The sequence below is a fragment of the Halomonas ventosae genome, from assembly GCF_004361885.1.
Lineage (GTDB): Bacteria > Pseudomonadota > Gammaproteobacteria > Pseudomonadales > Halomonadaceae > Halomonas > Halomonas ventosae_C.
Map to the genome: position 1 here is coordinate 1 of NZ_SNWH01000001.1, position 112,875 is coordinate 112,875.

100 protein-coding genes, 1 tRNA gene, 1 other RNA gene and 1 pseudogene (1 of these 103 only partly in view) are annotated in these 112,875 nt (G+C 64.8%); 55 read left to right on the forward strand and 48 right to left on the reverse strand.

Translation table 11 applies throughout. The features are described 5' to 3' along the window. Window positions 1–69: 69 nt before the first annotated feature. The 4 genes and pseudogenes from DFO68_RS00005 to DFO68_RS00020 all read right to left on the reverse strand — a co-directional run. On the reverse strand, window positions 70–447 hold the full coding sequence (locus DFO68_RS00005) for a hypothetical protein (protein ID WP_133480820.1): 378 nt from the start codon (window positions 445–447) through the stop codon (window positions 70–72). After that, complete coding sequence (locus tag DFO68_RS00010) at window positions 447–2,228, reverse strand: site-specific integrase (RefSeq protein WP_133480823.1); 1,782 nt, start codon at window positions 2,226–2,228, stop codon at window positions 447–449. Before DFO68_RS00010 ends, DFO68_RS00005 begins: the two co-directional genes overlap by 1 nt. A gap of 2 nt (window positions 2,229–2,230) precedes the next feature. Continuing rightward, window positions 2,231–3,556: a tyrosine-type recombinase/integrase gene (locus DFO68_RS00015; protein WP_133480825.1), complete on the reverse strand. Its 1,326-nt coding sequence runs from the start codon at window positions 3,554–3,556 to the stop codon at window positions 2,231–2,233. 81 nt (window positions 3,557–3,637) lie between these two features. Continuing rightward, window positions 3,638–3,952, reverse strand: a pseudogene (locus tag DFO68_RS00020) (toprim domain-containing protein); the annotation flags it as partial. Between the two features lie 270 nt (window positions 3,953–4,222). Between DFO68_RS00020 and DFO68_RS00025 the strand changes: the two are divergent. After that, complete coding sequence (locus DFO68_RS00025; RefSeq protein ID WP_133480827.1) at window positions 4,223–6,046, forward strand: SEC-C domain-containing protein; 1,824 nt, start codon at window positions 4,223–4,225, stop codon at window positions 6,044–6,046. Window positions 6,047–6,053: 7 nt separating this feature from the next. Here the strand turns inward: DFO68_RS00025 and DFO68_RS00030 are convergent, their stop codons facing one another. Then, the gene (locus DFO68_RS00030; protein WP_133480829.1) at window positions 6,054–7,415 is read right to left on the reverse strand and encodes an AmpG family muropeptide MFS transporter; all 1,362 of its coding nucleotides are present in this window, start codon (window positions 7,413–7,415) and stop codon (window positions 6,054–6,056) included. A gap of 133 nt (window positions 7,416–7,548) precedes the next feature. Between DFO68_RS00030 and rfaH the strand changes: the two genes are divergently transcribed. Genes rfaH through ccoM form a run of 3 tightly spaced genes read left to right on the forward strand, consistent with a single transcriptional unit; the run spans window position 7,549 to window position 8,898 of the window. Then, window positions 7,549–8,091: a transcription/translation regulatory transformer protein RfaH gene (gene rfaH, locus DFO68_RS00035; RefSeq protein WP_133480832.1), complete on the forward strand. Its 543-nt coding sequence runs from the start codon at window positions 7,549–7,551 to the stop codon at window positions 8,089–8,091. A gap of 44 nt (window positions 8,092–8,135) precedes the next feature. Next, complete coding sequence (locus DFO68_RS00040) at window positions 8,136–8,642, forward strand: FKBP-type peptidyl-prolyl cis-trans isomerase (RefSeq protein WP_133480834.1); 507 nt, start codon at window positions 8,136–8,138, stop codon at window positions 8,640–8,642. Window positions 8,643–8,697: 55 nt separating this feature from the next. Next, window positions 8,698–8,898 (forward strand): cytochrome c oxidase subunit CcoM, encoded by a 201-nt coding sequence (gene ccoM, locus DFO68_RS00045; RefSeq protein ID WP_133480836.1) that lies wholly within the window; start codon window positions 8,698–8,700, stop codon window positions 8,896–8,898. Between the two features lie 174 nt (window positions 8,899–9,072). Here ccoM and DFO68_RS00050 read toward each other — a convergent pair whose 3' ends face one another. The 5 genes from DFO68_RS00050 to DFO68_RS00070 all read right to left on the reverse strand — a co-directional run bounded on the left by DFO68_RS00050 (window position 9,073) and on the right by DFO68_RS00070 (window position 14,486). Further along, the gene (locus DFO68_RS00050; protein WP_133480837.1) at window positions 9,073–10,794 is read right to left on the reverse strand and encodes a proline--tRNA ligase; all 1,722 of its coding nucleotides are present in this window, start codon (window positions 10,792–10,794) and stop codon (window positions 9,073–9,075) included. Between the two features lie 143 nt (window positions 10,795–10,937). Next, the gene (locus DFO68_RS00055; RefSeq protein ID WP_133480839.1) at window positions 10,938–11,693 is read right to left on the reverse strand and encodes a DUF3307 domain-containing protein; all 756 of its coding nucleotides are present in this window, start codon (window positions 11,691–11,693) and stop codon (window positions 10,938–10,940) included. Further along, on the reverse strand, window positions 11,690–12,325 hold the full coding sequence (locus DFO68_RS00060) for a hypothetical protein (protein WP_133480841.1): 636 nt from the start codon (window positions 12,323–12,325) through the stop codon (window positions 11,690–11,692). The genes DFO68_RS00055 and DFO68_RS00060 overlap by 4 nt, the downstream gene beginning before the upstream one ends. A 112-nt stretch (window positions 12,326–12,437) precedes the next feature. Further along, window positions 12,438–13,628: a vWA domain-containing protein gene (locus DFO68_RS00065; protein WP_133480843.1), complete on the reverse strand. Its 1,191-nt coding sequence runs from the start codon at window positions 13,626–13,628 to the stop codon at window positions 12,438–12,440. A 3-nt stretch (window positions 13,629–13,631) separates the two neighbouring features. After that, window positions 13,632–14,486 (reverse strand): AAA family ATPase, encoded by an 855-nt coding sequence (locus DFO68_RS00070; RefSeq protein WP_133480845.1) that lies wholly within the window; start codon window positions 14,484–14,486, stop codon window positions 13,632–13,634. 61 nt (window positions 14,487–14,547) lie between these two features. Here DFO68_RS00070 and DFO68_RS00075 point away from each other — a divergent pair, with 61 nt between their 5' ends. Beyond that, window positions 14,548–14,862, forward strand: a complete 315-nt coding sequence (locus DFO68_RS00075) for a hypothetical protein (protein ID WP_208107318.1) — start codon at window positions 14,548–14,550, stop codon at window positions 14,860–14,862. A 38-nt stretch (window positions 14,863–14,900) separates the two neighbouring features. On the opposite strand, the gene DFO68_RS00080 is transcribed toward DFO68_RS00075, so the two are convergent. After that, window positions 14,901–16,700: an ABC transporter transmembrane domain-containing protein gene (locus DFO68_RS00080; protein WP_133480847.1), complete on the reverse strand. Its 1,800-nt coding sequence runs from the start codon at window positions 16,698–16,700 to the stop codon at window positions 14,901–14,903. 160 nt (window positions 16,701–16,860) lie between these two features. On the opposite strand from DFO68_RS00080, the gene DFO68_RS00085 reads away from it, so the two are divergent. Genes DFO68_RS00085 through DFO68_RS00100 form a run of 4 tightly spaced genes read left to right on the forward strand, consistent with a single transcriptional unit; the run spans window position 16,861 to window position 21,194 of the window. Further along, window positions 16,861–17,331, forward strand: coding sequence for a (2Fe-2S)-binding protein (locus DFO68_RS00085; protein WP_133480849.1), 471 nt, complete (start codon window positions 16,861–16,863; stop codon window positions 17,329–17,331). Beyond that, a complete protein-coding gene (locus tag DFO68_RS00090; RefSeq protein ID WP_133480851.1) occupies window positions 17,331–19,619 on the forward strand; it encodes a xanthine dehydrogenase family protein molybdopterin-binding subunit in 2,289 nt (762 codons plus the stop codon). Before DFO68_RS00085 ends, DFO68_RS00090 begins: the two co-directional genes overlap by 1 nt. Window positions 19,620–19,621: 2 nt before the next feature. Then, complete coding sequence (locus DFO68_RS00095) at window positions 19,622–20,602, forward strand: XdhC family protein (RefSeq protein WP_133480853.1); 981 nt, start codon at window positions 19,622–19,624, stop codon at window positions 20,600–20,602. Beyond that, window positions 20,592–21,194, forward strand: coding sequence for a nucleotidyltransferase family protein (locus tag DFO68_RS00100; RefSeq protein WP_133480855.1), 603 nt, complete (start codon window positions 20,592–20,594; stop codon window positions 21,192–21,194). Before DFO68_RS00095 ends, DFO68_RS00100 begins: the two co-directional genes overlap by 11 nt. Before the next feature lie 117 nt (window positions 21,195–21,311). Here DFO68_RS00100 and DFO68_RS00105 read toward each other — a convergent pair whose 3' ends face one another. From DFO68_RS00105 to DFO68_RS00120, 4 genes are all read right to left on the reverse strand, one after another. Further along, window positions 21,312–22,082 carry an ABC transporter permease gene (locus DFO68_RS00105; protein WP_133480857.1) on the reverse strand — a complete coding sequence of 257 codons (771 nt, stop codon included), beginning with the start codon at window positions 22,080–22,082 and terminating at the stop codon, window positions 21,312–21,314. 2 nt (window positions 22,083–22,084) lie between these two features. Beyond that, window positions 22,085–23,008, reverse strand: a complete 924-nt coding sequence (locus DFO68_RS00110) for an ABC transporter ATP-binding protein (RefSeq protein ID WP_133481474.1) — start codon at window positions 23,006–23,008, stop codon at window positions 22,085–22,087. A 7-nt stretch (window positions 23,009–23,015) separates the two neighbouring features. Further along, on the reverse strand, window positions 23,016–23,222 hold the full coding sequence (locus DFO68_RS00115; protein ID WP_133480859.1) for a DUF6494 family protein: 207 nt from the start codon (window positions 23,220–23,222) through the stop codon (window positions 23,016–23,018). A gap of 170 nt (window positions 23,223–23,392) precedes the next feature. Further along, the gene (locus tag DFO68_RS00120) at window positions 23,393–24,268 is read right to left on the reverse strand and encodes an NAD(P)-dependent oxidoreductase (RefSeq protein WP_133480861.1); all 876 of its coding nucleotides are present in this window, start codon (window positions 24,266–24,268) and stop codon (window positions 23,393–23,395) included. Between the two features lie 327 nt (window positions 24,269–24,595). On the opposite strand from DFO68_RS00120, the gene DFO68_RS00125 reads away from it, so the two are divergent. Continuing rightward, window positions 24,596–25,048 (forward strand): DUF3617 domain-containing protein, encoded by a 453-nt coding sequence (locus DFO68_RS00125; RefSeq protein ID WP_133480863.1) that lies wholly within the window; start codon window positions 24,596–24,598, stop codon window positions 25,046–25,048. On the opposite strand, the gene DFO68_RS00130 is transcribed toward DFO68_RS00125, so the two are convergent. Beyond that, window positions 25,042–28,155 (reverse strand): efflux RND transporter permease subunit, encoded by a 3,114-nt coding sequence (locus DFO68_RS00130; RefSeq protein WP_133480865.1) that lies wholly within the window; start codon window positions 28,153–28,155, stop codon window positions 25,042–25,044. The two genes, DFO68_RS00125 and DFO68_RS00130, sit on opposite strands and share 7 nt — an antisense overlap. Then, window positions 28,155–29,243, reverse strand: coding sequence for an efflux RND transporter periplasmic adaptor subunit (locus tag DFO68_RS00135; protein ID WP_133480867.1), 1,089 nt, complete (start codon window positions 29,241–29,243; stop codon window positions 28,155–28,157). The genes DFO68_RS00130 and DFO68_RS00135 overlap by 1 nt, the downstream gene beginning before the upstream one ends. A gap of 253 nt (window positions 29,244–29,496) precedes the next feature. On the opposite strand from DFO68_RS00135, the gene DFO68_RS00140 reads away from it, so the two are divergent. Continuing rightward, window positions 29,497–30,672 (forward strand): NAD(P)/FAD-dependent oxidoreductase, encoded by a 1,176-nt coding sequence (locus DFO68_RS00140; protein WP_133480869.1) that lies wholly within the window; start codon window positions 29,497–29,499, stop codon window positions 30,670–30,672. A 130-nt stretch (window positions 30,673–30,802) separates the two neighbouring features. Here the strand turns inward: DFO68_RS00140 and DFO68_RS00145 are convergent, their stop codons facing one another. From DFO68_RS00145 to DFO68_RS00160, 4 genes are all read right to left on the reverse strand, one after another. Next, window positions 30,803–31,138, reverse strand: coding sequence for a YqjK-like family protein (locus DFO68_RS00145; RefSeq protein ID WP_133480871.1), 336 nt, complete (start codon window positions 31,136–31,138; stop codon window positions 30,803–30,805). Continuing rightward, a complete protein-coding gene (locus DFO68_RS00150) occupies window positions 31,125–31,520 on the reverse strand; it encodes a phage holin family protein (RefSeq protein ID WP_133480873.1) in 396 nt (131 codons plus the stop codon). The genes DFO68_RS00145 and DFO68_RS00150 overlap by 14 nt, the downstream gene beginning before the upstream one ends. Next, a complete protein-coding gene (locus DFO68_RS00155; RefSeq protein ID WP_133480875.1) occupies window positions 31,520–31,852 on the reverse strand; it encodes a DUF883 family protein in 333 nt (110 codons plus the stop codon). The genes DFO68_RS00150 and DFO68_RS00155 overlap by 1 nt, the downstream gene beginning before the upstream one ends. A gap of 80 nt (window positions 31,853–31,932) precedes the next feature. Beyond that, window positions 31,933–32,901, reverse strand: coding sequence for a phospholipase A (locus tag DFO68_RS00160; protein ID WP_243726366.1), 969 nt, complete (start codon window positions 32,899–32,901; stop codon window positions 31,933–31,935). A 163-nt stretch (window positions 32,902–33,064) separates the two neighbouring features. Between DFO68_RS00160 and mscK the strand changes: the two genes are divergently transcribed. Further along, window positions 33,065–36,577, forward strand: coding sequence for a mechanosensitive channel MscK (gene mscK, locus DFO68_RS00165; protein ID WP_133480879.1), 3,513 nt, complete (start codon window positions 33,065–33,067; stop codon window positions 36,575–36,577). A 51-nt stretch (window positions 36,578–36,628) separates the two neighbouring features. Here mscK and DFO68_RS00170 read toward each other — a convergent pair whose 3' ends face one another. Together DFO68_RS00170 and DFO68_RS00175 are read right to left on the reverse strand one after the other, a co-directional pair. Next, entirely contained in the window at window positions 36,629–37,393 is a 765-nt protein-coding gene (locus DFO68_RS00170; RefSeq protein WP_133480881.1) for a TlyA family RNA methyltransferase, read from the reverse strand. A gap of 19 nt (window positions 37,394–37,412) precedes the next feature. Further along, window positions 37,413–39,449, reverse strand: coding sequence for a hypothetical protein (locus tag DFO68_RS00175; RefSeq protein WP_133480883.1), 2,037 nt, complete (start codon window positions 39,447–39,449; stop codon window positions 37,413–37,415). A gap of 329 nt (window positions 39,450–39,778) precedes the next feature. Between DFO68_RS00175 and ffs the strand changes: the two genes are divergently transcribed. The 10 genes from ffs to DFO68_RS00225 all read left to right on the forward strand — a co-directional run bounded on the left by ffs (window position 39,779) and on the right by DFO68_RS00225 (window position 47,772). Next, window positions 39,779–39,875: signal recognition particle sRNA small type (gene ffs, locus DFO68_RS00180), an RNA gene on the forward strand. 333 nt (window positions 39,876–40,208) lie between these two features. Continuing rightward, window positions 40,209–41,168, forward strand: coding sequence for an ABC transporter substrate-binding protein (locus DFO68_RS00185; protein ID WP_133480885.1), 960 nt, complete (start codon window positions 40,209–40,211; stop codon window positions 41,166–41,168). A 47-nt stretch (window positions 41,169–41,215) separates the two neighbouring features. Then, window positions 41,216–42,097, forward strand: a complete 882-nt coding sequence (locus tag DFO68_RS00190; protein WP_133480887.1) for an ABC transporter permease — start codon at window positions 41,216–41,218, stop codon at window positions 42,095–42,097. Beyond that, window positions 42,094–42,888 carry an ABC transporter ATP-binding protein gene (locus DFO68_RS00195; protein ID WP_133480889.1) on the forward strand — a complete coding sequence of 265 codons (795 nt, stop codon included), beginning with the start codon at window positions 42,094–42,096 and terminating at the stop codon, window positions 42,886–42,888. The genes DFO68_RS00190 and DFO68_RS00195 overlap by 4 nt, the downstream gene beginning before the upstream one ends. Before the next feature lie 168 nt (window positions 42,889–43,056). Next, complete coding sequence (gene dnaX, locus DFO68_RS00200; protein WP_133480891.1) at window positions 43,057–44,853, forward strand: DNA polymerase III subunit gamma/tau; 1,797 nt, start codon at window positions 43,057–43,059, stop codon at window positions 44,851–44,853. A 53-nt stretch (window positions 44,854–44,906) separates the two neighbouring features. After that, on the forward strand, window positions 44,907–45,233 hold the full coding sequence (locus tag DFO68_RS00205) for a YbaB/EbfC family nucleoid-associated protein (protein WP_133480893.1): 327 nt from the start codon (window positions 44,907–44,909) through the stop codon (window positions 45,231–45,233). Window positions 45,234–45,255: 22 nt separating this feature from the next. Continuing rightward, on the forward strand, window positions 45,256–45,861 hold the full coding sequence (recR, locus tag DFO68_RS00210) for a recombination mediator RecR (RefSeq protein ID WP_133480895.1): 606 nt from the start codon (window positions 45,256–45,258) through the stop codon (window positions 45,859–45,861). A 26-nt stretch (window positions 45,862–45,887) separates the two neighbouring features. Then, the gene (gene rnd, locus DFO68_RS00215) at window positions 45,888–47,015 is read left to right on the forward strand and encodes a ribonuclease D (RefSeq protein WP_133480897.1); all 1,128 of its coding nucleotides are present in this window, start codon (window positions 45,888–45,890) and stop codon (window positions 47,013–47,015) included. Continuing rightward, complete coding sequence (locus tag DFO68_RS00220; RefSeq protein ID WP_133480899.1) at window positions 47,012–47,323, forward strand: YcgL domain-containing protein; 312 nt, start codon at window positions 47,012–47,014, stop codon at window positions 47,321–47,323. The genes rnd and DFO68_RS00220 overlap by 4 nt, the downstream gene beginning before the upstream one ends. After that, window positions 47,323–47,772, forward strand: a complete 450-nt coding sequence (locus tag DFO68_RS00225; protein ID WP_133480901.1) for a YcgN family cysteine cluster protein — start codon at window positions 47,323–47,325, stop codon at window positions 47,770–47,772. Before DFO68_RS00220 ends, DFO68_RS00225 begins: the two co-directional genes overlap by 1 nt. Before the next feature lie 4 nt (window positions 47,773–47,776). Here DFO68_RS00225 and DFO68_RS00230 read toward each other — a convergent pair whose 3' ends face one another. Beyond that, complete coding sequence (locus DFO68_RS00230; RefSeq protein ID WP_133480903.1) at window positions 47,777–49,897, reverse strand: S9 family peptidase; 2,121 nt, start codon at window positions 49,895–49,897, stop codon at window positions 47,777–47,779. Between the two features lie 71 nt (window positions 49,898–49,968). Here DFO68_RS00230 and DFO68_RS00235 point away from each other — a divergent pair, with 71 nt between their 5' ends. From DFO68_RS00235 to arsJ, 16 genes are all read left to right on the forward strand, one after another. Further along, on the forward strand, window positions 49,969–50,415 hold the full coding sequence (locus DFO68_RS00235) for a hypothetical protein (protein ID WP_133480904.1): 447 nt from the start codon (window positions 49,969–49,971) through the stop codon (window positions 50,413–50,415). Between the two features lie 100 nt (window positions 50,416–50,515). After that, window positions 50,516–52,270 carry a vWA domain-containing protein gene (locus tag DFO68_RS00240; protein ID WP_243726368.1) on the forward strand — a complete coding sequence of 585 codons (1,755 nt, stop codon included), beginning with the start codon at window positions 50,516–50,518 and terminating at the stop codon, window positions 52,268–52,270. After that, window positions 52,263–53,051, forward strand: coding sequence for a class II glutamine amidotransferase (locus DFO68_RS00245; RefSeq protein ID WP_133480909.1), 789 nt, complete (start codon window positions 52,263–52,265; stop codon window positions 53,049–53,051). The genes DFO68_RS00240 and DFO68_RS00245 overlap by 8 nt, the downstream gene beginning before the upstream one ends. A gap of 295 nt (window positions 53,052–53,346) precedes the next feature. After that, complete coding sequence (locus DFO68_RS00250; protein ID WP_133480911.1) at window positions 53,347–55,023, forward strand: AMP-binding protein; 1,677 nt, start codon at window positions 53,347–53,349, stop codon at window positions 55,021–55,023. 265 nt (window positions 55,024–55,288) lie between these two features. Further along, on the forward strand, window positions 55,289–59,314 hold the full coding sequence (hrpA, locus tag DFO68_RS00255) for an ATP-dependent RNA helicase HrpA (protein ID WP_133480913.1): 4,026 nt from the start codon (window positions 55,289–55,291) through the stop codon (window positions 59,312–59,314). Between the two features lie 148 nt (window positions 59,315–59,462). Further along, window positions 59,463–60,230, forward strand: a complete 768-nt coding sequence (locus tag DFO68_RS00260) for an MlaA family lipoprotein (protein ID WP_133480915.1) — start codon at window positions 59,463–59,465, stop codon at window positions 60,228–60,230. Between the two features lie 12 nt (window positions 60,231–60,242). Further along, window positions 60,243–61,457: a PP2C family protein-serine/threonine phosphatase gene (locus tag DFO68_RS00265; protein WP_133480917.1), complete on the forward strand. Its 1,215-nt coding sequence runs from the start codon at window positions 60,243–60,245 to the stop codon at window positions 61,455–61,457. After that, window positions 61,444–61,953: an STAS domain-containing protein gene (locus DFO68_RS00270; protein ID WP_133480919.1), complete on the forward strand. Its 510-nt coding sequence runs from the start codon at window positions 61,444–61,446 to the stop codon at window positions 61,951–61,953. Before DFO68_RS00265 ends, DFO68_RS00270 begins: the two co-directional genes overlap by 14 nt. A gap of 240 nt (window positions 61,954–62,193) precedes the next feature. Further along, entirely contained in the window at window positions 62,194–63,378 is a 1,185-nt protein-coding gene (locus tag DFO68_RS00275; protein WP_133480920.1) for a multidrug effflux MFS transporter, read from the forward strand. Between the two features lie 275 nt (window positions 63,379–63,653). Then, a complete protein-coding gene (locus DFO68_RS00285) occupies window positions 63,654–64,667 on the forward strand; it encodes a PstS family phosphate ABC transporter substrate-binding protein (protein WP_133480921.1) in 1,014 nt (337 codons plus the stop codon). A gap of 117 nt (window positions 64,668–64,784) precedes the next feature. Beyond that, on the forward strand, window positions 64,785–66,041 hold the full coding sequence (gene pstC, locus DFO68_RS00290; protein ID WP_133480923.1) for a phosphate ABC transporter permease subunit PstC: 1,257 nt from the start codon (window positions 64,785–64,787) through the stop codon (window positions 66,039–66,041). Between the two features lie 18 nt (window positions 66,042–66,059). Next, a complete protein-coding gene (gene pstA / locus DFO68_RS00295) occupies window positions 66,060–67,226 on the forward strand; it encodes a phosphate ABC transporter permease PstA (RefSeq protein ID WP_133480925.1) in 1,167 nt (388 codons plus the stop codon). Between the two features lie 64 nt (window positions 67,227–67,290). Continuing rightward, entirely contained in the window at window positions 67,291–68,130 is an 840-nt protein-coding gene (gene pstB / locus DFO68_RS00300) for a phosphate ABC transporter ATP-binding protein PstB (protein WP_133480927.1), read from the forward strand. Between the two features lie 129 nt (window positions 68,131–68,259). Further along, window positions 68,260–68,682 (forward strand): arsenate reductase ArsC, encoded by a 423-nt coding sequence (locus DFO68_RS00305; protein ID WP_133480928.1) that lies wholly within the window; start codon window positions 68,260–68,262, stop codon window positions 68,680–68,682. A 39-nt stretch (window positions 68,683–68,721) separates the two neighbouring features. Continuing rightward, complete coding sequence (locus tag DFO68_RS00310; RefSeq protein ID WP_133480930.1) at window positions 68,722–69,753, forward strand: ArsJ-associated glyceraldehyde-3-phosphate dehydrogenase; 1,032 nt, start codon at window positions 68,722–68,724, stop codon at window positions 69,751–69,753. After that, window positions 69,746–70,975 (forward strand): organoarsenical effux MFS transporter ArsJ, encoded by a 1,230-nt coding sequence (gene arsJ, locus DFO68_RS00315; protein WP_133480932.1) that lies wholly within the window; start codon window positions 69,746–69,748, stop codon window positions 70,973–70,975. The genes DFO68_RS00310 and arsJ overlap by 8 nt, the downstream gene beginning before the upstream one ends. On the opposite strand, the gene DFO68_RS00320 is transcribed toward arsJ, so the two are convergent. Further along, window positions 70,879–72,147, reverse strand: coding sequence for an MFS transporter (locus tag DFO68_RS00320; RefSeq protein ID WP_432206829.1), 1,269 nt, complete (start codon window positions 72,145–72,147; stop codon window positions 70,879–70,881). The two genes, arsJ and DFO68_RS00320, sit on opposite strands and share 97 nt — an antisense overlap. A 127-nt stretch (window positions 72,148–72,274) precedes the next feature. Here DFO68_RS00320 and DFO68_RS00325 point away from each other — a divergent pair, with 127 nt between their 5' ends. Continuing rightward, complete coding sequence (locus DFO68_RS00325; RefSeq protein WP_133480934.1) at window positions 72,275–72,625, forward strand: metalloregulator ArsR/SmtB family transcription factor; 351 nt, start codon at window positions 72,275–72,277, stop codon at window positions 72,623–72,625. 144 nt (window positions 72,626–72,769) lie between these two features. Here the strand turns inward: DFO68_RS00325 and arsB are convergent, their stop codons facing one another. Further along, window positions 72,770–73,870, reverse strand: a complete 1,101-nt coding sequence (gene arsB, locus DFO68_RS00330; protein WP_133480936.1) for an ACR3 family arsenite efflux transporter — start codon at window positions 73,868–73,870, stop codon at window positions 72,770–72,772. Window positions 73,871–73,883: 13 nt separating this feature from the next. Beyond that, window positions 73,884–74,609: an arsenical resistance protein ArsH gene (arsH, locus tag DFO68_RS00335; RefSeq protein ID WP_133480938.1), complete on the reverse strand. Its 726-nt coding sequence runs from the start codon at window positions 74,607–74,609 to the stop codon at window positions 73,884–73,886. 481 nt (window positions 74,610–75,090) lie between these two features. Between arsH and DFO68_RS00340 the strand changes: the two genes are divergently transcribed. Together DFO68_RS00340 and DFO68_RS00345 are read left to right on the forward strand one after the other, a co-directional pair. Continuing rightward, on the forward strand, window positions 75,091–75,705 hold the full coding sequence (locus DFO68_RS00340) for an ABC transporter ATP-binding protein (RefSeq protein WP_243726369.1): 615 nt from the start codon (window positions 75,091–75,093) through the stop codon (window positions 75,703–75,705). Next, window positions 75,696–76,499, forward strand: coding sequence for an ABC transporter permease (locus tag DFO68_RS00345; protein ID WP_133480942.1), 804 nt, complete (start codon window positions 75,696–75,698; stop codon window positions 76,497–76,499). The genes DFO68_RS00340 and DFO68_RS00345 overlap by 10 nt, the downstream gene beginning before the upstream one ends. 58 nt (window positions 76,500–76,557) lie before the next feature. On the opposite strand, the gene DFO68_RS00350 is transcribed toward DFO68_RS00345, so the two are convergent. Beyond that, window positions 76,558–77,340: an alpha/beta fold hydrolase gene (locus tag DFO68_RS00350; protein ID WP_133480944.1), complete on the reverse strand. Its 783-nt coding sequence runs from the start codon at window positions 77,338–77,340 to the stop codon at window positions 76,558–76,560. 27 nt (window positions 77,341–77,367) lie between these two features. Beyond that, window positions 77,368–78,555 carry an acetyl-CoA C-acyltransferase gene (locus DFO68_RS00355; protein WP_133480946.1) on the reverse strand — a complete coding sequence of 396 codons (1,188 nt, stop codon included), beginning with the start codon at window positions 78,553–78,555 and terminating at the stop codon, window positions 77,368–77,370. Between the two features lie 144 nt (window positions 78,556–78,699). Between DFO68_RS00355 and DFO68_RS00360 the strand changes: the two genes are divergently transcribed. From DFO68_RS00360 to DFO68_RS00370, 3 genes are all read left to right on the forward strand, one after another. Beyond that, a complete protein-coding gene (locus DFO68_RS00360; protein ID WP_133480948.1) occupies window positions 78,700–79,278 on the forward strand; it encodes a TetR/AcrR family transcriptional regulator in 579 nt (192 codons plus the stop codon). A gap of 235 nt (window positions 79,279–79,513) precedes the next feature. Then, on the forward strand, window positions 79,514–81,175 hold the full coding sequence (locus tag DFO68_RS00365) for an AMP-binding protein (RefSeq protein WP_133480950.1): 1,662 nt from the start codon (window positions 79,514–79,516) through the stop codon (window positions 81,173–81,175). A 51-nt stretch (window positions 81,176–81,226) separates the two neighbouring features. Next, window positions 81,227–81,994 (forward strand): SDR family NAD(P)-dependent oxidoreductase, encoded by a 768-nt coding sequence (locus DFO68_RS00370; RefSeq protein ID WP_133480952.1) that lies wholly within the window; start codon window positions 81,227–81,229, stop codon window positions 81,992–81,994. A 118-nt stretch (window positions 81,995–82,112) separates the two neighbouring features. On the opposite strand, the gene DFO68_RS00375 is transcribed toward DFO68_RS00370, so the two are convergent. Together DFO68_RS00375 and pxpB are read right to left on the reverse strand one after the other, a co-directional pair. Further along, window positions 82,113–83,078, reverse strand: coding sequence for a biotin-dependent carboxyltransferase family protein (locus DFO68_RS00375; protein WP_133480954.1), 966 nt, complete (start codon window positions 83,076–83,078; stop codon window positions 82,113–82,115). Further along, window positions 83,075–83,797: a 5-oxoprolinase subunit PxpB gene (gene pxpB, locus DFO68_RS00380; RefSeq protein WP_133480956.1), complete on the reverse strand. Its 723-nt coding sequence runs from the start codon at window positions 83,795–83,797 to the stop codon at window positions 83,075–83,077. Before pxpB ends, DFO68_RS00375 begins: the two co-directional genes overlap by 4 nt. Window positions 83,798–84,052: 255 nt before the next feature. Here pxpB and DFO68_RS00385 point away from each other — a divergent pair, with 255 nt between their 5' ends. The 3 genes from DFO68_RS00385 to DFO68_RS00395 all read left to right on the forward strand — a co-directional run bounded on the left by DFO68_RS00385 (window position 84,053) and on the right by DFO68_RS00395 (window position 87,374). Beyond that, window positions 84,053–85,018, forward strand: a complete 966-nt coding sequence (locus DFO68_RS00385; protein WP_133480958.1) for a zinc-binding metallopeptidase family protein — start codon at window positions 84,053–84,055, stop codon at window positions 85,016–85,018. Window positions 85,019–85,311: 293 nt separating this feature from the next. Further along, window positions 85,312–85,968: a potassium channel family protein gene (locus DFO68_RS00390; protein ID WP_166637496.1), complete on the forward strand. Its 657-nt coding sequence runs from the start codon at window positions 85,312–85,314 to the stop codon at window positions 85,966–85,968. 41 nt (window positions 85,969–86,009) lie between these two features. Beyond that, complete coding sequence (locus DFO68_RS00395; RefSeq protein WP_133480962.1) at window positions 86,010–87,374, forward strand: TrkH family potassium uptake protein; 1,365 nt, start codon at window positions 86,010–86,012, stop codon at window positions 87,372–87,374. 142 nt (window positions 87,375–87,516) lie between these two features. Here DFO68_RS00395 and DFO68_RS00400 read toward each other — a convergent pair whose 3' ends face one another. Both DFO68_RS00400 and DFO68_RS00405 read right to left on the reverse strand, forming a co-directional pair. Continuing rightward, window positions 87,517–88,764, reverse strand: a complete 1,248-nt coding sequence (locus DFO68_RS00400) for an ATP-grasp domain-containing protein (RefSeq protein WP_347813114.1) — start codon at window positions 88,762–88,764, stop codon at window positions 87,517–87,519. Between the two features lie 142 nt (window positions 88,765–88,906). Continuing rightward, window positions 88,907–90,904 (reverse strand): hypothetical protein, encoded by a 1,998-nt coding sequence (locus DFO68_RS00405; protein ID WP_133480966.1) that lies wholly within the window; start codon window positions 90,902–90,904, stop codon window positions 88,907–88,909. Window positions 90,905–90,961: 57 nt separating this feature from the next. Between DFO68_RS00405 and DFO68_RS00410 the strand changes: the two genes are divergently transcribed. The 3 genes from DFO68_RS00410 (at window position 90,962) to DFO68_RS00420 (ending at window position 94,676) form a co-directional block, all read left to right on the forward strand. After that, entirely contained in the window at window positions 90,962–91,237 is a 276-nt protein-coding gene (locus DFO68_RS00410; protein ID WP_133480968.1) for a hypothetical protein, read from the forward strand. Window positions 91,238–91,260: 23 nt separating this feature from the next. Then, the gene (locus DFO68_RS00415) at window positions 91,261–92,568 is read left to right on the forward strand and encodes an ATP-grasp domain-containing protein (protein ID WP_133480970.1); all 1,308 of its coding nucleotides are present in this window, start codon (window positions 91,261–91,263) and stop codon (window positions 92,566–92,568) included. A gap of 83 nt (window positions 92,569–92,651) precedes the next feature. Continuing rightward, window positions 92,652–94,676, forward strand: a complete 2,025-nt coding sequence (locus tag DFO68_RS00420) for a CocE/NonD family hydrolase (RefSeq protein ID WP_133480972.1) — start codon at window positions 92,652–92,654, stop codon at window positions 94,674–94,676. 8 nt (window positions 94,677–94,684) lie between these two features. Here the strand turns inward: DFO68_RS00420 and bioA are convergent, their stop codons facing one another. From bioA to bioB, 7 genes are all read right to left on the reverse strand, one after another. Beyond that, complete coding sequence (gene bioA / locus DFO68_RS00425; protein ID WP_133480974.1) at window positions 94,685–95,971, reverse strand: adenosylmethionine--8-amino-7-oxononanoate transaminase; 1,287 nt, start codon at window positions 95,969–95,971, stop codon at window positions 94,685–94,687. 105 nt (window positions 95,972–96,076) lie between these two features. Continuing rightward, window positions 96,077–96,161: transfer RNA gene (locus DFO68_RS00430), tRNA-Leu, on the reverse strand. Between the two features lie 44 nt (window positions 96,162–96,205). Continuing rightward, window positions 96,206–96,919 (reverse strand): dethiobiotin synthase, encoded by a 714-nt coding sequence (bioD, locus tag DFO68_RS00435; RefSeq protein WP_133480976.1) that lies wholly within the window; start codon window positions 96,917–96,919, stop codon window positions 96,206–96,208. Window position 96,920: 1 nt separating this feature from the next. Next, window positions 96,921–97,733, reverse strand: a complete 813-nt coding sequence (locus tag DFO68_RS00440) for a methyltransferase domain-containing protein (protein ID WP_133480978.1) — start codon at window positions 97,731–97,733, stop codon at window positions 96,921–96,923. Next, a complete protein-coding gene (locus DFO68_RS00445; RefSeq protein ID WP_133480980.1) occupies window positions 97,730–98,461 on the reverse strand; it encodes an alpha/beta fold hydrolase in 732 nt (243 codons plus the stop codon). Before DFO68_RS00445 ends, DFO68_RS00440 begins: the two co-directional genes overlap by 4 nt. Beyond that, window positions 98,458–99,630 carry an 8-amino-7-oxononanoate synthase gene (gene bioF, locus DFO68_RS00450; protein ID WP_133480982.1) on the reverse strand — a complete coding sequence of 391 codons (1,173 nt, stop codon included), beginning with the start codon at window positions 99,628–99,630 and terminating at the stop codon, window positions 98,458–98,460. Before bioF ends, DFO68_RS00445 begins: the two co-directional genes overlap by 4 nt. Before the next feature lie 6 nt (window positions 99,631–99,636). Then, the gene (bioB, locus tag DFO68_RS00455) at window positions 99,637–100,767 is read right to left on the reverse strand and encodes a biotin synthase BioB (protein WP_133480984.1); all 1,131 of its coding nucleotides are present in this window, start codon (window positions 100,765–100,767) and stop codon (window positions 99,637–99,639) included. A 70-nt stretch (window positions 100,768–100,837) separates the two neighbouring features. Between bioB and DFO68_RS00460 the strand changes: the two genes are divergently transcribed. Then, the gene (locus DFO68_RS00460; protein ID WP_243726370.1) at window positions 100,838–101,554 is read left to right on the forward strand and encodes a ComF family protein; all 717 of its coding nucleotides are present in this window, start codon (window positions 100,838–100,840) and stop codon (window positions 101,552–101,554) included. A 47-nt stretch (window positions 101,555–101,601) separates the two neighbouring features. Continuing rightward, window positions 101,602–102,588: a serine/threonine protein kinase gene (locus tag DFO68_RS00465; protein ID WP_133480986.1), complete on the forward strand. Its 987-nt coding sequence runs from the start codon at window positions 101,602–101,604 to the stop codon at window positions 102,586–102,588. An 87-nt stretch (window positions 102,589–102,675) separates the two neighbouring features. Here the strand turns inward: DFO68_RS00465 and DFO68_RS00470 are convergent, their stop codons facing one another. Then, window positions 102,676–103,227 carry a hypothetical protein gene (locus DFO68_RS00470; protein ID WP_133480988.1) on the reverse strand — a complete coding sequence of 184 codons (552 nt, stop codon included), beginning with the start codon at window positions 103,225–103,227 and terminating at the stop codon, window positions 102,676–102,678. A gap of 278 nt (window positions 103,228–103,505) precedes the next feature. Here DFO68_RS00470 and folE point away from each other — a divergent pair, with 278 nt between their 5' ends. The 3 genes from folE (at window position 103,506) to DFO68_RS00485 (ending at window position 106,062) form a co-directional block, all read left to right on the forward strand. After that, entirely contained in the window at window positions 103,506–104,063 is a 558-nt protein-coding gene (gene folE / locus DFO68_RS00475) for a GTP cyclohydrolase I FolE (RefSeq protein WP_133480990.1), read from the forward strand. A 19-nt stretch (window positions 104,064–104,082) separates the two neighbouring features. Then, on the forward strand, window positions 104,083–104,493 hold the full coding sequence (gene folX, locus DFO68_RS00480; RefSeq protein ID WP_133480992.1) for a dihydroneopterin triphosphate 2'-epimerase: 411 nt from the start codon (window positions 104,083–104,085) through the stop codon (window positions 104,491–104,493). A gap of 111 nt (window positions 104,494–104,604) precedes the next feature. Then, the gene (locus DFO68_RS00485) at window positions 104,605–106,062 is read left to right on the forward strand and encodes an NAD-dependent succinate-semialdehyde dehydrogenase (protein ID WP_133480994.1); all 1,458 of its coding nucleotides are present in this window, start codon (window positions 104,605–104,607) and stop codon (window positions 106,060–106,062) included. Window positions 106,063–106,216: 154 nt separating this feature from the next. On the opposite strand, the gene purH is transcribed toward DFO68_RS00485, so the two are convergent. From purH to dsbD, 7 genes are all read right to left on the reverse strand, one after another. Further along, on the reverse strand, window positions 106,217–107,797 hold the full coding sequence (gene purH / locus DFO68_RS00490; protein WP_133480996.1) for a bifunctional phosphoribosylaminoimidazolecarboxamide formyltransferase/IMP cyclohydrolase: 1,581 nt from the start codon (window positions 107,795–107,797) through the stop codon (window positions 106,217–106,219). 34 nt (window positions 107,798–107,831) lie between these two features. Beyond that, window positions 107,832–108,170, reverse strand: a complete 339-nt coding sequence (gene fis, locus DFO68_RS00495; RefSeq protein WP_133480998.1) for a DNA-binding transcriptional regulator Fis — start codon at window positions 108,168–108,170, stop codon at window positions 107,832–107,834. Next, complete coding sequence (gene dusB / locus DFO68_RS00500; RefSeq protein ID WP_133480999.1) at window positions 108,167–109,225, reverse strand: tRNA dihydrouridine synthase DusB; 1,059 nt, start codon at window positions 109,223–109,225, stop codon at window positions 108,167–108,169. Before dusB ends, fis begins: the two co-directional genes overlap by 4 nt. An 81-nt stretch (window positions 109,226–109,306) precedes the next feature. Next, window positions 109,307–110,215 (reverse strand): 50S ribosomal protein L11 methyltransferase, encoded by a 909-nt coding sequence (gene prmA, locus DFO68_RS00505; protein WP_133481001.1) that lies wholly within the window; start codon window positions 110,213–110,215, stop codon window positions 109,307–109,309. A 197-nt stretch (window positions 110,216–110,412) separates the two neighbouring features. After that, window positions 110,413–111,753 (reverse strand): acetyl-CoA carboxylase biotin carboxylase subunit, encoded by a 1,341-nt coding sequence (gene accC, locus DFO68_RS00510; protein WP_133481003.1) that lies wholly within the window; start codon window positions 111,751–111,753, stop codon window positions 110,413–110,415. A 47-nt stretch (window positions 111,754–111,800) separates the two neighbouring features. After that, window positions 111,801–112,253, reverse strand: coding sequence for an acetyl-CoA carboxylase biotin carboxyl carrier protein (gene accB / locus DFO68_RS00515; protein ID WP_133481005.1), 453 nt, complete (start codon window positions 112,251–112,253; stop codon window positions 111,801–111,803). Window positions 112,254–112,397: 144 nt separating this feature from the next. Then, on the reverse strand, window positions 112,398–112,875 hold the end of the coding sequence (gene dsbD, locus DFO68_RS00520; RefSeq protein WP_133481007.1) for a protein-disulfide reductase DsbD. 1,448 nt of this gene lie beyond the right edge of the window; only the last 478 of its 1,926 coding nucleotides appear in the window; the start codon falls outside the window, past its right edge; it ends in the stop codon at window positions 112,398–112,400.

Here is a 112,875-nt window from a genome sequence, read left to right on the forward strand (position 1 = left end):
ATGTCATCGCATTGATGTACCGAAGGATCAGGCACACTATGCCAGAAGAATCAGGTGGTTGGCGACAGGCTATCCGCAGCTACCTGAATAGTTACGTTTTTGTTTCTTAGCCTGTGCTAGAAAAAGTCTATAATTCCTGTCGTTGTCAATAAAATCGTAATTTTCTCCTCCACAAGATGTTATGCAGCGCTCAAAAATAGCTGCACCTGAAAGGAGGTTCTCAATGGTGCTTTTCTTTGAGCTAAGCGTTACATCATTTATAATGCTATATACGATGTTTTTAGCACTAGCTTTGAATTCGCCTGAAAGCATGGAAAAGGAAGCTGTGAAGTCAAGAGACCATAAAACCCATTTGTCTGATGAGTAGTAACTGTAAGGATTTTCTTGAGTGTCAAATGATACGATTAAATCCTCATCTAGCACATTTGACTTTAGTTCTTCAATCATCAGTAAGCTCCCAGCACTAACTCAATATCGTCAATATCCTGCCAAAGCGGATGGGGGGCTTCCAGGTACTGTTGGTAAGCCTCATCATAAACAGCTTTATGATCTGATTTCATCTTTTCTATGATAACTTGAAGCGTGTAATCGACTTTGCCTAGCAAGCTTGTTGGTTTGGAGTTGACTGAAGGCCTATTTATGGATTCCAAGATAACATCTTGGAATGATAGTAATAGCCATATATCATCTTTCTCCGCAACTACCGCATGATGCATACAGCCAAAACATTCTAAAAATTTATGGCAAGCAACAAGATCTTCTGTGCTCGCTATGCCTTCTTTAACTAACGCATTTTTAATTTTTATGGATTTTTCTTTATAAGCTCCGCCACACCTTAGACCGTTTGAAAGCTTTTTAAAGCGATTACCTATATTGCTTTCTTTGACAGGGTCTCTAAAGATAAAGGAGCTTTCTTTTACCACGGTTTCTAGTGGTTTGCCTAAAGCAGTTTGCTCACGTATGTACAATGCAGATGCTAGGGAAAATTCGGTGGTTACTGCGTCTCCGTCGGCATAGTGTTTTGCTGCTGTTTCTACAGAGTTGTTTAACCCTTGAGCAACCATGAAGATACTTTCCGTAGCTCTCATGATAAGCGTTGCTTTAGTCTTTCTGAATCGTTGACTACTTAGCGCCGGGATTTCAAGTTGGGCAAGGTATTTGTTAAGTTTGCTTATATTTGTACTTGTCATCTTTGATGGCTTGTCATTGATTAGGTTCGGAAATACATATCCATCCTCATAGCCGTTGAGTTTTTTGCTTATCTTGATCCATCGCTCAAAAAATACTTTTGCCTTCTTGGTAAAGCCAATATTGATTTCATTTTTCTTCCCGGACTGCCTTCCTTTATAAGTTTTTAACTTATACGCTCTGCGTGTAATATCCTTAAACGGCTCTTCCGATAAATCTGAAGTTTTTAAGTCCAGCAATGGAGTTGAGTTAACGCCCGTGTAGAAGCAGGTTATGTAATATGCAGTCCTGACAAGATCACATTTCCAGATGCTTGAGTTTGTTCTGTACGAAACCGTTCTTCTTAATGTGTGAGCATCGTTTGTTTCATAACAATCTTTTCTTTCTGCTTTATATAATGGAAAAGCTTCCGGTTCAGTGTTGTTTTCAAGGTGTGCTGCATAATTGTCATATATGGTAAAAAGGTTGGATATTATCTTTTTAAGCTCGTCATCCGAATATGGGGTGACACGTATAGTGTCCGACGGGAAAGACATGAAACTGTTTTTGAATTGTTCATAAAGCTCAGCATCTATCTCGAAGAGTAAAGCTTTGATTGAGTTCTGTCGAGATTGTAAGCTTTTACCTTTCGTGCCAGATATATACTTGGTAGCAAGGTCCTTTACATAAAGAGATAATGACTCTCTACAAAATATTTCTTCAACTCCATGTTTTTCTAGAAGTCTTATGTATCGGACAGTTTCGTTAAATGTATTTATTTTTGTTCTTTCTTTTTTATCCATTGAATGGATAGCATTGCAAATCTTTATAACAATTTCTTTCCTGCCGGCGTCAACAATCTCAGTTTGATTCTTTGGAACCCATGCACGCCTACCATCCATCGGTAAAATCGGGCAGCCCTTGTAGAGCAGTCGTTCAAAGTTTGCAGTGCCATGCCCATCCGTAATGGTCTTGTCTTTTAAATTTATATTTATGACATTTGAACCATATGATGGCTTGGCTGGTGAGACCTTTCTTTTTTCTCTTCTTTGAAAAGCCATTCTTATTTACCACCATCTAATACTATGCTTAAAGCCGATTCATGGATCTCGTTTGCCGCCATCACTTGTTCACAAAGTTTGAGATAGCCGAGGAGTGTTGCTCTGTGCTTATGACCCATCACAGCCTGCAAGTAGTCGAGCGCTTTTCCTTCTTTCAGCCCTGAGTTTAATAGTTCTTTCAGTCTCTCAATAGCATATGTCGAGCGTAGGTTGTGAAACTTATGGTTAAAGCTTGGGAGTTCTTTTTTTACGGCATTCCTTAGTTCCCCCCAGCGTGCATCAATGCTTTTTGGCGAATAAGGCTGTCCGCTGTTGTTCAAAAGCAATGGTGGCTCATTACCTTCTGAATTATTCTTTTCGTAAAGTTTTCTTCGCTTGATGTATCTGGGCGAATTTACGTATTCATGCAGTCGGTTCATCATGTCAGAAGGAATCTCAGCTGTTCTTATAGTTCCGTTTTTGGTTCTTACTCCTAACCTAGGATCAAGAGATAATCCTTCTGAGTTGATGAGATATTTTTTTCGAAGTTGTTCTGAGTTTGGCTTGTAGATTGCAGTTGCGCGAAGGCTCACAATTTCCGAATTTCTTAAGCCAGAGTAGCGGCTTAATTCAACTGCAATCTGGAATTCTTTTGCTAGTGCTACTGTTTTTTCTTTATTTTCTCTATTGGAGATGCCGGTATTAAGTTTCTTGTAGTGCTTTTCAGTTATTGTCCACTCTGGCATGGTTAGTGGCATTAACTTTCGTGACAATCCATTATGGCTGGTGTCATTCGGAAGCCTTAATCTTAAGTCTGTGGTGTCTACATGTATAAAGCTGTTACGCATATGTTCATGTGACCCTTGCGTACCAATTCTGACTGCTTCGTATCTGAATGGCGGATTTTCAAACGAGTGCTTGCGAGCCAGGTAGAATTTGTAAAAATTAATGACTGAGCCCATGTAGCTGTTCGCGGTCGAGCGAGCGATATTTCCGCTTTTGTAAGCTTCACGAAGATGTTTTCTAAAGCCATAGGTAGGTCTAAGCCTTAGCGCAATGGGCATTTCATCCCATTCCATGCCAATGTCTTTCAAATACGTAAAATAATGCAGTAGGGCCTGAGATTGAGTGTTGACAGTTTTTTTGCGCAGGTTGGCTTTAAGGTGAATGAGCCAAATGTTAGCAGCACGAATACTCTCGCCATCGTCTTCAAATAAGAGAGGCAGCTTTCCTAAATGGTTACCCGTACCTTCAAAGCATATCGAGAGCTCTCCGGTACGGGCATCAATATCCCTTTCAATTCGCTGATCTACGACAAAGTCCGGTACTTCCCAAAGTATGATACCCACACGTTCATCTCCGTTACGGTTTCACTATTTCATGCATTGCATGCGTAATAATGGCTTTCAATAGAAAAATCGTAACAGTGCGCGGTCGGGATCGCCGGCATGCACCACCTCGCGGGCGGACTTGAGCAGCCGACGGATCACCGCCAGCTGGCCGCGAGTCTTGGGGCGAGGCATCAGCTTCCAGCGACTCGGCAGGATCGGCAGCTGGTCGAGGCGCCACTGCTTGAGGGCCGGGTCGTAGGCGTCGGGCGGAGCCTGTTCCAGCAGATGGCCCAGGCACCAGGTGACCGTGGTCTCGCCCACCGCCAGCGCGCCCTCCTGCTTGCGGAGCGAGCCGGGCAGGGCCTCGGCGATGGCCCGTGCCAGGCTGGGTTTCTCGGCGATGATCAGTCGCATGATGACTCGTCGCGGTGAATGACATGGACATTCTTCCAGTATTCGCCACGCCTGGCCAGATGTAAGCTGCATCAGGATATGTACAATGTTTGTACAATACTGATCATGGGAGAGAGCGCATGCGTGAACGTGGCCGTACCCGGCGTCTGCTGGGTCTCGGTGCCCGCACCGGCGGGGCGCTGATCCGTACCCGGATAGACGCTCGACCCACCTGCCCAGCCTGGCACCGGACTGGTAGACTACGGCGTTTTCCAAAGGTTGGAGTGCGCGATGCTGGCAGTATGGGTAGAACAGCTGCTGGGCTTTGCCTCGGGGGCGCTCAAGGCCATTCGCCAGGACGAGCGCTATCCCACGCTGATGGCCTGGGCCCGCGACGAAGGGCCAGCCCTGGTCGGCGGCAACCTGGCGTTGGCCCAGGCGCTGGCCCCCGAGTTATGGTCGCAGACCCCGCTGGCACGACTCGACTTCGCCGCCGAGCCGCTGGCCCGGCCCGGGCCCAACGAGCCCTGCTGGTGTGACTCCGGGCGCAAGACCAAGCACTGCTGCGGGGCGGTCAAGTTGCCCGGCCATGTGCCGCCGCATTTGATGTGGATGCTCTCGCTGCGCGACTGGAAGGGCCAGACCCTCAAGGCCGCTCTGGCCAGTGGTCGCGCCCCGGCCCAGGCGCTGCTGGAGGCCGGCCTGATCGCCGCCGAGTCCGGCCAGCGCGGGCGCGCCCAGCAGATCCTCGAGTCGCTGTTCGAGCGCGACGACTGGCTGACCCTGCCCGAACAGGCCGAGCCCGCCTTCGAGATCCTCATCGATCTTTACCAGGAGCGCGGCTTTCATCGCAAGCGCGAGGCGCTGCTCGACGCCGTGCTCGACCGCGGGCCGCTGTTCCTGCGCGGCGTGGCGCTGGAGCGGCTGTGCCTGATGCACCTGGACAACGACGACCTGGACAGCGCCCGGGCGGCCTTCGTGCGTGCCCAGCAGGCGCTGCCCGACTCGCCGACCCTGGCCTATATCGAGGCCATGCTGCTGCTCCATGAGGGCCATGAGCAGGAAGCCGCCGAGCGCTCGCGGTTCTGGTTCCGGCGCCTGGCCCGCCAAGGCGATCTGGACCCCGACCAGTTGCAGTTTCTGGCCGACCTGGCCGAGAACCCCGGGGCGACGCTGGCCGACCAGCTGCTTAGTGCCGAGGAGGATCTGGCCGAGCCACTGATGGCTCTTCAGGCGCTGCTGGAGTCGTTGCCCGTGGCCCCGCGACTGGAGATCCACCGCAGTGACGACGGCGCTCTCGAGTATCACACCACCGCCCGCGAGGACACCCTGTTCGCCGTCTGGCAGAAGGTGTTCCGGGCGCGGGTCGACAGCGACGCTCCGATGGGCTTCGATGAGGATCCCTGGCCGCATGCCGGGGAGTGGCTGCCGGCGCTCTGCGCCCACCCCGAATGGCTGGATGCTCCCGCCGTGGTGCAAGCCTTGGCGCTGGCGCTGGCCAGCCGCTTCGGCAGCCTGCCATGGATGGCGCCGAGCCTGTTCGAGCCCTTGGCGAACCGGCTGGAGCGCTGGCTCGAACAAGTGCGCGCCGAGGGCGACGGACCCTTCCTGTGGGACAGCGCCGACAACGCCGTGCTGCTGCGTACCGGCCTGGCGCTGGTGGTAGGCATGGAGCGCGGCGCCCGGGCACGCTCCCGTGAACTCGCCGAACGGCTGCTAAGCCTGGATGACCAGGATAGCCTTGGCCTGCGCGAGCTGGTGCTCGACCAGTTGCTGCGCGAGGGCCGCGATCACGCAGCCCTGGCCTTGAGCGAACACCAGCTCGACGGCGACGACGAGGCTCCGCCGCTGGGGCTGCTGATGGGGCGGGTGCTGGCGCTCTTCCGCCTGGAGCGCCGCGACGAAGCCGGCGAGGCACTGGAGACGGTGTCCCGCCACAATCCCCATGCCCTGGCCATGCTGTGCGCCGAAAATCCGCGCCCTGTCGCTGGTAGTGAGGGTGTCGCCGAGCCCGGCTCTCGCGCCGAGGCTTGGCAGTACCGCACTCTGATGCGCGATCAGTGGCGGACCACGCCGGGGGCGCTTGACTGGTTGCAGGCGCGGCTGGATGGCTGAGCGGTGATCAGCTGACCCCGGGGGCGGGCACCAGCTCAAGGTCGCGTTGAATCCAGATCGCCAGCAGCACGGCCGGAAGTCCCAGCAGCGTGGAGATCAAAAAGAAGGTGGCATAGCCCTGGCCGCTGACCACCAGGCCGCCGAAGCCGCTGAGAAACTTGCCCGGCAGGGTCATCAGCGACGAGAACAGCGCGTACTGGGTAGCCGTGTAGGCGCGTGAAGTGAGGCTCGAGAGAAAGGCGATGAACACGGCGCTGGCCAGGCCATTGGCCAGGTTGTCGCCGATGATCGCCATCACCAGCAGCGCCAGGCTCTGGCCGGCCAGCGCCAGGGCCGCGAACAGCAGGTTGGTCAGAGCTGCGGCCACGGCCCCCAGCACCAGGATCGGCCCGATGCCATAGCGGACCACCAGTAGCCCTCCGAGGACTCCGCCCCCAATGCTCATGGCAATACCGAAGGCGTTGGTGACATTGGCGATAGTGGCCAGCGTGAAGCCTAGGTCGATGTAGAGCGGGTTGGCCATGGAAGCCATGGCCAGGTCGCTGATCCGGAACACCGCCACGAACGCCAGCAGCCATAGCGCCTTGCGTCGGTGACGGTTGAAGAAGTCGGTGAAGGGGCAGACGATGGCGCAGATCACCCAGGCACCGAGTCGCCGCAGCGGCTTTGCCCGGCCGCGGGAGGCGCGCAGGAAAGCGCGCACCCGGGGTTCGTGGATCAGCTGGACGGTCAGCGAGAGGCGCTCGGGTTCTGGACGCAGCAGCACGGTGAGCGCGCCGATGCCCACCAGTGCCGCCATGCTCAGGTAGGCCGCCTCCCAGGAGGCCAGCGAAGCCACGTAGAGGGCGCCGGCCCCGGCCGCCAGCAGCCCGCCGCGATAGCCGATGATGTAGGTCGAAGCCATGGCGGCCTGCATATTGTCTGGGGCGGACTCGATGCGAAAGGCGTCGATGGCGATGTCCTGGGTTGCGCTGCCGAAGGCCACCAACAGGGCGAAGGCCGCCACTAGGGGCAGATGGCCCAGTGGGTCGATGCCGGACAGCCCCACCAGGCCGGTGGCGATCATCGCCTGAGCCAGCAGCATCCAGCCACGGCGCTGCCCAAAGGCGCGGGTTAGCAGCGGCAGGGCGAGCCGGTCCACCACGGGGGCCCAGAAGAACTTGATCGAGTAGAGCATGCCGATCCAGGCGAAGAAGCCGATGGCCGCCACTTCAACCCCGCTGCTGCGCAGCCAGGCCGAGAGGGTCGAGAAGACCAGCAGGAAGGGCAGGCCGGCGGAGAACCCCAGGAACAGCATGGTGATGACCGGCACATGCAGGTAGATGGCCAGGGCGTCGCGCCAGCTGCGTCGGGCGATGGGGGACGGCATGGTCGGGTAGCGCTCCTAGCGTTGGAGGCGATGGAGGCCACGCAGGCCTCGGCCATCGATGGTAAAGTCCCAGGATAGGGATTGTTGCAAAGCCTCGATCGTCATGCCAGCAGGAACCCTTATCAGGAGCGACATGAGCGATTCCGAGATTCGCCAGGCCGAGGCCGACGATGCCGTGCCTCGCTGGTACGTGACCCAGTGCAAGGGCGGCGAGTCCTTTCGCGCCGCCGAGCACCTGGCCAACCAGGGCTACGAGCTCTTCCATCCGGTGCTCGAGATTCAGAAACAGCGCCGCGGCAAGCTCGTGTGGGTCAGCGAACCCTTGTTTCCCTACTATCTGTTTATCCGGCTCGATCGCCTGACCAGCAACTGGCGGCCCATCCGCTCCACCCGTGGCGTGCTCAAGATCGTCACCTTCGGCCTCGAGCTGCCGGTGCCGGTCAGCGACGAGCTGGTCGAGACGCTGCTCACGCATGGCAGCGGGAAAGAGGACGCGACCGCGAACTTGTACTTCCGTGCCGGTGAGGCGGTGGAGATTACCGAAGGGCCTTTCAAGGACCTGGAAGCCGTGTTCGCCAACCACAAGGGCGAGGAGCGCGCCATCGTGCTGCTCAACATGCTGCACAAGCAGCAGCGCCTGGAGATGCCTGTCGGTCAGCTGCGGCGTCGCGACTAGACAACGCTCCCTTCTCCATTTATCTCAACCTCTCAGGAGGCCCCATGACCATCGCCCCTCAACGGGTCGTGACCCTGCACTATGAGCTCAGCGACCGGGACGGCAGTGTTCTTGATGACTCCCGTAATCGAGGCAAGCCCCTCGAATACCTACATGGTCACGGCAATATCATGGCCGGCCTGGAGCATGCCCTGGCCGGCCAGGAGGCTGGCGCCCAACTCTCCGTCACCCTGATGCCGGCCGAGGCCTATGGCCTGCGCGACGCGGCGCTGGTGCGTGAGGTCAGCCGCCATGCCTTCCCGGTGGCGGAACTCGCTCCAGGCATGCGCTTCCAGACGCCGGGTGACGATGGCCCCGAGATCGTCACCGTACTTGAGGTGCATGATGATGTCGTGGTCATCGATACCAACCATCCGCTGGCCGGGGAGGTCCTGCATTACCACCTTGAGGTGCTGGAGGTCCGCGACGCCACCCGCGCCGAACTCGCCAAGGGTCATCCGCTGCCCCCGGGTACTGATCCCGCTGAGGTCGAGGACAAGAAGATGCCGTGAAACCTGACCTAGATCAACGTATTTCCCTTGCCCCACCGTGGCAGCGGGGAAATTGATGCAGGTCAGCTTTCTCCTTCTCCCGACGGGCTACAGTGCCTTCAAGACATCGGGGTGGGAGGACATCACCATGTATCTGGATGACGCCGTAATCTTCGGGCTGGTAACCGTCGCGATGATGATCACTTTCATGGGGGGTTGGATCGCCTTCATCGTCCGTGATCATCATCGCAACAATCATCACAACAAGAAGCACTGAGCCAGCCGTTTCGAGAGTCGTCAGGGGAGGGGGGAGCTTCCCCCCAGTCGCCGACCCGCCAGGGTCGGCTTTTTTTATGCCAAGGCGCGAGCGCATGGCGTGTGCCACTACTTTGGGTAGCAGGATTTCTCCGTGGGATTCAGCGCTCGGCAGCGGTGTGCAATGCGGCAGGCGTCAGCGCGTGAGCTTCTCGCCCAGGAAGTCGAGGATCTGCGCGGCCGGTACCATGGTGGCGTCACTGTCACGGCGTCCCTTGTACTCCAGTTCTGCGTTGTCCAGGCCGCGGTCACCGACGACCAGCCGGTGGGGAATGCCCATCAGCTCGTGGTCGGCGAAACGCACCCCGGGGCGCAGGTCGCGGTCGTCCAGCAGCACCTCGAAGCCGGCGGCGGTCAGTGCCTGATACAACCGCTCGGACTCCTCGCGCACCCGCTGCGACTTGTGGGCGTTCATGGGCACCATGGCGATCTGGAAAGGCGCGATGGCATCGGGCCAGATGATCCCGGCATCATCGTGGTTCTGCTCGATGGCGGCGGCCACGATGCGGGTCACCCCGATACCATAGCAGCCCATCCAGGGATGTACGGCACGACCTTCGTCGCCGAGTACGGTGGCGTTCATGGTCTCGCTGTACTTGCGTCCCAGCTGGAAGACGTGGCCGACCTCGATGCCGCGCTTGATGGAGAGGGTGCCATGGCCATCCGGTGAAGGATCGCCCTCGACCACGTTGCGGATGTCATACACCGGGGGTAGCGCCACGTCACGCTCCCAGTTGATACCGAAGTAGTGCTTGCCATCGATATTGGCGCCGGCGCCGAAGTCGCTCATCAGCGCGACCGAGCGGTCGATGATGATCGGCATGTCCAGATTCACCGGGCCGAGCGAGCCGGGGCCGGCGCCCACCGCGGCGCGGATCTCTTCCTCGCTGGCCAGGGTCAGTGGAGCGGCCACCTCGGGGAGGTTCTCGGCCTTGACCTCGTTGAGCTCGTGGTCGCCACGCACCAACAGGGCGATCAGGCCACCCTCGGCGCCGTGGACCATCAGCGTTTTCAGGGTCTTGTCGATGGGCAGGCCGTGCTGTTCCACCAGAGTGGCGATGGTCCATGCATTCGGGGTATCGACCAGGCGCAGCGCTTCGCTGGGGGCCGGGCGTTGGACGTTGCTGCCCAGCGGGGCGGGCAGCGCCTCGGCCTTCTCCATGTTGGCGGCATAATCGGACTCGGTGGAGAAGACGATGTCGTCCTCGCCGGAGTCGGCGAGCACATGAAACTCGTGGGAGCCGGTACCGCCGATGGCGCCGTTGTCGGCGATCACCGGGCGAAAATCGAGCCCCAGGCGGGTGAAGATGCGCATATAGGCGTCATACATCACCTGGTAGGTCTCCATCAGCGAGGCTTCGTCGATGTGGAAAGAGTAGGCGTCCTTCATGATGAACTCGCGGGCGCGCATCACCCCGAAGCGCGGGCGAATCTCGTCGCGAAACTTGGTCTGGATCTGGTAGAAGTTGGCCGGTAGCTGTTTATAGCTGGCGATCTCCTTGCGCACCAGGTCGGTGATCACCTCTTCATGGGTGGGGCCGACGCAGTAGTCGCGCTCGTGACGATCCTTGAGGCGCAAGAGCTCCGGGCCGTACTGCTCCCAGCGCCCGGACTCCTGCCATAGCTCGGCCGGCTGCACCGCCGGCATGAGCACCTCCTGGGCCCCGGCGCGATCCATCTCCTCGCGCACGATGCGCTCGACCTTGCGCAGGGTCCTCAGGCCCACCGGTAGCCAGGTGTAGAGGCCGGAGGTGAGGCGGCGGATCATCCCCGAGCGCAGCATCAGCTGATGGCTGATGACCTCGGCGTCGGCGGGGGTTTCCTTGAGGGTGGCGATCAACAGTTGGCTAGCGCGCATGGGTCCGGCGGTTCCTCGAGCGTGTTCGTACAGGTGACGGAATCGGGGGCCGCGCAGGTCGGCGGCAATGACCGAGCATTGTACGGCTCGCCGTCCGAGGCGGCAAAAGCTTGTGCTCACACGGTGTTCCCGCCGAGCCCTGGTCAGCCCTCGAGCAGCAGCAGGCGCACCAGCATGCCCAGCACCAGAGTGGTGGAGACGCTGAGCAGGGTGCCGAGCAGCACGTATTCGGTGAGCTTGCGGTCGCGGGAGTCGCGCAGGTCGCCGAAGCGCAGCACCGACTTGGCGGCGAGCAGGAAACCGACCGCGGTGAGCTGGTCCAGCAGCACCAGGGTCAGCACCAGCAGCCGTTCCAGCACGCCGATGCGCGCTCCGGCGCTGGCCAGGGTGCCGGTCTCCTCGAGCTGCTCGCTCCAGCGCTGCATGACCAGGGCGATGGCGATCGACAGCGGGCGCGTCACCAGCAGGTAGGCGGCCGCCATTCCCAGCACCGTCGGTGAGGCGAGCCAGGCGGCGAGCTCGCGCAGCGGGGCCAGGCTGCCGAGCCAGGCCAGCCAGAGTCCCAGCAGCACCAGCAGGTGACTGGCTTGGTCGAGCAGGAACCAGCGCAGTTCGCCGGCCGGCAGTCGGGCCTTGGCCAGGTCGATCAGCCAGTGGCTGGCGGCCACCGTCAGGGCGCCGAGCAGCACCGCGGCCAGGCCCCGGGGCGTGGCCGCGCTCGCCATCAGCAGCACACCCCCGGCGAGCAGGCCATGCAGGCCGGCATGCTGGAACAGGCGCGGGGAACGGTGGCGCAGCCGGTAGCGTTCCTCCACCCAGGTACGCGGTTGCAGCAGGAAGTCGCCGACCAGGTGGGCGAGGACCAGCCCCATGAGCAACGAGAGGGCATCGGCGCTCATGGCGTGCCCTCCTCGTCGGCGAGGCGCTGTCGCAGGTAGTCGAGGGTGTCGGAAAGCAGGGCCCAGCGGGCGGCGCGCAAACGCTTGTGTACGCTGGGCTGGCGGATGCCGAGCCGCTCGGCCAGGGCCTGCTGGGAGGCATCATGGCGCAGGCTCAGGCCGACGACCTCGGCGGAGTAGGGCGACCAGCCGTCGAGCAGGTCGTCGATGAAGCGGACCAGCAGGGCGAGGCCGGGGTCCTCGGGCGCGTCCAGCCGGGTCAGCGACAGGTGGGCGCTGGTGTCGGCCAGGGCATCCAGGGCGCGACCCGAGGCCACGAAGGTGGCGCCGTCGGCCGCCGCGATGCCGCGCTCCGCCGGCCCGACCGCCACGGCGATGCGGGCATCCCAGCGCTGGTCGGGCTCGGAGTGCTCGACCAGCGCCGCCCGCAGGGCCACGGCCGCCTCCATGGCCGGCGCCGCCCGGGGCAGGGCGAGCTGGAAGCCGTCGCCACGGAAGCGTTCGCCGTGGCCGCCATGCAGGGAGGCCAGTTCGACCAGGCTCTCATCCAGCAGCCGGTAGAGGCGAGGTCGGTCGTCGATCTTGCGCGAGTCGATCACGTCGCCGGTCAGCACGGCGATTCGCTGTGGCATGGCAGGTCCTCCGGGGCTCTCGCCTCAAGGATAGCCTTGGAGGGCTATTTATCAATCTAATAGCCTTAAAAGGTTATAATGGCAATATATAGCCCATAAGGGCTATATGCGCCTACCGAGCCAGTTCCCGCATGGCGCTCTCCAGCCCCTCCAGGGTCATGGAGTACATGCGATCGTCGATCAGCTCGCGGATCAGCCGGGTGGAGTGGGTGACCTCCCAGGCGCGCCGCGGCATGGGGTTGAGCCAGGCCAGGCGCGGGAACGTGTCGACCAGGCGCCTGAGCCACATCGCGCCGGGCTCGTCGTTGAAGTGCTCGACGCTGCCGCCGGGATGGGTAATTTCGTAAGGCGACATGGCGGCATCGCCGACGATCACCACCTGATAGTCGGAACCAAAGGTGTGCAGCACATCCAGAGTCGGGATGCGCTCGTCGAAGCGACGGGCCCGGTGATGAGAATTGCTGCGCCACAGCCCCTCGTACAGACAGTTGTGGAAGTAGTAGGCCTCCAGGTGCTTGAACTCCGAGCGCGCCGCCGAGAAGAGCTCCTCGCAGGTGCGGATGTGGTCGTCCATGGAGCCGCCCACGTCGAGCAGCAGCAGTACCTTCACCGCGTTGTGGCGCTCGGGGCGCATCCGTACGTTGAGCAGGCCAGCGTCGCGAGCCGTCTCGCGGATGGTGGCGTCGACGTCGAACTCCTCCGAGGCCCCCTGGCGAGCAAACTTGCGCAGCCGGCGCAGCGCCATCTTGATGTTGCGGGTGCCCAGCTCCAGGGAGTCGTCGTAGTCGCGGAAGCGCCGCTCGTCCCACACCTTCACCGCCCGGCGATGGCGCGAGCCCTCCTGGCCGATGCGGATCCCCTCGGGGTTGTAGCCGTAGGCGCCGAAGGGGCTGGTGCCGCCGGTGCCGATCCACTTGTTGCCGCCGGCATGGCGCTCCTGCTGCTCCTCGAGGCGCTGCTTGAAGGTCTCGATCAACGTCTCGAGCCCGCCCAGCGACTCGATCTGGGCCTTCTCCTCCGCGGAGAGCCGCTTCTCGAACTCGCGGCGCAGCCAGTCGTCGGGAATCAGTGCCTCGATGGCGGCGTCCAGGCTCTCCATCCCCTCGAACCAGGCGGCGAAGGCGCGATCGAAGCGGTCGAAGTGGCGCTCGTCCTTGACCATCACCGTGCGCGCCAGCTGGTAGAAGGCCTGCATGTCGGCGAACACCACGCCGCGCTCCACCACCGCGTGGAGGTCGAGCAGCTCGCGCAGCGACACCGGCACGCCGTGGCGCTTGAGGGTTTCGAACAGGCCGATGAACATGGATCAGCGCCTCGGGTTGCCCTGCCGGCGGATCATGAAGGCTAGCCGTTCCAGTAACTGCGTATCCTGCTCATTCTTGACCAGTGCCCCGGCCAGCGGCGGGATCGCCCTGGTAGGATCGCGCTGGTAGAGCGCCTCCCGGGCCAGCTCATCACTCATCAGCAGCTTCAGCCAGTCCACCAGCTCCGAGGTCGAGGGCTTCTTCTTCAGGCCCGGCGCCTGGCGCAGGTCGAAGAACACCTCGAGTGCCTCGCCGACCAGCTTCGGGGCGATCTCCGGGAAGTGCACGTCGACGATCGCGGCCATGGTCTCGCGGTCGGGAAACTCGATATAGTGGAAGAAGCAGCGGCGCAGGAAGGCGTCGGGCAGCTCCTTCTCGTTGTTGGAGGTGATGACGATGATCGGGCGGTGGCGGGCACGAATGGTCTCGCCGGTTTCATAGACATGGAACTCCATGCGATCCAGCTCCTGGAGCAGGTCGTTGGGAAATTCGATGTCCGCCTTGTCAATTTCGTCGATCAGCAGCACCACCCGCTCATCCGCGGTGAAGGCCTCCCACAGCTTGCCGGGCCGGATGTAGTTGGCGACGTTCTCCACGCCCTCGACGCCCAGCTGGGAGTCGCGCAGGCGGCTCACCGCGTCGTACTCGTAGAGCCCCTGGGCGGCCTTGGTGGAGGACTTGATGTGCCAGGTGTGCAGCCGTGTGCCCAGCGAGGCCGCCAACTCCTCGGCGAGCAGCGTCTTACCGGTGCCCGGCTCGCCCTTGATCAGCAGCGGTCGCTCCAGGGTCACGGCGGCGTTGACTGCCTGCTTGAGGGCCTCGGTGGCCACGTAGGTGGAAGTGGAATTAAACGCCATGGGTCGCGCCTCGGCAGATCGCAGATCGGGAAGAGTCAAACGAGTGTACGGAAGGGCGGCGATGGCGACAAATTATTGCCCCGATCCGGGCGCTAGGCCTCCCGGCGACATCCATGCCGGCCTCCAACGGCTCGGCTGGGCAGCGGAGCGCTTTGCCGGCACTCCGATCCTCTATGTCCCTGGCAACCACGAGTTCTACGGCACCGCCATGCCCGAGCTGCGCCGAGAACTGGCCGCCGAGGCTGCACGGCTCGGCATTCACCTGCTGGACAACGGTCGGGTGGTGATCAGCCACCATGCGCCCCTGGCCGAGTGCCTCCCAGGGCGCTACCGCGCCGAGGCGCTGCCATCGTCGGCGACGACTTCGAAAGCCTGATCGACCGCCAGCTGGGCCTGTTCTGAGCCGGCAGGGCATCAGGGGAGGGAAGGGGAGTTAGCCAAGCCGCCCGCCGGATGGCGCCCGAACTGCAATTCGGCCAGGTGGCGGTAGAGCGGGCTCGATTCGAGTAGCTCAGCGTGGCGGCCGCTGGCCACCAGCCGTCCCTGGTCCATCACCAGCAGGCGGTCGGCGGCGACCACGGTGGCCAGGCGATGGGCGATGACCAGGCTGGTGCGGCCCACCATCAGCCGCTCCAGGGCCTGCTGCACCAGCCGCTCGCTCTGCGCGTCCAGGGCACTGGTGGCCTCGTCGAGCAGCAGCACCCGTGGCTCCTTGAGTAGCGCTCGGGCGATGGCCAGGCGCTGGCGCTGGCCGCCGGAGAGCTGCACGCCGCCGGGGCCGAGCGAGGTGTCGAACCCTCGCGGCAGGGTCTCGATGAAGGCCAGGGCATTGGCATCCCGGGTGGCCCGGCGCAGTTCCTCGAGGCTGGCCGTGGGGCGGGCGAAGCGCAGGTTCTCGGCCACGCTGCCGGTGAAGAGCACCGGCTCCTGGGCCACCAGGCCCAGCGCCGCGCGCAGTTCACGTGGGGCCAGGTCGCGCAGGTCGATGCCGTCGAGGCGCAGGATGCCCAGGTCCGGGTCATGGAAGCGCAGCAACAGGGCGAGCAGGGTGCTCTTGCCGGCCCCGGAGGGGCCCACCAGCGCCACCCGCTCGCCCGGGCAGATTTCCAGATCAACGGCCTGAAGCGCCGGTGAATCGCGGCCGGGATAGGTGAAGCTCACATCTTCCAGGTGGATCGCGCCAGCAAGCGGTCTGGGCAGTGGCACGGGATGCGCGGGCGCGCGAATCACCGGGCATGCCTCGAGCAGCTCGAGCAGGCGCTCGGCGGCCCCGGCGCCGCGCTGGACATCGCCGGCCACCTCGGCCAGCGTGGCCACGGCGCCCGCTGCCAGCACCGCGTAGAAGACGAACGCTGAGAGCTCGCCGGCGCTCATGCGGCCCGCCAGCACCGCCTGGCCGCCCTGCCAGAGCATCACGCCGACCGCGGCGAACACCGCCAGCATGGCGATGCCGGTCAGCCAGGCACGCTGGCGGGTTCGCGCCACAGCAGTGGCGAAGGCGTCCTCGACCCGTGCCCCGTAGGCCTGGCGATCCTGTGTTTCGTGGGTGAAGGCCTGCACGGTACGGATACCGGCCAGGGCCTCGCCAGCATAGCGGCCGAGCTCTGCTACGCGGTCCTGGCTGAAGCGCGAGAGGCGCCGCACCCGGCGCCCGAACCAGAGGATCGGCAGGACCGTGGCGGGGATACCCACCAGCACGATGGCCGAGAGCCACGGCTGGGTCACCAGCATCAGCGCCACCGCGCCGATCAGCATCAGCAGATTTCGCAGCGCCAGCGAGATCGACGAGCCGAACAGGCTCTGCAGCACGCTGGTGTCTGCCGTGAGTCGCGAGGTGATCTCCCCGGCGCCGCCGCTTTCTCCGGCACTGCTCTCGAAAAAGCCGGGCTCGAGGTCGAGCAGGTGATCGAAAACCTGGCGTCGCAGGTCGGCGGCCAACCGTTCGCCGATCCAGGTGACCAGGTAATAGCGCAGCGCCGAGGCCATCGCCAGTACCGCCACCACTGCGAGCATCAGTCCCAAGGCCTGGTTGAGTCGTGTGCGATCCTCGGCCAGGAAGCCCTGGTCGATGACCAGGCGCAGGCCCTGACCCAGCAGCAGCACGCTGGACGCCGCCAGCAGCAGCGCGAGTCCCGCCAGCAGCAGTCGCCCACGGTAGGGGCACAGCAGGCCGAGCAGGCGCAGCAGGATTCGTGGATCGGGGGGCTGGGACATTCGGTGCTCGAGTCAGGATGGCGGTGGGTCGTTAGTGTGCTTTAGTGTGCTTTGCTATAGTAAACCTTAGTGCCCTAGCGAGCGGAGCGGGATGACAAGATCGCTAACCGCTTTCCGATGAATCAAAGAAGACCGATGAATCAAAGAAGAGAGGTGAGGGATGGTCAAGCTGACGATCAACGGCAGCGAGCGAGAGCTCGAGGTGCCGGAAAACATGCCGCTACTATGGGCGTTGCGCGACGTCGTCGGGTTTACCGGCACCAAGTTCGGTTGCGGCAAGGGGCTATGCGGGGCCTGTACCGTGCATTTGGACGGCCAGCCGACCCGCTCCTGCATTACCCCGGTATCGGCGGCCAAGGGGCGGCCCATCACCACCATCGAAGCTATCGCCGAAGACGAGGTCGGTCAGGCCGTGCAGACAGCCTGGCGGGAGCTTGACGTGGTGCAGTGCGGCTACTGCCAGTCGGGCCAGATTATGTCGGCCACGGCGCTGCTAAGCAACAATGCCAACCCCAGTGATGCCGACGTCGATAGTGCCATGCAAGGCAATATCTGCCGCTGCGCCACCTATGTGCGCATCCGCGCCGCAATCCACAACGCCGCAGGGCGCCTGGCCAAGGAGGTCTCCTGATGGGTATCGAGAAGGGTATTGATAAGTGGCTGGCACGTCGTGGCGAGACATCGGCCGCCCCCGAGCGGGCCGTCGTCGTCAATGTCAGCCGTCGTCAGTTCCTGGCCGGCAGTGCCGGCCTGGCGCTGGGGCTCTACCTGGCGCCACTGGCTTCCTCGGCCGGCCGTCTTGCCGCCGAGGAACGCGCTGAGCAGGATGATATTTTTGCCCCCAATGCCTTCGTGCGGGTCGCCAGCGACGGCAGTGTCGTCGTGGTCGCCAAGCACCTGGAGATGGGGCAGGGCACCTACACAGGCCTTGCCACCCTGGTGGCCGATGAGATGGATGCCGACTGGCGCCGCGTAAGCGTGGAGGGAGCCCCGGCGGATACCGAGCGTTACAAGAACCTGGCCTTTGGTCTACAGGGCACCGGCGGCAGTACGGCGATGGCCAACTCCTGGGAGCAGATGCGCCAGGCGGGCGCTACAGCGCGTGCCATGCTGGTGGCGGCCGCCGCCGAGCGCTGGGGCGTCGCGGCCGACACACTGAGCGTCAGCGAAGGGGTAGTGAGCCATGCCCAGAGCGGGCGCGAGGCAGGCTTCGGCGAGTTGGCCAAGGCCGCCGGCGAGCGTCCGGTACCGGAAACCGTCTCGTTGAAGGCGCCCGAGGACTTCACCCTGATCGGCAAGCAGGCACTCCCGCGCCAGGATAGCCCGGCCAAGACCGACGGCAGCGCCGTCTTTACCCAGGACATGACCCTGCCCGGTATGCTCATGGCGGTACCGGCCCACCCGCACCGCTTCGGCGCTACCCTGAGCAGTGTCGACGACAGCCAGGCCCTTGAGGTTCCCGGCGTCGTCGGGGTAGTGCGCTTCGCCGGTGGAAACCGGCGCTTCGAGGGGGTAGCAGTGCTGGCGGAGAACACCTGGGCGGCCAGCCAGGGGCGCGATGCCTTGAAGCTGGAGTGGGACGAAAGCAAAGCTTTCGACCTGGGCAGCGACGAGATCATGGCGCGCTACCGCAAGCTTGCCGAACAGTCGGGCACAATCGCTACCCAACGTGGCGACACCGAGGCCGCCCTCAAGGAATCGGCCACGCTGATCGAGGCCGACTACGAGTTCCCCTATCTGGCCCACGCGGCCATGGAGCCGCTCAACTGCCTGGTCAAGCTGGGCGAGAAGCGCTGTGACATCTGGAACGGCGAGCAGTGGCAGACCATGGACCAGCAGGCCGTGGCTGAACTGCTGGGCATCGAACCACAGCAAGTCAGCCTGACCCAGCTTTATGCCGGCGGCAGCTTCGGGCGTCGGGCCAACCCGCACTCCGACTATGTCCTCGAGGCGGTGGCGATCGCCATGGCGGCCAGGGAGCAGGGCATCCAGGCGCCGATCAAGATGGTCTGGATGCGTGAGGACGACACCCAAGGTGGCCACTATCGGCCGATGAATTTCCACCGCGGGCGGTTGGCTCTTGATAAGGAGGGCCGGCTCGTCGCCTGGCACCAGCGGCTGGTCGGCCAGTCGATCATGACAGGCACCCCCATGGAGAGCTTCATGGTCGAGGACGGGATTGACCCGACTTCCGTGGAGGGCGCGGCCAACCTGCCCTATGACGTCGCCAATCTGCAGGTGGAACTGCATATCCCCGAAGACATCGCGGTACCGGTGCAGTGGTGGCGCTCCGTGGGCCACTCACATACCGCCTTTTCCACCGAGAGCCTGGTGGACGAAGCCGCGGCAGCTGCCGGCAAGGATCCTGTCGCCTTCCGGCGTGCGCTGCTCGCCGAGCATCCACGCCACCGCGGCGTGCTGGAACTGGCTGCCGAAAAGGCTGGCTGGAATAAGCCGCTGGCCGAGGGTGGCGAGGGCGAGCGACGCGGGCGCGGCGTGGCTGTGCATGAGAGCTTCTCTTCCTACGTGGCACAGGTGGCCGAGGTCACCGTAAAGGGTGATGGCAGCTACCGGGTCGACCGGGTGGTGTGCGCGGTGGACTGTGGCGTGGCGGTCAATCCGGATGTGATCCGCGCGCAGATGGAGGGCGGTATCGGCTTCGGTCTCTCTGCGGCCATGCGCGGCGAGATCACCCTCAAGCAGGGAGAAGTCCAGCAGGGCAACTTCGATGACTACAAGGTGCTGCGCATCCACGAGATGCCGACCATCGAGGTGCATATCGTACCGTCAAGCAAGCCGCCCACCGGCGTCGGCGAGCCGGGTGTGCCACCCATCGCCCCGGCGGTGGCTAATGCCCTGTTCTCCGCCACCGGTCAGCGTATCCGGCGCCTGCCGATCGGCAAGCAGCTGGAGAGCTAGGCATGCAGCATCTTGACCTGCAGGTCATCGAGCAGGCGTTGACCTGGGTCCGGGAGGGTGAGCCGGTGTGGCTGTGCACGGTGCTTTCCACCTTCGGCTCCTCGCCTCGGGAGCCGGGCTCACTGCTCGCCGCCCGTCGCGACGGTATCCACGTCGGATCGCTGTCCGGTGGCTGCGTGGAGGAGGACTTCCTGGCCCGGCTGCGCGACGGCGTCTTCGACGCGCCGATTAGCGAGATCCGTTACGGCGATGCCCAGGACGCGCACCCGCCCGGGGTGACCCTGCCCTGCGGCGGCATCCTCGATGTACTGGTAGAACGACTACCCCCCGAGCCCGCCAGCCTGGAGCATCTCGAGGTGCTCCAGGCCAGCCTGCTGGGAAGCCGGCCGCTGATCCGTCACGTGGTTCGCGACGGCGGCCGGTTCCACTTGAGCGAGGATGCCGGTCAGGGCGCGCGGGTGGAGCTGGACCCCGAGGGCCGTGCATGGCGGCTGCGCATCGGCCCGGCGGCCCGGCTGATCATCGCCGGCATTTCGCCGGTGGCACGGGCCTGTGCCGAGTTCGCCCGCGGCCTGGGCTTCGAGGTGATCGTCTGCGACCCCCGCAAGGAAATGCGAGCCGACTTCGAGGTGGCCGGCGTGGAGCTGCAGTCGGTGCTGCCCTCGCAGTTCATCGCCTCGGGTGCCTGCCATGCTGCCACTGCCGTCGTGGCACTGACCCATGACCCGCGCATCGATGACCTGGCGATGATCGAGGCGGTGCGCACCCCGGCCTTCTACATCGGCGTGATGGGCTCGCAGCGCACCTCGCAGGCCCGCGCCGAACGGCTGCGACGCTCAGGGGGGCTTGACGAGGCCGCGATCGGGCGCATCCGGATGCCCATCGGCCTGGCCCTGGGCAGCAAGACTCCGGCAGAGATCGCCCTGGCGGTGATGGCCGATATTCTCCGCGTGCAGCGCGGGCGGCCTCGCGATGCCCTCTGAGCCGCTGGTCGCCCTGGTCATGGCGGCAGGGCGCTCAAGACGCTTCGGCGGCGCCGACAAGCGCCGGGCCGTCCTGCCTGATGGCCGTAACCTGCTGGCGAGCAGTTGCCAGCTGGCGAGGGAGGCCTTCGCGGATGTCCGGGTGGTGCTGCGCGAGGAGGACGACCCGCTGGCGCTGGGGCTCGTCGACCCGGCGCTCGGGGTCGTCCGCGCCCCCGGCGGCGATGCGGGGCTGGGCGCGAGCCTGGCCGATGCCTTCACGGCCCTGGGGCGCGACCCGCTGCTGGCTGACTGCCTGGCGGCGGCGGTGCTGCTCGGCGATATGCCCGCGATTGCTCCCGATACCCTGCGACGGCTACGGGATCTGGCCGGCCGTGAGCTGATCCTGCGCCCTTGTCAGGGGGGGCGACCGGGGCATCCGGTGCTGTTCGGCCGTGCCTTCTGGCCGGCGCTGGAGCGGCTGGCGGGCGATACGGGCGGGCAGCCGGTGCTGCGCCACCATCCGGCGAGCCTGCGCACTCTATCGGTTGCCGATCCCGGCATTCACCAGGATATCGACACCCCCGAGGCGCTCGCGGCCCTGGAAGGCTGACCCGCCTGAGCCCTGACGTTTTGAGTGTCTCACGTAGCGAGGGTGCCTGCTTGGCGCCGGAGTGGGTCTGGAACCGCTCTCGCCGTGTCTGGTTGGCCACTGCAGCACTGCCTGAGACTATGGCTTGAGGCGATAGCCACTCCTGAAGATCCAGCCGACCACCGCGAGCGCCGCGACCAGAAACAGCAGGATCACACCCAGACTGACCAGCGGGCTGACGTCGCTGATGCCGTAGAAGCTCCAGCGGAAGCCGCTGATCAGGTAGACCACCGGGTTGGCCAGGGTTACCGCCTGCCAGAAGGACGGCAGCATGTCGATCGAGTAGAAGGTGCCACCTAGGAAGGTCAGCGGGGTGATGACCAGCAGCGGGACCAGCTGCAGCTTCTCGAAGCCATCGGCCCAGATGCCGATGATGAACCCCAGCAGGCTGAAGGTCACTGCGGTGAGTACCAGGAACACCCCCATCATCAACGGGTGATCGATGGAGTAGGGCACGAACAGCCGTGCCGTGACTAGCACGATGGCGCCGAGGATCAGCGACTTGGTCGCCGCCGCACCCACGTAGCCCAGCATCACCTCGACGTAGGACATCGGTGCCGAGAGGATCTCGTAGATCGAGCCCGAGAAGCGCGGGAAGAAAATGCCGAAGGAGGCGTTGGAGACGCTCTGGGTGAGCAGCATCAGCATGATCAGGCCGGGCACGATGAAGGCGCCGTAGCTCACCCCGTTGACCTCGCTGATGCGGGTGCCGATGGCCGCACCGAATACCACGAAGTAGAGCGACGTCGAGATCACCGGCGACACGATGCTCTGTAGCACGGTGCGCATGCTGCGGGCCATTTCGGCAAGATAGAGGGTCTTGGCGGATTGCAGGTTAAAACGCTTCATGCTTAGTGACGCTCCTGAACCAGGCTGACGAAGATATCCTCCAGCGAGCTCTGGCGTGTGTGCAAGTCCTTGACCCGTAGCCCCACTGCCTCGATGTCGGCCAGCAGTCCCGAGATCGTCGACCCCTCTTCCTGGCGGGCGGTATCGTAGCTGTAGACCAGCGCATGCCCGTCGTCGGCAAGTGCCAGGCCGTGGCCCGCCAGCGACTCCGGCACCGTTTCCAGCGGCTCGTGGAGGTGAAGGGTCAGCTCCTTGCTGCCGAGCTTGCGCATCAGCGCATGGGTGTTCTCCACCAGCACAATCTCGCCGCGGCGAATCACCCCGATGCGGTCGGCCATCTCCTCAGCCTCCTCGATGTAGTGGGTGGTGAGAATGATGGTCACCCCCTGGTCGCGCAGCCCGCGGACCACCTGCCACATCTCGCGGCGCAGTTCCACGTCCACGCCCGCGGTGGGCTCGTCCAGGAACAGTACCTGCGGTTCGTGGGAGAGCGCCTTGGCGATCAGTACCCGCCGCTTCATGCCACCCGAGAGCTCCAGCAGCCGGTTGTGGCGTTTCTCCCACAGGGTGAGAGAGCGCAGCACCTTCTCGATGTGCGCTGGGTCCTTTGGCTTGCCGAACAAGCCGCGGCTGAAGCTCACCGTGTCCCATACCGTGGTAAAGGCCTCGCTGGTCAGCTCCTGTGGCACTAGGCCGATCATCGACCGCGCGGTGCGGTAATCGCGGACGTTGTCGTGACCGTCAACCAGAACCCGGCCGCGGCTGGCGTTAACCAGACCGCAGATCACGCTGATCAGGGTCGTCTTGCCGGCCCCATTGGGGCCGAGCAGGGCGAAGATCTCGCCCCGCTGGATCGTCAGGTCGATATCCACCAGCGCCTCGAAGCCATCGGCGAAGGTCTTGGAAAGCCCCGTGACATGGATCATCGGCGCGTTACTCAAGGGTGATGTCTCCCTCGAAGTCGAGTGCCAGGCTCAGGCCGTCTACCTCTACGGTGACCCGTGCTGGCAGCGTCTCGTGGCCCTTGAGATGCCCCTCGGCGAGCGCATGTCGCACGGCCTTCTCGATCTCCTGCTGGGTGGTGACGCCTACAGTCTTCAGCAGCTTGCGAACACTCTGTTGAAAGGCCTCGTCGTTCATTTGCGATTTCTCCGGTGATGAGCGTTGGTGGCTCCCATCCTAGCGCGACTGGCAGGATGGAGCTCGGGGCCGCCGAGCCAAGGCCGTGTGGCCATGCGTCAGAGGCGGGGCGAATGCCGCCTCGAGCATCTTCTCTCGCATGCCGGGCAGGTGTTTTGCACGTGCGGGGATCATCCGGACTGCTGGCCATCGAGAAAGTCGTAGATGGCGGCAAAGTCATCCCGACCGCGTCCGTGGGCCGTCGCGCGACCATAGACCGCCTTGGCCAGGCTCGCCAGGAACAACGGCTGGTTCTCTTCATAGGCAGTCAGGTCCAGCAGATGGAGATCCTTGTGCATCAACTCGAGCGGAAACTGGGCCTCGTAGTCACGATCCCTGATCAGTTGCGCCTTGCCTTTCAAAAATGGCGCGGACACCGGCAGCTCTGGCAGGGTGTCCATCAGGAACTCACGGCTGAAGCCTAACTTTTCGCCCAGCAGGGCCGTTTCTGAATACGCCAGCATGCTTTGCGCGAGCAGGGCATTGACCAGCATCTTGAACGCGCTGCCCTGCCCGGCGGGCCCGACGTGCAGGATCTTGCTGCCCATCTGTTCCAGTTGCGAGCGCGCGCTGTCGATATCGGCGGCCTCGCCACCGAGCAGGAATGTCAGCTCCCCGGTTTCGGCAGGCATTCTGGTGCCGGCCACCGGGCCGTCGATAAAGCGGATTCCGGCCGTGTTGGCCCTGTCCGCGCAGTATCGCGTAAAGGAGGGATTGACGGTCGAGCAGTTGACCCAGAGAGCGTTGGGGGCCATGGCAGCGACGAACCCCTGCTTGCCGAATGCCACCTCCTCGACGACCTCCGGTGAAGCCAGCATGGTATACACCACATCGGCGTTGGCGACGGCTTCGGCGGCCGAGTCAGCACGCTGGGCCCCGGCCTTCTCCAGCGCTCTGACGGGCTCGTCAGATCGGTTGAACACGGTGACAGTCAGCGAAGGGTCGTTGAGCAGGTTGCGGGCCATTCGACTGCCCATGATGCCTAGACCGATAAAAGCAACCTTCATGATTGGCGTCTCCTTGGGTTGATAAATTGTGTTGATAGCTCGTGTTGATGACGGTTGACGCGCTGAATGGCCGCCACTTGATCGTTGACTTGGGCGACAAAGCCGCCGTGGCATCGTGACTCGGCCTGGCAGTGCCGTGCCCTGGTCGCCACACTGTAGCAAACAAGCCGACGCACAAGGATGACTGCGACAAGGTGTTCGTTTGATCACGACCCCGCGCCATCGCCTGTCCCGATCGGGGTCGGATTGGGGATAATCGTCGATTGGACTATGCTTGGGCCTCATGCCGAGGCTGTGGCATGCCATCCACCGCAGGGAGAAGTCCCCATGACGTTTCGCCCCTTTCTTGCCGGTTTGCTGCTGGCGTTGCCGCCATTAGCCGTCGCCGAGCCGCCCAACATTGCGCCGGGCCAGTGGGAATTCACCCGTATTACTTCGGTGCAGGGTGACCTGCCGATCCCTGATCAGACCAAGACTCACCAGGAGTGCATCGCCCAGGGCGATATCAATGACGAGGCATTCAGCTTCATCGAGGAGGAGGAAGGCTGCGAGCTGCTCGAGCACGCGGTCACGGTCGACGGCCTGGACTACCGCATGGTTTGCCGGGCCGAGGGCGGCGAGGCCGATATCGTTGGTCGCATGGACTTCCTCGGCGAGCGTGTCGAGGGCAACGTCGACATCCTGGTCGCCTCGTCCGCAGGCGAGCTGCACATGACCACCACCCTGCAGGGGCAGCGCATCGGCGACTGCCGCGGCAACTCGCTATCGCCCGCTCAGTAGTCGGCGGGCGTGTCGCCCATTTCGCGTTCCAGGCGGCGAGCCACGTCGCCCGGTGAGCCGGTGCGTCGCGCCAGCAGGTCGTAGGCGACCGGGACCACGAACAGCGTGAAGAGGGTGGCAGCGGCCAGGCCGCAGAGGATCACGGTGCCGATCACTAGCCGGGTCTCGGCGCCGGCGCCGCTGGAGACGATCAGCGGTACCGCACCGGCCATCGTGGTGGCCGCGGTCATCACGATGGGGCGCAACCGCGTCACCGCGGCCTCCACCAGTGCCTCGTGGAAGGCCACGTCCTGGTCGCGCAGCTGGTTGGCGAACTCCACGATCAGGATGCCGTTCTTGGCGGCAAGCCCCACCAGCATCACCAGCCCCACCTGGCTGTAGATGTTGAGCGATTGTCCCGTCAGGTAGAGCCCCAGCAGGGCACCGCAGATCGCCAGGGGAACGCTGAGCATGATCACGAAAGGATGCACGAAGCTCTCGAATTGTCCGGCCAGCACCAGGAAGACCACCAGGATGCCCAGGCCCAGCAGGAAGCCGGTAGCCCCGCTGGCCTCCTGATAGTCTCGGGAGGCGCCCTTGAAGTCGGTCTTGGCCTCGGGAGGAAGGAGCTCGTCGACGCTCGCCTCCAGGTACGCTAGAGCCTCGCCAAGCGGATAGCCGTCTTCAAGGTCGGCCTGCAGGGTGATGGCACGCACGCGGTTGAAGCGATTCAGCGTGCTAGGCCCGGCGAAGTCGTGCAGTGTCACCAGATTGCCCAGCGGGATGAGCTGGCCGGTACGCTGCGAGCGGACCCGCAGGCTCCCCAGGGTGGAAGGAGTGGGCCGCGCACCGGGTTCCCCCTCGAGGATCACGTCGTACTCCTCGCCGTCGTCCACGTAGCGGGTCACCCTGCGCCCACCGAGCAGCGTCTCCAGGGTTCGGCCGATCTCGGTGATGGTGACCCCCAGGGCGGCGGCCCGGGTGTAGTCGATGTCCACCCGCAGTTGCGGCTGATTCTCCTCGTAGTCGCTGTCAAGGGCGGCTAGGTGGGGGTTGTCCGCGCGGATATGCGCCATCAGCATATCGCGCCACTCGGCCAGTTGCTCATAGCTGCCGCCACCCAGCACGAACTGCACGGGCTTCTCGACGCTCGACCCGAAGCCCTGGCGCATCACCGGGAAGGCGCGCACACCGGGCAGGTCGCCGAGCGTCTGGCGAATCTGATCCATGATCGCCCAGGCCGAGCGACGGCTGCCCCAGTCGGCCAGATTGACGATCACGAAGCCGCTGTTGAAGTTCTCGATATTGCCCCAGCCGCGTGGCGCGCGGACCACCACGCGCTCGATCTCGCCGGCCTCTACCATGGGCAGCAGCCGCGCCTCGATCTCGTCCATGTAGTCGAGCATGTAATCGTAGGTGGCGCCCGGTGGGCCGTTGACCAGTACCCAGAAGTTGCCACGATCCTCCCGGGGAGTGTACTCATTGGGCAGCTCGCCGTTGAGCCATAGCATGCCGCCGACGATGCCGAGGAACAGCACCAGCACCAGCAGGCGTAGCCTGAGGACCCGCTCGAGCAAGCGGCGGTAGAGGCCGCGCGTGCGCTCCAGGATCGATTGCACGCCGTGGGCCAGGCGCCCCTCGTGCATGTCGGCCTTGAGGAGCTTGGAGGCCATCATCGGCGTCAGGGTCAGCGCCAGCAGGCTGGAGATGGCCACGGCCGCGGCGAGGGTCAGGGCGAACTCGGAGAACAGCCGGCCGATGTCGCCCTGCAGGAAGCTCAGCGGCACGAACACCGCGATCAGCACCAGGGTCGTGGCGATCACCGCAAAGGCGATCTGGCGGGTGCCACGGAAAGACGCCACCAGCGATGTTTCGCCATGGTCATGCATGCGCCGGTGGATGTTCTCCAGCACTACGATGGCATCGTCGACGATCAGCCCGATGGCCAGCACCAGCGCGAGCAGGGTCAGCAGGTTGAGGGTGAAGCCCATCACCGCCAGGGCGGCGAAGGTGCCGATCAGGGCGATGGGCACCGTGACGGCCGGGATCAGGGTAGTACGCAGGTTGCCAAGGAACAGGAAGATCGCCACCACCACCAGGCCCATGGTGATGAACAAGGTCTGCACCACCTGGGCGATGGCGCCGGAGACGAATACCGAGGAATCGAAGTTCAGCGACAGTGACATGCCCTCGGGGAGGCTGTTCTGCACGCGCGCCATCTCGGCCTTCACTCCCTTGGAGATCTCCAGCACGTTGGCGGTGGATTGCTTTATCATCCCCAGGCCCACCATGGGGATACCGTTGCCGCGGAAGAGGGTGCGCTCCTCCACGGCACCGATCTCCACCCGGGCCACGTCGCCCAGCCGCACCAGGTAGCCGTCGCTGCCCTGGGCGAGCACCAGGCTACGGAAATCCGCGGGGGTGGCGAAGTTGCGCGGCAGGCGCACGATGAACTGGCGCTCCCGGGACTCGATGGCCCCGCCGGGCAGTTCGATGTTCTCAAGGCGCAGCGCATCCTCCACATCGCCGGCGGTGAGGCCACGGGCCGCCAGGGCATCGGCATTCAGCCATACCCGCATGGCGTACTCGCGCCCTCCGCCGATGCGTACCTGGGAGACCCCGGGCAGCACCGAGAAGCGGTCCACCAGATAGCGGTTGGCGTAGTCGGTGAGTTCGGCCATGGAGAAACCCGCGCCGGACAGCGACAGCCAGATCACCACCTCGGAGCTGGAATCGGCCTTCTGCACCTCCGGCGGGTCCGCCTCCTCGGGCAGGTTGTCCAGCGACCCCGAGATGCGGTCACGGATGTCGTTGGCGGCCGCGTCGATGTCCATGTCCAGGGCGAACTCCACGCGGATGCTGGAGCGGCCGTCTTCGCTGGAGGAGGAGATCACCTCGATGCCGGAGACGCCGGAGATGCGATCCTCCAGCACCTGGGTGATGCGTGTCTCGACCACGCTGGCCGAAGCACCCGGGTAGCGGGTGTCGATGCCAACCACCGGTGGATCAATGGAGGGATACTCCTGCAGCGGCAGGCGCTGCAGGGCGAGCAGCCCGAAGGCCACGATCAGGGCCGCCAGCACCACCGCCAGGACCGGCCGCTGGACGGAGACGTCGGAGAGGCGCATCAGCCGTTGTCCGCCGCATCGCCACGCCCGCGGCGCAGCAGCTCGGGGATGCTGGTGTCGTCGTCGAGAATGCCCAGCAGGCGGGTCGGCTGGCCGTCGCGCACCCGCTCGGTGCCATGGGCCACCACCAGCTCTCCGGCCTCGAGCCCCTCGAGCACTTCCACCTCGCCCTCGCGTCGAGCACCGATCACTACCTGGCGCCGATCGACCCGGTACTGGTCCGACTCATCCAGCACCAGCACGAACTGGCGTTCGCCCTGGGGAATCAGGGCCGACTCGGGCATCACCAGGGTCTCGCGCGGGGCGCGTTCGACCACGACTCGCATCAGCATCCCGGGTCGCAGGCGCAGCTCGGGGTTATCGAGTACGGCACGCACCATGATGCTGCGGCTCACCGGATCGATCCGCGCACCGATGGTGGCAATCTCGCCGGCGAAGCTGGCGTCGGGGAAGGCATCGCTGACCGCCGTCAGTGGCAGGCCGGGCGTCACCTGTCCCAGGGCGCGCTCGGGCAGGGTGAAGTCGAGCTTCATGATGTCCAGTTTGTCGAGGGTGACCAGCGCCGTGCCCGGCGAGACGAGCGCCCCGACGCTGAGATTGCGAAAGCCCACCACGCCGTTGAAGGGAGCATAGATACGGTAGTCGGCCAGCCGCGCCTCCAGGGCCTGGACCTGCGCCTCGGCCTGGCGCAACCGTGCCCAGGCATCCTCCACGTCCGCCCGTGGCGCGAGGTTGCGATCCTGCAGCTGGGCCAGGCGGTTCACCGCATTGCGACGCTCGTCGCGCAGTGCCTGGGCCGCGCGCACGTCGGCCTGAGCCTCGTCATCGGCCAGTCGCACCAGCAGCTGACCGGCCGTGACGGTTTCTCCATCGCGGAAGTTCAGCTCGCGGATGGTATCGGTGACGGTGGCCGAGAGCGTCACGCTCTCGTCGGCGTGCAGGGTGCCCAGGGCCTCGAGGGGGTCGGACCAGGCCGCCAGACTGACCCGGGCGGCAATCACTGCGGTAGGCTGCTGGGCGGCGAGCAGCGGGGCAAACATCAAGGCTGCCAGGCCTAGCAGCAGCAGGCGAGGTCGCGATGGGATCATAGGGGTGTTGTTCTCGGTGAGCGATGAGCGGGCGCCCGGTCCGTCGGGTCGCTTCCCTGAAGCCTAAACGCCTGGGAAGGGAAGAGTGTGACAATATTGCACAAGCGTTCGAGGGTCTTTTAAATGCACAAGACATGTACAGTTTTGGGAAGTCTGGAAGGCGGCCTGGTGCCGCCGCGACACCGGTCGGCGACGCGGCGACGGACTGCTAGAATGCGCGGCCTGGATCGATTCCCCTCGGGAGAGTAAGGTCGTGACATACGATGTGGTAGTGATCGGCGCCGGTGCCGCCGGGCTGATGTGCGCGCTGACCGCCGGCTACGCCGGGCGGCGGGTGCTGGTGGTCGACCATGCCAGCAAGGCGGGCAAGAAGATCCTGATGTCCGGCGGCGGACGCTGCAACTTCACCCACCTGGCCTCGGGGCCGGCGAACTTCTATTCCGAGAATCCCGCTTTCTGCATTTCGGCGCTCAAGCGCTACCGCCCCGAGCATTTCGTCGAACTGGTGGATCGCCACGGCGTGGCGTACGTGGAAAAGACCCCGGGGCAGCTGTTCTGTGCCGACTCCTCCAAGGAGATCCTTCGGGTGCTGCTCACCGAGTGCGACTGGGCGGGCGTGGAGATCCGCTTGAAGACCGCCATCGAGGGCGTCGAACGGTGCGGGGAGGGCATGCGGCTGATGACCTCGCTGGGACCCGTCGACTGCGGGGCCCTGGTGGTGGCGAGTGGTGGGCTCTCGATCCCCACCATGGGCGCCACCGGCCTGGGTTACGATATCGCCCGCCAGTTCGGCCTCGCAGTCACCGAAACCCGCGCCGCGCTGGTGCCCTTCACCCTCACCGGCCACTGGAAGGCGCGGGCCGAGGCGCTGGCCGGGGTCAGCTGCGAGGTGGCGGTGACCTGCCGCGGGAAGCGCTACCGCGAGCCGATGCTCTTCACCCATCGCGGGCTTTCGGGCCCCGCCATGCTGCAGATATCCAGCGTCTGGCAGCCCGGGGACACCTTGTCCCTCGACCTGCTGCCGGGGTGCGATGCCTTCGAGACGCTGTGCCGTGCCCGGCGCGAGACGCCCCGGCGGCGGCTCTCTAGCTGGCTGGGAGAGCACCTGCCCAAGCGCCTGGCCCGGGCGCTGGTCGAGTGGCACGACGACGACGGAGTACTGGCCGAGTGCAGCAATGCCCGCCTGGAGGCCTGGGCCGAGGTTCTCCAGGCCTGGCGGATCAAGCCCGCCGGCACCGAGGGCTGGAGGACCGCCGAGGTAACAATGGGAGGTGTGGAGACGCGGGCCGTCTCATCGAAGGACTTCTCGGTACAGGAGCTGCCGCAGCTTCGCTTTATCGGCGAGGTGCTGGACGTCACCGGTGAGCTCGGCGGTCACAATTTTCAGTGGGCCTGGGCCTCCGGCGTGGCCTGCGGTAACGCGCTCTAGCGGCAGGGTGCTCTCTGCGTCGCCGGAAGTTCACCACCCGCGGCAACCGGAGACGATGGTCGCGGCGGGCTCCTCAATGGCTGGCAATATCAATGGCCGGCCTCGATTCGTTTCAGGGAGCCGCGATTCCTCATCGGCCATCCAGCAGTCGCTGTGCCTGGCTCACCAGCACTCTTCCGGTCGCCAGTCGTCTTGCCAGTCGGATCAGTGCCGAGGGATGTCGAGCGCCCTTGACCAGCAGTGCGCCACCGGCAATGTAGAGGGGGATCCTGAAGCGCATGATGAAATGCCAGCCGTCGTCTATGGGACGGCTGGCATCGCGCCAGCGGCTGGTCTCGACCATGATGTCGACACGCTCCTGCTCGATGGAGGCCTCGAGTTGGGCCTTGCGTAAGGCGAGGCTGGCCGCCGAATTATCCAGATGAGCGGACCGAGAGAGGGTCTTATGGGTCTCAGGACCTGTCACGTGACATCTCCATCAGCTCACGATCGGTGGCCAGGTGCTTAAGGGTGCTGGCCAGCAGGATTCGCCGTCGTGCCAGGCGCATGATCCAGAGGATCAGAATCAGGCCCAGGCTCAGCAGCACCAGACCACTGACACCGATGGCCATCAGCCGATGAGTTTCCCAGAAGATGACCACTACCAGAGCGGTCAGGGTACCGATCCCCAGTAGAACCAGAACGAGAGCGAGCCCGGCCAGTATCGACAGGGTGACCAGTCGCGCCCGCTCTTCCTCGATCTCCACCACGGCGAGGCGCAGACGCGTCTCGCCGATCGCCAGCAGGCTGACGATCAGCCGCTGGGTGGCCGTGAAGAGGCGTTCTGCGGGTCCCTGGCTCGCTCCCATCAGCGCCGGCCGATCAGCATGCCGATGACGACGCCGACACCGGCCCCAATGCCGATGCTGGTCCAGGGGTTGTTGTGGACGTAACGGTCGCAGGCGTCGGCCTGCTGGGTGACGCTGTCGCGGGCCTCGTCATAGAGACGCTCTCCACGGGCTTCGAGACGCTCTCGGGTATCCTTGAGGCGTTTTTCCGCCCGTGTGCGTAGCTCCTTGATATTGCTACGTGAGTCGTCAGCGGTGGCGTTGACGAGCTCCTCGAGGGTCTGGGTGAGATGCTGCAGATCCTCCTTGAGCTGCTGAGTGGATTCGCTGGTGCGCGGCGCATGACTGGCCATCGGGGTCTTCCTCTGACGGTGAATAATAGGCTCAGTATAGCAGTCGGCGTGGCGACTTCAATACTTCAGTTATGACCGGTTCAGGGTTGGCGATCCAGGCTGCCGGCAGGAAACAGCGGGTTGAGGCTGAACCCCAGGCTAAGACGGTGGCTTTTCTGGTTATAGTCGATCAGGCTCTCGCCATAGCCGTAATAGTACTGCATATGCCCACGGATACTGCCGAACAGCGGCCAGGAGTAGTCCAGCTGGGAGCCCATGTTGCCTTCGCTGGGATTGCCTCGCATCATCAGGCTGAGTTCGTTGTCGCTATTGAGGCGACGGGCCAGCGTGACATCGCCGTAGCCCAGGTACCGGTGAATGTCGGGATTGTCGTCTTCCTCGGATTCCGGGATGCGCCAGTGAGGCGCGAGGACGAAGACCCAGTCATCGTTGACGAAGGTGGATTCGAGGATCAAGCGGTTCCAGCTGCGGGATAGGGGGTCGGAGCGCCCGTTGGACTGGTGGTTGAACGCCAGGCGATTGTGGATGTTGGTCCAGCCGAGCAGCGACATGCGGTTTTCGAAGTCGATGAAGACTTCCGGCTCGTAGTTGGTCTCGCGGAAGGGCGAGGAGGCATCCGCGTTGTACGCCTGCCACCAGCTGCGCTGGGTGTAGGCGAAATGCAGGTCGCCGCCATAGTCACCGAACAGATCTTCCACCAGATTGAACTTGACGCTGAACTGGAACTTCATCTCCGCCCGATCGGGCGAGTTGAGGCCGTTCTGGTTGCGGAAGGCATCGGTATTGGGGGTGGTATTGTAGCTCAGCGGAAACCAGTAGTTGCGTCGATGGGTGGTGATCGCAAAGGGATTGCGGTCGGATTCGCGCTCGAGCTTGCGCCGTTGGTCAACCGTGTCCTCGAGTTCCTGTTCGACGAGCGGGGGCTTCTTGCCATCGTTGTTGGCCAGTTGGCGCCGCAATTCGCGCATCTCCTCTTGCAGGACGGCGAGGCGGGCCTCGATGGCCTCGCGTTCTGCCCCGCTCAACGGCTCGGCGGCCCTGACGGGCATGTTCAGTCCCACCATGACCAGGACAACGACGAGCAGACAAGGTCGGGCAGATATCATGGTGAGGCACCTGATCAAGGGTGAAGGACTGTTTCTATCACACCCGTTTCTATCACGCCCGTGCGGCGAGTCAACCTCGCTAGCGGGACAAGAGGCCGGCATTGCCATGCCGGCCCGTCGGGTCGAGAATCGTGCTTGCACCCATCATACTCGAGGCCGCCCTTTGAATGTCTTTGAACATCGCTGTCGCCTGAGGGTTGCCTGGCGGTTGCTACTTCTAGTTCTTCTTTGCTGGCTGGGCGGGCTGGCCCTCACCCCTGTGACGCTGGCCCAGACCGCCACCACAGAGGAGCAGACCGCGCAAGCACTGCCCTCGCGTGAGGAGATCGAGGCGCGCCTGCAGGCGCGTCAGCCGGCCGAGGGCGAGACTGCCGGCGAGGAGGCGCAGCGTGACATCGAGGCATTGAATGCGGCCCTCGAGGCGCTTCAGCGCCTGACGGTGGTCAGAGAAGAGCTCTCTCGCCTCGAGACGCGCGTTCAAAAGGCACCCCAGGAGCTCAAGCGTCTGCAGCGAGAGCTACGCCAGATGGAGCAAGCGGATAGCGAGCAAAGCTTCGGCGCGTTAGAGGCGCTCTCCCTGGAGGCGCTGGAGACGCGTCGCAAGGCGGCCGAGGAGGCCTTGTCGGGCTTTCAGGAAGGCCTCGACCAGGTCTCGACACGACTGCTGAATGCTCAGACCCTGCCGGAGCGTGCCCAGCAGGCCATCGGTGATGCGATGCAACAGGCCGAAGACAGCCGACGCCGGCTGGAGGCGCTGGATGATCGTCAGGTGGCCGAGGACGATCCGCGGCGCTGGCGGCTGCGCATCGAACGCGAACTGGCCGAGCAGACACTGCAACTCAACCAGCGCCAGCTGGCCACCAATACCCGTCTGCGTGAGCTGGACCAGCAGCATCGCGAGCTTCTCGAGCGCCAGGTGGCCAGCCAGGAGGCCCGGCTGGCCATGCTCCAGGGCATCATCGAACGGCGTCGACGCAAGGAGTCCGAGCAGACCATCGCCGAGGTGGCCAGCGTCAAGGGAGAAGGCGTCATCGGCCACCCCGTCATACGCCAGGCCCGAGAGATCAATCGGACCATGAGCCTCGAGTTGCTGCGTGCCACCGACCGTGCCAGTCGCCTGGTTCGGGAGGGCCTCGATGTGCGGCGCCAGTTCGAGCGGGTCCGTCAACTGCAGCGCACCCTCAACGAACAGATCGCCGCCATCCGCGGCAGCATCCTGCTGGCGCGCATCCTGCGCGAGCAACGCCAGGCGCTACCCCGCGTGGAGGCGCGGCGTGGCCTGCAGGACGAGATCGCCGATCTCCGACTCAAGCAGTTCGATCTCGGTCGGCAGCGCGATCAGTTGCGCGAGGGCGAGAAGTTGGCGCATCAGCGGATCGCCGAGGCCGATGCCGAGGCCTCGCCGGCGCTGGTCGATTCGCTGCTCGAGATCTATCAGGCCCGTCGCGAGCTGGTCGACCAGCTGGAGCAGGCCTATGGCGAGATGCTCAGCGCGGCCATCGACCTGCAGCTCAACCAGCAGCAGTTGCTGGCCACCAGTCGCGAGCTGCGGGCGACCATCGACGAGCAGTTATTCTGGATCGCTAACACTCGGCCCCTGGGTCTCGCCTGGCTGAGCAGCCTCCCCGAGAACCTGGCCTTGGAGTGGCGCGAAGGTGCATGGCGTGCGGTGTTGCCGGTGAACTGGCAGCTGCCGGATGCCCGCACCTTGCTCGGCCTGCCGCTGCTGCTAGTGGCGCTGGGGCTGATTGTCGCACGACAACGGATTCGCGCCCGCCTGGTACGCCTGCACCGGGAGGTCGGCCATCTCAAGCGCGACTCCCAGGGGCATACGCCCCGGGCGGTGGCCCTCAATCTGTTGCTGGCCTCGATCGGTCCGTTGTGCCTGCTGGCCGTTGCCGTAGCGCTGCGCATGGGCAGCGAAGGGGTTGGCCAGAGGATCGGCTATGCCCTGCTCCACCTGGCCCTGGCCTGGGCGGTGATCGCCTGGGCGCGCAAACTGCTGTTCCCGGGCGGGGTGGCAACCCGTCATTTCAATTGGCCACCCGCTTACGCGGCAGCTCTGCGCTATTGGCTGCAGTGGCTGGGAATGGCCTTGGTGCCGGTGCTGCTGATCGGTTTGCTGGCTCGCGATGCAAGTGTTGCGCTCAACCAGCGCCCGCTGGCCTTGAGCCTGCTGCTGATCGGCCTGCTGACCATGGGTCTGGTACTCATCAAGCTGATCCTGGCCCATGTGCCCTTCTTCGGTGTCAAGCCTTTCCGGCTGGTGCTCGGCCTGGTGGTTGCCCTGGTACCCCTGGTGCTCGCTGGGTTGATCATCTACGGCTATGAGTACACGGCCCTCAGCCTGCTGGAACGCTTCGTGATCTCTCTCTATCTGCTGGGACTCTGGATATTGGTGGAAGCTATGGTGGTTCGTGGTTTGGCCGTCGCGGCTCGCCGGCTGGCCTACCGTCGTGCGTTGGCGCGTCGTCGTGCCCAGGCACTGGAGGGCGCCGAGGGCAGCGTGGAGGTGGTCGAGGAGCCTCCTCTGGACATGCAGCAGGTCAACCAGCAGTCGCTGCGCCTCTCAAAGCTGATCCTGCTGAGCGGCTTTCTTCTGGTGCTCTACCTGGTGTGGTCTGATCTGCTCTCGGTTTTTAGCTACCTCGAGCAGGTGACGCTCATTAAACCGGGGGAAGATGCAGCGGCCGAGGCGGTGGGCAGCATGGTGTCGGTGGCCGACATCCTCACGGCCCTGCTGGTGGTGGTGCTGACCCTGATGATGGCGCGCAACCTGCCGGGTCTGCTCGAGGTGAGCGTGCTCTCCCGCCTGGAGCTCAAGCAGGGCAGCGCCTATGCCATCAGCTCACTGCTCGCTTATTCCATCATCGGCGGTGGCGTGGTCACCGCCCTGAGTACCCTCGGGGTTTCCTGGAGCAAGCTGCAATGGCTGGTGGCCGCGCTGGGGGTTGGTCTGGGTTTCGGCCTGCAGGAGATATTTGCCAATTTCGTCTCGGGGCTGATCATCCTCTTCGAGCGGCCGGTGCGCATTGGCGACACCATCACCCTGGGCAATCTTACCGGTACGGTGAGCAAGATCCGTATTCGGGCCACCACGGTGATCGATTTCGACCGCAAGGAGATCATCATTCCCAACAAGACCTTCATCACCGACCAGCTGATCAACTGGTCGCTCTCCGATACGGTCACCCGTGTCGTGCTTTCGTACGGGGTTGCCTACGGTTCCGATCATCGCCAGGTGCATCGCCTGCTCAGGCAGGCCGCCGACGAGAACCCGCGGGTCCTGGTGGATCCCGAGCCCCAGGTGTTCTTCATGAGCTATGGCGAGAGCACCCTGGACTTCGAGTTGCGCATCTTCGTCAACAGCCTCGGTGACCGGCTGTTCGCCACCGACGAGATCAACTGTCGGGTTGGCGAGCTGTTCGCCGCGCAGGGCATCGACATCGCCTTCAACCAGCTCGACGTCTGGCTGCGCCGTCCGGGGAGAGAAAAGAAACGCCCCGACAACGTCGGCGCCGGGGCATCGCGACCTGTCGAGCATCCGTCAGTCGGCGCCCAAGGCGATCCCGGGCATGTCGAGGGCGACGATGGAGGGGGTGGCGACGCCGGCCGTTGACCGGCAGCGGACGGGATCGAGCGCAGCGGAACGGCGTAGGCGACAGCGGTGTCAGCGCTTCACGGCGTGGAGCAGGAATTCTCGGTTGCCGTCACCGCCGAGCAGCGGGCTTTGCTGCCAGTGAACCACCTCGAGATCGAGCCCCTGGCAGCGCTCACGCACGCGGGCCTCCACCTCGGCGTAGCGCGCCGGGTCACTTACCAGGCCACGCGCATTGACGCCACCCGGCCCCAGCTCGAACTGCGGCTTGACCAGGCTGATGAGCTCTCCCCCTGCCGACAGCAGGACGGCGATCTCGGCCAGGATCAGCGTCTGGGAAATGAAGGAAACATCCATCACCACAAGGTCCGGGCCGGCAGCCGCCTGGGCAGCGAGGGCCGCTTGCAGCCGCGGCTCGCTGGCCATGGTCCGCGCGTTGAGGCCTTCCAGGCAGGTCACGCGGGGATCGTCACGCAGCGACGGGGCGAGCTGGTCATGGCCGACGTCCACGCCGATCACGTGTGCCGCCCCGTGGCGCAGCGCGCAGTCGGTGAAGCCGCCGGTGGACTGGCCGACGTCGAGCACCAGCTGATTGGCGAGCCTCACGCCGAGCGCCTCGATCAGCGCCTCCAGCTTGAGCCCCGCCCGGGAGACATAGCGCTCCTCGGGGTCCTCCTCGACGATCAATCGAGTATCGTCGGGTAGCTTCTCGCCGGGCTTCCTGAGCGGCGTGCCGTCCTCGGCCAGCCGCACCCGGCCATGTCGAATCAGTCGCTGGGCGCGGGTGCGGGAGCGTGCCAGATCCTGAAGGACGAGCAGCTGGTCGAGACGTGGCATGGCGACAGGTCACAGGGCCTTACGGCCCCTCGTCGGCCTGCAACCCGGTAGAGGGCAGGCGGTCGGCTCCCCAGCTGCGCCTGATATAACCGATCACTCGATCGAGCTCCTGCTGGGTGATCTTGGCCAGTTCGCCCCGCTCCAGCGGGTCGAAGTGGAAGATGTACAGGCGCGAGGCGAACTGCTCGAAGGGCAGCGAGGACTCGCCGAAGCGCTCGCCGTTGCCGGCGGTGCTGACTTTGATGCCATCGCCCCAGTCCTGGCCGCTGTCGTTGTTGGGATTGTAGAAATAGACCCGCATGGTGTCGCTGGGATCGAGGGTGACGCGCAACAGGGTGATGGCGTGCCAGCCGATGAAACGCGCTGCGCTGTCGGTCACCGCGATGCCAGCCGGCTGGGGGTGAATCAGCGGCTGGTTGCCGTTGTAATAGGGGTGATAGCTGGCATAGAAGTGGCGCAGAAAGTCGTCCAGCTCGTGCAATTGGCCGGTATCCACGTCGACATTGATGCGAAAGCCGCGGCCCGACCACCAACCATGGAATTCCGGGTTGACCCAGCGGTGGGGGTCGCCCTCGCGCCCGAGGCAGCGCCGCCCCATCTCGGCATAGATGCGGTCCAGGTGCGGCACGACCAGCAGCGAAACCGGGTCCAGGTCCATCGGCAGCTCCTTGGCCACCCCGGAGAGGCTGGCCATGGAGGAGAGGGGCATGCCCTCGAAGTGCATGATGATCTCATCGTCACGCGCGGCCCAGGTGACCATCTGCAGCAGGTAGTCCGGGTCGTTATAGGCCCACATGGAGAGCGCCCGGGCAGACTGGCAGGTGGGGTTGTTGCCCTGCCCGACGCCCAGTGGCAGCCCGAGCATGCACAGCACCCCTTCCAGCAGGCGGGCACGTGGCGAGGCGCTGTCGCCGAAGGCCAGGTTGAGCCTCGCCTCGGACCAGTCCGACAGCCTCAGCCCAAGCTGTCGCCACATGGCCGGGGCCACCGGAGGCTGGTAGAGGATACCGCGCTCGAGTACCAGGGCCAGCCCGTAGACCGCCTGCGGCGTGGTCGGATAGACCGCACCGCGGATCAGCGCATGGACCAGTTCACGGTAGCAGAGCAGGCAGTCGCGCCCGGTAGACGACAATCCCAGGGCCTCGGCGACCAGGTGGTCGTCATGGTCGAGCAGGTAGCGCAGCAATACGGCATGATAGGACGACACCAGGCTGGTATCGTGCATGGCCCTGGCGAACCCCGTGGCTTCGTACTGCAGGGCACCGCTGTCCATGCTCGCCAGGCGCTCCCGGTAGATGTCGAGGCCGGGATCCTCGCGGCATGCCTGGGTCGGGCCAAACAGGGAGCTGACCAGGCGGTCGGCGCCATGGCCGCTGGAGCCTAGGTCGATATCGGGGTTGGCCTGGCAGATGGCGATCTGGGTAATCATCTGCTTGATGGTGTCAACCTGGATCGGCCGCTGCTGCAGGATCCGCCAGATCTCGTCGATCAGTCGATCGATCACGTGCTCATAGCCGATGCGTTCGGCCAGGTGCTGGAAGAGGTGGTGGGGAATCTTTGCCAGGCGTCCCTGGGTCTCCCGTTCGGCCTCGGTGGGCGCGCCGAACAGCAGCCAGAGATTGAGCGCCATCACCTGCGTCAGGTAATGGTGGGCCTGCTCCTCGGAGAGCAGGGGATGAAGATAGCCCCCCTTGGCCACGGCGAGGATGCGCAGCTCGCTGATCGCCTCGATCACCACGATGTCGGGATCGGCGCTCTTCAACGCATGGGTAGTGAGAGAAGGTACCAGGTACTGGGGGGTCTGCCAGTCGGAGCCAAGAAAGATTCCAGCTTCCTCGAGTACTCGGGCCCGTTGCTCGATGGCCTCGCAGCCACCTTCTTGGAGCATCACCCGTCGAGCGATATCGAGCACACTGAACCGCTTGGCCCGCTTATCGAATGGCTGTGCCTGAGCCAGCGGGCCGATGGCGTCATCGAGTTGCTTCAACAGCTCGGCGAGCTTGTCGCTGCTCTGCTGCGAGGTGTTGGCGTCTTGCGTATGTCGATGCGTGGTCACGCCGACTCCTTGTGGTCAGGCTATCGCGCTCTCCATGACGCCTGTCTCGGACATAGAAATCAAGCCTTTCCATGTGCTTGAGCCGTTCCTTTGTGCGTGCCGCCTGGTCGCCCTTGAAATGGCTAGAACCGACCTCGATACGAAATCTGAGTTGCCTGTTTAATTCTACACGAGGTGTCCGAGTTTCTCATCCACGGGCCGTCGGCGAGTCGACTCGAGTCAGCCGGTCCTTGTGGCCGGCGGCAGGCACTGCTATAGTATGTCCCCTCGATCACGGCGTGCGCCGGAGTCGAGCGAGCGATGCCTTGGGCATCCTGCTGTGGTGGCCCCGTCGGTCCTCCCGCAACGCTAGACCGCAAACCCCGCCAGGCCCGGAAGGGAGCAACGGTAGTGGTGGACGCGTGTGCCGGGATGTGGCTGTCGGGGCCACCTCCATTTTGAGGCCCTTTATTTTGCAGGTCTTTGAGTCGAGGGCGCTTCTCGCCGCCGGCTTGGTCGACAGCATGATCCGTTGCGGCAACCCTTCCTGCTTGTGTCTGATTTTGATAGGAGAATCCGCCAGCGGTTATTGCCGCTCGCTATCATCCGCTGCATTTGCTCATGGCGCGTCGGTCGATGCGTTGCCTGCCCTCCTGCAACGCGGGGCAGTGAAGGCCCAGGAGACTGACGTTCGTTGTATGCGCCTATTGGCCGCGCTGGGGAAGCGCGCTAAGGTGCAGGCTCAGTTTTTCAACTCCACAAAAAAGAAGGAACCCCATGATGCGGCGTCCAATCCTCTCCGCGGTACTGTGTTCCATGCTGATGGCCGGGGTGGCTCAGGCCGAAACCGTCAATCTTGGCATCACCCAGATCGTCGAGCACCCGGCGCTGGACGCCAGTCGTCAGGGGGCGCTGGATGAGCTAGCCGAGCGCGGTTATGTCGAAGGAGAGAATCTCGAGATCGACTTCCAGAACGCCCAGGGCAATCCCACCATCGCCGCCCAGATCGCCCGCAAGTTCGCCGGCGACCGCCCCGACCTGGTGCTGGCGATCAGCACCCCCTCGGCCCAGGCCGCGGCCGCTGCGTTGCAGGATGACACTCCCATCGTCTTCACCGCGGTCACCGACCCGCTGCTGGCCAAGCTGGTAAACGACATGGACGCCCCCGGCGGCCATATCACCGGCGTGGTCGACGCGCCGCCGCTTCAGGCGCAGCTGCAGCTGATCCGCGACATGTTCCCGGAGGCCGAGCGTCTCGGCATCCTTTATAACCCTGGCGAGGCCAACTCCGTCTCCCAGGTCGAGAAGCTCCAGGCGATGGCTCCCGAGTTCGGCTTCGAGCTGGTCGAGGTGACCGCCTCGCGCACCTCCGAGGTGATGGGCGCGGCACGCAGCCTGGCCGGTCGCGTGGACGCCATCTATGTGCCGGTGGACAACACCGTGGTCTCCGCCCTGGAAAGCGTGCTCAAGGTCAGCTACGACGCCGACATCCCGGTATTCACCGGCGACAACTCCTCGGTGGAGCGCGGCGCCCTGGCCTCCCTGGGCTTTAGCTACTACGACATGGGCCGCCAGACCGGCGCGATGATGGCCCGCATCCTGAGCGGCGAGAAGGCCGGTGACCTGCCGGTGGGTACCGTGGAGAAGCTGGAGCTGATCCTCAACCGCGGCGCCGCCGAGCAGATCGGCTACGATATCCCGGCCGAGTTCGAGGAGCAGGCGGTCGAGATCTTCGACTGAGGCATGACACCGGGGAGGGGTAGCCCTCCCCGTCACGGAAAGCATTCATGAGTCTTATCGCGTTTCTTGGGGCCATCGAGCTTGGCCTCATCTTCGGTTTTGTCGCCCTCGGCGTCTATCTCTCCTTCCGCGTCCTCGACTTCCCCGACCTCACCGTCGACGGCAGCTTCCCGCTGGGTGCCGCCGTGGCGGCGGTATGGATCGTGGGTGGCGGCAACCCCTGGGTGGGCACGGCCCTGGCCGTGATCGCCGGTGGCATGGCTGGTATCGTCACCGCCTGGATGGCGGTGAAGCTCAAGATCCTCAACCTGCTGGCGTCGATCCTGTCGATGATCGCGCTCTACTCCATCAACCTGCGCATCATGGGGCGGCCCAACATCGCCCTGCTCACCGAAAGCACCATCTTCACCCCGCTGGAGACGTTGCCGCTGAGCCGCTACATCGTCTATCCGCTGGCGATCCTGGCAGGTCTCGCCGTGGTCACCGCGCTGCTCAACCGCTTCCTCACCAGCGAGGTCGGCCTGGCGATGCGCGCCACCGGCGAGAACCCGCGCATGGCCTCGGGCAACGGCATCAACACCTCGGTGATGGTGCTGGCCGGCATGGCGCTCTCCAATGCCCTGGTGGCACTGGGCGGGGCGCTGTTCGCCCAGAGCCAGGGCAGCGCCGACGTGACCATGGGCGTGGGGACCATCGTGGTGGGGCTGGCCGCGGTGATCGGCGGCCAGTCGCTGATCACCGGGCGCACCATACTGGTGGCCACCCTAGCCTGCATCTTCGGTTCCATTCTCTATCGCCTGATGGTGGCGGTGGCCCTCAACGCTGACTTCATCGGTCTGCAGGCCCAGGACCTCAACCTGGTCACCGCGCTGCTGGTTGGTTTCGCCCTGGTGCTGCCGCGGTTCAAGCGCAGGAGGCGCGTCGCATGATCGAGCTCCACGACATCCACGTCACCTTCAACCCCGGCACACCGCTCGAGAACCATGTTCTCAAGGGGATCGACCTGACCATCGATGAGAGCCAGTTCGTCACCGTGATCGGCGGCAACGGCGCCGGCAAGTCGACCCTGCTCAACGTGCTGGCCGGCGAGATCATCGCCCAGCCCGGACGGGTGCTGATCGGCGGCCGCGATGTCACCCGCCTGCCCGCCTTCCGGCGCTCCGACCTGGTGGCGCGGGTCTACCAGGACCCGCTGGCCGGTACCTGCGGCACCCTCACCCTCGAGGAGAACATGGCCTTGGCCTTTGCCCGCGGGCGGCGTCGGCGCCTGGGGCGGGCGCTGGACGGCGCGCTGCGCCGCCGCCTGCGCGACAACCTGGCCAGACTGGGGCTGGGGCTGGAGGATCGCCTCGACGACAGCATCGGCCTGCTCTCCGGCGGCCAGCGCCAGGCGGTCAGCCTGCTGATGGCGGCGCTGCAGCCCATGGAGATCCTGCTCCTCGATGAACACACCGCGGCGCTGGATCCGCGCATCGCCAGCTTCGTGCTGGAACTCTCCGCCGACATCATCCGCGAGCAGCGCCTCACCGCTCTGATGGTGACCCACAGCATGCGCCAGGCGCTGGACGTGGGGCACCGCACCCTCATGATGGACCAGGGCGAGGTGGCTTTCGACGTCAAGGGCGAGCAGCGCGCCGGCCTCGATGTGCCGGACCTGCTCAAGCTCTTCGAGCGCGCCCGGGGCGGGCAGGTTGACGATGACTCGCTGCTGCTGGGCTGAGCAGACACGCCACGCGTACCCCCTCCTGTTCATCACTGAGCGCCGCTTCCCGCTAGGCCCCCCGGCCGCTAGAATGATCGGTTCCAGGCAGGCATGGGGCTGGGGCATGGCAGGCCGTGGCCGCCGCCCTGCGCTGCCGTTCGCTTTATCGCAAGGATCCCGCGCTGCATGAGCTATCAGGTTCTGGCCCGCAAGTGGCGACCGCGTACCTTCCATGAGCTGGTCGGCCAGGAGCATGTCCAGCGTGCGCTGGTCAACGCCCTCGACCAGGGTCGTCTGCACCACGCCTACCTGTTCACCGGAACCCGCGGTGTGGGCAAGACCACACTGGCGCGGATCCTGGCCAAGTGCCTGAACTGTACGGCCAACGGTCAGGGCGACGCGGGCGTGACCTCGACGCCTTGCGGCGAGTGTGACAACTGCCGCTCCATCGACGAGGGACGTTTCGTCGACCTGATCGAGGTTGACGCTGCCTCGCGCACCAAGGTGGAGGATACCCGCGAGCTGCTCGACAACGTCCAGTACGCGCCGACCCAGGGGCGCTACAAGGTGTACCTGATCGACGAGGTACACATGCTCTCCACCAGCAGCTTCAACGCCCTGCTGAAGACCCTGGAGGAGCCCCCGCCGCATGTGAAGTTCCTGCTGGCGACCACTGACCCGCAGAAGCTGCCGCCGACGGTGTTGTCGCGCTGCCTGCAGTTTACCCTCAAGCACCTGCCGCCCGAGCGCATCGTCGGCCACCTGGCCAAGGTGCTCGAGGCCGAGGGCGTGCCCTGCGAGGAGAGTGCTCTGTGGTTGCTGGGCAAGGCCGCCGAGGGCTCCATGCGCGATGCTATGAGCCTCACCGACCAGGCGATCGCCTTCGGCCAGGGCGAGGTGCACCATGCCGATGTGGCGGCGATGCTCGGCACCCTCGACCACCGCCATGTGCTGGCGCTGGTCGAGGCCCTGGCTGCGGTGGATGCCCCTCGGCTGCTCGCCGAGGTGGTCGCCCTGGCCGAGCAGGGCCCGGACTTCGCCGCGGTGCTCGATGACATTACCGGCGTGCTCCACCGTCTGGCCATCGCCCAGATGGTGCCCGACGCCGTGGACAACGCCCATGGCGACCGCGAGGCGCTGCTCGCGCTGGCCGCCCGCTTTACCGCCGAGGACATCCAGCTCTACTACCAGATCGGCATCCAGGGCCGTGGCGACATGGCACATGCCCCGGACCTGCGCAGCGCCCTGGAGATGACCCTGCTGCGCATGCTGGCCTTCCGCCCCCAGGGTGTGCCGCGCCCCGCCCAGACGCCGCTGCCCATGCGCGGCCAGGGCGAGCCCGGCGGAGCGAGGCCGGCCGGAGAGGAGCCGCCCCCACCGGGCGGATCGGCTCCCGAGGAGAGCTCGTCACCTCGGCCTGCCCAGGCTGCGCCCGAGACCGCCGACAAATGTCCGGCGGCCAGCCCGCCTCCGGATGATGCGCCTCCCCCTTGGGTCGAGCGGGAGGATGAGGGTGCGAAGGCCACCGTAGCGCAGCAGCCCGATGCCTCTTCGGCGCCCCCGGCCCCTGCACAGGACCGCTTCGGCCATGCCGACTGGCTGGCTGCCTTCGATTCGCTGGGACTGGGCGGGCTGACCCGCAACCTGGCGGCGCACTGCATTGTAGAGGCCGACGACGGCGAACGGCTCACACTGCGTCTCGACCCCTCCCAGGAGGCGATGCAGGCCGAGGTCCATGTGACGCGTATTCGCGAGGCGCTGGCCGCCATCGGGGTCGAGCGACGCCTGGTCCTCGAGGCAGGGGTGTTGCCCGCGGAGCTCGAGCCCCCCAGGCAGCAGGCCGAACGCCTGGCCGCCCAACAACATGCCGAGGCGATTGAAGCCTTGAGCCGTGACCCCCATGTACAGAAGCTACAGCAGGCCTTCGGCGCGCGCCTGATCGATGCCACGGTCAAGCCCGCCGGGGCCGAAGCACGCGGTTGAGCCGCGTCGCTGCCACCGCAACCACCAACCACTAATTACGCGAGGACTCCGCCATGATGAAGGGTGGAATGGGTAACCTGATGAAGCAGGCTCAGGAGATGCAGGAAAAGATGCAGCGTGCCCAGGAGGAGGTCGCCAAGGCCGAGGTCCAGGGCGAGGCCGGGGCAGGCATGGTCAAGGTGACCATGAACGGCCGCCACGACGTGAGCAAGGTTGATATCGACCCCAGCGTCATGGAGGAGGATAAGGAGCTGCTCGAGGATCTGCTGGCCGCAGCCGTGAACGATGCCGTGCGCAAGGTCGAGGTCACCTCCAAGGCCAAGATGGAGGAGGCAACGGCGGGCCTGAATTTGCCGCCGGGCTTCAAGATGCCCTTCTGATTGACGCCGAAACGGACCGCCGATGAGCTTTTCCCCGCTGGTCGAAAGACTGATGGAGTCGCTGCGCGTGCTGCCGGGCGTGGGGCCCAAGACGGCCCAGCGCATGGCCATGCACCTGCTCGAGCGGGACCGTGACGGCGGCCGTCGCCTGGTGGATGTGTTGGGTGTGGCGCTGGAGCAGGTCGGCTACTGCCGACGCTGCCGGACCCTCACCGAGGAGGAGGTCTGCAGCCTCTGCACGAGCGCGCGACGCGACGACGAGCTACTCTGTGTGGTGGAATCTCCCGCCGACCAGCTGGCCATCGAGGAGGCCGGTGGCTATCGCGGCCGCTACTTCGTGCTGCACGGCCACCTCTCGCCGCTGGATGGCATCGGCCCCGAGGATATCGGCCTCGACCAGCTCGAGGCGCGCGTCGCCGAGGGCGGCGTGGAGGAGGTGGTGCTTGCCACCAACCCCACCGTGGAGGGCGAGGCGACGGCCCACTATATTGCCGCCCAGCTCTCGCCCCTGGGCGTTTCGCTCTCTCGGCTGGCCTATGGCGTGCCCATGGGCGGTGAACTCGAATACGTCGACGGTGGCACCCTGAGCCGCGCCTTCAATGGTCGCCTGCCCTTCCGGGGCGAGTGACGCCCCTTTCCCTGCCGGAATCCTGCATGCCCCTGACCCCCGAGATTCGCTGGATCGACACCTCCGAGGCCCTGGATGCCGCCTGCGCCGAAGTGGCCTCGGCCGACGTCATCGCCCTGGACACCGAGTTCTTCCGCGAGAGCACCTTCCATCCTGTGCCGGCGCTGATCCAGTTCAGCGCAGGCCCCCCCGCCTTTCTGGTGGACCCGCTGGAGGTGGAATGTACCCCGGCCTTTCGGCGACTGCTTTCAACCGGACCGCTCAAGCTGCTGCATGCCTCCAGCGAGGACCTCGAGGTATTCGCCCACTGGGCCGGCGTGCCGGTCGCGCCACTGGTGGATACCCAGATCGCCCAGTCGCTGCTCGGCAAGGTGCCCGCCATGGGCTACCAGAAGCTGGTGGAGTATTGGGTCGGCGAGACACTGCCCAAGGACGAGACCCGCTCCGACTGGCTCAAGCGCCCGCTCAGCGAGACCCAGCGCCTCTATGCCGCCCTCGACGTCGTCTACCTGCTACAGGTGTGGCATCACCAGTGCGAGGCGCTGGAGCGCCAGGGTCGACGGGCCTGGGTCGAGGCGGATTGTGCTGATCTGGTGGTCCAGTCGGCCCGCAGCGACGCCGCCGATGGCCAGTGGTACCTGCGTCATCGCCAGCTGTGGCGACTTTCACCCCGTCAGGTGGAGGCCTATCGACGCCTGACGCACTGGCGCGAGGGCGAGGCGCGCCGTCGCGATGTGCCCCGTGGCTGGCTGGTGCCCGACCGGCTGCTCTACGCTATCGCCGAACAGCTGCCGGAGAACCGCTTCGAGCTGGCCCGGGTCGAAGGCCTCAAGCCATCGCTGATCAAGCGTGAGGGCGATGAGCTGCTGCGACTGGTGCGCGAGGCGCAACACGTCGATGAGAACGTATTGCCGTCGGTACCGCTGTCGCCGATGGCCCCCGAGTTCAAGCAGCGTCTCAAGGCGCTCAAGAAGGTCGTCAATGCCGAGGCAGAAGCCCTCGGCGTGGCACCGGAAGTGCTGCTCAAGCGGCGCGACCTGGAGGCCCTGGTGGGCGCCGACCTCACTGAGCAGCCGTTGCCACTGCCCGGCGGCTGGCGCGGGGATCGGCTGAATGCGGCCCTGTCGGCGGCCCTCGAGGAGATTGCCCGATGAGCGATGACCGCATGCGGGGTGACAAGCTGCTCTGCGAGGTCTTCAAGAGTGCGCGCCAGGAGCAGTTGTATCTCTACGTGGACAAGCGCCAGGGCCTCGTGGAAGTACCCGAGGCGTTGCTCGAGCGGTTCGGTACGCCGTTGTCGGCGATGACCTTGATCCTTACCCCCGAGCGGTCGCTGGGGCGCGCTCTGGCCACGGACGTCATGGCCGCCATCCGTGACAAGGGCTATTACCTGCAGATGCCCCCGGCCAAGGAGGACTACCTGCTGGATATTTACCGCAGCCCCAGCGAGGCGCGCTACTGATGCGAGACCGGTTCTGGGAGCGCTTCGACCTGGCGGAGCTCACCGACGAGGAGTGGGAGGCGCTCTGCGATGGCTGCGGCCAGTGCTGCCTGCTCAAGTTCCAGGACGAGCAATCCGGCGACCTGGCGGTGCTCAATGTCGCCTGCGAGCTGCTGGATATCCACAGCTGTCGCTGCAGCGACTACGCCCATCGCTTCGCGAGGGTGCCCGACTGCACGCAGTTGACCGCCGCGCGCATCGACGACTTCCGCTGGCTGCCGAGGTCCTGCGCCTACCGGCGGGTGGCGGAAGGGCGCAAGCTCGCCGCCTGGCACCCGCTGATCGCCGGCGGGCCTGAACGCATGCACCGCAAGGGCATCAGCGTTCGCAGCTTCGCCGTCTCGCAGCGCGAGGTGCCCGAGGACGAGCTCGAGGAGCACATCATCGCCATCCTGCCCATCGACGGCTGAGCACTCAGCTATCGCGATGCGCTAGCCCCAGCGCCCAGAGGATGAAGGCGTCCTGTCGGGCGTTGTCGTGCCAGGCCTTGAAGCGTCCCGAGGCGCCGCCATGGCCGGCGGCCATATCGGTCCGCAAGAGGATGGGGCGGCCTGTCGACGTATCACCCTCACCGCCCGGGTGGCGGCTCAGTTCCTTGAGGCGCGCATAGAGCTTGGCGGGTTCCCAGTAGGGCACCCGGGTGTCGTGCCAGCTGCCTTGCAGGAAGACCGCCGGCCAGGGCTGTGCCGAGAGATTGTCCAGTGGTGAGTAGTTGCCGATACGGCGTCGTGCCTCGGGCTCGCGGGGATCGCCCCATTCGGTGTACTCCGCCGTGGTGAGCGGCAGGTCCGGGTTCTCCATGGTGCGCAGCACATCGACGAAGGGCACGTCGAGCACTGCGGCACAGAAGGCCTCAGGCGCTAGATTGAGGCTAGCGCTGACCAGCAGCCCTCCGGCACTGGCGCCATAGGCCGCGATACGCTCGCCGTCGCTGAAGCCCTTGTCGACCAGGGCATCGCGGGCAGCGAGGAAGTCGTGGAAGCTGTTCGCCTTGTGCTCGAGCTTGCCGGCCAGGTACCAGGGCTCGCCACGATCGCCGCCGCCGCGCACGTGCGCCACGGCAAAGGCCGCGCCACGCGTCAGCAGTTCCAGCCGGGCGACCGAGAACCAGGGGTCGAGCACCTCGCCATAGGCGCCGTAGCCGTAGAGCAGGGTGGGCAGGGGACGTCCGACCAGGTCGGCGCGCATCACTATCGAGACAGGAACCCGCTCGCCGTCGTGGGAGGTCGCCCAGAGCCGCTCGCAGGCCAGATGCTCGGGCGCGAGGTCGCCATGGAGGGGCTGTTGCTTGAGCAGGCGCCGCTGGCCGCTGTCAAGGTTCTGTTCGATCCAGGTCACCGGCAGGGTGAAGGACTCCTCGCGCAGCCGCAGCTGGCGGCTGTCGAAGTGCGGCGTGTCGCCGAGGGCCAGGCTGCAGGGCAGCTCCGGCAGTGGCAGTCGTTCGTCGCGGGTGATGGCGTGATCGGCATCCAGTTCGAGGACGCGCAGATGTACCTGAGCCTCGTGGTGGTCGCGTTCGGTGATCACCAGTCCCCAGTCGAAGGCATCGACGCCCTCCAGGGTGGCATCGTCGCGATGGGCGATCAGCGGCTGCCAGTGGGTAGCGGGGTCGACCTCGCTTAGCCGCTGCTCGGCCAGCACATCGAGCCGGAAGTGGGTAGCTGCGCGGTTATGCACTACATAGAAGTGGCCGGGGCGGTGGTCCAGCGCATACTCCACCCCGTTTTCCCGGGGACGGAAGCAGCGCGGTGCTGTGGCCGGCGCCCGGGCAGGGATCAGGTGACTTTCGCTGGTGTCCTTGGAGGCGCTCTCCACCACCAGCCACTCCCGGGAGCGGGTCTTGCCCAGGCCCAGCCAGAACTCCGGGTCCTCCTCGCGCAGCACCAGTGCCGGCTCGCCGGCCCTGCCGGCAGCGAGGGACACTCGCCAGATGCTCTCCGGGCGCTGGGTGGCATCATAGCGGGTGAAGAGCAGCGTGGCGTTGTCCTCGGCCCAGCCGATCTCGGGGCCGATCTCCTCGAGCAGCGCCCTGGGTTCACCACCGGGCAGGCGCTTGAGATAGAGCGTATAGGTCTCATCGCCGCGGGTATCCTCGCTCCAGGCCAGCCAGGCCTCGTCGGGGGAGAGGGCCATGTCGCCCACCTCGAGGAAATCGTGCTCGGCAGCCCTGGCCTGCAGGTCGAAGAAGCACTCCGCGGCATCGGGGTCGCCATTGGGGTGACGCCACCAGACCGGGTAGTCGGCATCCGCCGCCGTCTCGCTCCAAACCGTGAAGTGGTCCAGGGGTGTCTTCAGCCCGTGGACGGCGAGTTCACGGCGGGCCAGATGGCCGTGGTAGAGCCGCTCGACCAGCTCATCGAGGGGGGCGAACCACTGGCGTGACTCCTGATTGGCCGCTTCCAGGAAGGCACTGACGGCGGGATCATCGCGGTTCTCCAGCCAGTGCCATGCCGGGTCATCGGCGTGGCGGAAGCGAGTCACGGGATCGTCGGCGGGCCTGTCGTGGGGCTGGTTATGTGGCGGCTGTGCTTTCATGTCGCGAGATGTACCATACTCAGTGTATTTTCAAGAACGTGCATTGTAGATGCACCTGTCGCGAGGACGTGATGCTGATTTCAGATTCGACCTCCCTACTATGGCTGGTCTATGGCGTATTGTCGCTGGTGGTGCTGCTAACCGGCTACCTGGGGCTGGGTTTTTTGCCGCGCTTGCCGCGGTTGGTGATCACCTGGCTGGTGGCCGGGGTGATGTGGACGCCGGCACACTTCCGGCTGCCCTTGCTGGAAGAGGGCGAATTCTACACCGGCTTCGCCCCGGCGGCGGTGGTGGCGGCCGTGGCATTTCTCGAACACAACAGGGCGACCCTGGTGCCGGTTGCCGCGCTGCTTGCCGTGGGGGCCGGACTCGGCGCTCTGGTCGGACTGTTGCTGTGGTGGCGTGGCCGTCATCGAGGTACTCTCGACGAGGATCACTACAGGGACATGGATGACCAGGCGCCCGCCGCCCATCGCCGCGGTGGCCAGGGTGAGCGCAAGGAGCCGGTGATCGGCTAGGAGGCTGCCAATGGGCGGGTATGGCGAGGAAAGATCGCCTGGCTGGTTGAGCGGGATCCTGGCCATATGCTGTGCCCTGTGGGTGTGGGGTGGGCCAGCGGTGGCCCAGCAAGGCGGGGAACAGCGGCCGGATGTCCGGGTGGTGGTCGATGTCTCCGGCAGCATGAAGCACAACGATCCCGACCGATTGGCGCTCAGTGCCCTGGATATGCTGGTGGCACTGTTGCCCAACGGTGTTACGGCGGGCGTATGGACCTTCGGCGAGACGGTCGACAATCCCCTACCGTTAGATGAGGTAGATGCCGCCTGGCGCCAGCGTGCCCGGGCCCTGCCGCCTGCCCTGCAGGCCTATCAGCAGTACACCGACATCGAGCTGGCCCTACGTGAAGCGGCAATGGCCAAGGCCCAGGGCGGGCGTCATCTAGTGCTACTTACCGATGGCATGATCGATCTGCCGCCGCTACGCGGGGCCAAGCCCGGCATCGACCAGGCCTCGCGTCGGCGCCTGGTGGAGCAGTTGGCCAACGAGCTGGCCGAGCAGAACGTGACCCTGCATGCCATCGCCTTTTCCGACCAGGCCGATCTGGCGCTGGTGGAGCGGCTGGCTCAGTCCACCGGCGGGCTGGCATCGCTGGCCGAAAATCCCGAGGCACTGCTGGGGGCCTTCCTCGACATCATCGAGCGCATCTTCCCGTCGGATCAGGTCCCCCTGGAGGCGGGACGCTTCTTCATCGACGATGGCGTCGAGACGTTTTCCGCGTTGCTCTTCCATGAGCCCGACGATCTCCCCTTGGCGCTGATTGCACCGGACGGCACGCGCTACCGTGCCGCTGGGCTGCTGGATGATATCCGCTGGCAGGTGGCGCCACGCTTCGATCTGATCCAGGTGCCCAAGCCCCAGGTCGGCGAGTGGCGTCTGGAAGGGGTGGTGGGCGAGAGCAGTCGCGTTAATGTCGTCTCCTCGCGCCACCTGCGTACTGCCGATCTGCCGACCACCCTCTATCTGGGTTTTGAGGTGCCGGTGGAGGCCTGGCTGGAGCGCGATGGCGAACCCCCGGGTATCGGCAGCGAGGGGCTTTCCATGTCGATCCTGCTGCAGGACTTGACGGGTGTGATACAGTCGCGGGTCACCCTGAAAGCCGACGCCGGGCGCTTCCGGGGACGCCTGCCGGCGCCTGCCCTGACCGGCAATGCGCGCCTGGTGATTCGGGCCGAAGGGGAGAATTTCCAGCGCCAACGGGAGCAGGCAGTGAACGTGCTGCCGGCCATCGGAGCCGTGCATCGGCCCCGCGAGGGCCGGGTAGTGCTGGCCGCCAAGCATCCGCGGCTGACGCGCGACAATACCCGGATCCATGGCGAGCTGCAGGGCGAGCGACTCGAGGCCCGGCCGGTCGAGGAGTCGCGCTGGCATCTCGATCTGCCCGAGCTCGACGAGACGCTGAGTCAGCCACTGCGGCTCACGGCCACCATCGAGCTGGATGGCGAGGCGCGCGAACTGGCCCTGCCGAGGTTGCTGCTCAATCCTGATGGCCGTATCGGCATCGACCTAGCGGATGTGGCCGGCTCGACCCTTGGCACCCAGCGCTTCGCAGATGGGAGGCCTGACGATGCGTCGCCGCCGTCCGCCGAGACCATGGCCGACCGTTTCGTCGCCTGGGTCAATCGCCTGCCCGAGGCAGCGATTGACCTCTGGCAGGCGGGCATGCCGGGCCTGCAGCGACTATGGCAAGCGCAGCGTCGCGACCCGCGCCTATGGAGTGCCGTGGTGCTATTGGTGCTGGTGTGGCTAGTGGCCAGCCTGAGCCGGCGTCGTCGCAGGCGACGCCCACCCCGGCGGGAGGAACCCCATGTGTGAACTGCTGGGCATGAGTGCCAATGTGCCCACCGATATCTGCTTCAGCTTCACCGGCTTTCTGCACCGTGGCGGAGGCACCGGGCCGCACCGCGATGGCTGGGGCATCGCTTTCTACGAGGCGGGCGGCTATCGGGAGTTTCGTGATCCGCATCCCTCGGTGCATTCCCCCATCGCTCGGCTGATCTGCGACTATCCGATCAAGTCCAACATCGTCATCAGCCATATCCGCCAGGCCAATGTCGGCCAGGTACAGTTGGCCAATACCCATCCCTTCGTTCGCGAGATGTGGGGGCGCCCCTGGTGCTACGCGCACAATGGTCAGCTTGCCGACTGGCAGGCCTTGCCACTTTCTTTCTATCGTCCGGTGGGCAGCACCGATAGCGAACATGCCTTCTGCTGGCTGCTTGGCGAGCTACGCGGGGCCTTTCCCGAGCCGCCGGAGGATGAATGCCAGCGTCATGCCCTCCAGGAGACCCTGCACAGGCTCTGTGAGCGGCTACGTGGCCTGGGTGTGTGCAACCTGCTGCTGGCCGATGGCGACTACCTCTATACCTACTGTTCCACCAAACTGGCTCACATCACCCGCCGGGCGCCCTTCGGCCGGGCGAGCCTCTCGGATGCTGAGCTGACGGTTAATTTCGCTGAGCACACCACGCCCAACGATGTGGTCTCGGTGATTGCCACCGAGCCGCTCACCGACAACGAAGAGTGGGTGAGCATGATGCCCGGCGAGTTGCTGGTCTGGCAGGCGGGCATGATTCAAGCGCAGTTTAACAAGTAAGTTTCAATCAGTTGTTTTACGGTGGCAATGTCGTAGGGCTATCGCAGTTGGATCTGACGAGGGGTGCCGGGGACAGGTCGTAGAGAGGGTCCTACGCCAGGGATGGCGTCGGTAGCGCCCAGGGAGGGGTTCACAGCGCCTCTCAATGGTCCGGCACTCCGGGACCTGTCGCGACGGATGAGGCCCGAGCGATACTGCTATCTGCGATACCCTTGGGCAATGCCGCTGTTATGACGCTTGGCGCATACAACAACGACACCGCTGATGCCCTCAGCCGCTGCCGGGAGAACTGTCCATGAGCGACAATGCCAAGCCCGCCATCCTGTCCGGAGAGACCCTGGAAGGACTCGATGACTACGCCTCGGTAATGGATATCTTCCACGCCTCGGTGAGGCGATTTGCCGACAAGCCAGCCTTCAGCTGCATGGGGCGTGTGCTGACCTATGCCGAACTCGACCGCCTCTCGGCGGACTTTACCGCCTGGCTACAGCAATCGACCACGCTTCAGCCAGGGGAGCGTATCGCCATCCAGTTGCCCAATGTGCTGCAGTTCCCGGTGGCGGTCTTTGGGGCTTTGCGGGCGGGGCTGGTGGTGGTCAACACCAATCCGCTCTATACCGAGCGCGAGATGGCCCATCAGTTCAAGGATTCCGGGGTCAGGGCCATCGTCATCCTGGCCAACATGGCTGCCAAGCTTGAACGGATCCTCGAGCGCACCGATATCCAGCAGGTGGTGGTAACCGAACTCGCCGACCTGCATGCTTTTCCCAAGCGCCAGTTGATTAATGCCGTGGTCAAGCACGTCAAGCGGATGGTGCCGGCCTACTCGCTACCCGGCGCCACCCCGTTCAGAGAGGCCCTTCGCACGGGCGCCGGGCATCGCCATCGCGAGGTGACCTCTGGTCCCGACGATATTGCCGCGCTGCAGTATACCGGCGGAACCTCGGGGCTGCCCAAGGGGGCCATGCTGACCCACCGCAACCTGGTGGCCAACATGCTCCAGGCCCGTCAGGCCATCGGCCCGGCGCTTGCCGAAGGCGGCGAGACCATCATCGCGCCATTGCCCGTCTACCATATCTATACCTTTACGGTAAACGGCCTGTTCATGATGGAAACCGGCAATCATTCGGTGCTGATTCCCAATCCCCGCGACCTGGATGGCTTCGTCAAGACTCTCAGAAGGGTGCGCTTCACCGGCTTCATCGGCCTCAATACCCTCTTCAATGCCCTGTGCGATCGCGAGGACTTTCGGCGTCTCGACTTCTCCCGCTTGCACCTGACGATCTCCGGCGGCATGGCGTTGACGCACTCTGCGGCGCAGCGTTGGGAGGCGGTTACCGGCTGTCCGGTGGCCGAGGGCTATGGGCTGACCGAGACCTCGCCGATCGTCAGCTTCAACCCCGTGGAAGCCATCGAGCTGGGTACTATCGGCAAGCCGGTAGCGGGCACCGAGGTAAAGGTGGTCGATAGCGATGGCCGGGATGCGCCTCTCGAGAGCCCCGGTGAGCTTTACGTCAGGGGGCCGCAGGTGATGAAGGGCTACTGGAACCGTGATGAGGAGACCGCAGCGGCGATCGATGACCAGGGGTGGTTGCGTACCGGCGACATCGCTGTGCTCCAGGCGGATGGTTATATCCGCATCGTCGACCGCAAGAAGGACATGATCCTGGTCTCGGGTTTCAACGTGTACCCCAACGAGATCGAGGACGTGGTGGCGGCCCATCCGGGAGTGATCGAGTCCGCGGCCATAGGCGTGCCCGACGCGACCAGCGGCGAGGCGATCAAGCTGTTCGTCGTCGCCCGTGATGCGTCCCTGGATGCCGAGACCCTGCGCGCCTGGTGCAAGAAGGACCTCTCCGGCTACAAAGTGCCCCGCTATGTGGCGTTTCGCGATGCGTTGCCCAAGACGAATGTGGGCAAGATCCTGCGTCGCCAACTGCGTGATGAAGAGTGCGAGAAGGCGGGAGCCTGATTCTGGCCACTTGAGTTGCCCAAGACGCTGTCAAGTTCAGCAAGATCCTGCATTGCCAACTGCGTGACGAAGAGAGCGAAAAGCGCGAAAAGACGAAGGCTTGATCCCGAGCGTCGACGATAGTCAGCGTCTTGCGAGCGGATAGTCAGGCTTTGTTGGCCGCGATTAGGCGCCGCCCAGGCCTCGGCGTTACAATGTAGTGTCTGCCCGGGAGTCCCGAGCGGGCTGTTCATGATGACCGTGACCGGAGACGATCATAGAAACCTTGACCACCGAAACTCGCCAGACCCCTTCCGCGAATGCCCATGACGCCGCCGAACTCGATGCCCTGAGCCGCGAGCTCGATGAGGCCCTGCGGCGCGACGTTCCAACCCTGGATAAGCGCCTGCGCGGCCTGCGCCGGCGCCTGCGGGAGGGCAAGCCCGTGGACCGTGGCCTCACCGAGGTGCGACGTGCGCTCGAGCGGTCGCGGCAGCAGGTGGAGCGTCGCCGGGCGCGGCCGGTGACCCTCGAGTACCCGCCATCGTTGCCGGTGGCCGAGCGTCGCGAGGATATCCTCGCGGCCCTGCGCGAGCACCAGGTGGTGGTGGTGGCCGGCGAGACCGGCTCGGGCAAGACCACCCAGTTGCCCAAGCTCTGCCTGGAGCTGGGCTTGGGCCGCCGCGGGTTGATCGGCCACACCCAGCCGCGGCGGCTGGCGGCGCGCTCGGTGGCCAGTCGACTCGCCCAGGAGATGGAGGTGCCGCTGGGCGAGCAGGTCGGTTACCAGGTGCGCTTTACCGACCAGAGCCGCGACGACACCCTGGTCAAGCTGATGACTGACGGAATCCTGCTCGCCGAGACCCGTCACGACCCGGATCTCACGCGCTACGAGGCGATCATCATCGACGAGGCCCACGAGCGCAGCCTGAACATCGACTTCCTGCTCGGCTATCTCAAGCGTCTCATTGTCCGGCGTCCTGACCTCAAGGTAATCATCACCTCGGCGACCATCGACGTCGAGCGCTTCGCTGCCCACTTCGGTGAGCCGGGACGGCCGGCGCCGGTGGTGGAGGTTTCCGGGCGCACCTACCCGGTGGAAGTGCGCTATCGGCCGCTGGTACGCGATGACGACGACGAGGAGGACCGCACCCTGCAGGAGGGCATCCTCCACGCCGTGGAGGAGATTGAGCAGGTTGAGCGGGATCGGCGCTGGTCCCATGGCCCGCGTGACATCCTGGTGTTCCTGCCCGGCGAGCGTGAGATCCGCGAGACCGCCGATACGTTACGCCGTGCCGACCTCAAGGATACCGAGATTCTGCCGCTCTATGCGCGGCTCTCCAATGCCGAGCAGAATCGTGTCTTCACCCCTCATGCGGGACGACGCATCGTGCTGTCCACCAATGTGGCGGAGACCTCGCTTACCGTGCCGGGCATCCGTTACGTGATCGACCCAGGCCTGGTGCGCCTGAGCCGCTACAGCTACAAGGCCAAGGTCCAGCGCCTGCCGGTGGAACCGGTCAGCCAGGCCAGCGCCGACCAACGCAAGGGGCGTTGCGGACGGGTCGCCGAAGGGGTCTGCATACGCCTCTACGACGAGGAGGACTTCCTCGCCCGGCCCGCGTTCACCGACCCCGAAATCCGTCGCACCAACCTCGCTTCGGTGATCCTCTCGATGCTGTCACTGCTGTCGTTAAACCCCGATGACATCGAGGCCTTTCCCTTCGTCGACCCGCCGGATTCGCGCTTCGTCAGTGACGGCTTCCGGCTGCTGTTTGAACTGGGCGCGGTGGATGCCGGTAACCGCCTGACCCCGCTGGGGCGCAAGCTCTCGCGGCTGCCCATCGACCCGCGCCTGGCACGCATGGTGCTGGCCGGTGCCGAGCAGGGGGGCTTGCGCGAGGTGTTGATCGTGGTCGCCGGTCTGGCGGTGCAGGACCCCCGCGACCGCCCGGCGGACAAGCGCCAGGCCGCCGACCAGGCCCACCGCCGCTGGCAGGACCCGGACTCCGATTTCGTGGCCCTGCTCAACCTCTGGCACGGCTTCGAAGCTGCCCGGGAGACGCTCTCCGGCAACCAGTTGCGGCGATGGTGCAAGGAGCACTACCTCAACTATCTGCGCCTGCGCGAATGGCACGACACCTTCCGCCAGCTGCGCCAGCTGCTACGCGATATGGACGTCGAGGTGCCCCCGCCGGCACCGCGGCCCCTTGCCGATGCCCCGGACAGGGACGACAAGGCCCGCCGAGAAGCTCGACGAGAAAGCGCCGTGGCCCTGCACAAGGCCCTGCTCACCGGGTTGCTCTCACACCTGGGACTGCTCACGGAGAATCGCGAGTACCTGGGCGCCCGTAACCGCAAGTTCCTGATTCATCCGGGCTCGGGGCTGGCCAAGACGTCACCCAAGTGGCTGATGGCCTTCGAGCTCGTGGAGACCAGCAAACTCTTCGCGCGCACCGTGGCGCGGATCGAGCCCCAGTGGATCGAGCCATTGGCCGGCCATCTGGTCAAACGCACCCATGTCGAGCCGCACTGGGAGATGAAGCGTGCCCAGGTGGTCGCCAGCGAGCAGGTCACGCTCTTCGGCCTGCCGATTGTCAAAGGTCGCAAGGTCCACTATGGCCCCATCGCCCCGCAGGAGTCCCGGGAGCTGTTCATTCGCCGGGCGTTAGTGGAGGGCGAGTTCAACACCCGCGGTGAGTTCTTCGCCCACAATCGGGCGCTGGTCGAGGAGGTCGAGGATCTCGAGGATCGCGCCCGCCGGCGCGACATCCTGGTTGACGAGGAGACCCTGTTCGCCTTCTATGATGAACGGATTCCCGAGCACATCGTCAACGGCAAGGGCTTCGAGGCCTGGCGCAAGAAGGCTGAGCGCGACAATCCCGACATCCTCAAGTTCGACCGCGAGGCCCTGCTGGCGCGGGAGGCCGGGGAGGTCACCGAGGCCGACTACCCCGACGAGCTGGTGTTGGGTGGCGTGCGCTATCCACTCTCCTACCACTTCCAGCCCGGGGCCGCGGACGACGGCGTGACGCTGACCGTGCCGGCGGCCATGCTGCCCCAGCTGCCTCTGGCGCGGCTCGAATGGCTGGTCCCGGGCCTGCTGCGCGAGAAGTGCATCGCGCTGATGAAGTCGCTGCCCAAGGCGGTGCGCCGCCAGGTGGTGCCGATTCCCGACTGGGTCGACGCTGCGCTGCAGACCTTGACGCCGGACGACGTGCCGCTCATCGAGGCGCTGGGCGAGTTCCTGCGCCGCAAGACCGGCGTGCGTGTTCACCCGGATGACTGGCGGCTTGACCAGCTCGACCCCCACCTGGTGATGAACCTGCGGGTGGTGGACCATCAAGGGCAGATGCTTGGCCAGGGGCGTGATGCCCGCGAGCTGGAGCGTCGCTTCGAGACGGCGGCGGGAGAGGGCGCCCGCTCCCTGGCCAAGCAGGTCAGCAGTGAAGGCGAGCTAGAGGCTCTGCCCGAGACGCCCCTGCCCGAATCCCGGGTCACCACTCAGGCAGGTATTCGGGTCGAGGCTTACCCGGCTCTGGTGCCCGTCAAGGACGCCTTCCAGGTTGAGCTCTTCGACCATCCCGACAAGGCCCGTGAGGCCCATCGACAGGGCGTGGTCAGGGCCGCCATGCAACGCCTGCCCGACCAGGTGCGGGCCATCGAGTGCCTCAAGGGGCTCGAGACCTGTGCGCTGCTGTTTGCCAAGGTCGGCAGCAAGCGACAGTTGATCGATGATGTGGTGGCGGCGGTGTTCCGCCAGGTACTGGCTAGCGAGGCGCTGCCGCGCTCGCAGGGCGAGCTGGAGCAGCGCCTCGCGGCGACGCGCGAGGCGCTGCTGCCCCGGGCCAAGGTTCTGGTGGCCACCCTGGAACAGGCGCTCAAGGGACACCTGGCGGTAACCAAGGCGCTGAAGGGGCAGCTGAACCTGTCCCTGGCGCTGGTCTACAGTGATCTCAAGATTCAGATGCACCGGCTGGTGCATCCCGGTTTCGTCAGCGAGGCTGGAGAGTGGCTTGAGGAGTATCCTCGCTACATGGACGCGGCGCTGATTCGCCTGGAGAAGGCGCCGCGGGAGCGCATGCGCGATCAGATGCATATGCAGCAGGTCCAGGACTTCGAGGCTCGCCTGGCCGCTCGCCGCGACAGCACGCGACGCGGCGGAGTGGAGGATCCGGCTCTACGGGAGTTCGGCTGGTGGATCGAGGAGCTGCGCGTCTCGCTGTTCGCTCAGCAGCTGGGCACAAAGTTGCCGGTCTCCACCAAGCGCCTCGAGAAGCGTTGGGCCGAACTTACAGGGCGTCGGGCATGAACCGAGTCCGGGGTGGTCTGTTCCAGCGCTGCAAGCTACAGTGCCGGCTGCGTGAGTACCGGCAGCATGAGGACCGGCAGCGTGGTGGTGCGTCGCCAATGAGCGTCATGACAGAAAACCGCTGGGAGGCGGGCAAGCAATGATAGCGATGAAACAAAGTCTGAAAAGATGGGCAGGGCAAGGAGCACTGGCGCTTCTGCTGGGGACCACCGCGGGATGTGCTACCAGCGGCGATGGGCGGGAGCAAAACCCCAACGACCCCTGGGAAGGTTTTAACCGCAAGGTGTTCGCGTTCAACGACGTGGTCGACCGCTACGCGCTCAAACCGGCCGCCCGCGGTTACCGCTTCATTACGCCGGACCCGGTGGAGACCGGTGTTGGCAACTTCTTCTCCAACCTGGGCGAGCCGCGCACCGTCCTCAATAGCCTGCTGCAGGGCAAGGTGCGCAACGCCAGCATCGCCACCTCGCGCTTCCTGATCAATACCACGGTAGGGATCGGCGGGCTCTGGGACGTAGCCAGCCGCATGGAGATCACTGGCCAGGAGGAGGACTTCGGCCAGACCCTGGGCACCTGGGGATGGGAGGAGTCCCGCTACCTGGTGCTGCCGCTGCTGGGGCCGAGCACGGTACGCGATACCGGCGGCCTGCCGGCGGACATCTACAGTTATCCGGTCACCTACGTGGAGGATGACGAGGTCCGCATCGGCCTTACCGCCTTGAGGGTGGTCGATGCCCGGGCCGCGCTGCTCGACCGCGAGAAGCTGATCCGCGGCGACCGCTACAGCTTTATCCGCGATACCTGGCTACAACAGCGGCGTTTCGAGGTCAGCGATGGCAAGCTGGGTGAAGACCCCTTCGTCAGCAACGGTATAGACTTCGATGCGTCGGATTTCGATGACGCCTCCGCCAAATGAGGCCATGACAGCATGTCACCCGCCAAGCCACTGATCGGGGTCATCGATACGCCGGGCGAGGAGCGTGACGCCCTGGCCGAGACCATCGCCCGTGAGGGCCTGGCAGTGTATGCCGCCGATAGTCTCGAGGCGCTTCCCGAGGAGATGGCCCTCGTCGTGGCCCATGCGCGGGCGGTGCCTCGTGACGACTGGACTCGGCTCGCTGCGCGCCTGCCGACCTTGGTGGTCAGCGACGAGCGTCAGGATGCCGACTTGCTGCGTGCGGTCGACGCCGGCCTGGTGGACTACATCGTCGACCCGCTGCGCCATGGCTCCCTGCTGCGGCGCATGATCGGCAAGGCCATCGAGGTGCATCGGCTGGCTGTGGAGCGAGAACATGACCGGAAGCGGCTGGCCAAGCTCAATGCTGATCTGGAAGAGCTTAACGAGAGCCTGGAGACGCATCTGGCGATGCTACGCCTCGATCAGCAGGCAGGCGGACAGATCCAGCGCAAGCTGCTGCCGACCAGGCCGCAGACCCTCAGTGGTGTTACCTTCGACTACTGGCTGGCGCCTTCTCTCTACCTGTCCGGCGATTTCCTTGATTTTCAGGCCTTCAACACGCGTTATAGCCTGTTCTATTTCGCCGATGTCTCGGGCCACGGGGCCTCGTCCGCCTTCGTTACCGTGCTGCTGAAGTATCTCTCCAATCGCTGGCAGCACGAGTGGGACGGTGAACATCCCGAGGCCCTGGCGGCGCACTGGCTGGCAGCGCTCAATCGCGAACTGCTGGATGCCGGCATCGGCAAGCATGCGACCCTGTTCGTCGGGGTCATTGACCATCAACGTCGATATCTCCACTATTCGCTGGGCGCCCAGCTGCCCATGCCTCTGCTGGTGACCGACACCGGGGTGACGCCACTGCCCGGCGAAGGCATGCCGGTTGGCCTCTTCCCGGGGGTCGACTATCCCAAGCTGGGCTGCCAATTACCGGAGCATTTCCGGTTGTGGCTGTGTTCGGATGGTATACTGGAGTGTCTGCCGGGAGACACGCTTGATCTGCGGCTCAGGGAACTCGAGCGGCGGGTTCTGGCCAGCGAGACGCTGGAGGACCTACGTGGCAGCCTCGCACTGGGGCCCTTGGCGAATGATGATGACGGTATCGCCGAGAGCAGCCCGGGGCATGAGGAATTGCCGGACGACCTGACGATCATGATGGTGAGCGGATTTGGCAATGATAGATCATGAGGGCCGTATCAAGGCAGCATTCGATTCCGGGGTTTTCGTTCTCAAACTGTGCGGGGATGTACGCCTGACACTGTGTGCGACCCTGGACCGTCAGGCCCGACAACTGGCCGAGACCCCGGGGCTGGAGACGCTGATCATCGACCTGCGTGACACCACTAACGTGGATTCCACGGCACTGGGCTTTCTCGCCAAGGTGGCCATGGCGGTGCAGGGACGTGTCAACGAGCGACCGACGATCATCGCCGACAATCCCGATGTCCGGCGGATGCTCGACGTCATGGGGTTTTCGCGGATATTCACCTTGGTGGAGACACCGATCATCGAGACCTGCGCGCTCTGCGAGCTTCCCGAGATTCCCATCGATGTCGAGGAAACCCGCCGGCGGGTTCTCGAGGCGCACCGTATCCTGATCCGCCTTAACGAGCACAACCGCGAGGAATTCCAGCCACTCGTCGAGATGCTCGAGGCTCAGGAGGCCGCCTCGCACGAGCATTGATCAAGGAGGCCCCGTGATTACGGATCACTTCCTTGCTCTGCTCTCACGGCAATGCTTCCCTTTGCGCTAGAGGACCCCGGCGGCACGGATACCTTCCCAGGTGGCGGCGACCTCGATCGGGGTGCGCTCGGCCCCGATGCCATGACGTTCCTAGTGCTCGACCAGCGAGCGAGCCCGGGTCAGGGTAGCCTCGCTGTCGGGAGCCACTCTGGGCTTTTAGCTCGTGCTGCCGGAGGTACCGTGACCCTGAATTCGCGACGCGTGGCGCTGCTGGTGGCCGCCAACACGGCCCTGGCACCCTTTGCCATCGATGCCTACCTGCCCGCCATGTCGGTGATCGCCGAGCATATCGGTGCGAGCATCCATCACACGGAGCTTTCGCTCTCCGCCTTCCTGGGCGGCTTCGCTATGGGGCAGCTGGTCTTCGGCCCGGTCTCCGACCGGCTCGGCCGCAAGCCGGTGCTGCTCGGCGGCCTGGTGGTCTTCCTGCTGGCCAGCCTGGTGATCACCCTGGTGGGCTCACTGGAGGCGCTGCTGTTCTGGCGCTTCGTCCAGGCGCTGGGGGGTGGGGCCAGTGTCGTCAATTCGGCGGCCATTGTGCGCGACTGTTTCAAGGGCAGCGAAGCCGCTAAGGTGATGTCGACCATGGCCATCATCATGCTGATGGCGCCGCTGGTAGCGCCGGTGGTGGGCAGCGGGCTGCTCTATCTCGCCGACTGGTGGCTGATCTTCGTATTCCTTGCCGCTTACGCCGCCTTCCTGATCTGGCTGCTGGGCACTCGGTTGCCTGAGACCCGCGCCGCCGACAGGTCAGGAGCCACCCCCTCCCGGGTGCTGGCCAACTATGCCAGCGTGCTGGGTGATCGGCGGGCCATGGGCTTCATCACCGCGGCCTCGATGTCGTTCGCCGGGCTGTTTGCCTTCGTTACCGCTTCGCCGTTTCTCTATCTGGAGCACTTCGCGCTGACGCCGTCTCTCTATCCGCTGGTGTTTGGTGTCAACGTGGTGGCCATGGTGGCATCCAACCGTCTCAATATCCGCTTGCTGAGATGGCGGACTCCCTTGCAGAACCTGCGCCTGGGGCTGGGGATCCAGTTGGTCGCCGCCCTGGGTCTGGTGTTGCTGGTTGCTACCCGGCTTGAGTCGCTTGCCACCATGGTGCCGCTGATCGTGCTGTTTGCCGGGACTATTGGCCTAATCGCACCCAATGCCATCACCTCGCTGCTCGACCGGTTTCATCACATGAGCGCCACTGCCGCGGCCCTGCAGGGCAGCCTGCAGTTCTCCTGCGGTGCCCTGGCGGGAGTGCTGGTAGGGGCCTTCGAGGTCGACAGTGCATGGCCGATCGCGGGCACCATGTTTGGCGCCTCGCTCGCAGCCAACGTCGGTATTCGCGTACTGGCAGGGCGGGAAGTACGTGATTGAGGCGTCGCGGCCGACCGAATCACCCACCGCCTAGATCGTCGACTACTGCAGGGCGCATCGCTCTCGCTTTGTAGCCTGGCGGCGATGCTGTTCTGAACGGGTTGTCTCGCGATCGAAACAGGACGATGTCACGTCGCTGTCATCTTTCTGGGGCAGGGTGTGCAGCGTAGCGGGTGCATCCTGCTTCCGGTCGGCGCTGTCATGAAGTTGTCATCTGGCTGGGGCAAGGTGTTCCCCGTGAAGGTTGCACACTGTCCTCATCAGGAGATCACTCCATGAACCGCATCCTCAAGACCACCGCTATTGCTGCCGCTGTCATGAGCGTGGCCACCGTGGCCCAGGCTCGCGAGCAGGTCCGTATCGTCGGCTCCAGCACCGTCTATCCGTTCGCCAGTTACGTGGCCGAGGAGTTCGGCGCCACCACCGAGTATCCGACGCCGGTCATCGAATCCACCGGTACCGGTGGTGGCATGCGACTGTTCTGCAACGGTGTGGGAGATGACACCCCGGACATCACCAACGCCTCGCGCAACATGAAGCCCGCCGAGTTCGAGCGTTGTACCGAGAATGGTGTCACCGACATCACCGAAGCCTTCATCGGCTACGATGGCATCGTCTTCGCTCAGTCCGCCACCAACGAGGCGATGAACCTTACCCGTGAGCAGCTCTTCCTCGCCTTGGCGGCAAAAGTGCCCGTCGATGGCGAACTGGTCGACAACCCCTATACCCAGTGGAGCGACATCGATCCTTCGCTGCCTGAGCGGGAAATCGCCGTGTATGGCCCGCCCACCACCTCGGGTACCCGTGATGCCTTCGAGGAACTGGTAATGGAAGCTGTCTCCGAGGATATGCCGGCCTACGGTGGTGAGGCCTATACCAATATCCGCTCGGACGGTGCCTTCATCGACGCCGGCGAGAACGACAACCTGATCGTTCAGCGTCTGGCCGAGAATACCGATGCCTTCGGTATCTTCGGTTACTCTTTCCTCGAGGAAAACCGCGATACCCTGATCGGCTCCAGCATCGACGGTGTTCCGCCAACACCCGAGGCTATCGGTAGCGGCGAGTACCCGGTATCGCGTTCGTTGTTCTTCTACATCAAGAATCAGCATGCCGATGACGTGCCGGCGATGTATGCCTACGCCAAGATGTTCATGAGCGAGAAGATGATCGGTGACATGGGCTACCTCAAGCCCCTTGGCCTGATCCCTGCGCCGCAGGAAGTGCGTGAAGAAGCTCGCCAGGAAGTGCATAACCATGAGCCCATCGAACTGGCCGACCTGAAATAAGCGGGACTGGATCTTCCGTCCTGTCCGGCCGGTAACTTGCGTTGCCGGCCGTCTGACGTTGCGGCAGGCGGTTTAGTGTGCGGTCCGCCTGCGGTTGAATTCCTGTGAGAGAGCCCTATGCAGACCAACCAGATAATCGCCTTGTTCATCGGCGCCCTGCTGTTGCTGGGTCTGATAGCCTTCTTCCTCGGGCGTGCCAAGGCGACACGGGTCCGCGCCGGTGGCACCGCCATGTACGCCCAGCCCGACCAGTATGCCTGGTTCACCGTAGTGTCGACGGCAGGTCCTGCCCTGGCGGTGAGTGCTGTGGGGGGGTTCTTGCTGCTGCTGCTCGGTGCCGAGATTCCCACCCTCTACCTGCTGGCCGGTAGCCTGCTGGTGGCTTGCCTAGGGCTAGCCATCGGCATCTTCATGGTTCGTCCTGATTTTCATGCCCGCCAGGCCATCGAGCGGGTGATACGCTGGGTTCTGGCCGGCGCTGCCCTGATTTCCATCCTCACCACGTTCGGCATCTTGATCTCGATAGTGGGCGAGGCGCTGCGCTTCTTCCAGATGCAGAGCTTCTGGGAATTTATCACCGGGACCACCTGGAACCCGGGGGCCAGTTTTCTCCAGGCGGCGGGGCGCGCGGAGGAAGGAAGTAGTACCGCGCAGTTCGGCTCTGTCCCCTTGTTCGCTGGCACCTTCATGATCACCGCGGTAGCCATGCTGGTGGCGATCCCCGTGGGACTGCTCGCGGCAATCTACATGGCCGAGTTCGCGCCCAAGCGCGTGCGCACCCTGGCCAAACCGACACTCGAAGTGCTGGCAGGCATTCCTACCGTGGTGTATGGCTTCTTCGCTGCCATCACGGTGGCGCCGATCATCGTCAGCGTGGCCGGCTTCTTCGGGCTCGAGGCCTCCTTCAACAATGCCCTCGCGCCCGGCATCGTCATGGGCATCATGATCATTCCCTTCATCTCGTCGCTTTCCGATGACGTGATCAACTCGGTCCCCGACAGCATGCGCCAGGGTTCACTAGCGCTGGGCATGACCCAGGGCGAGACGATCCGTGACGTGGTGATTCCCGCGGCCCTGCCAGGGATCATCTCCGCCTCGCTGCTGGCGGTATCCCGGGCAATGGGCGAGACCATGATCGTGGTGATGGCAGCGGGCATGCGGCCCAACCTTACCGCCAATCCACTGGAAGACATGACTACCGTCACGGTGCGCATCGTTGCTGCCTTGACCGGCGACCAGGAGTTCGCCAGCGCCGAGACGCTCTCCGCCTTTGCGCTGGGGCTGGTGCTCTTCGTGGTGACCCTGAGCCTGAACCTGGTATCGGTGATCATGATCCGCCGTTTCCGCGAGAAGTACCGGGTCAACAACCTCTAACGCCGAGGACAATGTTCGATGAGTCAATCCTTCGACGACATCAGTGCCCAGTTAAAACGTCGCCACCGCCAGTCGACGCACCTCAAGTGGGTCTCCATGGGGGCTCTGGGTCTGGCCGGCCTGTTTTTGGTGCTGTTCTTTGCCGACATGCTGGTCAAGGGCCTGCCGGCTTTCCAGCAGGCCCAGATCCAGGTTCAGGTCGATTACAGCGAGCAGGCCAGGCAGCTTCCCCTGGCCGCCCTGAACGAAGAGGTGCGCCCCCTGGTCAGCCGTGGCTACCTGCGCCTGATCCCTCGCCGCATCCAGGAAAATCCACAGCTGCTCGGCACCACGCGCATGGAGTGGGTGCTCGCCGATAGTCAGGTGGACCAATACCTCAAGGGCCATCACTCCAAGCTCAAGCCCGGCGAGCAGTCCGTGGTCGAACGGTTGCAAGCACAGGGGCGTGCCGAGCTCAAGTTCAACACCACCTTCTTCACCAACGGCGACTCCAAGATGCCCGAGCTCGCCGGCATTGCCTCTGCGGCCATGGGCACGCTGCTGACCCTGGTGGTGACGCTCGCCATCGCCTTCCCGATCGGCGTGATGACGGCGGTCTACCTGGAGGAGTTTGCCGCCGACAATCGCCTCACCCAGGCGATCGAGATCAACATCAATAACCTGGCGGCGATCCCTTCGATCCTGTTCGGTTTGCTGGGCCTGGCGATCTTCATCAACTTCTTCGGGGTGCCACGCTCCTCGCCGCTGGTCGGGGGCCTGACGCTGGCACTGATGACCTTGCCGGTGATCATCATCGCCACCCGCACGGCGCTGCGCAGCGTGCCGGAATCGATTCGCCATGCCGCCTTCGGGGTGGGCTGCTCGCGCTGGCAGGTGGTTCGCGACCACGTGCTGCCGCTGGCGTTGCCGGGGATCATGACTGGCTCGATCATCGGCATGGCCCAGGCCATGGGTGAGACCGCACCCTTGATCATCGTCGGCATGGTGGCCTTCATCCCGGACGTCACCAACTCCTTCACCGAGGCGGCCACGGTACTCCCGGCACAGATATTCACCTGGGCGGGCGAGCCCGACCGGGCCTTCGTCGAGAAGACCTCGGGTGGGATCCTGGTGCTGCTGGCCGTGCTCATCACCTTGAATGCTACCGCCGTGGTGTTGCGCAAGAAATTCGAGCGCCGCTGGTAGGTCACGTTACGTTACAGGGTATCCATAGATGAACATTCACGTTGCCGAGCGGAGTACCGCGCCCATGTCAGGTCACGAAAGGTCTCGCCACGCAAGCTCCCGTCCCGAACCCGGTCAGCCGGTGACCCGCAACACGGATGCCAACCACGAGCTGAGCATCCGTGTTCGCGACCTCAACCTCTGGTACGGCCAGAGTCAGGCGTTAAAGAACGTCAATATCGATATCTATCAGAAGAACGTCACGGCATTGATCGGCCCGTCTGGTTGTGGCAAGTCGACCTTTCTGCGTTGCCTCAACCGCATGAATGATCTGATCCCCAATGTACGTGTCGAGGGACTGGTGGAGATGGATGGCCGTGACGTCAATGCCCCCAAGATGGACGAGGTGGCGTTGCGTCGTCGGGTGGGCATGGTGTTCCAGAAGCCCAACCCCTTTCCCAAGTCGATCTACGACAATGTCGTCTATGCGCCGCGTATGCATGATCTGGTGAGCCGCAAGGCTGAGCAGGATGAACTGGTGGAGAAGGCATTGCGCGACGCCGGCCTGTGGGAGGAGGTCAAGGACAAGCTGCAAGAGCCGGGTACCTCGCTCTCCGGTGGCCAGCAGCAGCGCCTGTGCATCGCGCGCGCCATCGCCGTGCAGCCCGACGTGATCCTGATGGACGAACCCACCTCGGCACTGGACCCTATCTCTACGGCGACCATCGAGGATCTGATGGACAAGCTCAAGCAGCAGTTCACCATCATCACCGTGACCCACAACATGCAGCAGGCGGCGCGGGTTGCTGACTACACGGCCTTCTTCCACCTTGGTGAAATCATTGAGTACAATGACACCAAAACGATGTTCGCCAATCCGGCCGTCAAGAAGACTGAGGACTACATCACCGGTCGCTACGGTTAATGCCACCGTCGTCGGTATGTGATGACGGATGGGGAGGCTTCGGCCTCCCCATCGTCGTTGACGCTGCCATATGATTGACATCCCGATGCGTTATATATGATATTCCATATATGTTAAGGGGCCATTCCCATGACAAGACAGCGTGTGCTCTTCCTGTGCAATGCCAATTCCGCCCGTTCGCTGATGGGGGAGGCGCTGTTGCGCCACCTGGCAGACGATACGTTCGAGGCCTACAGCGCGGGCAGCGAGCCGAATGAACCCGCTGCGATGACCCTGGCGGCATTGAAGAAGCAGGGTATTTCCACCGAAGGGCTGGCCAGCAAGTCGCTGGATGATTTCGCCGGCGAACACTTCAATGCCGTTATCGTGCTCTGCGACAAGGCCCAGCAGGCGTGCCGAGACTGGCAGGGCGAAAGCGACGAGCATCTCTACTGGGACATCCGCGACCCGCGCCTGATCGGGCGTGCCGACGCCTACGAGCAGGCCCTCAACGAGATCCGCCACCGCCTCTCGCTGTGGCTGCAGATCAAGGCCCGGGATGCCGATCTCTGAGGGTGTCTCCCGGCGTTCATTCCTCATCAGGAGAGTAACATGACCCTTCGCATCGGCATCAATGGCTTCGGGCGTATCGGCCGCCTGGTGCTGCGAAGCCTCTGGCCCCGCGTCTCGGCGGGCGAGGTTGAACTGGTGCGCATCAATGACCCGGGCGGCGATGCCGCCACCTTCGCCCACCTGCTGGAATTCGACTCGGTCCACGGCCAGTGGTCGCCGGGGCGGGGCATCCAGGCCGAAGAGGATGCCATCCTGGTCGACGGTCGTCGTATCATCTTCAGCGCCCACAAGGCCATAGAGGAGAGCAACTGGTCCGGCTGCCGGGTCGCCATCGAGTGTTCCGGCAAGATGAAGACCACCGGTAAGCTTCAGACCTATCTCGACCATGGCGTCGAGCGGGTGGTGGTCAGCGCGCCGGTCAAGGATGAGAGCGTGCTCAACGTGGTGGTGGGCGTCAACGACGACAAGTACGACGCCGACGTCCATCGCATCGTCACCGCGGCGAGCTGCACCACCAACTGCCTGGCGCCGGTGGTCAAGGTCATCCACGAGACGTTCGGGATTCGTCACGGCTCCATGACCACGGTCCACAACATCACCAACACCCAGACGATCCTCGACGCCCCCCACAAGGATCTGCGCCGAGCCCGTGCCTGCGGCATGAGCCTGATTCCCACCACCACCGGCTCGGCCAAGGCGATCACCGCCATCTTCCCGGAGCTCGAGGGCAAGCTGAACGGCCATGCCATCCGCGTGCCGCTGGCCAATGCCTCACTCACCGACATGGTCTTCGAGCTCGAGCGCGAGGTGACGGTGGAGGAGGTCAACGCGGCGCTCAAGGCCGCCGCCGAGGGTGGGCTCGCCGGCATACTCGGCTATGAGGAACGCCCGCTGGTCTCCATCGATTACCGCACCGACCCGCGCAGCTCGATCATCGATGCGCTCTCGACCATGGTGGTCAACGGAACCCAGCTCAAGCTCTACGCCTGGTATGACAACGAATGGGGCTACGCCAACCGCACCGCCGAGTTGGCCCTGAAAGTGGGGAGCGAGCAGGTGGGGCGTGGCTGAATCGCTCGTCGCCCGTCTCAGGGGACTGCCCTTCGAGGTGCGCCAGTATCTGCTGATCACCGGCAACTACTGGGCCTTCACCCTCACCGACGGCGCCCTGCGCATGCTGGTGGTGCTGCATTTCCACCAGCTCGGCTACTCGCCGCTGGAGGTGGCGCTGCTGTTCCTCTTCTACGAGGCCTTCGGGGTGGTCACCAACCTGGTGGGGGGGTGGCTGGGCGCCCGCCTGGGGCTCAACCGCACCATGAACGCGGGGCTCGCCCTGCAGATCGTGGCGCTTTCCATGCTGATGGTGCCCGCCACGGCGCTGACCGTGCCCTGGGTGATGGCCGCCCAGGCGCTCTCGGGGATCGCCAAGGACCTCAACAAGATGAGCGCCAAGAGCGCGGTCAAGGTGCTGGTGCCCAGCGACAGCCCCAGCGCCGGCAGCGCCCTCTACCGCTGGGTGGCGATCCTCACCGGCTCTAAGAACGCCCTCAAGGGGGCCGGCTTCTTCCTGGGCGGGTTGCTGCTGACGCTGATCGGCTTCCGCGTCGCCGTGATCGCCATGGCACTGATGCTGGTTGGCGTGCTCGCCCTGTCGCTGGTTCGGCTCAGGGCTGACCTGGGACGCCAGAAGCGCAAGCCCAGATTCAGCGAGGTGTTCTCGAAGTCGCGGGCCATCAATGTGCTCTCGGCGGCGCGGCTGTGCCTGTTCGCCTCACGGGACGTCTGGTTCGTGGTGGCCCTGCCGGTGTTCCTCTACGACCAGCACGGCTGGAGCCACTGGACGGTGGGCGGCCTGCTGGCGATCTGGGTGATCGGCTACGGCGGCGTGCAGACCCAGGCGCCGCGCCTCACCGGCCTGGTAAAGGGCGGGGCGCGAGGCGTGACGGCTTTCTGGGCCATGGCACTGGCCGGCCTGCCGGCACTGCTGGCGCTGCTGCCGCTGGCCGAGGTGGGCTGGCTGGTGGCGGGCTTGCTGGCCTTCGGCGTGCTGTTCGCCGTCAACTCCAGCTGGCACAGCTACCTGATCGTTCACTACGCTCGCGCCGACGGCGTCTCCATGGATGTGGGCTTCTACTACATGGCCAACGCCATGGGGCGCCTGCTTGGGACCCTGCTCTCCGGCTGGGTCTATCAGGTCTACGGCCTTGCCGCCTGCCTGTGGATCTCGTCCGCCTTGGTGGCGGCCAGCGCGCTGATGGCCCTGGCGCTGCCGCGGGAGGCCAAGGCCTCGTGATATCCCGGTTTCAGGAGGACGCCGGCGGCGCCGCTTGAGGCTCTCGCTCGGCGAGCCCACGCAGGGCCCAGAGACCCAGCAGCGGCCCGGGCAGCAGCCACCACAGCACCCAGGGGCCCTGGGCGGCCCACAGGCTGCTGGTCAGCGAGATCGCCGGGATGGTCAGCGCGAAGCCCACGGCATTCATCACTGCCAACGTGGAGCCGATTTGGGCCTGGGGGGCGGTAGCGGCAGCCAGCGCCGAGAACTGCGGCGAGTCGGCGATGACCGTGAGTCCCCAGGCGCCGAGCAGGACGAGCAGCAGGCCGGGTGGCAGCCAGGGCAGCAGCGGATAGGCCAGACAGATCAGCCCGGAGGTGGCCAGGGCACGACGTGCCACCCACGCAGCCCACAAGCCCCAGGGCAATGACGCCGAACGATAGCCAGGGCACCAGGTCCTCGGTGGCGCCCAGGCGCTGGAGCTGCCGGGCTACCAGGAAGGGCGTCAGCATCCACAAGGCATAGAGCTCCCAGCAATGGCCGAAGTAACCCCCGGCCACGGCCCGGAAGCGCGGCTCGCGCAGGCCGGCGAGACCCTCTTGCAGTCGAGCGGGACCGGCGGGCGGTGGCAGATGGGGGCCATCCCCGAGTAGGTGAATAAGGGCCCCGCCGGCCAGCGCCATCAGCGAGGCACCGATCAGCGGCCACTCCCAGGGCATGCCCAGGGTGGTGCCACGAAGCAGGTGGGGCAGGGCAGTCCCCAGGGTCAGCATCCCGACCAGCCAGGCCAGGGCCGCGCCCTTGTGGGTCGGTGTCCAGCCGATCACCAGCTTCATGCCCAGCGGATAGATGCCGGCCAGGCACAAGCCGGTGGCGAAGCGCAGGGCCAGGCTTGCGGCGAAGGACTCCGTTGTCAGCACGAAGGCCGCGTTGACCAGGGCACCGAGCAGGCAGGAGACGGCAAAGATGCGGCTGGCGCGGAACCGGTCGGCAAGGCCACTGGCGGCGATGCTCAGGGTGCCGAGGATGAAGCCGGCCTGGACGATGAGGGTCAGCCGGCCGAGGTCGGCCTCGGTGAGCCCCAGGTCGCGGGACAGAGACAATCCCACGCCATTCACGCTGAACCACAGCGAGGTGCCGCAGAGTTGGGCGAGGACGATGATCGCCAGGGGATGGCGGTGCAGGAGGGGCATCATGCCTCCATGTTCGCCCTCGCATCGGGGCAGGGCAAGTGCCGGCGACGATACAAAGCGGGTGTCCCTTCGCCTCCGTTTCTGCATCACGTAGAATCGATCCGATCCCAACCCGAGGAAATTCCCGATGTCGCTGGACCCGGTTCGCCTCTTCAAGTGCCTGGGCGACGAGACGCGCCTGATGCTGATGCTGCTGGTGATGCGTGAGCAGGAGCTCTGCGTCTGCGAGATGACCCACGCGCTGGACGAGTCACAGCCCAAGGTCTCGCGGCACCTGGCGCAGCTGCGTCAGTGCGGACTGCTCAACGACCGGCGTGAGGGTCAGTGGGTCTATTACGGACTCGAGCCGAACCTGCCCAGCTGGGTGATGACCACCCTGGAAGCCGCCGCGCAAGGGAGCGGGCCCCGACTCGTACAGCTACGCGAGCGACTCTCGGCCATGGGCAACCGTCCAGAGCGTCGCGCCGCACTCTGTTGAGCCAGACGTGCTGAGCCATACGTGCCCCGGGGCTGAGCCAGGAGCAGCGGGATCAAGCTTTCAGCAGGCGCTGGATATCCTCGGCGCCGCGGTCATCTTGCCCTCGACGACTGCCTCGCTTTCGATGCCCAGGGTCGGGGTGCGTCAGCCCCTTGCCTCTTCGGGCGCCTGCGCCTCGGCCTCAGGGAAGTGGTGCCGGGTCTTGTTGGCGATACGCACCAGCGCCAGCATCAGCGGCACCTCCACCAGCACACCCACCACCGTGGCCAGCGCCGCGCCGGACTGCAGGCCGAAGAGCGAGATGGCGGCGGCCACCGCCAGCTCGAAGAAGTTGCTGGCACCGATCATGGCGCCGGGAGCCGCCACGTTGTGGGGCACCCTCCACGCCTTGGCCCAGCCGTAGGCGATGAAGAAGACCAGGAAGGTCTGGAGGATCAGCGGGATGGCGATCAGCACGATATGCAGGGGCGCCTCGAAGATCACCTCCCCCTGGAAGGCGAACAGCAGCACCAGCGTCAGGATCAGCCCTGCCGGGGTGACCGGGCCAAGTCGCTTCATAAAGACGTTGTCGTACCACTCGCTGCCATGGCGAGCGATCAACGTGCGGCGCGTCAGAACGCTGGCGGTGAGCGGAATCACGATGTAGAGGATCACCGACAGCGCTACGGTGTCCCAGGGCACCTGAATGTTGGAGATGTCGAGCAGGAAGACCACGATGGGGGCGAAGGCGAACAGCATGATCAGGTCGTTGAGAGCGACTTGCACCAGGGTGTAAGCGGCGTCGCCGCGGGTCAGGGTGCTCCATACGAAGACCATGGCGGTGCAGGGGGCGGCGCCGAGCAGGATGGCTCCGGCCAGGTACTGGTTGGCCAGAGGCTCGGGGATCAGCGGGGCGAACACCACCGTCAGAAAGAACCCGGCGATGGCGAACATGGTGAATGGCTTGATCAACCAGTTTACCGAGGTGGTGATGATCAGTCCCTTGGGCTGGCGGCGCACGCCGAGCACGGCGGTAAAGTCGATCTGCGCCATCATCGGGAAGATCATCGCCCAGATCAGGATCGCCACCGGGATCGACACCTGGGCAACCTCGAAGCGCGAGAGGGTCTCGGGCACCGCGGGGGCGAACTGCCCGAGCAGCACCCCGGTGACGATGGCCAGCGCTACCCACACCGAGAGGAAGCGTTCGAAGCACCCCATGCCTTCCGAGGTGCCGGGAGACTGGGATTCCTGATGGGTGCTCATGGTGTGGCTCCTGTCAGATGGCCCGCTGATTGACCCGGGCGGAGAGCTGTTCGGCCGACTCCTTGCGTTCGGAGTAGCGGTCGGTGAGCGCCTCGCTGCGGCCGCGCACCAGCAGCGTGAACTTCACCAGTTCCTCCATGACGTCGACGATGCGGTCATAGAAGGGTGAGGGCTTCATGCGGTCGTTGTCGTCGAACTCCATGAACGCCCTGGGCACCGAGGACTGGTTGGGGATGGTCACCATACGCATCCAGCGCCCCAGCAGGCGCAGCTGGTTCACGGTATTGAACGACTGGGAGCCACCGCACACCTGCATGACGGCCAGGGTCTTGCCCTGGGTGGGGCGCACCGCCCCCAGCGCCAGGGGGATCCAGTCGATCTGCGCCTTCATGATACCGGTCAGGGCGCCGTGGCGCTCCGGTGAGCACCACACCATGCCCTCGGCCCATTCGGCCAGCGTGCGCAGCTCCGCCACCTTGGGGTGGATCGCCTCCTCGGCGTCGGGCAGCGGCAGGCCCTGAGGGTCGAAGATGCGAGTCTCGGCGCCCATGGCGCGCAGCAGCCGGGCAGCTTCCTCCACGGCCAGGCGGCTGAAGGAGCGCTGCCTGAGCGAGCCATAGAGCAGCAGGATGCGCGGCGGATGCTCGCGGTCCACGGGGATGCCCAGGCTGGCCGCATCCGGCGCCCGAAAGTGCCCAGGGTCGATATTGGGCAGGTCGTTCGGTGAGGTGTTTGTCATGGGTTGTCCGGTCAGATTCATTGGATCGTGCGGGTCGCTATCTAGCATATATGGTAAATCATATATTCTCAATGTGCCGACCTTGAGCCGCCAGCGCCGGGTCGTGATCGGCTGCGGCGGGCGCTTCAGCCAGGGCGCTGCCCTCCCACTCGAAGCTGAACAAGTCTTTTTGGATCGGCTCCTGCAGTTCGGGTGCCCGGTTGGTGAAGGGCTCGCTCAGTGAGAAGCTTGCCCCGGCTGGGGTGACAGCAGCAGCGAGAGCGACGACGGCGAAACTGCCGGCGAGCAGGGAGCGGGTCAGAGTCCTTATGGGACACCACCATACAATGGGGAATGGATACTCAGTCGATATCCTGGAAGCTTCATGTGACACAGGGATGCCGCAAGAGGGTGGCACTGGGATAACGATGCCATGTCGCACACCCCTCGGCGGGGCAAGCTGCTATCATGCGCTAGCATTCCCTTCTGCCGGGAGGCTGCCTTGACCGCTACTCATTCCCTGCGCCTGGCGCGGCTCGCTGTCGGCGAGCTTGCCGAGGTGAGCCTGATCATCGCCCCTGGCGAAGTTCACTGTATTTCCGGCCCTAGCGGTTCTGGGAAGAGCCGTCTGCTGCGTGCCGTGGCCGATCTGGAGCCCCACAGTGGCGAGGTGTGGCTGGGCGATATCGCCCAGGCATCGCTGCCGGCCCATGTATGGCGGGGGCGAGTGATGCTGGTGCCGGCCGAGAGCCAGTGGTGGGAGGACAGCGTAGGCGAGCATATGACGCAGGACGCCCTCACGGACCTGGAAACGCTGGGTTTCAGCCCCGAGGTGCTGGGCTGGCAGGTCTCGCGGCTCTCGTCGGGGGAGAAGCAGCGCCTGGCCCTGCTGCGGGCGATCAGCCGCGCGCCCTCGGCGCTGCTGCTCGACGAGCCGACCGCCAATCTGGATGAGGTCACCACCCGCCGGATCGAGGCCTGGCTCCAGTCGATAATTCGTGAGCACGGCTGGCCGGTGATCTGGGTCGCCCATGACCCGGGACAGATCCAGCGGGTGGCGGATCGCCACTGGCGTATCGAAGCAAGCGGGCTCGTCGAGGTGACAAGATGGGCGTGATCGAGCTGGCCTGGTGGCAACTGGCCCTGGCGGCGTTGATGGTGGTGGTGCTGGCTGGCTGCACGGCCGTAGCACGACTGGGTATGGGCAAGAGCCTGCTGATCGCCGCGGCGCGCACAGTGATCCAGCTCACTCTGGTCGGCCTGGTACTGGAGGCGCTTTTTGCGGCCGAGCGGCTGGTGTGGGTGGCGCTGATGGCGCTGGGCATGCTGCTGATCGCCGGGCGCGAGGTGATGGCCCGCCAGAAGCGCCGGCTGCTGGGCGGCTGGGCCTTCGGTATCGGTACCCTGGCGATGTTTCTCTCCTCGTTCACGGTGACGGTGCTGACGCTTACCGTGATCATTGGCCCCGAGCCCTGGTATCGGCCCCAGTACGCCATCCCGCTACTGGGCATGATGCTCGGCAACACCATGACCGGGGTGGCCCTGGCGCTGGATCGGCTGACCGACACCGCCTGGCGGCAGCGAGCGGTGATCGAGAATCGCCTGATGCTCGGCCAGCGCTGGCAGGAGGCGGTCGGCGACATCCGTCGCGAGGCGATGCGCAGCGGTCTGATGCCGATGATCAATGCCATGGCGGCCGCCGGGGTGGTCAGCCTGCCGGGCATGATGACCGGCCAGATACTCGCCGGCAGCCCGCCGGCCCTAGCGGTGAAGTACCAGATACTGGTGATGTTCACCATTACCCTGGGGACCGGCTTCGGCACCCTGGCGGCGGTGGCGGCGGGCAGCCGGCGGCTGTTTGATCGCCGCGAGCGGCTGCGCCTGGACCGCCTGGCGCCGCCGAAGGGGTGAATGAAGGGCCACGAGGAAAGGTAGGGATAACGCAAAGTGGGCAAGTGAGCGCCGAGCGTCAGGCCGATGCCGGCGCGTCGAGGAAGGGGCAAATGGCGTCGATCAGTCGCTCCGGGCATTCCCGGTGGGGTACGTGACCGCAGTCGGGCAGGATCGTCGGTTCGCTGGGGCCCGGGGTGAGCGCGGCGATCCGACGCGGCTGGGCCAGGGAGCCAAATTCATCATGCTCGCCGTGGATCGCCAGGGTCGGGCAGGCCACCCGGCGCAGTGCCTCGTCCAGCGTCCAGTGCGCGAAAGCCTCGGAGTGCCAGGTCTCGACCCAGCTTCGCAACACCCACTCGGCCTTGTCGCCATGGTACGTCGCCAGGCGCGCCATGCGCCGCGGCTCAGCAAAGTCGCGCTGCGCCTTGCGGATGCCGTCCAGGGTGCGCGGCTCGGTGAAGGCCTGGGCCGCTACCGTGACCAGCGCCTCGCAGCCATCGGCATGGTGAGCGGCGATCTCGACCGCCATGCAGCCCCCCACGCTGTGGCCGAGCATCACGAAGCGGTCAAGGACCAACTGTTTGCGCACGGCGTCGAATGACGCCGACTCCTGCTCGATGAAGTCGCTGGGCTGTGGACCGGGATAGGGGGCAGAGCGCCCATACCCCAGCCGGTCATAGGCGATTACTTCGCGCCCGGTGGCCTCGGCCAGGCGGATAGGGAAGTCGCGCCAGAGTGCCACGCAGCCCAGCGAGTCATGCATCAGCACGATGGGGCTGCCTGTCGCTTCGCTATCGCCTGGCCTGCAGCGCAGGGCGTGCAGTTCGCCCCGCGGCGTGGGAATGCGGATCTCACGCATGGCGGTCTCCCTGGCGTTGTCGCCGGCTCAATCGATCAGCTCCACCGCCACGGCGGTCGCTTCGCCGCCGCCGATGCACAGGCTGGCAATGCCGCGCTTACCGCCCTTGGTGCGCAGCGCATGAATCAGGGTGGCGATGATCCGCGAGCCGGTGGAGCCGATGGGATGGCCCTGGGCGCAGGCGCCCCCGAAGACATTGACCTTGTCGTGGGGCAGGCCCAGGTCGTCCATGGCCATCAGGGTGACCACGGCAAAGGCCTCGTTGATCTCGAAAAGATCGACATCATTGACACCCCAGTCGAGTTTTTTCATCAGCGAGTCGATGGCCCCCACCGGGGCAATGGTGAACTCGCTGGGATGCTTCGAGTTGGTGCTATGCCCGAGCATCCGAGCGATGGGCGTCACGCCATGCTTCTCGGCCGCGGCCCGGCTGGCCAGGATCAGCGCCGAGGCACCATCGGAGATGGAGCTGGAGTTGGCGGCGGTGATGGTGCCGTCCTTGGCGAAGGCGGGGCGCAGCGAGCGGATCTTGTCGAGTTTGGCCTGGAAAGGCTGCTCGTCGTGGTCTACTACGCTTTCGCCCTGGCGGCTGGTGACGGTGACCGGGGCCATCTCGGCCTTCAGGTGGCCGGCATTGGTCGCCTGCATGGCGCGCTCCAGCGAGGCGATGGCGAAGTCATCCAGCCGCTCACGGCTGTAGCCGCGCTGGCTGGCGATCTCTTGGGCAAAGTCGCCCATCAGCCTGCCGGTCTCGGCGTCTTCCAGGCCGTCAAGGAACATATGGTCCTTGAGCTCACCATGGCCCAGGCGATAGCCGGTGCGGGCCTTGGTCAGAATGTGGGGCGCGTTGGACATGGACTCCATGCCGCCGGCCAGGATGATCTCGCCGCTGCCGGCGCGGATCAGGTCATGGGCCAGCATGGTGGCCTTCATGCCAGAGCCACACAGCTTGTTGATGGTGGTGGCGCCGATGGTATCGGGAATGCCGGCCTGGCGCATCGCCTGGCGGGCCGGGCCCTGCTTGACGCCGGCGGGCAGCACGCAGCCCATGATGCCCTCGTCGATGCTGTCGGCACTGATGCCGGCGCGTTCGATGGCGGCCTGGATCGCCGTGGTCCCCAGTTGCGGGGCGGTGAGGCTGGCGAGGCTGCCCAGCATGCCGCCCATGGGCGTGCGGGCGGCGGAGAGGAAGACGATGTCGGTGGACTGGCTCATGGTGGGTTCTCCCGGTGTGGCGTGACGGTCCCGGTCGGGACCGCATTGTCATGGTGTCCGTGATCTCGCACGGCGCCGCGTTGACCCGGCGTCGGGGCTGTGGTTTTCTCAGGATCAACCAAGCAAGCGCTAGTGTAATTCTCGATGAAGGTAATCAATGACTCACCGCGTCGCAAGGTGTTGACCCGGCAAGCTGCCCAGCTGTTCGTTCAGGAGGGCTTCGACCGGACCACGGTGCGCATGCTCGCCCAGGAGATGGGCATCAAGTCTGGAAGCCTCTTCCATCACTTCCGCGACAAGCAGGAGATCCTTGCGGCGGTGATCGAGGAGGGCACCCAGAACGCCCTGGCCATCGCCAGAGCCACCCTCGAACATTGCGGCCCCACTGCCGAGGCACGCTTGCAGGCCATGGCGCGCGCGCATCTCGAAACCCTGCTCACCGACCGCAATGCCCATGTGGTGGCCCTCTATGAATGGCGCCGCCTCGATGCCCAGGCCCGAGACCACCTGAGCCACCTGCGGGATGCCTACGAGGCGCTCTGGGAAGCGGTCATCGACGACGCCCTGGCCGCCGGCCTGATCCATGGCGATCGCTTCCTGGTGGCGCGTTTCGTGATGGGCGCGCTCAACTGGACCGTGCGCTGGTACGATCCTAACGGCCCACGTTCACCGGATGATCTGGCCCACGAACTGGTCGCCATGATCACCCACCGGCCCGCCTGATAGCGTCAGGTCGAGGCCCACGCTCGACCATTGTCTAGTGATCTCCCGCCAGTGAGGGCTTGCCTCATGCATCGGCAGCCTCTAGCGTGTATCGAGCGCTTGCTAGGTTGACGCTTACGTCAACTGCATATAATCACAAGGTGGACAGGCACGCCAGCGTTTGCCGTTTCCGGCGAGCCAAGCCGTCACCCTCCTGTTGTCGCCACAATAAGCACAAACCGCGAGAGGGCCGTACATGAGCACCCTTCCCGATTACCAACATTACCTCGAGACCTTTTCCATCGACGACGTCATCGCACGCCTCGATGACCGACGCGACGGCAAGGCCAACGCCTTCGCGTCCTGCTGCGAACGCCACCTGCGGGCTGGTCGGGGCGATACCCTGGCGCTGATTCACGAGGACGCCGAGGGCCAGGTCAACACCCTGACCTACGCCGAGCTCGATGCCGAGAGCGCCAGGCTCGCCGGCTGGTTTGCCGAGCACGGCCTGGGTGTGGGCGATCGCATTGCCTGCATGCTGCCGCGCTCCCCGCAACTGCTGGTGGTGGTGCTGGCCACCTGGCGCATCGGTGCCGTCTATCAGCCGCTGTTCACCGCCTTCGGCCCGGACGCCGTGGACTATCGCCTGGGGCGCGCCGATACCAAGCTGGTGATCACCGATCATGCCAACCGCTTCAAGTTCGATGGCCTCACCCAGTGCCCGCCGGTGCTCGCCGTGGGCGGCCCCGATGTCGATCATGCCGATGACCTCGACTGGAGCGCTGCTCTGGCACATGCGCCGATCGACAGTGCGCCACCGCGTCTCTCCCGGGATGAGCCCTTCCTGCAGATGTTCACCTCCGGCACCGTAGGCAAGCCCAAGGGGGTGGCCGTGCCGCTGGCCGCCATGCCGGCCTTCACTCTCTACATGGAGCTGGCCGTCGATCTACGCGACACCGACCGTTTCTGGAACATGGCCGACCCGGGGTGGGCCTATGGTCTTTACTACGCCATCGTCGGACCGCTGCTGCTGGGCGTGACGACCCACTTCTGCGAGGCGGGTTTTTCTGCCGAGGGGGCGCTGGCCTTCATGAATCGCCATCGCATCACCAATTTCGCCGCCGCACCCACCGCCTACCGACTGATGAAGGCCTCCGGGCGGTTTGATGATGCCCACCAGACCCTTGAGCTGCGCGCCGCGAGCTCGGCCGGTGAGCCGCTCAACACCGAGGTGGTCACCTGGGTCGAGCGCGCGCTGGGTTGTCCGGTGATGGACCACTACGGCCAAACCGAGACCGGCATGATCTGCAACAACCACCATGGCCTGGACCACCCCAAGCATGTCGGCGCGATGGGGGTGCCGATGCCCGGCTATCGCCTGGCGATCCTCGACGCCGAGTACCACGAGTTGCCCCCGGGTGAACCCGGTGTGCTGGCCGTGGATATCGAGAACTCCCCGGCCTTCTTCTTCCCCGGCTACACGTGGCAGGAGAAGCATCCCTTCGCCGAAGGGTACTATCTGACTGGCGATGTGGTGATCAAGAACGAGGACGGCACCTTTCAGTTTGCCGGTCGCGATGACGACATCATCACCACCGCCGGCTATCGTGTTGGCCCCACCGACGTGGAGAACAGCGTGATGACCCATCCGGCGGTAGCCGAGTCTGCCGCCGTGGGCCAGCCCGACGAGATCCGCGGCGAGATCATCACCTCCTACGTGGTGCTGCGCGAGGGTTTTGAGCCCAGCGATGCACTGGCCGACGAGATCCGCAAGCAGGTGCGCGAACGCCTCTCGACCCACGCCTTCCCGCGGGTGATCGAGTTCGTCGAGGAACTACCCAAGACCCCGAGCGGCAAGATCCAGCGCTTCAAGCTGCGTGCCCTTGCTGTCGACAAGGCCAAGACAGGTGCTGCGTAATGACAGCCGCAAGCGCTTTCTACCGCCACCTTTCAACTCCAGGAACCCGATATGCATGTCAAGGACAATACCTTTCTGATCACCGGCGCCGCCTCCGGACTGGGGGCGGCCACTGCTGAGCGGCTGGTCGCCGCCGGTGGCCGAGTGGTGCTCTGCGACCTCAGTGGTGCTGTCAATGCCCATGCCCAGCGCCTGGGGAAGACTGCTCGGGCAGCGCGCGGCGATGTCACCTCAGGCGACGACATCCAGGCTGCCGTCGATGTGGCGGTGGAGCTTAGCGATGGTCGCGGTCTGGCGGGTGTGGTGCATTGTGCCGGCGTGGTCAGCGTGGCCAAGCTGGTCGACCGCGAGGGCAACCCCGCCGACCTCGAGGCCTACAATCGCACCATCCAGATCAACCTGGTGGGCACCTTCAACGTGATGCGCCTGGCCGCCGCGGCCATGGCCCAGAATCCCGCGGGCGAGGACGGCGAGCGCGGGGTGATCATCAACACCGCCTCCATCGCTGCCATGGATGGCCAGGTAGGGCAGTGCGCCTACAGCGCCTCCAAGGCCGGCGTGGTGGGCATGAGCCTGCCGGCGGCCCGCGAACTCTCACGCCACGGCGTGCGGGTGATGGCCATCGCCCCCGGGGTGTTTGAGACCCCGATGATGAGCGAGATTCCCGACGAGGCCGCCCAAGCCCTGGCCGCCGCCGTGCCCTTCCCCAAGCGGCTCGGCAGGGCTGACGAGTACGCCCGCCTGGCCGAGCAGATCATCACCAACCCCATGCTCAACGGCGAGGTGATCCGCCTGGACGGCGGCATCCGCATGCAGTAAGCCAAGCAAGTCCGTGGACGTTGTGATGGCGCCGGCTATCTCGGTGGTAGGCAGCATCTCAAGCCCCATCTCATACGAGGTGGGGCTGTTATTTTAGTGCCCACTGTTTTGGTGATCACTACTGCCCTGATGCAGGGGCTGTCCAGAACCTTCGGAACTGGCGAAGGTAGTCGGCCTGGGCACGGTTCACGTCCACCGGGCGAAGTCGGACCTGCTGGCCGGGCTGGCACTGGGCAAGGCGGGAGCAGGCCATCGGCGTCAGGGTACCGAGACGTGGATAGCCGCCGATGGTCTGGCGGTCGTTGAGCAGAGCGATAGGCTGGCCATCCGGGGGCACCTGGAGGGCTCCCAGGGCAATGCCCTCGGAGATCATGCTCTCGAGCCGGCAGTCGAGTCGCGGCCCCGCCAGCCGCACCCCCATGCGGTCGGCGCGAGTGTCGACGGTCCAGTCGGTGTGGAAGGCACGAAAGGTGCTTTCTCCGCTGAAGTCGGCAATCTGCGCCCCGGGCATGAGCGCCAGGGTGGCGGGCTGCCGATAGTCGATCCGCTCCTCTGGCGGCACTTCGCGGTGGCTGCCGGTCGCCGACGTCGCCTCCCTGGCGACGGCAATCCGATCGCCGGTGGCCAGCGGCTTGCCGTCGCCGTGATGGCCGCCGAGCCCCTCGCGGGTGACGCACGAAAGGCTTCCCAGCACGGGCTCGGCATTAAAGCCGCCACTCACGGCGAGGTAGGCGCGAACGCCCGCGACCGGCGTGCCGAAGGTCAGGGCCTTGCCCTTGGGCAGGGTGAAGGCCTGCCATGGCGACAGGGGGGTGCCATCGAGCGTGGCCGAGAGGTCGGCACCGCACAGTGCCAGCCGGGTGTCCTGCTCGGCGACCAGGATGAGGCCGCCGAGGGTGACTTCCAGCACCGCGGCCTGCCAGGCATTGCCCAGCAGGTCATTGGCCCAGGCGAAGGCGTGCAGGTCGGCCGGTCCACCCTGGGTAACGCCTAGCCGGCGGACGCCGAAGCGACCGGAATCCTGGAGCGTGGCCAGCGGTCCTGCCTTCTCCACCCGCAGCGCGCCGAGGGGCCGCGAGGTCATGATTGCACCTTTTGAACCGCTGCCACAGGGGTCGTGTCTCCGCCCAGGCGTTCAAATGCCTCGCGTCCGATGGCGACGAAGCGCACCCGATCGCCTACCTGTAGAAAGCTCATGCGCTCCCTCGCGGGGTCGAACAGAGTTACTGGGGTGCGCCCGAGCAGGTTCCACCCCCCCGGCGAGACTTTCGGGTAGGCGGAGGTCTGGCGGCCGGCCAAGGCTACGCTGCCGGCCGGCACCCGTTGGCGGGGTGTGGCCAGGCGGGGTGTGTCGAGACGCGGATCGACGCTGCCCATGAAGCCGAAGCCCGGAGCGAAGCCGAGGGCGAAGACGCGGTATACATGACCGCTGTGGATCTCGATCACCTCGTCGCGTGTCAGGCCCTTCTCGTATTCTAGGCGTACGAGCTCGGGCCCCACGCTTGCGTCATACCAGACGGGAATCTCCTTGGTCTCGCCCGTCGAGGCGGCCTCGTCGGGGGCCAGGTCGGCGAGGATGTCGACCAGCAGGGCGCGGGCGCGGGACGCTGTTAGCTGCTGCGGCCGGTAGTGTACGAGCAGCGTGGTATAGGAGGGAACCAGGTCCACCAGCGCCTCGCCGAACGCTTGCTCGCAGCGATCACAGAGGGCCATCAGCCAGGGCATATTGGCCTCGTCGATGCGCTCGAAGAGCCGCACCAGCCAGGCATCAATGCCGGCGTTTTCCAACCTGGGATCTTGCATGTCCTGCGTTCCACTGTCGCGAAGGGGCTTGCCGATCTGTCGAGTCTACGCGCCACCGCGTGGAATGTCCGTTGTGGCCGTATCTCTCTGTCATGCAGATCTTCGGCATGCAAGCCCCTCCTGTCAGGCGGCTTACGGAAGGCACGATTGACCGCAGGATGGGATCGGGCGATTGATTGGTGGACGATGTAAGAGCAGGATGCAGTCTGATAGGCTCGGTAACTAGCCTTGCTGTCCTTGCGGAGTAACTGCCTCATGCGTGTCTTTGCCAATCCGGTCGGCGCTGGGTCCCTCTGGTTCGACAACCTCGCCATCGCCGAGGGAACGCCCGTCGCCTATGACCCCCAGGCCAGGGCCTTCATTACCATGCCGCCGTTCTGCGCAAATCGCGACGTGATCGGCTGCAACTGGATCGCTCCCAAGCAGGGCGCCTTCTGTCGCGCCTGTGCCATGACCGAGCTAGCCCCGGATACGTCCATTCCGAATGCCGTGCCTCATTGGGCCCAGACCGAGGCTGCCAAGCGTTGGGTGCTCGACAATCTGGGCCGCTGGAACTGGTTTCGGCCCGAGGATCCCGGCGCGCGCCCCGTCTTTCACATGCTGGCCGAAGGCCACACCCCGGTGCCCATGGGGCATGTCGGAGGTGTGGTGACGATCAGTGTGGCTGAGGCAGACCCGGTCCTGCGTACCACGCGGCGCGAGGCCCTGGAAGAGCCCTACCGCACCATGATCGGTCACATGCGTCACGAGATCGGTCATATGCTCTGGTGGCGTCTCAGCCTTCGGGACGATTTCCTCGACGCCTTCCGTGCCATGTTCGGTGATGAGCGAGAGGACTATGCCGCCGCACTCAAACGCTATTATCACAATGGGCCACCGCCCGACTGGCGATCGCATTTCGTCAGCACCTATGCCTCGGCACATCCTCACGAGGATTGGGCCGAAACCGCGTCCCATCTGCTGCACCTGACAGATATCGCCGATAGCTTCGTTGCCGCCGGTTTGTCTTCCAGTGACCTGCCGCATCTCGGCTGGGACCCCTACATGGAGGCTGACGCCGAGAACTTGATCCACATTGCGACTCACCAGGTCATGGCGGTCAATCACATCAATCGCGCCATGGGAATGCCGGATCTCTATCCTTTCGTCCTTTCCGAAGAGGTTCGCTGCAAGCTGGTCTTCATGCATGACTGGCTCCGTCGAGGCGCTCAGGGGTTGTGAGGGCGTCTCGTCTCGCAATCGTGCCATGGAGAGCTGGCTGAGTAGTTCACTCTCTACGCGAGGCCATGGTCGATCAAGCTCATCCTCGGCGGGTCCGCTTCGAACTCCGTGAGCCTCTTGATCGCTGCTTGGAGAAGCTGGCAGAGACGATGCGCCCCCGTCCTGCTCAGCCATGAGCCGCCGCGCATATCGCGCAGTGCTCGCCGAAGGGATGGATGAAGGGGGTAGGGGCGGTGGCCCACCTGAGTTCCTCGGGATCGGGTTCCACCGCCCAGCGCGAAAGGAGTAACAAGATGTCACGTCAATTCGCCATTCTGGGATTAGGCTATTTTGGCATCACGGTTGCCCAGGAGTTGCATCGTCAACATGACGAGGTGATGGGTGTCGATATCGACGGATCCCGCGTCGACACGTATGCCGATCTGTTCAGTCATGCGATCGTCGGCGACATCACCGACGAACAGGTGATCTCCCAGCTTGGCCTTGATGAATATGACGCGGTTGTCATCGACACCGGCGACAATCTGGAGGCCAGCATGGTATGCACCCTGCTGGTGTGTGAACAGAAGGCCAAGGCCGTGTGGGTCAAGGCACACTCCGACATGCACTACCGCATCCTCAAGCGTCTCGGTGCGCATCATGTGGTCTACCCCGAGTTTGACATCGGCATACGGGTCGGCGAAAGCCTCCACTACCATGCCCTGGTGGACTTCATCAATCTTGGCAATCGGCACTTCGTGGTCGAACTTCAGACCACTGAGGAGCTTGAAAACAGCTTCCCGACGATAGGCCTTTTGAGCAAGGATCGCCCGAGTCTCTCGGTGATTGCCATCAAGCGGGGCAGTCAGCTCTTCAGGATGCCTTCCCTTGATATGCCACTGAAAAGCAAGGACAGCCTGGTGTTGCTGGGAGAGCTCGAGGAACTCAGAGCCCTGGGAGACCACCTTTGAGCGTAGCGAGCACCGGGATCCGCGTATGACAGGAGGTCCAGATGGGGCTACGTGAGCGTCTCAGGCGTCCGGTGCGTCGCGCGCCGCATGGCCGCAGGCTCTCCCTGAACCTGCCCGAACTGCTGCTGCTGGGCTTTTTCGTGCTGAGTGGCGTAGGCACCGTGCTGCTCTCCCTACCCATCGCCGCCTACCAACCCTTGACCTGGGACCAGGCTCTCTTCACTGCCACCTCGGCGGTAACGGTCACCGGTCTCGGGGTGATCGACACTCCCTCCCTGACCGGCTTCGGTCAGGTCGTGGTGCTGGCATTGATTCAGGTTGGTGGGCTGGGTTTCATGACCTGTGCCGCCATGATGATGGTGATGCTGGGGATCCGCCTGCCGATGCACCAGAAAAAACTGATCAGCGAGAGCCTCGAGCATACCTCCTTCCAGTCCCTGGTCGAGATGGTGCGACTGGTCATCCTGTTCGCGTTGGTCGCCGAAGTGATCGGCACCCTGCTGCTTGCGCTGGCCTGGGTGCCTGACTATGGCTTGGCGAAGGGGCTGTGGATCAGTGTTTTCCACGCGATCTCGGCTTTCAACAACGCCGGCTTCTCCACTTGGTCCGGCAGCCTGACCGGTGAAGTTGCCGATCCCCTGGTCAATGCCGTGATCAGTCTGCTGTTCATCGTTGGCGGCCTCGGCTTTCTAGTTATCGCTGAACTGGTGAACTGGCGCTCTCTGGAAAGACTATCCCTGCATACCCGCATCGTCTTGCATGCCACCTTCTGGCTGGTGCTGGTCGCCATGCTGAGCCTGTTGCTGCTCGAGTGGAACAATCCTGCCACGCTGGGTGGTTTGGAGGGTATCGGCACGCGGCTTCAGGCCGCCTGGTTCCAGGCCGTCACCCCTCGCACGGCCGGCTTCAATACGCTGGATATCGGTGCGATGAGCGATTCCACCGCCTTGCTCACCATGCTTTGGATGTTCATCGGCGCAGGTTCGGGTTCCACCGCCAGCGGCATCAAGGTCACTACCATGGTGGTGCTAGTGCTGGTCGCCCGTGCTTTCCTGCGGGGTGAGAGCAGGGCCATGGCCTTTTCCCGTTCGCTGCCGGACAATACCGTGATGGAGGCGGTGGCCGTGGCGCTGGCCGGGATGCTGTTGATCTTCACCTGTCTGTTAGTCCTTACCATCACCGAGAGTGGCCAGGCCTTTCTCGACTTGGCCTTCGAATCGGTGTCCGCCTTTGGCACCGTGGGTCTCTCGCGGGGCATCACCGCCGAACTCTCGCTGCCCGGCCAGCTGGCCATTATCGTCACCATGTTACTCGGGCGGGTCGGACCCATCTCCCTGGGCTATCTGGTGGCCAGGCGCAAGGTGACGGGCTTTCGTTATGCTGAAGGCAAGGTGCATATCGGCTAGGGTTACTGGCGCTGCTCTTGGCGTTGAGCTACCGGTCAATCCGTTGGCATGAAAGAAAAAAGGGAAGGGCCTGAGCCCCACCCCTAAGAGTATTTCGTCTAATAGTATTTCGTCTCTCTACGTAACGATCCTGAGCGAGTCGTTAGACGTAGAAGTCGAGCTCCTCCATCGATTTTAAGAGATCGCGCATCTTGATGGGATCGTCCCCAAAGAAGAACACCAGGCCCCAATGGGTCCCGTACGCATCGCGCTCGGGTACGGTCTCCTCGAGCGGCGCCACCAATTCGTGGTAATCGAAGTAAGGATGCTCGACACACTCCTTGGGCATCTCCAGCTTGCTGACTACACGACGCCGGGGATAGACACCGAAGCAGCCTGCATAGCCCTTGGCATCGACCACTTCACGGGGAAAGAAGGCGGCGACTTCCTCCTTGGTGCTCTTGGGATCGAAGACCAGCATGGATGCCTGATAGGCACTGAATCCGTAGGCGCGCTCGATCAATTCAAAGGCCTTGAAGCCGGGCGGGCGATAGGCAATCTCGCCAAAATACATCTCGCCATCCGCCGTCACGAAATATTCGGGATGGATGAGACCGAATTGGATATCGAACGTTTTGATCAGCTTTTCGATCTGCTTGGTGATCGCGTCGCGCCAGCTCTCAAGCTCCCGGGTGGCGGGAACGAAGACCGAATAGCCCAGGGTCACGTATTCCGAGATGTTGAGAAACTGAATCTTGCCGTCATGGATCCACGCCTCCACCGCGAACTCCCAACCGCTCAGATGGCTCTCCATCAGCAAGGGATATTCTTCATCCGGTATGCTGTCGATATCTTCCAGCTTGCGAATCATGCGGTGGCCGAGGCAGCCGGCCTTGTCGAAGGCCTTGACGTGGATCGGGTCATCGGGGTCGCCGTCAAGCTTGAGCAGGGTCTGGTTGACGCGCTTCATGAAGCGCACGATGTCTTCCTTCTCATGGGCTTCCTCGAAGATCCCCACGCGGATACCACCTAGCTGAGCACGACGCTTCATCAATGCTTTGTCGCGAAACAGGATGGACTGGCCGTACATGCGCGGGTTGTCCATGAGCACCGAGTTGATCGCACCGGACCATTCGACGGTTTCTTCGAACAGCGGTATGGCGACATCGACCCCTTCTTCCTTGAGGCGTTCGGCAATTTCCATCGAGCGATCATTCAAGCGCACAAAATCCCATGGTATGTACGGAATCTTGTTGGCCTTGCAGAAATCGGCCGCCCAATCGGGGGCCACCACCACGTAGCGGCGGTCAAACTTCTGAGCAGCCTTGATGGCATTGACGCTCCAGCCCAGCAGCGCAATATAGCCTTTGTTGGGATCCTTGGGAGTTTCAGTCCCTCGAACGGAATCCATTGTCGGATCGGTCCAGCTTGAGATATCACTAGTGTTGGGAGCTTCCGTTACTATCGACATGAATGACTCTCCTTCTTGGTTTGGTGGAACACTGACGATCGATTTGCCAGCTAACTTGCCCTCTCGACGGTCCGGCATCGGGCTATCTTCCCGAGGCCCAGCTATCCCGGGCCAACCTCATGGCCCGATTGACTTCTTCGGCTGGAACTTCGTTCGGGTTAGCCTTCTCGAGCGGATCATAATGAAACGCATAGAGTCGTGAGGCGAACTCGGCAACCGGCAGGGAGGCCTCACCATAGAGTTCGCCATGGCCCTGGGTCGAGGTGATGATCCCCTGGCCCCAGTCTTGTCCACTATCATTGTTGGGATTGAAGAAGTACACCCTCATCACCCGGTTTGGATCGAGCGCCAGGCGTTGGATGGTGATCGCGTGCCAGCCGAGAAAGCGCGTGGCGCTATCGGTCACGGCAATGCCTGCAGGCTGCGGATTGATGACCGGAATGTTGCCATTGTAGAAGGGGTGGTAAGCCGCATAGAAATCGCGCATGAACCCTTCGAAATCCTTCAACCCGCCGGTAAAGACATCGACGGCGATGCGAAACCCATGCCCGACGTGATCGCCATGGAACTCGGCATTGACCCACTTGTGAGGATCCTCGCCGCGCCCGGCGCAGCGACGCCCCATCTCGAAGTAGATGCGGTCAAGATGAGGCACGCTAAGCAGGGAGACCGCATCCACATCCACGGGGGGCTCGGTGGCCAGGCCCTTGCCGAGCTCGCGAGAGGAGATGCTGTGCCCCTCGAAGCGCATCACGATTTCGTCGTCTCGCGCCGCCCAAGCGACGATTCGCAGCAGTTCGGCCGGCATGTTGAAGGCCCACATCGATAGGGCGCGTGTCGACTGGCAGGTCGGGTAATTTCCCTGGCCCACGCCCAGCGGACGGCCCAGCACATTGAGCACGTCGGCGAGCAGAAAGCACTCGGCAGAACGGCGGCGGCCGAACACGGCGGCGATCTTCTCCGCTGCGGTTTCGCACACCGTCATTCTCAACTGCCGCCACAGCGAGGGCGCCACCGGGGGCGAGTAGAGGATGCCACGCTCGAGCATCATGGCAAGCCCGTAGGCAGCCTGGCTGGTCTCGGCAAACAGGGCCTCATCGATCAGCTTATGGATCAAGGCCGGGTAACAGTGAAAGGCGTCGGCCCCTGTATAGCTCAGGCCGAGAGCCGTGGGAATCAGCGCATTCCATCGTTCGCGCAAATAACGTATGAAGCCCGGCATGTAGGGAGAAACCAGGCCGGTGCTGTGCATGGCCTGGGCAAAGGCGATGGCCTCCTGCAGCAGGGTGGCATCGTCCATGCTTGCCAGCCGCTGGGCATACTCCTCGAAACCAGGGTCTTCACGGCATCCTTGCGTGGGGCCGAAGACGGCGTTGACGAGTTTTCGGGCATCCTCGCCGATTTCTCCTACCATGCTGTCCGGCGTGTCCGGCGAATTCAGGCAGGCGGCGATCTGGGTCACCATCTGCTTGACGCCATCGACCTGGACCGGGCGCTGCTCCAGAATCCTCCATACCTCGGCGACCAAATGGGCCAGCAGATTCTGGTAGCCCAGGTGCTGCAGCAAGTAGTGATATAGGTTCTGCACGGCGTAGCCGAGCCGATCAGGCCGCAGCCGGTCGTTTTCTTGCAGGTCGCTGACCACGATATCCAGATTCATGGCCATCACTTGTGTGAGGAAGTGATGGGCATGCTCCGCGGAAACCGAGGGATGTGAGTAGTCTCCCTTGGCGATTGCCAGCAGGCGAATCTGGCTGAGGCTCTCGATCAGCGTGGTGATCGGGTCACCATGACGTATGGTGCGCACCGCAAGCGAAGGTACCAGTGTCTGCGGATAATCCCAGTCGCTGCCGCCGAAGAACCCCGCGGCCTCGATCGCCGGAACACGGGAATAGAGCACTTCCAGCCCCGTTGTGTCGAACATCAGGGGCTTGACCTTATCGATAACGTCGAACACGGGGGAAACGCCGGCAATGGCATTGGCAGCGGCAAGCTGTTCAATGGCAGCGTCGAGCTGTTTCACTAGCTCGCCTGTCGTGCCGTCGTCGGGGTGGGCGGATTCGTGAATAGGTACGCTCATGCATTCAGCGTCCGACCTAACGCGTGAACTGTCAAACCCAGTAGGGGGAGAGGTGGGGTGGAATACCCCTCTGCGTCAGCCGCTGTGGCACAGACCTATCCTGGCGGGTATATACCGTTACGTCATGATCTGCATGGAAAATCGAGAATGGTCCAGGTAGTGTTTATTCATCGTTTGCTAGCAGGTGGGGCGCTGGCGGATCTTGACGCCTGGGGCATGTACGAACAGATATTCGGCGCCATCTTGATGAATATCAAGGCAGGCCGGCGAACAGCTGCCATGCTGGAAGTCAGTAAGTTTGCCAATGAGCATCGGTATGTTTTGCTATCGTGAAGTGCCACCGGGAGAGAAGTGAGATGCGCTGGAATGTCTTCATCATCGGCCGGGATGAGTTGAGCAACCGTGTGTTGCCGAATCTTCGTCACGTCGAGGACTATGCCTTCCACGAATTGCTGTCGCATGAGACGGTGGTGAAGGCTGCAAACTATCCCTTCGACCAGTTGGTAGCGGATGCCCTGGCGGAGCTGGAAAGGTTTCCCGAAAGCGTTGACGCGATCGTCGGCTACTGGGACTTCCCGACCTCGTGCCTGCTGCCGGTCCTGCGTCAGGCACGGGGGCTGCCCGGGCCGAGCCTGGAGGCGGTGCTCAAGTGCGAGCACAAGTACTGGAGCCGACTGGAGCAATCGCGCTGGGTGCCCGAGTGCGTTCCCGACTTCCAGGCCGTCGACCCCTTCGACAACGACGTCGTCGACTCGATCGAGATCGACTATCCCTTCTGGATTAAGCCGGTGAAGGCTCACTCCTCACAGCTCGGGTTCCGCATCGAGCATCCACAGCAGCTACAGCAGGTGCTGCCGATCATTCGCCAGGGGATCGGGCGTTTCGGCGAGCCCATGAATGAGGTCATGGCGCATGTTGATCCTCCTGAGGCGCTGGCGGGCATCAGCGGCCACCACTGCGTGGCCGAGGCGATCATCTCGGCCGGTCGTCAGTGTACCCTGGAAGGGTATGTTCAGAATGGCGAGGTTAAGCGGGTGGGAATTGTTGACACTCTGCGCGATACCACTCATCGCTCCGTCCTGCTGCGCTACTCCTATCCCTCCACGCTGCCCGATGACGTCCAGCAGCGGATGCTCGATATCAGCCGGCGCGTCATGACCGGGCTGGGCTACGACAATGCGCCGTTCAACATCGAGTACTACCATGACCCGCAGAGTGACAAGATCTGGTTGCTCGAGATCAACTCGCGGCTGTCTCGTTCTCATGCGGGGCTCTTCGATCTGGTCGATGGCGCTCCCCACTATCAGGTGATGGTTGACGTGGCACTGGGGATCCCACCGCGCATGCCGCATCGTGAAGGTCGTTATGCGGTGGCGGCCAAGCAGATGTTGCGGGTCTTCGAGAAAGGCCGGGTTCGTCGAGTGCCGACGGCCGAGGAGATTCGGCGGGTCGAAAAGACCTTTCCGGGTACCCTGGTGGAGCTCAATGTGGAAGAGGGCATGGATCTCTCTGACCTGCAGCATCAGGACTCTTTCTCCAGCGAGCTCGGCGTGCTGTTCATCGGTGCCCAGAGCCTGGAGGAACTGGACGAGCGGATCGAGACCTGTCGCAGCATGTTACCGTTCGAGATTGAGCCGTCTGACGCTACGGCGCAAGACGGCTGAGCCTCGACACCGCCGGAGCCAAGACGCCCGGACCGCCCCCGGGCGTCGAGAACAATGGAGCGGATATCGCGGAGGAGAGCGCCATGCGTGTCGTTACCGACTTTCCCCATAGTGTCGTGTGTCATGATCCCGTCTGGATTCCCATGGCCGACGGTATCGAACTCAATGCTCGGCTGTGGTTGCCGGAAGGGGCCGAGGCCTCGCCGGTGCCGGCTATCCTCGAGTACATTCCCTACCGTCTGCGCGACGGCTCCGCGGCGCGCGATATCATGCACCATCACTATTTTGCCGGCCACGGCTATGCGTCGATCCGCGTCGACATACGCGGTAGCGGCGACTCCGGGGGCGTGCTCACCGACGAGTACCTGGAGGAAGAGCTGGTGGACGGTGAGGCGATCCTGCGATGGCTGGCCGACCAGCCCTGGTGCGATGGCAACGTCGGCATGATCGGCATCTCCTGGGGCGGCTTCAACGGCCTGCAGCTGGCGGCCCGTCGCCCGCCCGAGCTCAAGGCGGTGGTCAGCGTCTGCTCCACCGATGATCGCTACGCCGACGATGTGCATTATATGGGGGGCTGTCTGCTGGGTGACAACCTCTCCTGGGCCTCGACCATGTTCGCCTATAACTCGCTGCCCCCGGACCCCACGGTAGTGGGCGATCGCTGGCGCGAAATGTGGCGAGAGCGCCTCGAAGGCAGTGGTCTGTGGCTCGCCACCTGGCTGGCGCATCAACACCGCGATAGCTACTGGCAGCACGGCTCCATCTGCGAGGACTTCTCGGCGGTCGAGGTGCCGGTGCTGGCCGTCAGCGGCTGGGCAGACGGCTATTCCAATTCGGTCAAGCGCCTGGTCGAGCACCTGCCGGGACGCTGCAAGGGATTGATCGGACCCTGGAGCCACAAGTATCCCCATCTCGGTGAGCCGGGGCCGGCCATCGGCTTCCTGCAGGAGTGCCTGCGCTGGTGGGGGCAGTACCTCAAGGGCCAGGAACACGGTGTGGAAGATGATCCGGCGCTGCGTGAATGGATGCAGGAAAGCATGCCGCCGACCACTCGCTACGGCTGCCGGCCGGGCCGCTGGGTAAGCGAGCCAAGCTGGCCCTCGCCGAACATTCGCTCCTGGCGACTGCCACTGGCACCGGGACGCCTGTGCCTCGACGGGCTTCCCCCCGACCAGGAGAGTTCCCTCACCGTGCAGTCCCCGCTGACCTGCGGCTTGTTCGCCGGCAAGTGGTGCTCCTATGCGGCGGGTCCCGACCTCGCCCACGACCAGCGCGAGGAGGATGGCGGGGCCCTGGTCTTCGAGACGCCGCCATTGGAGGAGACACTGGAGATCATGGGCGCGCCCCGGGTCACGCTGTCGCTCGCCGCCGACCGGCCCGTGGCCATGGTGGCAGCGCGCCTCTCTGACGTGGCCCCCGACGACAAGGCCACACGGGTGACCTATGGATTGCTTAATCTGACCCATCGCGACAGCCATGCGGCGCCCTCCGCACTGGAGCCCGGCCGCCGCTATCGCGTGCAGGTTAAGCTCAATGACATTGCTCAGGTCTTTCCCCGTGGGCACCGATTGCGCCTGTCGCTCTCCACCTCCTACTGGCCGTTGGCCTGGCCCTCGCCGGAGTCCGTGCGCCTGACGATCTTCGACCGTGAGAGCGAGCTGGAACTGCCGGTGCGTCCGCCACGGCCCGAGGAGGAGGCACCTCTCGCTTTCGAGGAACCGGAAGCCGCGCCGAGCCTCGAGACCACGATCCTCGAGTCCGGCCATCACAACTGGTATGTCCATCGTGACCTGGCCGCTGACGTCTCGACCCTGGAGGTGATCAACGACAACGGGCTCAAGCGTCTGGAGGAGAGTGGGCTGGAAGTGGGGGTATGCGCCGTGGAGCGCTACCGCTCGCGCGACGACGACTTCGATTCCCTCGAGGGGGAGACGCGCTGGGATCGCTCGCTGGCGCGTGGCGACTGGAAGGTGCATACCGTGACGCGTACCGTGCTGACGTCCGATGCCCAGAGCTTCCACCTGCACGCGACCCTGGATGCCTATGAGGACGAGCGTCGGGTCTACTCCCGCAACTGGGATATCGCCATCCCGCGCCGGCTGGTATAGTCGTTCGTTCAGCGCATCAGGAACCAGCCCTTCATCACCTCGGTGATGCGGCGCATGTCGTCCTCGGCGGTGATGTAGGCTGGCATGGTATAGAGCCAGCGGCCGATGGGGCGCAGCCAGACGCCCCGCTCACGGGCCCAGTCGCCCACACCGGCCAGTTCACCCGCGGCGTGGGCCTCGATCACCGCGGTGGCGCCCAGTACCCGCACGTCGGACACCGCCGGATGTGCCCTGAGCGCCTCGTCGGCCAGCAATTCCTTCTGCAGTACTCGGTTGAGCGCGGCGATCCTGCTCAGGTAATCCTCCTCTTCGAACACCGCCAGGCTCTCCAGGGCCACCCGGCAGGCCAGCGGGTTGCCCATGAAGGTGGGGCCGTGCAGGAAGGCGTGCTCGGGCGAGTCACCGATGAAGGCGTCATGCACCCGGTCGTTGGCCAGCGTCGCCGCGTGGCCCAGATATCCCCCGGTGAGTCCCTTGGAGAGCACCATGATGTCCGGCGTGACCTCGGCGTGGTTGGCGGCGAACATCCGTCCGGTACGGCCGAAGCCGGTGGCCACCTCGTCGAACACCAGCAGTACGTCGAACTCGTCGCACAGCCGTCGCGCTCCCTGTAGATAGTGGGGCGAGGTCATGTTCAGCCCGCCGGCGGCCTGCAGCAGCGGCTCCATCAGCAGCGCCGCGATCGCGTGGTGGTGGCGCTCCAGCACCTCGCGCAGAGCGGCGAGGTCCGCCGCCACCGCCTCGGGCTCGGCATCGAAGGGTGCGGTGGGCGCTGGGGCGAAATGGTGCTGTGGCAGGTAGCCGGCAAACAGCGAGTGCATGCCCTCCTCGGGGTCGCAGACCGCCATGCAGCCGGCAGTATCCCCATGGTAGGCCTTCATCAGCGAGAGCAGCCGGTGCTTGCCGGGTTTGCCGCGCAGTTGGTGGTACTGCACGGCCATCTTCATGGCGACCTCCATACCCACCGAGCCGCTGTCGGAAAAGAAGACGTGGTTCAGTCCCTCGGGCGTAACGCGCACCAGCGCCCGGGCAAGGCGGTCGGCGGGTTCGTGGCTCAGCCCGCCGAGCATCACGTGGCAGAGTTCGCCGGCCTGTTCGCGGATCGCTGCCACCAGCCGCGGGTGGGCGTAGCCGTGGATCATGCACCACCAGGAGCAGGTGGCGTCAAGCAGCGTCTCGCCGCCTTCCAGGATGAAACGTGGTCCCTCGCCGCCGACTACCTTCGGCGCCGGGCGCTGGCTCTTGAGGTGGGCATAGGGGTGCCAGACGGGGGAGGGGGAGAGCGTCGATGACATCAGAGGGCTCCGTGGCAACGATGAAGCTTCATGACGGGCACGTGAAGACCCCGCGCATCTCGGGGAGATGACGGACACGAGCGTGTCGAGAAGGAAGAGAAATCATGGTGCGGATGGCGAGACTCGAACTCGCAAGCCCGGAGGCACCAGGACCTAAACCTGGCGTGTCTACCAATTCCACCACATCCGCACGGGCAGGCAGGCGACAATATTCTACGGACGCCCCGATACAAGTCAATGCGCATCGGGCAGCGCCAGGTAATCGGCGGCGGCCTGGGCCATAGCGGCTGGATCGTCGGCCGTCAGCCGCGGCAGAACGCCCAGGCAGGGCGCGGGCAGCATGGCCGCGAGGGTGGCCAGGTTGTCATGGTAGAGGGGCTCGTCGCTGACCGCATCGAAGGAGAGCCCGGGCTCCAGCAGGTTGCCCACCCAGCTCGCCAGGCGCAACCCGGACGCCACGACCGCCTCGGCGGTGAGCCGCGCATGGCTGATGCAGCCCAGGCGCAGGCCCACCACCAGGATCACCGGCAACCCGAGTCTCACGGCCAGGCCCGAGAGGTCATCGTGCTCGTTCAATGGCACCCGCCAGCCGCCGGCGCCCTCGATCAGGACCAGGTCGCGCCGCTCGGCCAGCAGCGGGCGGGCATGCTCGACCAGCTCATCGAGGGCCAGCGTCACCCCGGCCCGGCGGGCGGCCAGGTGTGGAGCGATGGGCGGGGCGAAGGCGAAGGGGTTGACTCTGTCGTACTCCACCACCGGCCGGGTCCGTGCCTGCAGCGCCAGGGCATCGGCGTTGCGCAGGCCCTGGGGCGTGGCCTCGCAGCCCGCGGCTACCGGCTTGAGGCCCAAGGTGGTCAGGCCGCGCCGTTGCGCCAGGGCCAGCAGGCCGCTGGTGACCAGGGTCTTGCCGGCGTCGGTGTCGGTGCCGGTGACGAAGTAGGCGCTCATCTCAGGCCTCCAGATTCAGGGTCAGTAGACGATAGGTGACGGGCAGCCCCTCGGGCTCGCGCCATGTCTCGTAGCGGCGCGCCGCCCACGCCAGGTCGGCACGGGTGAGCCGTCCCCCGGGCCGCGATGGCTGGGCGCCGATGCCCTTGATGGAGGCCATCACCGCGGCGAGGTCGGGATAGTGGAAGCGCAGTGCACGTTCTTGGCAGTCGAGGCTATGAAAGCCCGCCGCTCGGGCGGCGCGCCGGTGGCAGGCGGCGTCGCGGAAGGCCAGCAGGCCGGCGGGCGGGTCGGGGCGCGACCAGGCCTGGCCGACCTCGGCCAGGGTCCCGGGTCCCAGGGTGTTGATCAGCACCCGGCCACCCGGGCGCAGGACGCGGCGAAGCTCGGCCATCACGGCCTCGAGGTCCGGGCACCACTGGATCGCCAGGTTGGAGACCACCAGGTCCTGGCTGGTATCCCCTAATGGCAGAGCGGCGGCATCGGCGCACAGCCAGCAGGCCGCCTCGCCATGGGTATGACGGGCTACCTCGAGCATGCCCGGGGCCCGGTCCAGGCCGATGACCGTGCAGCCGGCACCGAAGTGACCGGCCAGGGACGCGGTCATCTCGCCCGGCCCGCAGCCCAGGTCCAGCACCCGCTCGGCATGCTCGGGCAGGTGCGCCAGAAGCGGCTCGGCCATGATCCGCTGGGCGATGGCGCGCTCGGCATAGCGCGGGGCGGCGCGTGAGAAGGCGCGCGCCACCCGGGCCTGCCAGTCATCTCCCTGTGGGGCGAGAGGTGTGGCAGGGGCGGTGAGCGGCAGGGTACTCATGACGCGCTCACCCCGGCGATGCCGGCCAGGCAGGCGGCCAGCGATGCCGGCTGGCTGAGCATCGGGCAGTGGCCGGCCTCGATCAGACGCTGGTCGGCGCTCTCGCGCAGCGCCGGCGCGAGCAGCGGGTCGCGTACTCCCGCGACGCGCCATACCGGGCAGGGCGCGCGGGCCAGTCGCTCGCCGTTATCGAGCTCGGCGAGCTGGTCGAGCCCCGTGGCCAGGGTGGCGGGGTCGGTGCCGCTCAGCCTATCGCCACCGCCATCGCCGAGCAGCGCACGCAGCTGTCGGTGGGCGGAGCGCGGGTCGGGCTCGCCGGCCAGCTGCCAGCGCAGGAAGTGGCGGTGGGTCGCCTCCGGGGCACGGGCGAAGGCCTGGCGGAAGACGCTGAGCTGCGTTTCCGGAATGCCCGCTGGATGGCAGAAGCTCTCCCCGACACCGAGCAGTACCACAGCCCGCGGCGCGGGCAGGTGATCGAGCAGGGCGGTGGCGAGCAGCCCGCCCAGTGACCAGCCCACCCAGACGGCGTCCGCCGGCAGGTCGTTGCCCATGGCATCGGCCAGCTCGGCCAGCTCGGCCAGGCTGCCGGGCTCCGCCAGCGGTGGGCGGACCCCGTAACCGGGCCAGTCGGGGGCGCTGATCGCAAGCCCTTCGGGCCAGTATTCGGCCAGCGGCTGCCAGAGTCGGGCATCGCAGCCCCAGCCGGAGAGCAGCACCAGGCGCGTCATGGCCCTGCCTCCTCGCCTGCCAGGGACTCCCGGGCCCGGCAGTCGGCCAGTCCCTCAAGCAGGGCCTCCAGGTCGGCATCGGTATGGGCGGCACTCAGGGTGATGCGCAGTCGCGCCTGGCCGCGGGGCACCGTGGGCTCGCGGATTGCGCCGACCATAATCCCGCGCTCGGCCAGCCGCGTCGCCCAGCGCATCACCCGCTCGCTGTCACCCAGCACCAGCGGCTGGATCGGCGTGGTGGAGGCGGCCAGCGGCAGCCCCAGGGTGGTGGCCTCGAGGCGGAAGCGCGCGATCAGGGTGGCCAGACGGGTGCGACGTTCGGGTTCGGCCTCGAGCAGTTCCAGGGCTTTCAGGGTGGCCGCGGCCACGCCGGGCGGCTGGGCGGTGGTGTAAACATAGGGGCGGGCGAACTGGATCAAGTGCTCGACTAGAGCCTGGCTGCCCGCCACGAAGGCGCCGGCGGAGCCCAGCGCCTTGCCGAGCGTGCCGACCAGCACCGGGACCCGCTCGACGCCATGGGCGCGGCCCACGCAGCCATCACCGATCTCGCCCAGCACGCCCAAGCCGTGGGCATCGTCGACCATCAGCCAGGCCCCATGGCTGGCGCTGATCGCGGCCAGCGCGGCGATATCGGCCACATCGCCATCCATGCTGAACACCCCGTCGCTGACCACCAGCCGGCGCCCATCGTGGGGGGCGCGGGCGAGCAGCCGTTCGAGGTCCCCCAGGTCGCCATGGTGGAAGCGCCGCGAGCGGGCCCCGGCGAGCCGGGCGCCATCGAGCAGCGAGGCGTGGTTCAGGCGGTCCTGGAACACCCGGGTGTCGGGGTCGCAAAGCGCCTGCAGCGTGCCAAGGTTGGCCATGTAACCGGTGGAGAACAGCAGCGCCGCTGGCCGGCCGGTGAGCGCAGCCAGGCGTGCCTCCAGGGCCTCGTGCACCGCGAGGTGGCCGCTGACCAGATGCGAGGCTCGCCCACCGGCGCCCAGGCGCCTCGCACCCGCGGCCTGGGCCTCGGCCAGGCGCGGGTCACCGGCCAGCCCCAGGTAGTCGTTGCCGGCGAAATCATGGCATCCGTCGCTCGGGTGACGGGTGCGGCGATGGCGCCAGCGCCCGGTGTGGCGCTGCTTCACGGCTCGCTCGGCGATATACGTGCTCCAGGCATCCTGCATGGTGGTTCAGGCTCGGCTGGCGTCGTAGGCGAGCCGGCTGGCCTCGGTGTCCAGCGCCGTCGCGGCCTGGCGCACGGCACTGGCGTCAAGCGCGGCCTCCAGTTCGGCCTGCTGACGGGCGTCGTCGCTGCAGGTCTCGCGTCTTTCGGGATGCAGGCTCAGCTTGGCGAACAGCGCGCGGTCCTGTTCCGCCTGGGGGTTGGCCGTGGTCAACAGCTGGTCGCCATAGAAGATCGAGTTGGCCCCGGCCAGGAAGGCCAGCGCCTGGGTGGAGTCGCTCATCTGCTCGCGACCGGCGGAGAGGCGCACGTGGCTTGCCGGCATCAGGATGCGGGCCACGGCGATGGCGCGGATGAAGACGATGGGGTCGAGGTCCTCCACGTCCTCGAGCGGGGTGCCGGGCACCTTGACCAGCATGTTGATCGGCACCGACTCCGGGTGCGGCTGCAGGCGGACCAGCTGCTGAAGCAAGGCGGCGCGGTCACGGGGGGCCTCACCCATGCCCAGGATGCCGCCGGAGCACACCTTCATGCCGGCCTCGCGCACCTTGCCCAGGGTCGCCAGACGATCGGCGTAGGTGCGGGTGGTAATGATCTCGCCGTAGTACTCCGGCGAGGTGTCGAGGTTGTGGTTGTAGTAATCGAGCCCGGCCGCGGCCAGGCGGCCGGCCTGAGCGCTGTCGACCATCCCCAGGGTCATGCAGGTCTCCAGTCCCAGCGACTTGACCCGACGCACCATCTCCAGCACCACGTCGAGATCCCGTTCTCGCGGGCTCTTCCAGGCCGCGCCCATGCAGAAGCGGCTGGCGCCGGCCTCGCGGGCGGCCCGGGCCTGCTCGACCACCTTCTCGACCGCCAGCAGCTTCTCCTTGCCCAGGCCAGTGTTGTAGTGCCCGGACTGGGGGCAGTACTTGCAGTCCTCGGGGCAGGCACCGGTCTTGATGGAGAGCAAGGTGGAGACCTGCACGGCGTTGGGGTCGAAGTGGGCTCGGTGGACCTGCTGGGCCTGGAACAGCAGGTCGTTGAAGGGCTGCGCGAAGAGCGCCTCGATCTCCGCGAGGGACCAGTCGTGGCGGATCTCGCCTGGTGGGGCTAGGGTCTGGGAAGCGGCGCGGGATTCGTGGGAAGCAGGGTGCATGGGGGTCTCGCTTATGGTCAACTTTATGTATATGTCCAGGTTGACGGATAGCCTACGGCGTGCGCCGGCCATGTCAACCCTGGTACGCAACAAGGTTGACGGATGGTTGGCTCAGGCACTGCCCGGGCGTTGCGTCTTCTGCCTGGCCGCGTTGCCCAGTGAGCACCCCTGGTGCGAGGCCTGCTTCACCGAGCTGCCCTGGAACCTGCCGGCCTGCCCTGTGTGTGCCGAGCCACAGCCGGGTGCTGCGCGGGGTCGCCGCTGTGGCCATTGCCTGCGTCGTCCGCCGGCCTTCGACCGGGCCTGGGTGCCACTGTATTACGACGCCGAGGTGGCGAGCCTGGTGCAACGCTTCAAGTTCGACGCTTCACCGCGCGCCGGTCGTGTCCTGCTGGAGTTGATGGTGGTGGGCTTGCCACCAGCGGCGCGAAGCTGGCCCGAGGCGCTGGTACCGGTTCCCCTGCATCCGCGACGGGCCCGGGAGCGGGGCTTCGACCAGGCGCGCTGGCTGGCCGCCCGTCTCGGCCGGGAGCTGGGCCGCCCCCTGGCGCGGGCGCAGCGTGAGCGCGATACCCGCACCCAGCGCGGCCTGGATCGTGGCGAGCGGCGACGCAACCTGCGCGGCGCTTTTGGCCTCCCCGCCGGCCTGCCGAGGCGGGTGGCGCTGGTGGATGACGTGATGACCACCGGGGCGACGTTTGACACCCTGGCCATGGCCTGTCGCCAGGCCGGCGCCGAAGAGGTGCAGGCTTGGGCGGTGGCCCGGACACCACCGGGCAGGCATTGACGGTGGCTTACCTGTTAGCATAAGCCTCTCGACACATCGGAGCCGCCATGGACACCACCTCTCATCCCTTCGCCCAGCTCTCGCCCGCCCGGGTGGTGGCGGCGGTGGAGTCGCTCGGCTTCTGGCTGCCCGGGGAGCCCTTCGCCCTCAACAGCTACGAGAACCGGGTCTTCATGGTGCACGATGAGGAGCGCCACCGCTGGGTGGTGAAGTTCTATCGTCCCGAGCGCTGGACGGATGCTCAGATCCGCGAGGAGCACGACTTCCTGGCCGAGCTTGCCGCGGCCGAGGTGGCGGTGGCCGCCCCTTGGCGCGACGCGGCGGGCGAGAGCCTGCACCGGGCCGAGGGCTTTCGCTTCACGCTCTTCCCGCACCTGCCGGGGCAGGCGCCAGAGCTCGAGGATCCGGCACAACTGTTTGCCTTGGGCGAGTTGATCGGCGCAGTACATGCGGTCGGCGAGCGGGGGCGCTTTGTCCATCGGCGGGCGCTGGACCTGGATGGCATGGTGCTCGAAGCCCGTGACAAGGTGCTGGCAAGCCGCTGGCTCAACCGCTACCAGCGCCGGGCCTACGAGCGCATCACCGCGGCACTGCATCAGCGCCTCGCCGCCCATGCCTGGCCCACCGAGCAGGCGATCCGCGTGCAGGGCGACTGCCATATCGGCAACATTCTCGGCCGCGACGAGCACTTTGCCCTGGTCGATTTCGATGATTGTCTGATGGCCCCGGCGATTCAGGACTTGTGGATGCTGTTCACGGCACAGGAGGAGGGGGAGCGCCAGATGCAGCTTTCCGAGGTGGCTGAGGGCTACGAGCAGCATCGCAACTTCGAGCGTAGCGAATTGGTGCTGGTGGAGCCGCTGCGCACCCTGCGCCTGCTGCGCCACAGCGCCTGGCTGGTGGAGCGCTGGGATGACCCCGCCTTTCCTCCGGCGTTTCCCTGGCTGGCCGATGCCGGCTACTGGGACGGTCACCTACGCATGCTCGAGCAGCAGCGCCAGGCCCTGGAGGCCAGGCCTCGCTGGTTGGCCTGAGCGCTACGCAGGCGCACATGGCGCGAAAAGCCGCTTTGCAGGAGCTGGACGCATCCCGGCTGCCTTGGGCAGCGGCCGGGGTGGCGCTCAGTCGGTGTCGGGGTCCGGCCTAGTGGCGGGAATCGGATTGGCCACGCCCTCGCCCTGGGCCTGGCGACGCTGTTCGTTGAGCTTGGCGGCAGGATTTTCCTGCTGCTCGAGGGCCAGATCGCTGGCCAGGCGCAGCTGGAAGGTCTGCTCCGGAGTCAGACGACAGCTGCCCTCCTGGCAGGCCGCGAGTCCGAAGTTGCCGTCGCTATCGTAGGCGGCAGCCGATATCTCGCCGCTGTAGATTTCGCTCTCGCTGCCGTCGGTCTCGATGCAGGTCAGCGCGTTGGTCGTCAGGCGGATTCGCCGGCCGTCTAGCCGGGCGTTAGCGACCATTACGCAGTATTGGGGAAGGGTATGAGAGGCGTGGCCGTCGGCCACCGGATGGAGGATCACATCATTGCGTTCCGGCGCCTGAGAAGACAGCGTCAACTCGTCGATGACCTGAGCATTGACGGTTGCATCGGCCGGCAGTTCGAGGGTATCGCTCAGGGCCGCGGTCGGCATTGCCAGGAGCGCGGCCATCAGCAGACAGGCATGGGATTTTATCATGTCGGGCTCTCGAGGGTGACTAGGGCACGGCTTAAGACACGTTATTTTATCACAGGGCGGCCCCGGCGGCAGCCGACGCGCGGCGCCAGGACGCGACATGATGTCACTGCCCGGGACTCGCCCCGCCTGCGTTCCCGGGCGTCATGCGCTAGAATGGTCTGTCCCGATACCCTTTTATTGTACGGATAAAAAAATATGTATATCTTCTGTACATAATTGTGATGGCCGGCCATCCATCAGAGACACAGCGGACACTGACATTGCCACGGGGCCTGACCATGACCGAAGAACTCGCCAATCACTACCGACGTATCATTCACGAACTGGGAGAGGATCCCGATCGTGAAGGCCTGCGTGACACGCCCAAGCGTGCCGCCAAGGCGATGCAGTTCCTTAATCGTGGCTACGCCCAGTCGCTGGAGGAGATCGTCAACGGCGCGGTGTTCGAGTCCGAGACCGACGAGATGGTGCTGGTCAAGGATATCGAGCTCTACTCCATGTGCGAACACCACTTGCTGCCGTTCATCGGCAAGTGTCATATCGCCTACTTGCCCAGTGGCAAGGTTATGGGGCTCTCCAAGTTTGCGCGCATTGTCGACATGTACGCCCGGCGCATGCAGATCCAGGAGAACTTGACCCGCCAGATCGCTGAGGCGGTGCAGCGTGTCACCGAGGCGCATGGGGTCGCGGTGGTAATCGAGGCGCGCCATCTGTGCATGATGATGCGCGGGGTCGAGAAGCAGAACTCCAGCATGACCTCATCGGTGATGCTCGGTGCCTTCCGCGTGAAGCAGAGCACCCGCCAGGAGTTCCTCACCCTGGTCAGCGGCCGCTGATTCCCCAAGGAGTTCCGCCATGTCCATGCATGTTCTGGATGACCAGCACTTCGACCATGACCTCGCGACGATCCGCATCAAGAATCTGCGGCTGCGCACCCATATCGGCATCAAGGAAGATGAGATCAGGAATCGCCAGGATGTGGTGATCAATGCCGTGATTCGCTATCGTGCCGACAAGGCGGTTGAATTCAATCATATCGAGCAGGCGCTTAACTATCGCACCATCACTAAGCAGGTGATCGCACTGGTGGAGGATCACCGCTTCTTGTTGCTGGAGCGCATGACCCGTGAGGTGCTAGATCTGATCATGGGCCACGACCAGGTGCTGACCGCCCAGGTAGAGATCGACAAGCCGCATGCGCTGCGCTTCGCCGATTCGGTCTCCGTCACTCTTTCCGATTCCCGCGAGCCCCGCCGACCGCGTTGAGCGGTTCGCTTTCCTCACGATGACAGACCTCGATGCTTGGTACAGCGGGATGTTTGGCTTAGCATGGCAAGAGCAACCGACACCAGGCCGCCATCGCGGCAGGAGATGACCATGCAAGCCCTCAAGGAAACGCAGCTCTACTGTCCCTTTGCCTACATCGACGGCAGCTGGGTCGCCGCCGACAGCGGTGAGCAGATCAACGTCATCAACCCCGCGACCGGCGAGACCATGGGGGATGTGCCGCGCCTGGGCCGGGCCGAGACCGAGCGAGCCATCGCCGCGGCGGATTCCGCCCTGCCGGCGTGGCGTTCGCTGACGGCTCAGGAGCGCGCCGACATCCTGATGAAATGGCACGACCTGATGCTCGAGCATCAGGACGATCTGGCCATGATCATGACCTTCGAGCAGGGCAAGCCGCTCAAGGAGGCTGCCGGCGAGATCGTCTACGCGGCGAGTTTCCTGCGCTGGTTCGCCGAGGAGGGGCGCCGCATCTACGGCGAGACCATCCCCGCCGCCAAGCCCAACCAGCGCATCGTGGTCACCAAGCAGCCCGTTGGCGTGGTGGGCGCTATTACTCCTTGGAACTTCCCTGCGGCGATGATTACTCGTAAGGCGGGTGCCGCCCTGGCGGCCGGCTGCACTTTCGTGATCAAGCCAGCCAGCCAGACCCCGTTCTCGGCCACGGCGCTGGCCAAGCTGGCGGAGCGCGCCGGCGTGCCACGTGGTGTGTTCAACGTGGTGCCGGGACGCGCCTCCGAGATCGCCGCTGCCATGACCGAGTCATCGCTGGTGCGCAAGATCACCTTCACTGGTTCCACCGAGGTCGGTCGCCAGTTGATGGCCCATGCCTCCCAACACATCCAGAAGATCTCCCTGGAACTGGGCGGCAATGCCCCCTTTATCGTCTTCGAGGATGCCGACCTGGATGCTGCGGTGGAGGGCGCCATGGCCGCCAAGTTCCGCAACGCCGGTCAGACCTGCATATGCACCAACCGCTTCCTGGTTCAGTCCAGCGTCGTCAATGCCTTCTGCGAGAAGCTGGCGGTCGCCATGAACAGCGAACTCAAGGTCGGTGACGGCACCCAGGAGGGTGTCAACATCGGGCCGCTGATCGACGACAAGGCGGTGGCCAAGGTCAGCGAGCATGTCCATGACGCCGTGGATCAGGGCGCCGAACTGTTGCTGGGGGGGCATCCCCACCCGCTGGGCGGCAACTTCTTCAGCCCGACGCTGATCAGCTTCGCCAACGACCGCATGAAGGTGGCCCACGAGGAGACCTTCGGTCCGCTGGCGGCGGTGTTCCCCTTCGATGACGAGGAAGATGCCGTCAACATGGCCAACGACACCCAGTATGGCCTGGCCTCCTACTTCTATTCCCGAGATCTGGGACGCGTCTGGCGCGTCGCCGACGCCCTGGAGTACGGCATGGTAGGCATCAACACCGGGTTGATCTCCAACGCCGCCGCCCCCTTCGGCGGAGTCAAGGCCTCGGGCCTGGGGCGCGAGGGTGGCCATCAGGGGCTCGACGAGTTCCTGGAGACCAAGTACCTCTGCATCGATCTGGGCTGACCGGGTTCCGCCCGGAGCTTTAAGCCGTAAGCCCGAAGCTGGAAGAAAAACACCCCCGAAGGTTGCCCGACGGGGGTGTTGTGCTTACTGGGGTTGGTTCAAGCTGTCTTCCAGCTTCCAGCTTCCAGCTTCCAGCTCGCCGCAGGCGCAGTCGTCAGTGCTTGAAGTGGCGCATGCCGGTGAAGACCATGGCGATGCCGGCCTCGTTGGCGGCGTCGATTACCTCCTGGTCGCGCATCGAGCCGCCGGGCTGGATGACCGCCGCGATGCCGGCGGCGGCGGCGGCATCGATGCCGTCGCGGAAGGGGAAGAAGGCATCGCTTGCCATCACCGATCCGGGAACCGAGAGGCCTTCGTCGGCGGCCTTGATGCCGGCGATCTTCGCCGAGTAGACCCGGCTCATCTGACCGGCGCCCACGCCGATGGTCTGGCCGTTCTTGGCATAGACGATGGCATTGGACTTGACGTACTTGGCCACCTTCCAGGCGAAGGCCAGGTCGCGCATCTGCTGCTCGCTGGGCACTCGTTCAGTGACCACGCTCAGCTCGTCGCGACCAACCATGCCCAGGTCGCGGTCCTGCACCAGCAGGCCGCCGGTGATGCGCTTGAAGTCGTGGGCATGCTCGCGTTTGCCCGGCCACTTGGTACCGACGTCGAGCAGTCGCACGTTCTTCTTCTCGGCAATAATGGCAAGCGCCTCCTCGGCCACCCCGGGGGCGATGATCACCTCGACGAACTGGCGGTCGATGATCGCGCGAGCGGTCTCGGCGGTAAGCGCCACGTTGAAGGCGATGATCCCGCCGAAGGCGCTGGTCGGGTCGGTGGCGAAGGCCTTTTCATAGGCTTCCTTGGGGGTGGCACCCACCGCTACGCCGCAGGGATTGGCATGCTTGACGATCACGCAGGCGGTGTCGGTGAAGGCCTTGACACACTCGAAGGCGGCATCGGTATCGGCGACGTTATTGAAGGACAGCGCCTTGCCCTGCCACTGCATGGCGGTCGCTACGCCGGCCTCGCAGGCATCGGCTTCCACATACAAAGCGGCGCTCTGGTGGGGGTTCTCGCCATAGCGCATGGCCTGCTTCTTGTGGAACTGCAGGTTGTAGGTGCGCGGGAAGCCGTCCTCGCCACCGGGAACCCGTTGCCCGAGGTAGTCAGCGATGGCAGCGTCATAGGCAGCCGTATGCTCGAAAGCCTTGACCGCCAGGTTGAAGCGGGTCGCCTCACTCACGGCGCCGTCACCGGCAGCGATCTCGCCGAGCACGCGGGCATAGTCGCCGGCCTCCACTACGACGGTGGTGTGGGCATGATTCTTGGCACAGGCACGTATCAGGGTGGGACCACCGATATCGATGTTCTCGATGGCATCCTCGAGGCTACAGTCCGGGCGTGCCACAGTAGCCGCGAAGGGGTAGAGGTTGACCACCACCATATCGATGGGATCGATGCCATGCTCCGCCATCACCGTATCGTCCTGGCCGCGGCGGCTCAGGATGCCGCCGTGGATCTTGGGGTGAAGCGTCTTGACCCGGCCATCCATGATCTCAGGGAAGCCGGTGTGCGCGGAGACCTCGGTCACGTCGATGCCGCTCTCCTGAAGCAGGCGGAAGGTGCCACCGGTAGAAAGCAAGGCGACGCCTTGCTCGGCGAGTCGTCGGGCGAAGTCGACGATGCCGGTCTTGTCGGAGACGCTGATCAGGGCTCGGCGAACCGCGGTGGAGGTGGCGTGGGCCATGGAAGTCACTCTTCTGTCGAGGTAGGAAAGGAGGTCAGATCAGGCCATAGAGCTTGAGTTTCTTGCGCAGGGTTCCGCGATTGAGGCCGAGCATTTCGGCGGCGCGGGTCTGGTTGCCCTGAGCATGTTTGAGCACCGCAGCCAATAGCGGCGCTTCGACCTCGGCCATCACCATGGCGTAGAGGTCGGAGGCACTGCTGCCGTCAAGGTGATCGAAGTAGCGTATCAGCGAGGCTTCCACGGCCTCGCGCAGAGGGCGCTCGACCGCTATCTCCGATCGAGCGCCTTCGCTTAGCAAGTCGAGATCAGGGGAAGACCGGGCTTCCCGCTCGGGCTGCACGGTATTTTGATCAAAGGATTGACGGCTGGTCATGCGGCACAGACTCCATCCGGTGCCACGTCCCGAGCGATGCGACGGGGCGTCGCGGCAGGGTCGTGACGAAAGAGTTCATCGATGAAGCGACGCTGGGCATGGCGACTCTCCAGGCCGTTGAAGGTGGCCCGCAGGGCATGTTGCCCGGCGTCGTCGAAACGATCATCCCCGGCCAGGTACCAGCCGAGATGCTTGCGCGCGATGCGCACCCCCAGGTGCCTGCCGTAGAAGTCATGCAGGGCTGTCAGGTGGTCACGAAGAGCCTCGGCACGCTCCTTGTCGCTCGGCGGGGCAAGTCGCTGGCCATGGCGCAGGTAGTGGTCGATCTCGCGGAAGATCCAGGGGTTGCCCTGGGCGGCGCGGCCGACCATCACCGCATCCGCCCCCGTATAGTCGAGGACACGGGCGGCCTTGGCGGGAGACGCGATATCGCCGTTGGCGAATACCGGGATGCCTACGGCGGCCTTGATGGCGGCGATGGTCTCGTACTCCGCCTCGCCGCCATAGCGCTGCTGGCGATGGCGGCCATGCACGGCTAAAGCCTGGATACCGGTGTCCTCGGCGATGCGCGCGACCCGCACGCCGTTGTTGCTGTCGGCACACCAGCCGGTGCGGATCTTCAACGTCACCGGGATGTCCACCGCGGCGACCACCGCCTGGAGGATCTTGGCCACCACGACCTCGTCGCGCAGCAGGGCGGAGCCGGCGGCCTTGTTGCAGACCTTCTTGGCGGGGCAGCCCATGTTGATGTCGATGATCTCGGCGCCCATCGCGGCGTTGAGGCGCGCCGCCTCGGCGAGCATCTCCGCGTCGCCACCGGCTATCTGCACGCTGCGCGGGCCGGGCTCACCGCGATGGTCCATGCGCAGCCGCGACTTGCGGGTATGCCATAGGCGGGGGTCTGAGGTGACCATCTCGCCTACCACCAGGCCGGCGCCGAGGCGACGGCAGAGCATTCGGAACGGGCGGTCGGTGACCCCGGCCATGGGCGCCAGGATCACGCGGGTGGCCAGCAGGTGGCGGCCGATGCGGGGCAGAGGGCAAGAGTTGGACATGGTCAGGTCGCTGGCGTCAGGGGCTAAATATCATACGCCCCAGAGGAGGGCTGGTGAACCGCTACTCAAGGCGAAGGCCTGTCAGGGGCGTCGCCCGGGCAGCAGCACCCAGCCCTCGCGCGTCGTCGGTTCGTCCATCACCAGGCCCTGGTCGCGGTAGGCTCGCCGCACCTCCTCGGCCTGGCCCTCGAGGATCCCCGAGAGGGCCAGTCGGCCTCCCGGGGCCAGGCGGCCGGCGATCTCCTCGGCCATCGCCACCAGAGGGCCCGCCAGGATGTTGGCGACCACCAGCGCAAAGTTGCCTGCCTCGAGCTGCTCGGGGTAGCCGAGCCGCAGGTCGGCCTCGGTGACGCCGTTGCGCTCGGCGTTATCGCGGCTGGCCTGCAGCGCCTGGGGGTCGATGTCGGTAGCGGTGGCGTGTCGGGCACCCAGTTTGAGAGCGGCAATGGCCAGGATGCCCGAACCGCAGCCCACGTCGAGCACCGCTCGGTCCTGCAGTTCGCCGGCCACCGCCAGGCTGTCGAGCCAGGCCAGGCACAGCGCCGTGGTGGGGTGGGTGCCGGTGCCGAAAGCCAGCCCGGGGTCGAGCAGCAGGTTGACGGCGTCGGGTGCCGGCGGGGCGTGCCAGCTGGGCACGATCCACAGCCACTCGCCCATGCGTAGCGGCTGGAAGTCCACCATCCATTCACGCTCCCAGTCGCGGTCGGCCAACAGCTCAACCTCCACCTCGGGGCAGGGCTCCTGGGGAAATTCCACGGCCCAGGCCTGGCGTACCCGATCCAGCATCGCATCAATGCCCTCCAGGTCGTCGTAGAGGCCGCTGAGCAGCGTCTCGTCCCACAACGGGGTGGTGCCGCGCTCCGGTTCGAAGACCGGGTCGTCGAAGGCGTCCTGCAGGGTGATGGCGGTGGCGCCTTCGGCGAGCAGCAGTTCCTCGAGACACTCAGCGTGCTCAGGGGCAATGCGGGCCTTGAGTTGCAGCCAGGGCATGGGGCGTCCGTAATAGTTGGTGAGGAAGAAGGTGGGGGCTGGTGGAACGTGCAGGTGCCTCGGGGCTGATCTGGCGACAGGTTTGTTCGGGGGCGCTACCGACGCCATCCCTGGCGTAGAACCCCCTCTAAGCCTGCCCCGGCGCCCCTCGCTGCTGGCATAGGAGAGGCGTTCGGGAGATGCCGCGTGCGTTGAGGCTAAAGCCCCAGCTTCTTCTCTAGGTAGTGGATGTTCACGCCACCCTGCTGGAAGTAGCCATCGCGCACCAGATCCTTGTGCAGGTCGGTGTTGGTCTTAATGCCTTCTACCAGCAGCTCGTCCAGGGCGTTGCGCATGCGGATCAGCGCCGTCTGGCGGTCTACCCCCCAGGTGATCAGCTTGCCGATCAGCGAGTCGTAGTGGGGCGGCACGGTGTAGCCCGTGTAGATGTGAGAGTCCATGCGCACGCCAAGACCGCCGGGCGGGTGGTAGAGAGTCACTTTGCCGGGCGAGGGCATGAAGGTACGGGCATCTTCGGCGTTGATACGGCACTCGAAGGCATGACCGGCAAGCGTGACATCCTGCTGGCGTACCGACAGCGGCAGGCCCGAGGCGATCAGCAGTTGCTCACGGACGATGTCCACGCCGGTCACCATCTCGGTGACCGGGTGCTCTACCTGGACGCGGGTGTTCATCTCGATAAAGAAGAACTGGCCATCTTCGTAGAGGAACTCGAAGGTGCCGGCGCCGCGGTAGCCGATGGTGATGCATGCCTCGCGGCACGCCTCGAGAACCTCGGCGCGGGCAGTCTCGTCGATCCCCGGGGCGGGTGCCTCCTCGATCACCTTCTGGTGGCGGCGCTGCAGCGAGCAGTCACGATCATAGAGATGGATGGCATTGCCCTGGCCGTCGGCCAGCACCTGTACCTCCACGTGGCGCGGGTTCTCGAGGAACTTCTCCATGTAGACGGTGCCGTCGCCGAAGGCGGAGTGGGCCTCGGTGCGGGTCACATTGACCGCCGAGAGTAGATGCGCTTCGGTATGTACCACGCGCATGCCGCGCCCGCCACCGCCGGCGGCAGCCTTGATGATCACCGGATAGCCGATGCGCCGCGCCACGGCGAGAATCTCTGCCTCATCGTCGCCGAGCGGGCCGTCGGAACCGGGGACAGTCGGTACGCCGGCCTTCTTCATCGACTCGATGGCGCTGACCTTGTCGCCCATCAGGCGGATGGTCTCGGCGCGCGGACCAATGAAGGTGAATCCAGAACGCTCGACCTGCTCGGCGAAGTTGGCATTCTCGGAGAGGAAGCCATAGCCGGGGTGGATGGCACTGGCGTCGGTGACTTCTGCAGCGCTGATCAGCGACGGTATGTTTAAGTAGGAACTTGCCGATGATGCCGGGCCGATGCACACCGCCTCGTCGGCGAGACGCACATGCATCAGCTCGCGATCAGCCGTTGAATGCACCGCCACTGTCTTGATGCCCAGCTCCTTGCAGGCGCGCAGGATACGTAGGGCGATCTCGCCGCGATTGGCGATGAGGACCTTGTCCAACATGAGAAATCCGCCAGTTGGGTGAATGATCAGATCAGGACAGGGGAGCGTCAGGCGATCACGAGCATCGGCTGGTCGAACTCGACCGGTTCGCCATCCTCCACCAGGAAGGCCTCGATCACGCCATCACGATCGGCCTCGATCTGGTTCATCATCTTCATCGCTTCGACGATGCATACGGTCTCGCCCTTCTTGACGCTCGAGCCGACCTCGACGAAGGCCTTGGAACCGGGTGCCGGGGAGCGGTAGAAGGTACCTACCATCGGCGAGTTGATGGTATGCCCCTTGTAGACTGGCGCGGTATCGGCGGCGGGTTCAGCCGTCGAAGAGGGGGCTTGGGTGGTCGACGCTGCCGAGGCCGCCTGGGGCATGGGCGTCTGCCAGTTCGTGCCGTTGGGATGGCGGCTGATACGAACCGATTCCTCCCCTTCCTGGATCTCGATCTCGCTGATGTTGGACTCTTCAAGCAGTTCGATCAGCTTCTTGACCTTGCGGATATCCATGACGTTGTCTCGACCGATGGGGTTGGGCGTATTCCGGGTGATGTCAATCCCGGCCAACTTGCAATAGATCCCGACACGATGACGTGTCTTGAGGCATCTATTGACCATGAAAGAGCGATGAAGGCGGAGTCTGACGAAAAGCGGCTAGGATGTCCAGCCGTCAGGAACAGTGTTCGAGACGGCTTGCCGCGTGTCGCGCTCAGCCTTTCGGCGATCCAGCCACTCCAGCACACCTTCCAGGTGGCGGGCCAGTTGGGCGGCATTCACCTCGCCTTGCACCCGAGCATCGCGCAACTCTTCGCCGCCTTCGAAGAACAGCAGGCTGGGCGGGCCAAACAGCTGATAGTGATCCAGTACCTCGCGGCTAGGGGCGTCGCTGTCGGTGACATCGACATTGATGCGCCTGAAGTGGGTCAGCTGGCCCGCCACCTCGGGTGCGGGGTAGACGTTGCGCTCCATCACTTTGCAGGAGATGCACCAGTCGGCGGTGAAGTTGACGAAGGCCGGTGCTTCACCTGCGGCCAGTGAGGCCTGAAGCTCTTCAAGCGTCTCCACGATGGTGATCTCGTCTTTGTCGGTGGCCGCTTGCGTGGTGGCGATGCCGGCCGCCGGGGGGGTGGGG

Excerpts from the sequence above, each read along its gene's own strand:
- DFO68_RS00005 (WP_133480820.1), bottom strand. The coding sequence starts at position 447 with ATGATTGAAGAACTAAAGTCAAATGTGCTAGATGAGGATTTAATCGTA.
- DFO68_RS00010 (WP_133480823.1), bottom strand. The coding sequence starts at position 2,228 with ATGGCTTTTCAAAGAAGAGAAAAAAGAAAGGTCTCACCAGCCAAGCCA.
- DFO68_RS00025 (WP_133480827.1), top strand. The coding sequence starts at position 4,223 with ATGCTGGCAGTATGGGTAGAACAGCTGCTGGGCTTTGCCTCGGGGGCG.
- DFO68_RS00030 (WP_133480829.1), bottom strand. The coding sequence starts at position 7,415 with ATGCCGTCCCCCATCGCCCGACGCAGCTGGCGCGACGCCCTGGCCATC.
- rfaH (WP_133480832.1), top strand. The coding sequence starts at position 7,549 with ATGAGCGATTCCGAGATTCGCCAGGCCGAGGCCGACGATGCCGTGCCT.
- DFO68_RS00040 (WP_133480834.1), top strand. The coding sequence starts at position 8,136 with ATGACCATCGCCCCTCAACGGGTCGTGACCCTGCACTATGAGCTCAGC.
- ccoM (WP_133480836.1), top strand. The coding sequence starts at position 8,698 with ATGCAGGTCAGCTTTCTCCTTCTCCCGACGGGCTACAGTGCCTTCAAG.
- DFO68_RS00050 (WP_133480837.1), bottom strand. The coding sequence starts at position 10,794 with ATGCGCGCTAGCCAACTGTTGATCGCCACCCTCAAGGAAACCCCCGCC.
- DFO68_RS00055 (WP_133480839.1), bottom strand. The coding sequence starts at position 11,693 with ATGAGCGCCGATGCCCTCTCGTTGCTCATGGGGCTGGTCCTCGCCCAC.
- DFO68_RS00060 (WP_133480841.1), bottom strand. The coding sequence starts at position 12,325 with ATGCCACAGCGAATCGCCGTGCTGACCGGCGACGTGATCGACTCGCGC.
- DFO68_RS00065 (WP_133480843.1), bottom strand. The coding sequence starts at position 13,628 with ATGTTCATCGGCCTGTTCGAAACCCTCAAGCGCCACGGCGTGCCGGTG.
- DFO68_RS00070 (WP_133480845.1), bottom strand. The coding sequence starts at position 14,486 with ATGGCGTTTAATTCCACTTCCACCTACGTGGCCACCGAGGCCCTCAAG.
- DFO68_RS00075 (WP_208107318.1), top strand. The coding sequence starts at position 14,548 with ATGGCGACAAATTATTGCCCCGATCCGGGCGCTAGGCCTCCCGGCGAC.
- DFO68_RS00080 (WP_133480847.1), bottom strand. The coding sequence starts at position 16,700 with ATGTCCCAGCCCCCCGATCCACGAATCCTGCTGCGCCTGCTCGGCCTG.
- DFO68_RS00085 (WP_133480849.1), top strand. The coding sequence starts at position 16,861 with ATGGTCAAGCTGACGATCAACGGCAGCGAGCGAGAGCTCGAGGTGCCG.
- DFO68_RS00090 (WP_133480851.1), top strand. The coding sequence starts at position 17,331 with ATGGGTATCGAGAAGGGTATTGATAAGTGGCTGGCACGTCGTGGCGAG.
- DFO68_RS00095 (WP_133480853.1), top strand. The coding sequence starts at position 19,622 with ATGCAGCATCTTGACCTGCAGGTCATCGAGCAGGCGTTGACCTGGGTC.
- DFO68_RS00100 (WP_133480855.1), top strand. The coding sequence starts at position 20,592 with ATGCCCTCTGAGCCGCTGGTCGCCCTGGTCATGGCGGCAGGGCGCTCA.
- DFO68_RS00105 (WP_133480857.1), bottom strand. The coding sequence starts at position 22,082 with ATGAAGCGTTTTAACCTGCAATCCGCCAAGACCCTCTATCTTGCCGAA.
- DFO68_RS00110 (WP_133481474.1), bottom strand. The coding sequence starts at position 23,008 with ATGATCCATGTCACGGGGCTTTCCAAGACCTTCGCCGATGGCTTCGAG.
- DFO68_RS00115 (WP_133480859.1), bottom strand. The coding sequence starts at position 23,222 with ATGAACGACGAGGCCTTTCAACAGAGTGTTCGCAAGCTGCTGAAGACT.
- DFO68_RS00120 (WP_133480861.1), bottom strand. The coding sequence starts at position 24,268 with ATGAAGGTTGCTTTTATCGGTCTAGGCATCATGGGCAGTCGAATGGCC.
- DFO68_RS00125 (WP_133480863.1), top strand. The coding sequence starts at position 24,596 with ATGACGTTTCGCCCCTTTCTTGCCGGTTTGCTGCTGGCGTTGCCGCCA.
- DFO68_RS00130 (WP_133480865.1), bottom strand. The coding sequence starts at position 28,155 with ATGCGCCTCTCCGACGTCTCCGTCCAGCGGCCGGTCCTGGCGGTGGTG.
- DFO68_RS00135 (WP_133480867.1), bottom strand. The coding sequence starts at position 29,243 with ATGATCCCATCGCGACCTCGCCTGCTGCTGCTAGGCCTGGCAGCCTTG.
- DFO68_RS00150 (WP_133480873.1), bottom strand. The coding sequence starts at position 31,520 with ATGGGAGCGAGCCAGGGACCCGCAGAACGCCTCTTCACGGCCACCCAG.
- DFO68_RS00155 (WP_133480875.1), bottom strand. The coding sequence starts at position 31,852 with ATGGCCAGTCATGCGCCGCGCACCAGCGAATCCACTCAGCAGCTCAAG.
- DFO68_RS00160 (WP_243726366.1), bottom strand. The coding sequence starts at position 32,901 with ATGCCCGTCAGGGCCGCCGAGCCGTTGAGCGGGGCAGAACGCGAGGCC.
- mscK (WP_133480879.1), top strand. The coding sequence starts at position 33,065 with ATGCCGGCCCGTCGGGTCGAGAATCGTGCTTGCACCCATCATACTCGA.
- DFO68_RS00170 (WP_133480881.1), bottom strand. The coding sequence starts at position 37,393 with ATGCCACGTCTCGACCAGCTGCTCGTCCTTCAGGATCTGGCACGCTCC.
- DFO68_RS00185 (WP_133480885.1), top strand. The coding sequence starts at position 40,209 with ATGCGGCGTCCAATCCTCTCCGCGGTACTGTGTTCCATGCTGATGGCC.
- DFO68_RS00190 (WP_133480887.1), top strand. The coding sequence starts at position 41,216 with ATGAGTCTTATCGCGTTTCTTGGGGCCATCGAGCTTGGCCTCATCTTC.
- DFO68_RS00195 (WP_133480889.1), top strand. The coding sequence starts at position 42,094 with ATGATCGAGCTCCACGACATCCACGTCACCTTCAACCCCGGCACACCG.
- dnaX (WP_133480891.1), top strand. The coding sequence starts at position 43,057 with ATGAGCTATCAGGTTCTGGCCCGCAAGTGGCGACCGCGTACCTTCCAT.
- DFO68_RS00205 (WP_133480893.1), top strand. The coding sequence starts at position 44,907 with ATGATGAAGGGTGGAATGGGTAACCTGATGAAGCAGGCTCAGGAGATG.
- recR (WP_133480895.1), top strand. The coding sequence starts at position 45,256 with ATGAGCTTTTCCCCGCTGGTCGAAAGACTGATGGAGTCGCTGCGCGTG.
- rnd (WP_133480897.1), top strand. The coding sequence starts at position 45,888 with ATGCCCCTGACCCCCGAGATTCGCTGGATCGACACCTCCGAGGCCCTG.
- DFO68_RS00220 (WP_133480899.1), top strand. The coding sequence starts at position 47,012 with ATGAGCGATGACCGCATGCGGGGTGACAAGCTGCTCTGCGAGGTCTTC.
- DFO68_RS00225 (WP_133480901.1), top strand. The coding sequence starts at position 47,323 with ATGCGAGACCGGTTCTGGGAGCGCTTCGACCTGGCGGAGCTCACCGAC.
- DFO68_RS00230 (WP_133480903.1), bottom strand. The coding sequence starts at position 49,897 with ATGAAAGCACAGCCGCCACATAACCAGCCCCACGACAGGCCCGCCGAC.
- DFO68_RS00235 (WP_133480904.1), top strand. The coding sequence starts at position 49,969 with ATGCTGATTTCAGATTCGACCTCCCTACTATGGCTGGTCTATGGCGTA.
- DFO68_RS00245 (WP_133480909.1), top strand. The coding sequence starts at position 52,263 with ATGTGTGAACTGCTGGGCATGAGTGCCAATGTGCCCACCGATATCTGC.
- DFO68_RS00250 (WP_133480911.1), top strand. The coding sequence starts at position 53,347 with ATGAGCGACAATGCCAAGCCCGCCATCCTGTCCGGAGAGACCCTGGAA.
- DFO68_RS00260 (WP_133480915.1), top strand. The coding sequence starts at position 59,463 with ATGAAACAAAGTCTGAAAAGATGGGCAGGGCAAGGAGCACTGGCGCTT.
- DFO68_RS00265 (WP_133480917.1), top strand. The coding sequence starts at position 60,243 with ATGTCACCCGCCAAGCCACTGATCGGGGTCATCGATACGCCGGGCGAG.
- DFO68_RS00270 (WP_133480919.1), top strand. The coding sequence starts at position 61,444 with ATGATAGATCATGAGGGCCGTATCAAGGCAGCATTCGATTCCGGGGTT.
- DFO68_RS00285 (WP_133480921.1), top strand. The coding sequence starts at position 63,654 with ATGAACCGCATCCTCAAGACCACCGCTATTGCTGCCGCTGTCATGAGC.
- pstC (WP_133480923.1), top strand. The coding sequence starts at position 64,785 with ATGCAGACCAACCAGATAATCGCCTTGTTCATCGGCGCCCTGCTGTTG.
- pstA (WP_133480925.1), top strand. The coding sequence starts at position 66,060 with ATGAGTCAATCCTTCGACGACATCAGTGCCCAGTTAAAACGTCGCCAC.
- pstB (WP_133480927.1), top strand. The coding sequence starts at position 67,291 with ATGTCAGGTCACGAAAGGTCTCGCCACGCAAGCTCCCGTCCCGAACCC.
- DFO68_RS00305 (WP_133480928.1), top strand. The coding sequence starts at position 68,260 with ATGACAAGACAGCGTGTGCTCTTCCTGTGCAATGCCAATTCCGCCCGT.
- DFO68_RS00310 (WP_133480930.1), top strand. The coding sequence starts at position 68,722 with ATGACCCTTCGCATCGGCATCAATGGCTTCGGGCGTATCGGCCGCCTG.
- DFO68_RS00320 (WP_432206829.1), bottom strand. The coding sequence starts at position 72,147 with ATGCCCCTCCTGCACCGCCATCCCCTGGCGATCATCGTCCTCGCCCAA.
- DFO68_RS00325 (WP_133480934.1), top strand. The coding sequence starts at position 72,275 with ATGTCGCTGGACCCGGTTCGCCTCTTCAAGTGCCTGGGCGACGAGACG.
- arsB (WP_133480936.1), bottom strand. The coding sequence starts at position 73,870 with ATGAGCACCCATCAGGAATCCCAGTCTCCCGGCACCTCGGAAGGCATG.
- arsH (WP_133480938.1), bottom strand. The coding sequence starts at position 74,609 with ATGACAAACACCTCACCGAACGACCTGCCCAATATCGACCCTGGGCAC.
- DFO68_RS00345 (WP_133480942.1), top strand. The coding sequence starts at position 75,696 with ATGGGCGTGATCGAGCTGGCCTGGTGGCAACTGGCCCTGGCGGCGTTG.
- DFO68_RS00350 (WP_133480944.1), bottom strand. The coding sequence starts at position 77,340 with ATGCGTGAGATCCGCATTCCCACGCCGCGGGGCGAACTGCACGCCCTG.
- DFO68_RS00355 (WP_133480946.1), bottom strand. The coding sequence starts at position 78,555 with ATGAGCCAGTCCACCGACATCGTCTTCCTCTCCGCCGCCCGCACGCCC.
- DFO68_RS00360 (WP_133480948.1), top strand. The coding sequence starts at position 78,700 with ATGAAGGTAATCAATGACTCACCGCGTCGCAAGGTGTTGACCCGGCAA.
- DFO68_RS00365 (WP_133480950.1), top strand. The coding sequence starts at position 79,514 with ATGAGCACCCTTCCCGATTACCAACATTACCTCGAGACCTTTTCCATC.
- DFO68_RS00370 (WP_133480952.1), top strand. The coding sequence starts at position 81,227 with ATGCATGTCAAGGACAATACCTTTCTGATCACCGGCGCCGCCTCCGGA.
- DFO68_RS00375 (WP_133480954.1), bottom strand. The coding sequence starts at position 83,078 with ATGACCTCGCGGCCCCTCGGCGCGCTGCGGGTGGAGAAGGCAGGACCG.
- pxpB (WP_133480956.1), bottom strand. The coding sequence starts at position 83,797 with ATGCAAGATCCCAGGTTGGAAAACGCCGGCATTGATGCCTGGCTGGTG.
- DFO68_RS00385 (WP_133480958.1), top strand. The coding sequence starts at position 84,053 with ATGCGTGTCTTTGCCAATCCGGTCGGCGCTGGGTCCCTCTGGTTCGAC.
- DFO68_RS00390 (WP_166637496.1), top strand. The coding sequence starts at position 85,312 with ATGTCACGTCAATTCGCCATTCTGGGATTAGGCTATTTTGGCATCACG.
- DFO68_RS00395 (WP_133480962.1), top strand. The coding sequence starts at position 86,010 with ATGGGGCTACGTGAGCGTCTCAGGCGTCCGGTGCGTCGCGCGCCGCAT.
- DFO68_RS00400 (WP_347813114.1), bottom strand. The coding sequence starts at position 88,764 with ATGGATTCCGTTCGAGGGACTGAAACTCCCAAGGATCCCAACAAAGGC.
- DFO68_RS00405 (WP_133480966.1), bottom strand. The coding sequence starts at position 90,904 with ATGAGCGTACCTATTCACGAATCCGCCCACCCCGACGACGGCACGACA.
- DFO68_RS00415 (WP_133480970.1), top strand. The coding sequence starts at position 91,261 with ATGCGCTGGAATGTCTTCATCATCGGCCGGGATGAGTTGAGCAACCGT.
- DFO68_RS00420 (WP_133480972.1), top strand. The coding sequence starts at position 92,652 with ATGCGTGTCGTTACCGACTTTCCCCATAGTGTCGTGTGTCATGATCCC.
- bioA (WP_133480974.1), bottom strand. The coding sequence starts at position 95,971 with ATGTCATCGACGCTCTCCCCCTCCCCCGTCTGGCACCCCTATGCCCAC.
- bioD (WP_133480976.1), bottom strand. The coding sequence starts at position 96,919 with ATGAGCGCCTACTTCGTCACCGGCACCGACACCGACGCCGGCAAGACC.
- DFO68_RS00440 (WP_133480978.1), bottom strand. The coding sequence starts at position 97,733 with ATGAGTACCCTGCCGCTCACCGCCCCTGCCACACCTCTCGCCCCACAG.
- DFO68_RS00445 (WP_133480980.1), bottom strand. The coding sequence starts at position 98,461 with ATGACGCGCCTGGTGCTGCTCTCCGGCTGGGGCTGCGATGCCCGACTC.
- bioF (WP_133480982.1), bottom strand. The coding sequence starts at position 99,630 with ATGCAGGATGCCTGGAGCACGTATATCGCCGAGCGAGCCGTGAAGCAG.
- bioB (WP_133480984.1), bottom strand. The coding sequence starts at position 100,767 with ATGCACCCTGCTTCCCACGAATCCCGCGCCGCTTCCCAGACCCTAGCC.
- DFO68_RS00460 (WP_243726370.1), top strand. The coding sequence starts at position 100,838 with ATGTCAACCCTGGTACGCAACAAGGTTGACGGATGGTTGGCTCAGGCA.
- DFO68_RS00465 (WP_133480986.1), top strand. The coding sequence starts at position 101,602 with ATGGACACCACCTCTCATCCCTTCGCCCAGCTCTCGCCCGCCCGGGTG.
- DFO68_RS00470 (WP_133480988.1), bottom strand. The coding sequence starts at position 103,227 with ATGATAAAATCCCATGCCTGTCTGCTGATGGCCGCGCTCCTGGCAATG.
- folE (WP_133480990.1), top strand. The coding sequence starts at position 103,506 with ATGACCGAAGAACTCGCCAATCACTACCGACGTATCATTCACGAACTG.
- folX (WP_133480992.1), top strand. The coding sequence starts at position 104,083 with ATGTCCATGCATGTTCTGGATGACCAGCACTTCGACCATGACCTCGCG.
- DFO68_RS00485 (WP_133480994.1), top strand. The coding sequence starts at position 104,605 with ATGCAAGCCCTCAAGGAAACGCAGCTCTACTGTCCCTTTGCCTACATC.
- purH (WP_133480996.1), bottom strand. The coding sequence starts at position 107,797 with ATGGCCCACGCCACCTCCACCGCGGTTCGCCGAGCCCTGATCAGCGTC.
- fis (WP_133480998.1), bottom strand. The coding sequence starts at position 108,170 with ATGACCAGCCGTCAATCCTTTGATCAAAATACCGTGCAGCCCGAGCGG.
- dusB (WP_133480999.1), bottom strand. The coding sequence starts at position 109,225 with ATGTCCAACTCTTGCCCTCTGCCCCGCATCGGCCGCCACCTGCTGGCC.
- prmA (WP_133481001.1), bottom strand. The coding sequence starts at position 110,215 with ATGCCCTGGCTGCAACTCAAGGCCCGCATTGCCCCTGAGCACGCTGAG.
- accC (WP_133481003.1), bottom strand. The coding sequence starts at position 111,753 with ATGTTGGACAAGGTCCTCATCGCCAATCGCGGCGAGATCGCCCTACGT.
- accB (WP_133481005.1), bottom strand. The coding sequence starts at position 112,253 with ATGGATATCCGCAAGGTCAAGAAGCTGATCGAACTGCTTGAAGAGTCC.